This is a genomic window from Actinoplanes sp. HUAS TT8, assembly GCF_051380535.1.
Lineage (GTDB): Bacteria > Actinomycetota > Actinomycetes > Mycobacteriales > Micromonosporaceae > Actinoplanes.
Window position 1 is genome coordinate 3823955 of record NZ_CP195646.1, and the last position, 115343, is coordinate 3939297.

A 115343-nucleotide genomic window follows, 5' to 3' on the forward strand; every position below is an offset into this window, starting at 1 on the left:
GATCGCGTTGCTGCGGCCGACGTGGATGCCGACCGCGGTGGCCGCTTCGTGGTCCATGGCGACGGCCTGCATGGCGGCGCCGCGTTTGGTGCGCGACAGGAACAGCACCAGCAGGACCGTGGCGGCGGCCGCGATGGCCAGCACGACCAGGTCGTACGTGCGGATGCGCAGGCCGAACACATCGAGCGGCGCGGCCGGCACGGGTGACGGCACGGCCCGGCCGGTGGCCCCCCAGACGGCGATGACCAGGGCGTCCAGGACGATGCCGAAACCGATGGTGCCGATCAGCATCAGGTCGAAGTCGCGGTTCTCCAGCGGGCGCAGGACCCGTTCGATGACCAGGCCGATCGCGCCGGTGACGGCGATCGCGGCGAGCATCGCCACCGCGAACGGCAGTTTGCTGGTCAGGTAGAAGGTGGACGCCAGGTAGGCGCCGACGGTGACCACGTTGCCGTGGGCGAAGTTGACCAGGCCCATGGTGCGGTAGACCAGGGAGAACCCGAGCGCCACCAGGGCGTAGACGGCGCCGAGACTGACGCCGCCCACGATCGTCTGTAGGAAGACCTGCATCTCTCAGCCCGTGACCGCGACGAGCTTGCCGTCCTGGATGGTGCCGATCGAGGTGGCGAAGATGCCGACGCCGGTCTGGTCGAAGGCGAAGTCGCCGAGCAGGCCCTGATATCTGGTGGCGCGGATGGCGTCGGCGAGCGCCTTGCCGGTGGCCACGTTGCTGGTCTTCAGGGCGGTCAGCATGATCTGCGTGCCGTCGTAGGCCTTGGCCCCGTGCAGTTCGGCGTCCTCGTTGTACTTGGCCTTGTAGGCGGCGGCGAACTTCTTGGACGCGTCGCTGACCTCGTTGCTCAGGTAGGGCGAGCTGACGATGGTCTTCTCGGCCGCCTTGGCCCCGGCGGTGTCCAGGAAGACCGGGGTGCCTTGCGGCGCGGCACCGGCGAACGGGACGGTGATGCCCAGGTCCCGGGCCTGCTTGACGATCAGGCCGGACTCGACCTCCTCGGCGCCGACGAAGACGACCTGCGGGTTCTTCTGCCGGATGCCGGTGAGCACGGCCGAGAAGTCCTTCTGGTCGGTGGTGACGACCTGGTCGGCCACCGGGGTGACGTTCCGGGAGGTCAGCGCCTTGAGGAAGGCGTCGTGCTCGCCCTTGCCGTACGAGCCGTTGTTGGTGATCATCGCGATGCTCTTCAGGCCCTGCTGGTCGACGACGTACTTGGCCAGGGTCTCGTCGTAGGTGGTGCTGGTCGGCCCGTTGAGGAACAGGAACTCGGAGCCGGCCGCGACCAGGCCGGGCGACTGGCCGGAGGTGATGTTCGGGATCTCGGCCTGCTTGAGGATGGGCGCCATGGCGATGGTCACCGCGCTCTCGGCGGTGCCGATCATCGCGAGGTAGTTCTCGCTGTCGATCTTGCGGGCCAGGGTGGTGCCGGTGGTCGGGTCGCCCTGATCGTCGAAGACGTCGAGCTGGATCTGCCGGCCGTTGATGCCGCCGGCCGCGTTCCACTCGTCGACCGCGAGGCGGGCGCCCTTGAGCTCCCAGGCGCCGAGCGAGCTGAGCTGGCCGCTCTGCGCGTCGACCAGGGCGATCTTGATCGGCCCGTCGGTGGACCTGGTGTCGTTGTCGTTGCTGCCGGGGGCGCTGCAGGCGGCGCTGCCCAGGAGGAGGAGAACGGAGATTATGGCGGTGGCGCGAAGTCGGGGCACTTTCGTCTCACCTCTCTATTCGAATACACCTTGATAGATGTCCTTGATGTTCCAATGGCCGGGTGTGGGAACCGGTTCGTTGACCATCGGGACGTCGATGACCGCCGGGCGGCGGCGCTGGACGGCGGTCTTCAGGGCGACCGCCAGGTCACCCGGCGCCGTGATGTCGTAGCCGTCCAGGCCGCAGGCCCGCCCGAGAGCGGCGAAGTCCGGGCTGTACGGATTGCCGTCCGGGTCGGTGAAGTCGCAGCCGTAACTGCCGCCGAAGAAGGTGGCCTGCAGGTCGGAGATGGTGCCGTGGGCGCGGTTGTTCATCACCAGGAAGATCACCGGCAGCCCCTGCTCGGCGGCCATCGGCAGCGCCGGGAGCTGGGCGCTCATCCCGCCGTCGCCGATCAGGGCGACCACCACGCGGTCCGGTTCGGCGATCTGCACGCCGAGCGCCGCGGCCGGGCCGAACCCCATGGTGGACGCGCCGCCGGGCGTGATGAACCGGCCGGCCGCGGGCAACGGGTAGCACTGGGCGACACCGTTCTTGTTCCAGCCGACGTCGGTGACCAGGACCGCGTCGTCCGGGAGACTCGCGCGGAGGTCGGCCAGGATCCGTTCCGGCCGCAACGGGAACTGGTCGCTGCGGCCACGTTCGGCGCTGTCGGCGAACAGTTGCGTGCGAGCGGCCACGATCCGGTCCCGCAGACCCGGTTGCCGTCGGCCGTCCGGGCGTTGCCGGCGGGCCGCGGCCAGGATCCGTTCGACCGCCCGGCCCGCGTCGGCGACCACGCCGAGCTCGACCGGGTAGTTGCGGCCGATCTCGGCCGGGTCGATGTCGATCTGGATCAGCCGGGTCGGCGGGAAACGCCAGGTGTGCTCCGGGTTCCACGAGCTGGCGTCGGTCTCGGCGAAGCGGGTGGCGACGGCCAGGACCAGGTCGGCGTCGCGGGCGTAGTCGTTGGTCTCCTTCAGGCCCCAGAAACCGGGCATGCCCAGCAGCAGCGGGTGGTCGTCCGGCAGGGTGCCCTTGGCCATCAGCGAGTGGGCGACCGGGACGTCCAGATGCTCGGCCAGGGCTCGCAGGCGGTCGTCACCGCGCAGGCCGCCGCCGACGTAGATCAGCGGACGCTCGGCGCTCAGCAGCGCCTCGGCGATCCGCTCGGCGTCGGCCGGGGCCAGGTCCGGGCGGGCCACCGCCCGCGGCAGCGGGTGACTCGTCGCGGTCAGGGTGCGGTTGAACAGGTCCATCGGCACGTTGAGCAGCACCGCGCCGGGGCGGCCGCTGGTCGCGGTCCAGAACGCGCGCTCGGTGAACCGGGTCAGGTCCTCGACGCGGTGCACGTGCCAGGCCCGTTTGACGAATGGGCGGTAGATGGCCGTCTGGTCGGCGTCGGCGTGCAGGTTCACCTCCTGGTGCGGGTGGCGCCCGTACAGGTAGGAGGGAATGTCCCCGGAGATGGCGACCAGCGGGACCGAGTCCATCGCGGCCGTGGCGACGCCGGTGACCGCGTTCATCATTCCCGGGCCGACGTGCATCAGGACGACGGCCGGCTTGCCGGTGGACCGCGCGTAGCCGTCGGCGGCGTGCGCGGCGGTCTGCTCGTGGCGGGCGATGACGAACTCGATGTCGCTGCGGCCGATCGCGTCGAGCAGGGCGATGTTGGTGTGCCCGCAGGTCCCGAAGATCTTGGTCACGCCGTAGGCGCCGAGCTGGGCGACGAGGGCCTCGGCACCGGTGGTGGGTTCGGTCATCAGTTCTCACCCCAGATCGACTGGCCCCGGATCAGGAGCGTCTTGATCACCGTGTAGTCCTCGACCATGCAGTGCGGCGACTCCCGCCCGAATCCGGAGTCCTTGACCCCGCCGAACGGGACGTGGTCGAGCCGGAAGTTCGACGAGCCGTTGACGACCAGGCCGCCGACCTCGAGCTCGCGCCAGGCGGTGAGGATCCGCCCGAGGTCGCGGGTGAACAGGCCGGCCTGCAGTCCGAATCGGCTCGTGTTGCAGGTTTCCAGGACAGCATCGAAGCTTTCGTACGGGATGACGGCGACCAGCGCGCCGAACACCTCCTTGACGACCACGTCGGCGTCGGCCGCGGGCCCGGCCACCACGGTCGGCGCCAGCGTCGCGCCGTCCCGGGTGCCGCCCACGGTGATCCGCGCGCCCCCGTCGGCCGCCGCGGTCGCCCAGCCGAGCACGCGGGCGGCCGCCTGTTCGTCCACCATCGAGCCCACGTCGGTGCCGGGGTCGAGCGGGTCGCCCACGGTCAGCGCCGCCACCTCGGCGGTGAGCAGGTCGACGAACGTGTCGAAGGACTCCCGGGCCACGTAGACGCGCTGCACGGAGATGCAGCTCTGCCCGGAGTTGGTGTAGCCGGTGCGCGCGCAGACCTTGGCCGCCTCGGCCAGGTCGGCGTCCTCGCAGACGATGGTCGCCGCGTTCCCGCCCAACTCCAGGACGAGCCGTTTGGCGCCGGCCGCCCGGGCCACCGCGGCCCCGGTCTCGGCGCTGCCGGTGAAGCTGACGACCGCGACCTCGGGAGCTGCGCACAGGGCCGCGCCGACGTCGCCCCCGCCGTGCAGCAGCTGGACCGACTCCTCCGGGGCGCCGGCCTCCAGCAGCAGCGCGACCAGGGCGGCGGACACCGCCGGGGCCTGCGGTGGTGCTTTCACCAGGGTGCTGTTGCCGGCCGCGAAGGACGCGCCGAGCTTGTGCGCGAGCAGGTTGGCGGGCGCGTTGAACGGGGTGATAGCGAGCGCGACCCCGGCCGGCGCCCGGTAGGTCAGGGCCGTGTTACCGATGCCGCGGGCCCAGCCGGCCACCGGCAGCAGGCCGCCGCCGATCTGCCGGGCCTCGGCGGCGCAGACGTGGAAGGTGTCGGCGACCCGGTCCAGTTCGCCCCGGCCGTCCTTGACCGGCTTGCCCAGTTCCAGCGCGATGAGCCGGGCGAACTCGTCGCGCCGGGCGGCGGCCAGGGCGGCGGCCCGGTCCAGGATGGTCGCGCGGGTGGCCGGGGCCAGGCGTGCGACCGTGCGCGCGCCGGCCTTGGCGTACTCGGCGGCGAGCCGTACGTCGGCCGGTCCGGCGACGCGGGCCCGGCTGACCACGGCCCGGGTGAACGGGCCGACACGCTCGGCCGCGGGACCGTCGCCGACCCACTTGCCGGCCAGCAGGGAGGGCGCCGCGACGACGGCGCCGGGTGGGGTGTCGAGGATGGCGGACAGCATCGAGACCTCCAGAAGGTCCGCTACACGGACCACATATGGCTTTCTGGACCACTGTGTGGACTCCGGTGTAACGTACGGTTGGCCGCGAGCCGAAGGCAATAGGCGGACGTCGAAAAGTTACGAAGCGATGACACGCCGGCCGGGGCGGCAGAATCGCAGGTGTCCCGAACATCCGCGGTCACGCCACGGCTCGGCCCGCGGCGCGAGGAAGGAACGAAACCACCGTGACCAATGAGTCCGCCGACAGCCAGGGCGTGCGCAGCATCCAGCGCGCTCTGGACATCCTGTCGCTGCTCAGCGAGGACCGCCCGCTGATCGCCGTCCGCGACATCGTCGCCGCCACCGGCCTGGCCAAGACCACCGTCATCCGGATCGTGCAGACCCTGGAGCAGAGCGGTCTGCTGTGGGCGACCAGTTCCGGGTACATGGCCGGGCCGGGGCTGTGGCGGTGGGCGCACCTGGCCCGGCGCGGCTGGGAGCTTCCGCCGGAGACGCAACGGCTGATGCGCGAGCTGGCCGCCCGCGAACGAGAGACGGTCAACTTCTATGTCGTACGGGACATCGTGCGCGTCTGCATCGCCCAGCAGGAGTCCCCGCAACCGCTGCGGCACGTCGTCCACGTCGGTGACGAGCTGCCGCTGTGGGCCGGGGCGTCGGCCAAGATCCTGCTCCGTAACGCGTCGCCGGCGCTGCTGGAGCGGGTCGCGCGCTCGTCGCCGTACGGGGAAGGGCATGTCCGCCGGATGCGGGAGTGGATCGACGAGGCGACCGAGGCCGGGTTCGCGGTCAGCCACGGCGAGCGTGACACCGGGCTGTCCGCGGTCGCGGTCCCGATCCTCGGCCGGTCCGGGGCGGTCGTCGCGGCGCTGACGCTGAGCGGCCCGACGGTCCGTTTCACCGAGGAGCGGGTCACCGAGTTCGCCAAGGCGCTCGGCGCCGCCGCGGACCACCTGAACGAACGGGGTTTCGACCACCCCCTGTTCTGAGACACGACGGGAGAACCAGGCATGCACGACCGGCCGCTGGAAGGCGTACGCGTCCTCGATCTCACCAACGTCCTCGCCGGCCCCTACTGCACATACCATCTGGCGCTGCTCGGCGCCGAGGTCATCAAGATCGAGATCCCCGGTCGCGGCGACCTGGCGCGGCGGCTCGGGCCGGACCCGGAGCTGAACCGGGCCGCGCTCGGTGCGTCCTTCCTGGCCCAGAACGCCGGGAAGAAATCCGTCGAGCTCGACCTCAAGCAGCCGCCCGGCCGGGAGATCTTCGCCGACCTGGTCACCCGTGCCGACGTGCTGGTGGAGAACTACCGGGCCGGGGTGCTCGCGCGGATCGGCTTCCCGTGGGAGCGGTTGTCCGATCTCAACCCGGGGCTGATCTACTGCGCGATCAGCGGGTTCGGCCAGCACGGGCCGATGAGTCAGGCGCCCGCCTACGACCAGATCATCCAGGGCCTGTCCGGGATGATGTCGGTCACCGGCACCCCGGAGACGGCGCCGATGCGGGTCGGGTTCCCGGTCGCCGACACGGTCGGCGGGCTCAGCGCCGCACTGGCCGTCACCGCGGCGCTGGCCGGGCGGCAGCGCGACGGGCGGGGCCGGTTCCTGGACGTGTCCATGTTGGAGGCGTCGCTCTCGGCGATGGGCTGGGCCGTCTCCAACTATCTGGTCAGCGGGGTCGAGCCGCAGCCGATGGGCGACCAGAACGCGACCGCGGCGCCGTCCGGCACGTTCACCGCGCTGGACGGACCGCTCAACATCGCGGCCAACCGGCAGGAGCAGTTCGAGACGCTGTGCCGCCTGGTGGGCCGGGAGGACGTGATCGCCGACCCCCGGTTCGCCGAGCGGGAGGCCCGCAAGGCGCACCGCGCGGAGCTGAACGACCTGCTCAACGCCGCGTTGTCGAAACGGCCGGCGGCCGAGTGGGAACGCGAGCTGTCGGCCGCCGGTGTCCCGGCCGCGCGCATCCTGACCGTGGCCCAGGCGGTCGCCGCCGAGCAGGTCGCGCAGCGGGGATTCTTCGCCGACCTGCCGTTCCCGGCGGCGCTGGACCGGGAGGACGCGCTGCGGGTGTCGGGCAACGGTGTCCTCTTCGACGGGGAGCCGCTGGTGCCGGTGGCCGGGCCGCCGGTGCTCGGCGAACACAACGACGAGCTGCCGGAGCTGCTGAAACGCTGGTCCCTGCGGTAGCGTCGGCATCCCTCTAGACATGACGGCCGCCGGGGCCGGCCAGGCGGGCGAAGTCCGAGATCATCCGCGGCTCGTCCGGCGTGCGGCCGGTGAACAGCCGGAACGACGCCGCGGCCTGGGAGACCACCATGCCGCCGCCGTCGGCCACCCGCAGGCCGCGGTCGCGCGCCGCCCGGATCAGCTCGGTCTCCAACGGCCGGTAGATCACGTCGGCCACCCAGAGTCCCGCGTGCAGATGCTCGGGGGCGACCGGCACCCCGGGATGCCCTTCCATCCCGATCGGCGTCGCGTTGACCAGCCCGTCGGCCGTTTTCAGACGTTCCGGCGCGTCGGCCGGGCCGATGATCTCCACCGTCATCGACGGGTGCACGGACATGGCCCGGGCCAGCCGCCGGGCCCGCCCGGCGTCCAGGTCGGCCAGGGTCAGGCGCCGCACACCGGCCGCGGCCAGGGCCGATGCCACCGCCGCGCCGGCTCCCCCGGCGCCGAGCTGCACCACGTGCTCGAACGGGACGCCCGGCAGCGCGCGGCTCAGCCCGGCCGCGAACCCGTACCGGTCGGTGTTGTGTCCCACCGTCCGCCCGGGCTCGAACACGACGGTGTTCACCGCACCCAGTTCCGCGGCCTCGGGGCTGAGCTCGTCGAGGTATTCGAGGACCTCCTGCTTGGCCGGGTGCGTGATGTTGAGCCCGCGGAAGCCCAGTCCGCGGGCCGCAGCGAGCAGCTCGCCCACCGTCTGTCCCCGGTCGTGCAAGTCGATGAGCTGGTAGTAGTAGCGCAGACCCTGCCGGTCCGCTTCGAGTTCGTGCAGTGGCGGGCTCATCGAGGTGCCGATGCCGGCGCCGATGAGCCCCACCAGGAATCGCTGATCCGACCGGGTCACCACGGGACCACCGCCTTTTGTACGAACCAGTACGTTAGTTATGGAGGTAGACGACCGCCGATGTCAAGACGTTCGCCGTCGGCGACGATGTCCGTACCGGAAGCCGGGTTGGTGTTGTTGAGGTGGCTGAACCGGAACCGTGTCCGCGGATGCCGCGCCGCGTGCTCCCGCGACACCGCCATCGGCAGGTGCCCCATCGACCGCGCGCTCCCCGCCCGCCCGGTCGCCACGGTCAGCTCGTCCTCGCTCGCGAACGTGCCGTCCAGCAGCACGGAATCGGCCCCGTCGATGAACTCGTCGAAGGCCACGGTCCACTCGGGCAGGCAGGTCGCGTGGACGAAACTCGCCCCTCGGTGGGTGAAGCGCAGCGCGGAGACCCAATCCCCCGCCGGCATCCCCGCGGCATATCGCGGCCGTTTGACGCCGACCGTGAGCCGCCGGACCTCCAGGCCGCCGTCCAGCTCGGTCCCGATCTCACGCACGTCCAGTCCGGTGTAGCAGCCGAGCGTCGGCAGGAGCGGAAACGCACTGCTCAGGGCCGCTGTCACGGTCGCCGTCGCGAAGACCTGGAGTCCGACCGCCTCGCGCAGACTCAACAGGCCGAGAGTGTGATCCAATTCGGCCGTGGTGAGCAGGACGCCGCGCAGCGGGGTGTCCCGCAGTCCCGGCCCCGGCGCCAGCTCCGGCGTCGCCAGGATCCCGGCCCGCACGTCCGGCGCCGCGTTGATCAGATACCACGCGACGCCGTCCCCGCTGATCGCCACGGTGTCCTGAAGGCGCGATTCTCCGTCGCGCCGGGACCTTTCGCAGACGGCGCAGGCGCAATTCCACTGCGGGACTCCCCCACCCGCGGCGCTGCCGAGAATACGAATTCTCACCGATACCGCCGCGGGATCATCGCCGGCCGCGTGGTCACCGCGGTCGCCGCCACCAGACGGTCGTGATCGGGCGACAGCGCGCACGCCGGATCGGTCGCGGCCGCGTCCCCGGTCACCTGAAAGGCCTGGCACCGGCACCCGCCGAAGTCCACTTCCCGCAGCTCACAACTCCGGCACGGGGACGGCATCCAGGCCGTGCCGCGGAACCGCTCGAACAGCTCGGACCGAGACCAGATGTCGGCCAGACCCTGCTCCCGCACCGACGGCGCCGCCGGGCCGGGCAGCTGCCGAGCGGCCAGGCACGGCAGCACGACCCCGTCCGGGGCCACCGCGAACTGCCGCGACGCCCAGCCGTTCATGCACGGTTTCGGGCGCCCGGTGTGGTAATCCGGCTGCACATAAACAATTTCCAGAACACTTCCGAATTGCTTTCGTACGGCCTGAGCAGCCCGATCAGCCCGGCCGACCTGCTCCACGGTCGGCATCAGCGCCGCCCGGTTGAGCAGCCCCCAGCCGTAGAACTGGGTGTGCGCGAGTTCGAGCCGTTCCGCCCCGAGCCCGACCGCGAACGCGGCGATCTCCGCCACCCGCTCCACGTTGGCCGCGTGCAGCACCACGTTCACGGTCAGCGGCAGTCCCGCCGCCCGGACCAGCGCCGCCGCGGCGATCTTCCGGTCGTGCGCCCGCAGGCCGGCGATCGCGTCCGCCGACACCGCCGACGCGTCCTGAACCGACAGCTGCACATGATCGATATCGGCCAGCCGTGACGCGGACAGCCCCACGCCACTGGTCACCAGATTGGTGTACATGCCCAGTGCCCGCGCCCGCCCGGCCAACTCGGGCAGGTCCGGTCGCAGCGCCGGCTCGCCGCCGGAGAAGTGCACCTGCAGCACCCCGAGCGCCCGCGCCTGCTCCAGCACCCCGATCCACGCCGCGGTGTCCAGCTCCTCCCCTGAGGCCTGCACCGGGTTCGAGCAGTATCCGCAGCGCAGCGGGCACCGGTAGGTCAGTTCGGCCACCATCCCGATCGGCCGCCGGTCGGGGTCGTCGGCGGGCGAACCGGCGGCCCGGACGACCCGCGCCGGGCGGCCCCCGTCGACGAGCAGGCGCCGCCCGGCGAGATCGCCGAGCAGGTCCGCGACGTCGTCGGCGCTGACCCCCTCGTACGTCTCGGAAAGGATCGTGAGAATGTCGATCGTGTCGCGTCGGCCGTCGCAGGCCCGGAGCACGTCCGGTGCCGGCCCGTCGAGCAGCAGGCTGCCCTCGGGGTAGAGCAGCGCGTCCACCCCGCGGACCGGGTCGTGGACCAGCCGCACGCCGCGGGCCAGCCCCGGCCTCACGGGATCCCGCCCTGGTAGTCGACCGCGTCGAGAACGGCGCCGAGCACGTCGCATTTGAACGCGAGCGCGTCCACCGCGGCCCGCTGCTCGTCGGCGGTCCGGCAGTGGGTCAGCACCAGGTCGAGCGTGGACGCGGCGTCCCCGCGCACGACCAGGATGCGGTTCTCGAAATACGCGTAGCCGTCCGGCTTGATCCAGTCGTAGTGCCGGCGCCAGGCGACGATCCGGGCGGCCATCAGCTCGGGCGAGAACAGTTCGGTCAGCGCGGCGGCGACCGACTGCTTCCACGGCGCCGACCGGCAGAACTGCAGGTAGCCGTCGACCGCGAACCGGGTGCCGCGGGCCACGTGCCGCTCGTCGAGCAGTTCGCCCCGGTCGAGCCCGACGGCGTCCGCGAGGACCAGCCAGTCCTCGCGGGCGTCGCCGTCGAAGTAGGTGACCCGCTCGGCCCACCGCCGCCGGACTTCCGGCAGCGGGCAGGCGGCGACGATCGCGGCGTTCTTGCGGGCCAGAATGCTCTGGTAGTACCACCGGCTGGCCACCCACGAGCGGACCTCGCCCGGCGTGCACCCGCCGGCGTGAAGGCGCAGGTGGAACGGGTGACGGTCCCAGTAGCGCGGGGCCAGCGCCCGCAGTGCCGCCGCGAACCGGTCCCGGCTCAGCGGGTCCGGGGCCACGGCCAGCCGTCCCCGGAGTACGCGGAGACCTCCGGCCGCGACTCCAGGCACTGCGTCCTCGGCCTGGTCCACGTCTTCTTGGTCCGGGTGCTCTTCATGATCTTCCCTTCGAAGCCTGGTCAGGAGACGACGATCTTGCCGGTGCTCTGCGGGAACACGGCGTCGTTGTAGAAGTAGGTGCCGGGTGCGGTGAACGTGTGCGTGTACGAGTCGCCGGGCATCAGCACGCCGGTGTCGAACTCGTCGTCGAAGAACGACACGGCCGCGTGGGCGAAGCCGTTGTCGGCCGGGTTGACGAACGTGACCGTCGTGCCGGCCGCGACGGCCAGGTGCTGCGGGGACATCGCGTTCTGGGCCACGGTGTTCTCGGTCGGACCCGGTGTCCCGGCCGCCGAGTTCCACACCCGGCCGAGCGTCACCGTGGTGCCGGTGACCGCGGCGACCCGGATGTCGTTGCGCTTCGACGGCGGAGTCGGGGTGGGCGCGGGCCCGACGGTCCCGCCGAGCTTGAACGCCCACAGGTGGTCGCCCTTGGGGATGTCCGGGTAGGGCAGGCCGTTGCCGCCGGCCAGGACCGCGATGTACTGCTCGCCGTCGATCTCGTACGCGATCGGGCTGGTGTGCACGCCGGCGCCGGTCTGGAAACTCCAGAGCACGTCACCGCTGACGTCGTCCATGGCGTGCAGCACACCGTCCGGCCCGCCCTGGAACATCACCCGCCCGCCGGTGGTCAGGATGCCGTTGCCGTGGGCCAGGGACCACTCGCCGTCCCGGACCCAGACCGGCGTGTTGGTCGACGGGTCGACCGCGGCCAGCCCGCCGGCAAAGTACTCCCCCAGCGGCCGGGACGTGTTGACCCGCCCGTCGCGGGCGTTGGAGTACCCGGAGTTGATCAGCCCGTAGCCGACGTAGATCCACCCGGTGTGCGGGTTGAACGAGATCTGCGTCCAGTCGGCGCCACCGCCGGCGCCGGGGAACAGGATCACCGGCCGGTCCCAGTGCGGCGTGTACAGCCCGCCGGTCTCGTAGAACGGCACCGGCCGGGTCGCCTTGTCGATGCGCGGTTCCTGCGGGACGAACGGCTTTCCGCCCGGTAAGGGCTGGGTGGGCGCGGTCCTCTGCCGTACGTCCTGGGGTACCGCTTTCTCGGTCATGCCGTGCACCGCCTCCCCGGTGCGCCGGTCGAGGACGTAGTACATGCCGACCTTGCTGCCGTAGACGACGACCTTGCGGGTGCGCCGCTCGACCTGCACGTCGGCCAGCACCGGGGCCATCACGTTGTCCAGGTCCCAGATGTCGTGGTGAACGGACTGGAAATGCCAGCGCCGCTTGCCGGTCTTGGCCTCCAGGGCGACGATCGAGTTGGCGAACAGGTTGTCGCCGGCCCGCGAGGACCCGTCGGTGCGCGGCCACGGCCCGCTGAACGTCCAGTAGACGAGCCCGAGTTCGGGGTCGACGGCCGGGTGGATCCAGGGCACGCCGCCGCCGGTCCGCCAGGACTCGCCGGCCCACGTGTCGTGACCGAATTCGCCCGGCCCGGGGGCCGCCCAGAACGTCCAGGCGACCTCGCCGGTGGCGGCTTTCAACGCGTACGCCCGGCCGCGCGCTCCCCCGGTGCTGCCCTGCATGCCGACGTAGATCAGCCCGTCGAAGTAGACCACCGCGCCGGCCAGGGTTCCGGCCGAGCCGCCGGTGCCGTTGTCCTCGTCCGGGGTGATCAGCTGCCGCTGCCAGACGATCGCGCCGGTCTTCTGGTCGAGGGCGTGGACGATGTTGGCGCCGCTGGTCGAGAAGACTTTTCCCTCGCCGAGCGCGACGCCGCGCATGTTCGTCGTGCGGGTGCCGACGCTGGTCTTCCACTTGATCGCGCCGGTCCGGCCGTCGACGGCGAACACGTTCTGCTGGGTGGTCTGCACGTAGAGGACGCCGTCCTGCACCACCGGCGTGCTCTGCTGATGCTGGGCGGTGCTGCCGCCCTCCAGGTTGACGTGCCAGGCCCCGCCCAGCCGGCTCAGGTTGCGGCGGGTGATCCGGCTCAGGTCCGAGTGGTTGGTGTTCCCGAGGTCTCCACAGACCTTCGGAAAGTTCTTGCCGGGCCGACCAAAGGCCGACGATTGCCGGGGTACGGCGTCAGCGCCGCCCCGAAGTCCGGGAACGCCCAGACCGGCCGCACCGGCGGTCGCACCCGCCAGGAATTTCCTTCGTTCCACGACCCCTCCGCTCAGCTGCAGAACGGGAGGTTGCCCATGGCGGACAGGATCCCGTTGACGATGTGCTTCTTGAAGAAGGCCTGGCCCACGTATCCGGAGCCGTCGGTCCAGGCCGCCGAGTCGTGCCCGAGCGCGGTCACCCAGGAGCGGCCGCCGTCGTAGTACTGGCACCACGAGATCGGGTGGAACTTCCCGTGACCGGGGTGGGTCGCCGACTTCGTCGCCAGGCTGGACTCGTCCACCGCGAGCAGGAACTTCACCCGGGTCGGGAACGGCAGCCAGTTGTACCACTCGTCCTTGAAGTCCCATGTCGGCGGCAGCCCCACGGTCGACGAGTCCTGGGCCAGGGTGACGACCGTGCCGGCCTGCAGCGCGCCGTGGTCGTAGTACTGGGTGCCGCCGCTGAGCCCCTCGTAGTACGGCCAGTTGTACTCGGTGCCGCCGATCGCGTTGTGGATGCCGACGAACCCGCCGCCGGCCCGCACGTACTGCCGCAGCGCGGTCTTCCCGGCGTCCAGGTGGGCACCGGTGGTCGTGTTCACGGCGGCCGCCGGCTGCACCGCGGTGCCGTGCTTCCAGAGCGTGTCCCGGCTGGTGCTGCCGAAGATCACCGCCTTGTACGTGCTGCCGATGCCGGGCAGCTGGGTGACGTCCTCGGTCCAGTCGACGCCGACACCGACCTCACCGAGCCACTTGACGACCGCGTTCTGCAGCACGTGGGCCGGGGTCAGCGGCGGATTCAGCCCGGCCGCGAGGGCGGGCCCGAGATGCGCGTGCCGCGGACCCGCGGTACGCGTGTAGAGCAGCACCCGGTCCTGCCGGTTGCTCACCCACGGGTGGTAGGACGCGGGCACCCGGCCGCGGACCACGTTGTAGTACGGGTCGAAGTACTGCTCCTGGCCGTGCGGAACGGTCGTCGTGATCGGCTGCTTGGTCGTGGGCTCCCGGCCGCCGGCGTGCCGGTCGCCGGCCACGGCCGGGGCGGACGCGGTGGTGGCCGCGGCCGCGGTCGCCGCGGCCGCGCCCCGCAGGACCGCACGTCGGGGAAGTTTCGCCATGGAGTTGCCGCCTTTCCGGCGTTGGTCCACCAGGCGGACCTGGTGAACCGCTCTAAGGTCCGGCTCAATATAGGGACGTTGTTTCAGGATGCGCAAGCATCGATGACGTTCCACTGTTCAGACCATCTGGACCACTAAGCGGACCGCGGTTACAGTGCCGGTATGACGGACACCGAGGTCGCTGACTGGTGGGGCACCGCGGTGTCCCGCATCGAGCCGGATCGCATCGAGCTGCGCGGCATCCCGGTCCAGGACCTGATCGGCACCACCGGCTTCGGAGCGATGATCTGGCTGATGCTGCGCGGGTCACGTCCGAGCGCGGAGCAGGCCCGGCTGCTGGAGGCGGCCCTGGTGGCCGGGGTGGACCACGGGCCGCACGCGCCGTCGATCGCGGTCGCCCGGATCGCCGCCACCTGCGGGGTCGGCATCAACAACGCGATGGCCAGCGCGATCAATACGCTCGGCGACTCGCACGGCGGCGCCGGTCAGCAGTGCGTCGAGCTGCTGCGGGAGATCGTCGACAGCGGGACGCCGGCGGCCGAGGTGGTCGCCGCCTGGCAGGCCCGCGGGATCCGCTACCTGCCCGGTTTCGGGCACCGGTTCCACACCCGGGACCCGCGGCGCGATCCGCTGCTGGCGCTGGTCGACCGGGCGGTCACGGCCGGGACGGTGTCCGGCGAGTTCGTGGCGGCGGCCCGCGCGGTCGAGGCCGTCCTCAACCGGGGACGCCACCGGCCGGTGCCGATGAACATCGACGGCGCCACCGCCGTCATCTACGCCGAGCTGGGATTCCCGCCGGAACTGGCCCGCGGCCTGTTCGTGCTCAGCCGCAGCGTCGGTGTCCTCGCCCACGCCTGGGAGGAGATCGGCCAGGGCCGCCGCAACAAGGGCCCGATCCCGCCCGCCGTCCGCCCGACCTACCTGGGGTGACGCCATGCTGTCCATCGCCACCGTCGGCCTCTCCGGGATCCTCGACGACAAGCTGGCCGCGGCCGCCGCGGCCCGCTTCCAGGGCATCGAGCTGGCCGAGAGTGACCTGGTCGCCTCGCCGTGGTCGCCGGCGCGGATCCGGCAGGAGTGCGCGCGCCGCGGGCTGACCGTCGACCTCTATCAGGCGCCGCGCGACGTCGAGGCCGTGCCGCCGCGGGAGTTCGCGGTGACCGTGCGCTGGGCCGAGCGGACTTTCGCCGTACTGGAGCAATTGGGTTCGACAACGCTCCTGGTGCGCTCCTCCGTGTCACCGGACAGCGTGGACGACGACGACCTGGCCGCCGAGCAGCTCGCCGAGCTGGCGGAACGGGCCGCGGCGCGGGGTCTGCGGATCGCCTACGAGCCGCAGGCGCAGGGGCGGTTCGTGAACACGTACGCGCGGGCCTGGCGGATCGTGCGGCGGGCCGGTCATCCGGCATTGGGGTTGTGCCTGGACAGCTTCCACGTGCTGGCGACCGGGGACGACCCGGCCGGGATCCGGGTGATCCCCGGCGACAGGATCTTCCGGTTGCAGGTGGCCGACTCGGCCAACCGGCAGCAGCGGGTGCTGCCCGGGCTGGGCGAATTCGACCTGACCGGGTTCGTCGCGCACGTGCTGAGCACCGGCTACGACGGGCCGCTGTCGGTCGAGGTGTTCAACGACGTCTACCGGCAGGAGGATCCGCGGCATGCGGCGATCGACGCGATGCGCTCGCTGCTGGTCCTGCAGGAGGCGGTCGGGCCGGGCCGGGGCGGGCTGCCGCCGGCGCCGGAGCTCGGCGGGCACGCGTTCACCGAGATCGCGGTCGACGACGTCTCCGGGCCGCGGGTGGCCGGGGCGCTGACCGGGCTCGGCTTCGCGCACGCCGGGCAGCACCGCACCAAGCCGGTCCAGCTCTGGGATCAGAACGGCGCGCGTGTCCTGCTCAACTTCGGATCCCAGCGTACGGTCGCGCCCGGCACCGCCGCGATCTGCGCTCTCGCCGTGTCCAGTGCCGACCCGGTCGCCTCCACCCGGCGGGCCGAAATGCTGCTCGCCCCGGTGTTGCCGCGCCTGCGCGAGCCGGGCGAGGCCGAGCTGAACTCGATCGCCGCGCCCGACGGGACGGCCGTCTTCCTGGTCCGGACCGGCGCCGACCAGGACACCTGGCTGCGGGACTTCCAGGTGACCGGCAGCGCGGCGACCCCGGCCGGGATCACCGGCATCGACCACGTGTCGCTGACCACCTCGGTCGACGCGTTCGACGAGGACACGCTCTTCTACCGGGCACTGTTCGGCCTGACGGTCACCGGGGCGGCCGAGGTGGCGGCCCCGTTCGGGATGATCCGGAGCCGGTCGGCGACCGATGCCGGTCAGCGGGTGCGGATCGCGCTCAACACCGCCCCGCTGCGGCGCGGCGACTGGGCGCCGACGGTGGCCGATCCGCAGTACGTCGCGTTCCGCACCGACGACGCGGTGGCCAGCGCGCGGACCATGCGCGACCTCGGCTTCCCGCGGCTGGAGATCCCGGAGAACTACTACACCGACCTGGACGCGCGGCTCGACCTGCCGGCCGGGCTGCTCGACGACCTGCGCGAGCACTCGATCCTCTACGACCGGGACGAGCACGGCACCTACCTGCACTTCTACACCGAGATCCTGGGCTCGCGGCTGTTCTTCGCGGTGATCCAGCGGGTCGGGGACCATCGTGGCTACGGCGGGGCGGTGAGCTCGCCCGTACGGATGGCGGCTCATCGATCGCGACGGCTGCACGCCCTGCGGGAACGGGAGACCGACACCCGGCACGACTTCTCGCTCGCGCATCTGACCGCGCTGAGCCTGTCCCCGCCGGAACTGGTCGACGCGGCGGCCGACGGCGGCTACCGGTACGTCGGCCTGCGGCTGACCCGGGTGACGCCCCAGGAGCCGCACTATCCGCTGGCCACCGACCCGGCGCTGATGCGCACCACCAAGGTCCGGCTGGCCGCGACCGGCGTCGAGGTGCTCGACATCGAGCTGGCCCGGATCAGCCCGGACGACGACCCGGACGACTTCCGGCGCTTCCTGGAGGCGGGCGCCGAACTGGGCGCGCGGCACGTCATCGCCCAGCTGCCGGACCCGGACCGCAACCGCAAGATCGACCGGTACGCGCGGCTGTGCGAGCTGGCCCGCCCGTTCGGCCTGACCCTGGACCTGGAGTTCCCGTCCTGGACGGAGACGCCGGACCTGCACACGGCGGTGCGGATCCTGCGCGAGGCGGCCCAGCCCAACGCCGGGATCCTGGTCGACCTGCTGCACTTCGCGCGCTCCGGGTCCAGCATCGCCGAGCTGCGGCAACTACCGCCCGAGTGGTTCCACTTCGTGCACGTGTGCGACGCCCCGCCGACCGTGCCGGCCACCAACGAGGGCCTGATCCACACCGCACGGTTCGAGCGGCTGTTCCCGGGCGAGGGCGGCATCGACATCCACGGCATCCTGGACGCGCTGCCGCCCGGGCTGCCCTACGCGCTGGAGATCCCCCGGGCCACCCTGGTCGCGCAGGTCGGCGGCAAACAGCACGCGCGGATGGCGCTGGCCGCGACCAGGGATTACCTGGCTAACGGCGCCACGCCTCCCGGATGTTGACGAGCAGCACCAGGACCGCGGCCAGGAAGAAGACGAACGTCACGACGTACGCCCCGTCGAGCCACAGCACGGCCAGGATCGCCACCGCCACGCAGGCCAGGACCAGGCGCAACAGCACGGCCAGGAACTTCCCGCGGACCGCGCCCTCGACGGTGAGCAGCACCAGGAGCAGGATCAGGGCGGTCTTCGACCCGGCCACCCCGAACGGATTCACCACCGCGCCCAGGGCGAGCAGGATCAGTGGGGTGCTCAGCACCGCCCACCAGGAGCGGGCGCGGCCGAGCAGCCCGGTCTGCGGTTCCATCGGCAGCCGCCGGTGCTGCAGGTGGGCGTGCGGGTCGTGCGCGACCGGGGTGGCGGTGGTTGCCCGTTTCTGTTCATCGGCCAGGCGGGTCCGTTCCATCCGCAGGCCGAGGAGCCGCTGCTCGTCGGCGAGCAGACCGCGCACCTCGGGCGCGGCCACCGGCAGGCCGGCCGCGGCGACCGCCAGATCGTGGCGCAGGGTGTCGATCTCCCGGTCCAGGGCGGCCAGCCGCTCGCCGTTCTGCCGGGTGCGGATCTCGATGAGCTGCTGCTCGGCCTGCGGGTTGGGGACGACCTTGGCCAGTCCGGCCCAGCCGACCGGGTCGGCCCAGGACTGCCGGACCGTGCCGTTGCGGCTGTAGCGCGGACCGGCCGGGCCCCGCTCGCCGCCCAGCCGGTCCCGGGTGTCGCGGCCCCACAGGCCGCGGAAGTCGCGCACCCACGGGGTCTCGTCGCCGATCAGGGTCGGATTCCAGCCCTCGGCCTGTCCGGGACCGATCATGCGGCCGTCGCCGCGGGCGTAGTCCACGTACGGGATACCGACGTTGTGCCGGTCCTCGGCCGACCACGGGGCCAGCAGTCGCGCCGAACCGCGGAGCGCGCCGACCAGCCCGCGCAGCTTCGGCGGCCGTACCGTGATCAGATAATCGCCCGGAAGATAAGCGCCGGAGTGCGAGCCGGCGCCGACGAAGACCACCGGATGGCGGCCGCCGTGGACCGTCAGGTCCGGGTCGTCCCACCGCCGGCGCAGGTCGTCGCCGGTCTCGTCGTGGGCCGAGAAGACCACCCACCGGGCCGGGGGCAGCCCGTCCGGCCCGGTCGCGCCGGTGCCGTCCAGATAGACGGTGACCTGCTCCCAGTCGGCCTCGTGCTCGTTGACCCCGCCGAACGCCGACCGCCAGTTGTTGAACGAGTAGAAGTACCAGTACTGGCAGACGATCCACGGATCGTCCCGCAGGACGCGGCCGTAGTAGGTGGGCTGATCCGGCCGCAGATGGTCACGCTGCAGCAGGAACGAGCGGGCCGCACTGCCGCCCGGGACACTGCCGCGGAACAGCAGCGAGAACCGGTTCATGGCGTCGACCAGGCGCGCGGTCAGGCCGACCGAGGCCAGGCGGCTGGCCCGGGCCAGGTGCGGCGGGCGCTCCCGCAGCGGGATGTGCGCCAGATGTTTCTCGGTGCCGCCGATCCCGGACAGTGAATGCTTGAGCCCCTGCTCGGCCCCGCCGGCGGCGGCCAGGGAGTCCAGGTTCAGGCCGCCCGGCGGCACGATCCGGGCCGGGCTGCGGCCCGGGTCGACCCGCCACAGACTGGCCTGCTCGACGTAGCGCTGCACCGAGACCGGGTAGAACCATTCACCCTCCGTGAACTTGGCCACCGGTTCGAAGGCGCGCAGCAACGCCAGGTCTTCCTCGATGCCCAAGCCGATCCGTATCCCTTCCCCGTCGCCACCCGAGGCTATCGGCCGCCCGCCCGGCCCCGACAGTGGCCTCTGGGTATGACCCGTTCGGTATGAATACCCGGGGGATTCGATCACTGAGACTTATATAGCTGTCTATACAACCTTGGTGAACGGAGCACCCCCCATGCCCGTACCGAAGCGCGTACTCGCGCTCTCCCTGTCCGCCCTCGTCGGCGTCCTGGCGCTGCTGTTCACGCTGGCCTCGGTCCCCGCCTCGGCCGCCACCTCGCTCACCGTCGCGCAGGCGATCAGCAGCCAGACCGGCGCCTCCGCGTCCGTCACCGGCTACATCGTCGGTGAGCCGACCGCCACCAGCACGGTCCGGTTCAGCGACTTCACCGGCGACACCGCCCTGGCGATCGCCGACAGCAAGACCACGACCAGCACCGGCAGCATGCTGTACGTCCAGATCACCAGCTCCTACCGGGCGTCGTTCGGGCTGCTCAGCAACCCGTCGCTGATCGGCAAGCAGCTGACCGTCACCGGCACGCTCACCGCGTACTTCTCCCACGCCGGCCTCAAGTCCCCGACCGCGATGACGCTCGGCACGTCGTCGACGACCAGCCCGACCGCCACCTCCACGGCCACGGCCACCCCGACCGCGTCCAGCACCACCGACGCCTACTACGCGGCCGCCTCCGGCAAGTCCGGCGCCGCACTCAAGGCCGCCCTGCACACGATCATCTCCACCGGGGTCACCAAGATCTCCTACGACGCCGTGTGGGACGCGCTGAAGGTCACCGACCAGGACCCGTCCAACTCCTCCAACGTGATCCTGCTCTACTCCGGGATCAGCCGGTCCAAGACGCTCAACGGCGGCGACTCCGGCGACTGGAACCGCGAACACGTGTGGGCCAAGAGCCACGGCGACTTCGGCACCGCCACCGGCCCCGGCACCGACCTGCACCACCTGCGGCCCGAGGACGTGGCGGTCAACGCGCTGCGCGACAACAAGGACTTCGACACCGGCGGCAGCGCGGCCACCGGCGCACCCGGCAACTACACCGACTCCGACTCGTGGGAGCCCCGCAACGCGGTCAAGGGCGACGTGGCCCGCATGATCTTCTATATGGCGGTGCGCTACGAGGGCGACGACGGCTGGCCCAACCTCGAGGTCAACGACTCGGTCAGCAACGGGACCAACCCGTACCTCGGAAGGCTCTCGGTCCTGAAGCAGTGGAACACGCAGGACCCGCCGGACGCCTTCGAGAAGAACCGCAACCAGGTCATCTACGCGACCTACCAGCACAACCGCAACCCGTTCATCGACCACCCGGAGTGGGTCTCGTCGATTTTCTGAAACCCGATTCCGCCGTACGGCGGATGCCCGGTTCTGTGTTCGGGTTTCATGATCGGCCGTTCTGTTCGCTGCATGTGAATGTCATGTCGCCCGGGGCCACCGCGTGGTCCCGGGCGTATTGTCGAGAGGCCCGACCCGGGAGGTGCCGGTGATCGAACTCGACGAGACCGACGGCGTGGCCGTGGTCCGGCTCGCGCACGGCAAGGTCAACGCGCTCGACCTGGAGCTCTTGGAGCGCCTCACCGCCACGTTCACCCAGCTCGACGTCGACTCCTCCCGCGCGGTGGTGCTCACCGGCAGCGGCCGGGCCTTCTCGGCCGGGGTCGACCTCTGGCGCATCGTCGACGGCGGCGCGGCCTACGTGCACGCGTTCCTCCCCGCCCTGGAAACCACCTTCCGCACCGTCTTCGGCCTCGGCAAACCCGTGGTCGCCGCCGTCAACGGCCACGCCATCGCCGGCGGCGCCGTCCTGGCCGCCGCGTGCGACCACCGGATCATGGCGGCCGGCACGATCGGCGTGACCGAACTGGCGGTCGGCGTCCCGTTCCCCACCGCGGCCCTGGAAATCCTCGCCTACGCCTACGGAATCCCGCCGGCCCGCCGCGCGGTCCTGGCCGCCGACACGCTCGACCCGCCGGCCGCGCTCACCGCTGGCCGGGTCGACGAGGTGTCCCCGGCCGGCACTCTGATCGAGACCGCCGTGGCCCGCGCCCGCGAGATGGCCGACCGGACCCCGCCCGAAGTCTTCCGGATCACGAAAGAGCAGCTCCAGGCGGCGCCGCTGGCCCGGATGGGCACCGATCCGCGGGTACTGCGCCTCTGGCTGCGGGCGGCCGAGGACGGGCGGCTCCACCGTTTCATGACCGCCGTCCGCAGCAGATAGGACACTCACCCCAGATCATCGATCGATTGCCTTGAGTATTCACTCTGCGCGATAGGAACCCTGCGCCGGCGTCACCGCCCGGCAAGTCGGCCATAGCCCTCGGGAGTCGGGCCCGGCGCCGTGGGCCGGGCAACACCCGGCCCACGGCGGACAACCGGTGATCAGCTCAGGCGGACCTTCAGGCTGGAATGGGACAGGTCGACGCCGATGACGGTGCCGGACGGGTAGCGGAGGGTGTGGTCGCGTTCGGTGGAGATGAGGACCACGCCGATGCGGTGGCCGGGGGCGAACACATGGTCGGTGCTCTGCAGCGTCCACCGGAACGTGTACGGGCGACCACTCACCACCGGCGTCGTGCGGGACGGCGAAAGGCGGTTGCGGATGTCGAGCCAGCCGCGGGTGACGATTTCGTACGGCGTCGTGGCGGTGACGTATTCGCGGCGGTTGAAACAACCCGGATCACCGTCGATGCCGGGGCCGACGCAATCCTGCTGGGCGAGAGTCCGCACGCCGGCGTAGCGCTCGGCCGGGCCGTAATCGACCAACAATGCGGTCAGGTAGGGGGACTGTCCCGTCACATCCGCCTTGACGGTGATTTCCGCCGTACCGGAGATGCGGGTTTCTTTGGAAAGCACCGGGAAAAGGTGCACGAGCCGGTTCGGGTCATCGGCCTCCGGCGAGGCGGCGAGGTCCTCGGCGGTGCGCGCCGGATTGTCGACGAACGTCTCCCGGGGGCCCGATCCGAGCCGCAGCGAAACCGGGCGGGTCGACGGGACCGGCCAGGTGGACGCGGTCTGCCAGTGGTTCGGCGCGGTTTCGACGTCGGCCATCGGCTCACGCATGATGCCGGTGTCGATCCGGTACAGCCAGTAGTCGAACCAGCTGTTCAGTGTCGACAGCCAGACGTCGCGGCGAATGTTGAACGGGTCGGTGTGCGCGGCCTGATGCAACCAGATCTTCCGCGGGACATGCCGCGCGGCCAGGGCATCCCACCATTGACCGGCCTGCAGGGTACGGACGTTGTCGTCGTGCAGCCCGTGCACCAGGAACACACTCGCGCGAACCTTGCTCACGTCCCGGGTGTAATCCCGCTCGGCCCAGAACGCGCTGTAATCGCCGGTTTCGCGGTCCTGCGCGCGCTCGATGGCGTCCATGACCGGGGCGCAGACCTCCGGATTCGCCCTGGTCAGCACCGCTCGGGCCAGCACGTCCAGGTCCTCGCCCTGGAAACCGCCGGGGGCGACCACGCCACCGTTGGCGCGATAATAGTCGTACCAGCTGGAGATGCCGGCGATCGGGACGATCGTCTCCAGACCTTTCACACCGGTCGCCGCGACCGCATTCGGCAGGGTTCCGTTGTAGGAGACTCCGATCATTCCGGTACGGCCGGTCGACCAATTCGCCCGCACGCTGTTGCCGGAGGCGTCGAAGGCTTTGGCGCGGCCGTTAAGCCAATCGACCACCGACTTCATGCCGAGCGTCTCATTCCGGCCGCCCGACGTGGGACAACCGGTGGAACCGCCGGTTCCGAGGCTGTCCGCGAAAACCACGGCATAACCGCGGGGTACGAAATAATTGTCGAGGTAACCGGCGAACGTGATGCTGTCGGCGCGGGCCACGGCCGAACCCTTGGCGACGGCGGCAGCGCCACCCCGGTCGATGTCGTCGTGGTTCGGCACGTCGTTGAGGCCCGCGTAGTAAGGGCTCGCCTGGAAGATCACGGGGACCCGGGTGGTGGCGGCCGGGCGGATGATGCGGACGGCGACGCGGTCGGGCCGGCCGTCGAAGTCGCTGTCGACGGTGCTCTGCACCCAGACCTGTTCACGGATGGCCTGGGTGTAGTCGTAGGTGGGCTGGGTGCCGGGCCGGGCGCCTGCCTGTGCCGGCGGGGACGTGGCCGGCGATGACCTGGCCGACGGCGAGGCGGCGGCGGCCGACGGCGCGAGAAGAACGGCAATCACGGCAATCGATGCGGCAAATCGCATCGCGTCACCATATCGCCGTTCGTCGATTGTTGGGGTTCCGGAGGGGCGACCCGGGCCCTGATCTGTGGGGCCTGGCCGACAGGTCCGCCGCCGTTGAGGTTTTCCACACTGGCGCTCTGTCCACAGGCGCTCGGCATGATCTTGCGGATTGCGCGGATAATGGCTGGTGGCGGCCTGCCCCCTGAGGTGGGCGGGGACCAGGTGTCGGCGGCCGGAAGACCCGCGGCACCCGGCTGGGCCTGCGCGGACACCTGTCGGCCGGCGCCGCTGGAAGCCGGCGCCGCTGGAAGCCCGCGCCGCTGGAAGCCCGCGCCACCGGAAGCCCGCGCCTTGAACCGGCGGCGACCTCAGGGCGCGATCTCCCCCGACCCCCGAGCGATCAACGAAGCCGGAATCACCACGGTCTGTGGCGGCCCGGCATGCCCGCTGATCCGGGCAAACGCCAGCCGAGCGGCCTCCCGCCCCAGCGCCACCATGTCATGCGCCACCACCGTCGTGCCGACCACATCGGCCAGTTCGAAGTCGTCGAAGCCGACCAGGGCCGGCGGCCGGGCCCGGCCCGCGAGGACGCGCAGCGCGCCCGTGGTCAGCCGGTTGTTGGTCGTGAACAGCGCGGTCGGCGGCTCGTCGAGGGCGAGCAGTGCGCCTATGGTCTGTTCGGCGGTGGCCGCGTCGTGGACGTCGGTGCGCAGGTAGCGGTCCCAGTCGGGGTTGCCGGCGGCCTGCATGGCGGCGGCGAAGCCGTTGATGCGGGCGCGCTGGGAGGCGGTGCGGGCCAGGTCGGCGACCAGGGCGATGCGGCGGTGGCCGCGGGCGAGCAGGTGGGCGGCGGCGGCGCGGGCGCCGCCGTCGTTGTCGATGAGGACGCTGTCGGCGGCCAGGCCTTCGGGTGGGCGGTCCAGGAAGACGACGGGGACGCCGCTGATGTCGTCGCGGGCCAGGTATTCCTGGCCGCCGCCGCTCGGGACGACGAGGAGCGCGCGGACGCGGCGTTCCAGGAAGACGTTGACCAGGTGGCGTTCCTGGGCGACGTCCTCGTCGTTGTTGGCGGTGACCAGCAGCAGGCCGTGGCGGCGCAGTTCGCGTTCGACGCCGCTGGCCACGGCCGAGTAGAACGGGTTGGCCAGGTCGCCGCTGATCAGGCCGACCATGGCGGACGTGCCGCCGCGGCGGAGTTCGCGGGCCAGGCCGTTGAGCCGATAGCCGAGCTGTTCGGCGGCGGCACGGACTCGCCGACCGGTCTCTTCGGCCACGTTCGGCTCGTCGTTGAGCGCCCGGGAGGCGGTTTTGAGGCTGACACCGGCCAGCGCCGCGACCTGACTCAGGGTCGGCAGCCGGACGGCCGGATCGTCGGCGGGCATGTCACTCCGGGTGCGCAGTCGGCGAAGGGCCTCAGTATGTCATCCCGGGGCGCCGCCGACCGGCACCGATGCGGTCGCCGCGACGGTGGCGGCGACCGCCCGCGAAAAAATCGAGCGCAGGAAAGGCGACCGGCGGCGGGTGGAACGGTGCCGGGACGGCGACGGCTAGCGCCGCAGGGCCCGCCGGGCCAGGAAGTTTCCGAGGAACTGACCGGCCTGGACGATCACGATGATGACGGCGACGGTGATGTAGATGACCGGCCAGTTGTAGCGCTGCGCTCCGTAGGTCACCGCGTAACTGCCGAGCCCGCCACCACCGATCAGACCGGCTTGAGCGGACATGTCCACCACGGCCACGAAGATGAACGTGTATCCGAGGATGACCGGTCCGAGCGCCTCGGGCACGACGACCGTGAGCAGGATGCTGAGCGGACGCGCCCCGGCCGCCCGGGCCGCCTCGATCACGCCCGGGTCGACGGCGAGCAGGGTCTGTTCCACGATCCGGCTGACCGCGAAGGACGCGCCGATGCTCAGCGCGAACGTGGTCGCCTCCTGCCCGATGGTCGTCCCGATGACGGCGAGCATCAGCGGCTGCAGCGCCAGCAGGAAGATCACGAACGGGATCGGCCGGACGATGTTGACCAGGATGTTGACGCCGATGAACAGCGGCCGGTTGGCGAGCAGGCTGCCCGGCCGGGTGGCGTAGAGCACCAGGCCCAGGACCAGCCCGAGCAGTCCGGCGACGACGACCGAGATGCCGACGATGTAGAACGTCTGCCCGATCGCTTTCCAGAACTCCGGCAGGTTGGTACGGAATTCGTCCACGTCAGTCGTTCTCCTCGGTCACGTCCACGCCGTCGGCGCGCAGGGCGGTCAGCGCCGCGTCGATGTCCGGGTCCGGGCCGGTCAGCTCGAAGGTGAGGCTGCCGACGGCCCGCTCCTGCAGTTCGCTGACGCCACCGAAGATGATTCCGGCGGCCACCCGGTGGTCCAGGAACGTGCGGGCCAGGGCGGTCTGGAATCCGGGCTCGTCGCGGACGGCGACGGAGACGATCCGGCCCTCGTGGGTACGGCGCAGCCGCGCCAGTGTCTCGGCCGACGGCCGGTCGCGCAGGGCGCCCCGGACGAAGTCGGCCGCGACCGTGCTCTTGGGGTGCGCGAAAACGTCGTACACCGAACCGGTTTCGGCGATTTTGCCGGACGCCATGACCGCGACGCGATCGGCGACGGTCCGGATCACGTCGAGTTCGTGCGTGATCAGCACGATGGTCACGCCGAGCTCGCGGTTGACCCGGCCGAGCAGAGCCAGGACCTCGGTCGTGGTCTTCGGGTCGAGGGCGCTGGTCGCCTCGTCGGCCAGCAGCAGGGACGGCTCGGTGGCGAGGGCCCGGGCGATGCCGACGCGCTGTTTCTGCCCGCCGGAGAGCTGCTCGGGGTGGTCGTGGGCGCGGTCGAGCAGGCCGACGAAGTCGAGCAGCCGGGCCACCCGGCGGTCCCGTTCCTCCCGGCCGACGCCGGCGACCTTGAGCGGGTAGGCCACGTTGCCGGCGATCGTGCGCGACCGGAACAGGTTGAACTGCTGGAAGATCATGCCGATGTCGCGGCGGGTGCCGCGCCGATCCTTCTCGGACAGCGCGGCGATGTCCCGGCCGTCGACCCAGACCTTGCCGGTGGTCGGTGTCTCCAGCCCGTTGATCAGCCGGATCAGTGTGCTCTTGCCGGCGCCGGAGTGGCCGATGACCCCGAACACCTCGCCCTTGGCGACTTCCAGGCTGACGTCGTCCAGGGCGACCACCCGGGACCGGTCACGGCCCCGGGTGAACGACTTGGAGACATTCTCCAGACGTACGTGCGACACGGGTTACTTACCCGCCGCGACAGCCTGGTCCTGGACCTTCGTCAGCAGCGCCTGCAGATCAGAAGCGGACACCGTGCGCAGCACCGCGACGCCGCCGTTGTCGTCCTGCACGCCCTTCTCCACCGACGGGTCGTGGTAAAGCTCGGCCAGCTTGAGGTAGGTCGGGTTGTCCTTGTCGGCGGCGCGGGCGGCGAAGATGTTCACGTACGGCGCGGCGCTGTCGCTGGCCGGGTCGTCCTGGAAGATCGCGGCGTCGCGCGGGAGCTTGGCGCTGGTGGCGTAGTTGTTGTTCACGATCGCGCCGACGACCGAGCCGCTCTGCAGCGCACCGGCGGTCTGCGATGCATCGAGGGTGACCACGTCGACCTTCTTCGTCTCGACGTCGCTGACGCCGGAGAACGCGCTGCCGCCGCCCTTGAGCGTGACCAGCCCGGCCGCCTGCAGCACGAGCAGGCCGCGGGCCTGGTTGATGGCGTCGTTGGGGATGGCGACCTTGGCGTCGGCCGGGAACTCGGCCGCCGACTTGAACTTCAGCGAGTAGAGCGGCAGCGGGTAGACCGCGGTGGATCCGATCGGCTGCAGGTCGTCCTTGGCGGTGACGTTGTAGTTGGCCAGGTACTGGATGTGCTGGAACTGGTTGAGGTCCAGCTGCTTCTGCTTCAGTGCCGGGTTCGGCTGGCTGTAGTCGCTGAAGTTGACCAGCTCGACATTGACGTTCAGCTTCTGCTTGGCCAGGTCGGTGTAGGTCTTCCAGTACGGCGACGACGCGTCGGCGACGCCGATGCGCACGGTCTCGGTCTTCGTCGCGCCGGCGGCGGTGTCGTCGGAGTCGTCGCGGGTGGCGACGACGCCGATGACGGCACCGGCGGCCACGACGACGACCGCGGCGGCGGCGATCCAGGGCCAGCGGCTCCGCTTGCGGGTGGGCAGAACCGGCTGGTCGGACTGGTCAGACATGGGTATGGCTCCGAAGTGGTGATCGAGGTGATGCGGTGGAGCCACCATAGCCCACATCTCCGATAGGAGAAATGTGGGGTAGGTCTAATCGGCGCCCGGCGCGCGCAGCACGGTGAAGTGACGGGTACGGCGCAGCTCGAACCCGATCGACCGGTACAGCCGGATGGCGTTGACGTTGCCGCCCGCGGCGTGCAGGAACGGCGTCTCGCCGCGCTCCCGGATGCCGTGCGCGACCGCGCGGACCAGCGTCGACGCCAGCCCCTGACCGCGGAACGCCGGGTCGGTGCAGACCGCGCTGATCTCGGTCCATCCCGGCGGGTGGACGCGCTCGCCGGCCATCGCGACCAGAGCGCCGTCACGACGTACCCCTAAATAATTGCCGAGTCGGTAGGTGCCGGCCTCGAACGGGCCCGGCCGCGTCCGGGCGACCAGGTCCAGCATCTCCGGCACGTCGTCGGCGCCCAGGGTGACCACGTCGTCGGGGACCTCGGTGTGCAGCCGATCGCCGGCCACCATCTGGACGCCCTCGCCGCGGTGCTCCACGATCCACCCGGGCGGCGGCGGTGCGATGTCGCAGGACAGGCGCGCGATCCCGCCCGGCCCGACGAGAGCCGCAAGATCACCCCAAACCCGATTATTCTGTACGGGCGGAACCGCCATGATCGGTGAGACGTCGGCCGGATAACGGCGCGCACATCCGGCGCCCTCGGCGAGATGAGCGTGCGGCCCGGTCAGCGAGGCCCACGACGCCCGGTCGAGCACATCGCTCATCGGATCGACGCGAATCGCCGGTCCGGCCGCGGCCCGTCCAGGGCCAGATCGGTCAGGACTCGGCCGATCGCCGGGACGAACTTGAAGCCGTGCCCGGAGAAACCGGTGGCCACGACCAGCGGGCCGTGCCGGTCCAGGACGAACGTCTCGTCCGGCGTCGTCGTGTAGGTGCAGCTGATCGGCGTCACGTCGTCCGGGTCGACGCCGGGCAGCCAGCGACGCGCGTACTCCTGCAGGCCGGCCAGCTGCGCCGGCTCGGGCCGGAAGTCGCGGTGATCGGGATCGGTCACCGGACCGGCGCCGTGGAAGCCGACCTTGATCCCCTCCCCCGGAGTCGCCAGCCCGTAGATCAGCGGGTGGAACGCGTCGGCCGAGCGGTGCCCGAAGCTCGGCCAGTCCCGCTCGGGCACACGGGCGCCGAAGTGGACCGGCTGCTCCTGGGTCACCCGGAGGGGCGGCAGCGGGATCAGATGGCCGAGCAGTTTCGCGGCCCAGCCGTTGACCGCCGCGACGACGCGCCGGGCGCGCAGGTCACCGGCGTCGGTGCGCACCAGGACGGTGTCGTCGCCGAGGAGTTCGATCGCGCGGACGGGGGTCTCATGCCGTACCGAAGCACCGTTTTTCTCGGCGTCGGCCTGAAGCGCGGATACCGAACGGTCGGCGTGCAACCGGCCGCTGTCCGGGTGGAACAGGGCGCGGGTGTCGAAGCGGAGGCCGGGCCAGCGCTCGGCGGCCTCCCCGGGGGTGAGCCAGTGGTGCTCGACGTTCTCGGCCGTCAGTCCCGCGGCCAAGGAGTCGAGGCCCGGATGGGCGCCGTGGTCGACGCCGCCGGTCACCGTCAGCAGCTGCTCGCCGGTCGTGTCCTCGAGCTCGCGCCACAGGTCGCGGGCCTCCCGGGCCAGGCCGATGTGCAGGGCGTCCGGGTACGACAGCCGGAAGATCCGGGACGCGCCGTGCGAGGCGCCGTTCGTGTGGCCGGCCGTGTACTGCTCCAGCAGCACCACGTCGACCCCGCGCCGCGCCAGCTGCCAGGCGGCGGCGGAGCCGATGGCGCCGCCACCCACGACTATGACGTCGGCATCCAGTGAGCCCATCCGAGCACCTCCCCCACGCACCTTAAACCTACAAGTGCCATAGGTTTAGTAGGGCGTTGCGCGGATCACTCGACGACCACCTCCAGCATCCGGGTGAGGCGACCGGTCAGACGGTCGCTGTCGGCGTCGCGCAGGGCCGGGGTGGCAATGAGCCGGCGCATCAGCCAGGTGCCGGCCAGCAGGGCCAGGCCCGTCTCGGCGCGCTCCTGAGCGTCCGGCCCGGTCAGGGCGGCGGTGAAGCGGGCACCCACGTGCTTCTCGATGCCGGCCCGGATGATCTCGGCGGCCCGCGGGTTGGCGGCCGACTTGATCATCAGCTCGAACGGGCCGAGGTGCTCGGCGTCCGGAGCCGTGCGGTCGACCAGGGCGCGGGCGATCTCGGCGGCCAGATCGCCGGGCTCACCACCCGGAACCATCGTCGGCGGGGCGAAGGACGCGTCCACCACCTCGGTGAACAGCCCCTCCTTGGACCCGAAGTAGCGGTTCACCAGCATCGCCGTCACACCCGCGTCGGCCGCGATGTCACGGACGCCGACACCGTCGTACCCGAAGCGGGTGAAAGCGGTGATCGCCGAGGTCAGGATGGCCTGGCGGGTGGCCGCCGCGTTGCGCGGACGGCGAGTGGCGGGCGTCATACGGAAAAGTCTACAGACGCAGACTTGGCCGCCGTAATCTACAGGTGTAGACAACAGTTCCTACCGAGGAGCACACCATGGACCTGCAGCTGAGCGGCCACCGCGCGCTGATCACCGGCTCGACCTCCGGGCTCGGCGAGACCACCGCCCGCCTGCTCGCCGCCGAGGGCGCCGAGGTCGTCATCCACGGCCGCGACGCCGGACGCGCCCGGGCCGTCGCCGACTCGATCATCGAGCAGGGCGGGAAGGCATCGGTCACCATCGGCGACCTCACCACCGACCAGGGAGCCGACGCGGTCGCCGCGGGCGCGCTGGCCGGCGGTCACGTCGACATCCTGGTCAACAACGCCGGCGCCTACGAGCACCTCGACTGGGCCGCCGCGACCGCTGACATCTGGCTCAACACCTACAACATCAACGTCGTTTCCGGCGTACGGATGATCCAGCGTCTCGTCCCGGCCATGCGCGACCGTGACTACGGCCGCGTCGTCACCATCGGCGGCGGACTCGGCGTGCAGCCGTTCGACAACCACCCGCACTACAACGCGTCGCTGGCCGCCCGGCACAACCTGGCCGTCTCCCTGGCCCGCGACCTGGCCGGCACCCGCGTCACGTCGAACGTGGTGTCCCCCGGCGCGATCCTGGTCCCGGCCGTGCAGGAATTCCTGACCAAGCTGGCCCCGGAGCGCGGGTGGGGTTCGACGTGGGAGGAGATCGAGTACAACTCGGTCCGCGAGATCGTCCCCAACGACCGGGTCCGGTACGGGCGGCCGGCGGAGATCGCGGGTGCGGTCGCCTACCTGTGCAGTCCGTACGCGGAGTACATCAGCGGCGCCACCATTCGCGTCGACGGCGGCACGGTCCGCGGCGCGTTCTGAGGCGGGAGCGCGGCGCCACTTGAGACAGGGGCCCGGCGCTTTTTGCGGCGGGGGGCACAGTCGACCCCTCGGGCCGCGGCCGCACTCGGGCTCACCGGGCCGGAGCGGTCACGGTCGCGGCGCCGCGGCTCACCAGACCGACCCGGCCCGGCCCGGGGCGGCTCGGGTCGGGGCGGGGCGGCTCGGATCGGGGCGGGTCAGGCGTCGAGGCGCAGGTCGGGGTGGCGGCCGGCGATCGTGCGCATGCGCCAGCGGTGCGGGAAGACCGCGAGCAGGGCGCCGTCGCGGACGCGGGTCATCACCTCGACGTTCGACTCGGTGCGCAGGATCTCGCGGCCGGCCTCGTCGGTGCGGGCCGCCACCTCGTACGGCAAATGGTTGAGCTGGACCTTGACCCCGAATTCGGCTTCGAGCCGGTGGGTGGCCACCTCGAACTGCATCGGCCCGACCGCGGCGAACACCGGGACACCGTCGCCGCGCTGCTCGGAACGCAGCACCTGGACCACGCCCTCGCCGTCGAGCTGCTCGATGCCGCGCCGGAAACGCTTGTAGGTCGACGTGTCGGACGCGGTCACGGCCGCGAAGTGCTCCGGCGGGAAGGACGGCAGCGCCGGGTACTGCACCGGGGAGCCCTGGTAGAGCGTGTCGCCGATGCCCAGCGAGGTGGCGTTGACCAGGCCGATCACGTCACCGGGGTACGCCTCGTCGATGGTGTCCCGGCCCTGGCCGAAGATCTGCTGCGCATACTTGGTGGCGAACGGCTTACCGGTGCCGGCGTGCGTGACGATCATGCCGCGCTCGAACTTGCCGGAGTTGATCCGGACGAAGGCCAGCTGGTCGCGGTGCGTCCGGTTCATGTTCGCCTGGATCTTGAAGACGAACCCGGAGAACGCGCCCTCGACCGCCTGCTCGTCGCCGGCCACGGTCGGTCGGGCCGACGGCGGCGGCGCCAGCTCGAGAAGAATGTTCAGCAGCTGACTGACCCCGAGGTTGGCCACGGCCGCGCCGAACAGCACCGGGGTGCTCTTGGCGGCCAGGAACTCCTTCTCGTCGAAGTCGGCGCCGGTCAGCTCCAGCAGTTCTAGCTCCTCGGTGGCGGTCGTCCAGTCCTCCCCGAACCGCTCGGCCGCCGCCTCGGCGGTCATCTCCTCCTCGATGGCCAGGTCGGCGCCACCGGGTGAGCGTTCCATCCGGACGAACTGGCCGGTCCGGCGGTCGATCACGCCCCGGAAGTGCCCGGCGATGCCGACCGGCCAGGTCAGCGGGGTCGGCTTGAGCCCGATCCGCTGCTCGATCTCGTCCATCAGGGCCAGGGCGTCCAGGCCCGGCCGGTCCCACTTGTTGATGAACGTCATCACCGGGATGTTGCGCTGCCGGCACACCTCGAACAGCTTGAGCGTCTGCGGCTCCAGACCCTTGGCCGCGTCGAGCAGCATGACCGCGCTGTCGACGGCGGTCAGCACCCGGTACGTGTCCTCGGAGAAGTCGGCGTGACCGGGCGTGTCCAGCAGGTTGATCACGGTGTCCCGGTACTCGAACTGCAGGGCGGCCGAGGTGACCGAGATGCCACGCTCCTGCTCCATCGCCATCCAGTCGGACACCACACCCTTGCGGTCACCCTTGCCGTGCACCGCGCCGGCCTGCCCGATCACCCGCGCGTGCAGCGCCAGCGCCTCGGTCATGGTCGACTTACCGGCGTCCGGGTGCGAGATCACCGCGAACGTACGCCTCCGGCCCGCCTCAACAGCGACGCTCTCCGCCGACGGCACGTTCTGACTCACGCTCAGCTCCCCCACAACCACGTCTACGACCTGCGAAACCGTATCCCGTCGCGGGCGGCATCCCGTAGTAGGGGGCGGTGATCGCCCGCGAGGTGTGAGCGGGAACTCCGCCCACGAGGCCTCCGGCCCGCCTTACACCTTATCTCCCGCCCGCGCACCCTCATCGCGGCGTTCCGAGGGCGATGGCCTGACGCCACGGGCGGATCGCCTTGGGCGGCATGTTGACGGCGAGCGCGCCGACGAGCCGCCCGTCCCGGTGGTAGGCGGCCAGGAAGCGCCCGTCCTCCAGCGACCCCTCGGCGATCTCGGTCGAGTCGTGTCCGCGCAGGTACCCGTACGCGTGGATCTTCAGTTGGTATCGATCCGACCAGAAGTACGGAACCGGGGCGAACGGTTTGCGCGCGGACGGGAAGAGCAGGTTGCGGGCGGCGGCCATGCCCTGCTCGGCGGCGTTGGTCCGGTGCTCGATGCGCATGTCGGCGCCGAACAGCGGGTTGTGCCACCGCGCGACGTCCCCGGCGGCGTAGACGTTCTCAAAAGCCGAGCAGAACGCATCGCAGACCACGCCGTCCTCGACGGTCATCCCGCTTCCGGCCAGCCATTCCGTGTTCGGCCGCGACCCGATCGCCACCAGCACCGCGTCCGATCCGGCGAGCAGCGGATCGTCCAGGGAGTCCACCCCGATTCCGGTCCGCAGGTCCACGCCGTGCGCCCGGTGCACCGACGACAGGAACTGCCCGACCGGTTCGCCGACGGCGTGCGCGAGCGGGACCGGCGCCGGCTCGATCATCGTCACCTCGCAGCCCAGGCCGCGGGCCACGGCGGCACACTCGGCGCCCAGGAACCCGGCACCGACAACGGTCAACCGCCGGCCGGGACGCAAGGCTTTCCGCAGTTCAAGAGCATCTCTTACGGTACGGAGGACGTGCCCGCCCGCCCCGGGCAGCCGTCGCGGCCGCACCCCGGTGGCGATGATCAGCCCGTCGTAGGGAACCGGCGTCCCGTCGTCCAGGCGCACGGCCCGCCCGGCTGTGTCGAGGCCGACCGCCTTCACGCCCAGGCGCAGGTCCAGCCGCAACGCGGTCAGCTGTTCGAGCGTGCGCAACGCCAGCCGGTCGGCGTCCCACGCCGAGGCCAGGATCTGTTTGGAGAGCGGCGGACGGTCGTACGGGAAGTCGATCTCCTCCCCGATGACCGTGACCGTCCCCTGGAAGCCTTCGCGGCGCAGGGTTTCGGCGGCGGCGAGCCCGGCCGCCGAGGCGCCGACGATGACGACCCGTCTCACCGTTCGACCAGCCGGATGGCCGCGGCCGGGCACACCGCCGCCGCTTCCCGCACGGCCTCATGGAGGTCCGGGCCGGGTTCGTCGTCCAGGACGATCGCCACGCCGTCGTCGTCGCGCTGGTCGAAGACGTCCGGGGCGACCATCGCGCACTGACCGGCGGCCACGCATTTCGGCTCGTCGAATTCCACCTTCACGCCGGTCACCACCGCACCGGCAGTGACCGGAGTCCGTAGGCGACGCCTTCCATCGCGAACTCGACCTCCTCGAACGGTACCGACAGCGCAAGGGTGGGGATCCGCCGGTACAGCGTGCCGTAGACGACCTGCAGCTCCACCCGGGCCAGCGACTGACCCAGGCATTGATGGGCGCCATAGCCGAATGCGTGATGGGAACGCGCCGGCCGGGTCAGGTCGAGGGCGTCGGGCGACGGGAACTCGGCCGGGTCGTAATTGGCGCCGGCCAATTCGAACACTACGCCGTCACCGGCCCGGATGACCGTTCCGTGCAGTTCGATGTCCTCGACGGCGATCCGCCGGATGCCGCTGTGCACGATCGTCAGATACCGCAGCAGTTCCTCCACCGCGCCGGCCACGAACCGGGCGTCGTCCGACCGCTCGCGCAGCAGTTCCAGCTGGTCCGGGTGGTGCAGCAGGGCGAGCGTGCCCAGCGAGATCATGCTGGCGCTGGTCTCGTGCCCGGCGATCAGGATGGCGCTGCCCATGGTCACCGCCTCGGCGTGGCTCATCTCGCCGGCTCTGACCCGCGCGCCCATCTCGGACAGCACGTCGTCCTCGGGCGCGTCGATCTTGCGCATCAGCAGCGCGCTCAGGTATTCGCCGAGGCCCTGACCGGCGGCCGCGGCGTCGGCCGGATCCGAGTCGTGGCTGATCGCGCGGCGGCTGCTGTCCTGGAAGAACCGGTGGTCCTCGTAGGGCACGCCGAGGATCTGGGTGATCACCAGCGTCGGCACCGGCAGCCCGATCGCCTGGACCAGGTCGGCCGGATTCGGCCCGGCCAGCATCTCGTCGATCAACGCATCGATCACCCGCTGCATCCGCGGACGCCATGCCTCGACGCGTTTGACCATGAAAGGCCCATTTACCGTACGTCGTAATCGGGTGTGTTCCGGAGGGTCGGTGTTCGTGATCAGATCCGGGATGTGCGGCGCGACCGCGGCCCGCGACCTGGTCATGTGCGGGTAGCCGGGCTTCTTCTCGTCGATGCTCAGCCGGGGGTCGTTGAGCAGCGCGCGCTGGTCGGCGTGCCGGGTGATGAACCACGGCTCGCTGCCGTCCCAGATCCGCACCTTGCCGACCGGTGGCATCTCACGCAGGGCGGGGGCGGGCGCGAACGGGCATCGCGCGTCCCGCCGCATCGGGTAGTAGGGGGCGTCAACCATGCCCCCATGCCACCAGCCGGCCCTGACATCACCCGGACACGAACCTGACAGAAGCCTGACGTGGTCCAGGTCACACGCCGATGAGGAACCCGCGGATCCCGGCCAGCCAGCGCTCCGGATTGTCGAAGTGGGCCATGTGAGCGGCCTCCGGCACCTCGACGAGCGTGCTGCCGGGCAGCGCGGCGTGCAGGCGGCGGGCCGTGCCGATCGGGAAACCCATCTCCCGCAGGCCGTGCAGGATCAGCACCGGCCGGCCCCAGTCCTTCAGCACCTCGTCGGAGTCGGCCGGGCCGCCCGGCAGCAGGGTTCCGCTGGAGTACGGCCCGTTGAAGTCGTTGCTGAACCGGGTTCCGTCGAGGATCCGATGCCAGTCGTCGAGCCGGTCCAGTCGCCACACCATCAGAGGCGCGTCACCGTAGGCCATGGCCCGGCTCAGAGCACCGTCGGGCGCGTCCGGGTCGGTCATCAGCGGATCGTCGAACCCGATGTTGGTGCACAGCTCGCGGCGCTGCTGATAGTCCTCGGACGCTTCGAGTTCGCTCTCGTAGTCGGTGTACGCCGTGGTCGACGCCAGCACGAGCCGCCGCACGACCTCCGGGTGCTGCTGGACCAGGCGCATCGCGATCCGGCCGCCGTAGGAGAACCCGAGCACATCGGCCGGCCCGTCCCCCAGCGCCCGGATCAGCGCGGCGACGTCATCGGCGAACAGGGTCGGCTGCAGCTGGCTCTCCGGCAGGTCCCCGGCCGGGGGCGTGCGGTGGCTGCGCCCGCAACCCCGCAGGTCGAACAGGACGACCTGGGCCACGTCGGCCAGCTCGGCGATGGTCGGCAGCAGGTATCCGTGATCCCAGGACGGTCCGCCGTGGATCACCACCAGCGGTGGCAGCGCCCGATCCCCGAACCGCCGCACGAACAGATCAACCCCGTTGACCCGAACGACCCCACCGGCATCCGTCACGTCGTCCAGCAGCACTCTCTCCACCGCGCGATCATTCCAGATCGGACTTCGGACGGCCGCCCCTCGCCTCACGGTCCGGCCGGGTCGCGGGCGGTCAATGGAGGCGGTAGCCGAAGCCGCGGTGGGTGTGGATGGGGTCGGGGGCGGCGAGTTTGTGGCGGAGGCGGGAGACCAGGCGTTCGACGGCGTTGCCGGTGTGTGAGTCCGGCCAGACGTGACGGGCGACCTGCTCCTTGGTGAGGACCTGCCCGGCGTGGCGGATCAGGTGGCGGAGCAGGCGGTACTCGGCCGGCGTCAGGTCCAGGGCACGGTCGCCGCGCCAGGCCTGGTACGTGATCTCGTCGAGCAGCAGATCGCCGTACTCAAGCAGGTGTCTTTCCCTGTTCCTCAAGAGGACCTGGACGCGGGCGAGCAGTTCGGCGCGGTGGAACGGCCGCGTGACGTAGTCCTAGATCTCGGTGCCGAGGGCCGGGACGAGGGTGCCGAGGAATGCGCACTCGGTCACGCAGAGCACCGGTGGGCGTTCGGTGAAGACCGGGCGGTTGCGGGCCAGGGCCATCAGGTCGGGGATCTCGATGTCGACGACGATCAGGTCGACGTGGTGCTGATCGAGGAGCCGGAGTGCGCCGGCGCCGGTGGTGGCCGAGCTGACCTGATAGCCGGCGAAGCTCAGGTGCGCGGTCAGTTCGTCACTGGGAGCCACGACAAGCAAACGCATGACGACCCTCCAAAGTGGCCTGGACCACAGTTTAGTTCAATCAGTTGCTTTAAAAGTGGCCCTTGGGTTGGCTCACCGTACCGGACGAACCCCCGTGAAAGGCACCACTATGTCCAGCACGCCCCACCGCTATCGGCCCGACGAACTCGAGGCCCTGCGCGCCCGGTACCGAGCGGAGCGTGACCGTCGCATCCGCCCGGAGGGAACCGCTCAATACCAGCGCGCGGCCGGCGAATTCGGCTACTACGCCCGCGATCCGTACACCGAGTGGACCGAACGCGACACCGTCCACGACCGGGTCGAGGCGGTGGTGATCGGCGGCGGTTTCGGAGGGCTGCTGACCGGCGCCCGCCTGCGGCAGGCCGGCGTGGAGAGCATCCGGATGATCGACGAGGCCGGTGACTTCGGCGGCACCTGGTACTGGAACCGGTACCCGGGCGTGCACTGCGACATCGAGTCGACCGTCTACATGCCGCTGCTCGAAGAGGTCGGGTACGTCCCGAAGTGGCGGTACGCCCCCGGCGAGGAGATCCGCCAGCACTGCGTGGCCATCGCCAAGCAGTTCGACCTGTACGCCGACACCATGTTCCACACGCGCGTCACCGAACTGCGCTGGGACGAGGACGCGGCCGAGTGGCACGTGCGGACCGACCGCGGCGACGAGTTCCGCAGCCGCTACGTCGTCGTCTCCTCGGGCACGCTCACCCAGCCGAAACTGCCCGGCATCCCGGGGATCGCCGACTTCCGCGGTCACACGTTCCACACCAGCCGCTGGGACCACGGCTACGACCTGACCGGCAAGCGCGTCGCGGTGATCGGCACCGGCGCGACCGGCGTCCAGGTCATCCCGTCGATCGCGCCCGAGGTCGAGCACCTCTACGTCTTCCAGCGCACGCCGTCCTCGGTCGACGTGCGCGGCAACCGGCCGACCGACCCGGACTGGTCCGCGTCGCTGCAACCGGGCTGGCAGCGCGACCGCATGGAGAACTTCCTGGCCCTGGTCACCGGCGGCTACGTCGAGCAGGACCTGATCGACGACGGCTGGACCAGCACGGCCCGCCTGCAGCGGCAGATGCTGACCGGCACGGTCGACACGACGATCACGGCCGAGGAACGCGAGTACCTGGACGAGCTGGCCGACTTCCGCAAGATGGACGAGATCCGCGAACGGGTCGACGAGATCGTCACCGACCCGGCCACCGCCGAGGCGCTCAAGCCCTGGTACCGGTACATGTGCAAGCGGCCCACGTTCAGCGACTTCTACCTGCAGACGTTCAACCGGCCCAACGTGACCCTGGTCGACACCGCCGACCACGGTGGGATCACCGCGATGACCGAGACGTCGCTGGTCGTGGGCGACAACAGTTACGAGGTCGACTGCGTCATCTTCGCGACCGGCTTCGAGGTCGGCATCTCCGGCGTCATCTCCGGAACCCTTCCGGTGTACGGCCGAGGCGGGCTCCCCCTGCTCGGGCACTGGCGCAACGGCCCGCGCACGCTGCACGGCTTCTACAGTCACGGATTCCCGAACCTGTTCCACCTGGGTTCGCTGCAGAACGCGGCCGCCGTCAACTTCGTCCACGTCCTGCAGGAGCAGGCGTCGCACATCGCGGCCGTGGTCGGCGAGGCCGCCCGGCGTGACGCCCGCTGGATCGAGCCGACCGTCGAGGCCGAGGAGCGCTGGATCGCCACGATCCGCGAGACCGCGCCGAACAACTTCAACTTCCAGGCCGAGTGCACACCGGGCTACTACAACGGCGAGGGCAAGCCGCGCCCGGTCAACAACTCGTTCGGCCCGGGCCCGGTCGTCTTCCACGACCTGCTCCGGCACTGGCGCGAGTCCGGCGGCCTGGACGAGGTGCTTCACGAGGGCTGACCACATTTTCAAGAGGGTCGATGTGGCGTCCGGGCACATGGGATTGACGTTCACAGGTCCGTAACGTCCGCGACATGAATCCCCGGAAGCTCTGGCCAGCACTGCTCGCGGCAGTGCTGGCCGTCGCCGCCCTCGCGGTCTCCCCGCTCTCCCCCGCGAACGCCGCCGCCACGCTCACCCAGGTCGGCTCGTTCGGCAGCAACCCCGGCGCGCTGCGCATGTACGCCTACGTCCCGGACGGCCTGCCCACCGGCCGTCCGCTGGTCGTGGCCCTGCACGGCTGCACGCAGAGCGCCTCCGACTACTACTCGCACTCCGGCTGGCCCAAGTACGCCGATCTCTACCGGGCCGCGGTCGTCTTCCCCGAGCAGACCAGCGGCAACAATTCGCTGTCCTGCTTCAACTGGTTCACGGCCGGGGACATCGCCCGCGGCCAGGGCGAGGCGCTGTCGATCAAACAGATGGTCGACAAAGCCATTTCCGCGTACGGGTCGGATCCGTCCCGTGTCTACGTCACCGGCCTGTCCGCGGGCGGGGCGATGACCGCGGTGATGCTGGCCGCCTACCCGGACGTATTCGCGGGCGGGGCGGTGGTGGCCGGACTGCCCTACAACTGCGGGACCGTGTGCCAGTACCAGGCGCAGAGCAAGACGCCCAAGCAGTGGGGTGACCTGGTGCGGGCCGCGAACCCGGGTTATTCCGGGCCGTGGCCGAAGGTCGGCATCTGGTACGGGACCTCGGACACGACCGTGGTCCCGGCCAACGCGACCGAGCTGCGTGACCAGTGGACCAACGTGGCCGGCGTCTCGCAGACACCGACGTCCACCTCCACGCTGCCCGGGTCGACGACCGTGGAGCAGTACGGGAACGCGGTCGCGCTCTACCGGGTGCAGGGCATCGCGCACGGGACACCCGTAGCACCCGGCAGCGCCGAGAACCAGTGCGGGACGACCGGGACGTACTACATCAGTTCGATCTGCTCGTCGTACTACATCGCCCAGTCCTGGGGCCTGACCGGCGGCGGAACCACTCCCCCGACCTCCACCAGCCCGACTCCGTCGACCCCGCCCACCGCACAGCCGTGCTTCACGGCCAGCAACTACGCGCACACCACGGCCGGGCGGGCCTACCAGTCCGGCGGCAGCACCTACGCCAACGGCTCGAACCAGGCGATGGGGCTGTGGAACACGTTCACCACGCACACGCTGCGCCAGACCGGGCCGAACTATTACGTGGTCGCCGACGGGCAGTGTTAGCCGACTCTTCTCGATCCGGCGGGCGGCCGCACGATTCACGGCCGCCCGCCGTTGCCGTACGCCGAAGATATTTGTCCATCGTGGAACGAAGGAATCTCCTCCGCGCGGCCATCGCCGCCCCCGCCGTCACCGCTTTCGGCACCGAACCGGCCGAGGCCACGCCCGCGCGGTTCGATACGCACAACCCGCGGTTCGCGCTGGCCGTGCTGCCCGACACGCAGTACCTGTTCGACGCCGACAGCGCCGACCCGGCCCCGCTGCGAGCCACCTTCAAGTACCTGCTGGAGCAGCGCACCGACCTCAACGTCGCCTTCCTCACCCACCTGGGCGACGTCACCGAGCACGGCACCGAGCAGGAGATCACCCTGGCCGGGAGCACGTTCACGGCGATCGACGGGCGGCTGCCGTACAGCGTGCTCGCCGGCAACCACGACGTCAGTTCGGGGACCGACGATCAGCGCGGTGACACGCCGTACCGGAAAGTCTTCGGTCCTGATCGTTTCCGGCACGCCGCGACCTTCCTCGGATCGTCGGCGGACGGCTACAACAGCGCCCACCGGGTCGCCGCGGCCGGGAAGCAGTGGCTGATCCTGGCCCTCGACTGGCGCATCTCGGACTCGGGCCTGACCTGGGCGCGGGGCATCCTGGCGGCGCATCCGACGCTGCCGGCGATCGTGACCACCCACGACCTGGCCTACGCCGACGACAGCGGCCGGGCCTACCTGTCCGGAAACGGTCAGCGGCTCTGGGACAACCTGATCAAGGACAACGACCAGATCTTCCTGACCCTGAACGGTCACTACTGGCCGCCCGGGCGGACCGTGCTCCAGAACGCCGCCGGTCACGACGTGCACGTGCACATCACCAACTACCAGGACCGGTACTACGGCGGCGCCGGCATGATCCGCCTCTACCACTTCGACCTGGTGCGCGGGCGCATCGACGTGGAGACGTTCGCGCCCTGGTTCCTGCACCGCGACACGGCCAAGCGAACCCCCCTCGAAGCCGAGACGATCGAGCTGACCAGCGACGTCGACCGGTTCAGCCTGGCGATCGACTTCGAGTCGCGCTTCGCCGACTTCGCCCCGCCGGTCCTGCCCGCGCCGCGCCCGGCCGCCCAGGTCGTCGACCGGCACACCGCCGCCTACTGGCGTTTCGAAGGCTCTTTGACCACGGTCAAAGACCTTTCCGGCAAAGGCAACGACCTTTCCGTACGCCGTTTGACCGGCACCGGCGGCCTGACCGTCTCCCCGGAACACCACGTCGGCGCGCCCGCCCACTCCAGCGTCTACTTCGACGGCGTCTCCAGCCTGCTCCAGACGTCCGCGAACGCCCCGCTGAACAGCCAGAAGTTCCTCGACGGGTACACGTTCGAGACGTTCATCAAACTGCCCGACCCGTACGTCGGCGACCACGCGTGGATGGGCATCTTCAGCTGGGAAGGCCGCAGCGGCGACGCCGGCAAGCACAGCGGCTGGTCCCCGCTCGAACCGACGTGCAGCCTGAACCTGTCACCCGAACGCTTCCTGCAGTACGTGCTCTACACCGAGGACGGCGACCACAACCCCACGTCGTGGAGCCACGCCCTGCCCGTCGGCGTCTGGCACCACGTCGCCGTCGTCAACGACGGCAAACGCAGCATCGTCTGGGTCAACGGCTCGAAGATCGCCCGCAACCCCACCCAGCCGTCCCACGGCGTCGCCACCCTCGGCTGCCCGTTCACCCTCGGCGGGACGTCGTTCGACCTGCAGTACGACCAGACTTTCTACGGCTGGATCGGCGACACCCGGATCACCACGCGCGCCCTGCGCCCCGAACAGTTCCTCCCGGCCGGCCGCTTCCGCTAGGCCGGCCCCGGGGCGGGCCGCCAACGCGCGGCGGTCCGCCCCGGCCCTCTACTGTGGATGCTAATCTCCCGCGCATCGAGCTCCGTCGAAGTAGGGAGTGGTGAGAAACTTGCTGAAGACCATCCTGAGGCGTGCCGCCGTCCTCGTCGCCGTCCTCACCGTCGGCCTGGCCGGGACCGCAATCCCGGCCGCCGCCGCGACAATCGTCAACAAAGCCTGTTTCTACTCGGTCGACAACGTCGGCCCGGACGGCAACTACCTCGTCCGATACTGCACCCGGGCCACCTGGACCGCGACCAGCAACGGCCGGCACCTCACCCTCCGGGTGAGCATCGCCCTCAACGGCCAGTGGCCGGTCAACGCCGAACCGTACGACTGCGCCTACACGATGTACGGAAAATACTCGAACCCGGCCGGCTCCGAATGGGCGATCACCCCGGCCGGCAAGAACTGCTCACCCGCCGTCGGACAGATCCCCCCGGGCCTCACCAGCTACTACACGTGGCTCTCGACCGACACCTCGGCCGACAGCGTCGTCATGGGCGCCTGCCTCTACCTGTACGACGCCAACCACAACATCGGCACCACCTGGTGCGGCGGCGCCCCGGCCTGGACCACCGCCTACGCCGACCGCGACCTGGGCTGGCTCCCCGTCTACCTGCACTGATCTCCCCCGGCCAGGCCGGCCTGCGTCCTGGATCCGCGAGCATCTGCGGCGCGACCTCGGCAACGAGAAACCACTCCCGGCGGTCCGGCGCGACGAAACCGTGAGCACCATCGTCGTCCGCCCCGACCGACTCCGGTAGGGCGCCCCTCGACCTGGGCCGCGCGGAACATCAGCTACGAGCGGAGGAAGTGAGCGAGATCCCCGGCGAGCCCGGTCATCTGCTCGCCGGCCTCCAACACGAACACGACCCGGGCCGACCAGGCGGTGTCATCCCAGGCACGGTCCGGCGCCCGCAGCGTCACCCCGAGCGACACGTGGCCGCGCCCGTCGTGCCGGGCATCGAGGGTCAGTTCGCGCTCCATCGACTGCCAGGTGCGCGGACCGTCCCAGCCCTGCCAGTCCGCCGCGAGCCTTCCCACGAAGCCGGACAACGTCGTCGACGTTTCGGCGTACACCCCATCAATGTTGGCGATGGTCTTCGCCGTCAGCCCGACGTGGTGCAGTTCCGTCTCGGCCGTGTAGATGAAGCCGTCCCCGTAGGGATCCTGCAGCGGGTGGATCAGCCAGCGAGCACCGCCAGCCACACCCAGGACGAAAAGTTCCTTCACGGTAAGCCAGTATGACAAAAGGGGAGGAACTGCCTAAACCGTCGGTCGGCCGACGTCTCCCAGCGTGTCCAGGAGACGTTCGCGAGCAACCTCCAAGCGCCTGCGGTAGTCGCGCCTGAAGACCTCGACGAGCGATTTGTCCAGCGAGCCGGCGATCGCGTAGAGCGGCGACCACACTGCACGGTCCCGGTTCACGAGCTCGTTGAACTCGGAACTGCCCATCATCATGCTGTGGAGCCAGTCCGACAGGACGAGCGCCTGGTCCCCGGTGAGCTTGATCGCGAAGTTGTCCTCAGACACGGAGGCGGGTTACGCACCGCACCCGCCACGTGGTCGCGTAAGGGTTGGTCATGTGGTCCTGGCGCCTCGGCACGGTGCGTCAGACCACAATCGGGCAGAACGCTTGGACCAGAGGCTCAAGATCCGAGCCGAACTCGCGGTGTCCATCAACGGTACGCCGATCCTGACTCGAATTCGCGACCGAGGGATTATGAGTCCCCTGCTCCAACCTGGCTGCTGCTGAGAGCGTGCAAGGCGCCCTCCGCCAGGACATGCCCCGCCCGGACGGGGGCGGGCACGTCGGTCCCGTCCAGCCATTCTGGTTCGAGGCCGTCCTCCCAGGCGACGATGCCGGTCGCGGCCGTGAGGGCCTCCTGGTCGCGCCCGTGCACGAGGGCCTCGGCCAGCCGCAGGTAGGCGCCGGGCTGCGTGCCGTCGAACTCCTCGGCCATGATGCTGATCCGATCCCCGATCCGACGCCCGTGGTGCGGATACAGGGCGGCCAGGCCGGCCAGCACGAACCTGACGGCCGGGGGTTCGAGTTCCCAGCGGGTGACCAGGGCGGGAAGCTGCTCACCGACCGCGCGGTGAACGTCGAGTGACCACGCCGCGGGCTCGGGTGAGCGGCCTGCGACCGTGGCCCGGTCGGCGTCGGCGAGCACTCCGTCCGCCCGTCGACCGGCGGCGACGAGCAGCCACACGTACAGGTCGAGCCGCTGCCGGGCGGGCACCGCCCCGGAGACGATCAGGCGGGTGAGGAACGGCAGCGCGGGCGCGGTCGCCGAGTAGCAGGTGCCCTGGTGCAGCAGGTCGTCCCCGAACAACTCGTCCAGGGTCTCGCCCCACTCGCCGAACGGGTCGGCCAACGCCCGGATCAGTCCCGGAATCTCCTCCGCGTCGCCATGGGCGTGCGAGAGTTCGTTCCACGGAATCTCGTCCAGTCCGGACAGGTCGATCGGCGCATCCTCGGCATGATCGGGAGTCAGGGCCAGGGTCGCGGCGGGCGGCGGTTCGACGAGCACGACGTTCGGCATGGGCGGACGCGCCCCCGGGTTGACGCAGACGATCGGGTCGCTGCTGCCGCGCTCGCTCGGCAACCCGCTCACGTCGAAGCGACTGCCGCCGTCCGGATACCCGCCGTACTGCTGGGCGATGAGTGCGGCGGCACGCCCGACGGCCTCGATCGTGCGATGGCCGATGGGGTCGACCGCGTACGGCCCGTCGTCGACGGCGATCACCACCCATCCGCCGCTGGGCGACGAACGGGCCGTGACATGGGCGAATCCGTACGATGCCAGCGCCTCAGCCAACTGTTGAGCGTAGTAGTCGTCGGGCACCGTGAACCGGTGGGTGCCTGCCATCGCCGACCAGCCGGTCATGTCGTCGTCTCCGATTCGTCGGGAGTCCTTGATCATCAAACCAGGGGCAACTCGTTTGCGGGGCCGGAACCGGTTCCATAGAGTGCTGGCGATCGCTGTCGACATCCAAACGGGGGATTCAGCACATGCCGATCGTGGAAGCGCGTGGCCTCACCAAGGTCTTCCGGAGGCCGGACAAGGGGCCTGGCCTGGCCGGCTCGGTCAAGCACCTGTTCACTCGCCGCTATCGGGACAAGGTGGCGGTTGATCACGTCGACCTGTCGATCGAGGCGGGTGAGGCGGTGGCCTACGTCGGGCCCAACGGGGCCGGGAAGTCGACGACGGTGAAGCTGCTCAGCGGGATCCTGGTGCCGACCGAGGGCGAGGTGCGCATCGACGGCCTGCACCCGCAGCGTGATCGGATGACCGTCGCGCACAAGATCGGCGTGCTGTTCGGGCAGCGCACGCAGCTGTGGTGGGACCTGCCCGTCGCGGAGTCCTTGGCGGTGCTGCGGGACATCTACGGTGTCGGCGAGAAAACGTACCGTAAGCGTCTTGATCGGTTTGATGAAGTGCTCGGGCTCGGCGAGATCCTTCCGATCCTGGGTCGCAAGCTGTCGCTGGGTCAGCGGATGCGCGCCGATCTGGCGGCCGCGCTGATCCACGGGCCGCAGGTGGTCTATCTGGACGAGCCGACCATCGGGCTCGACCTGGCGGTGAAGGACCGGGTGCGCGAGTTCTTCCGCGGGCTGCGCGACGAGGGCACCACGGTGATGCTGACCAGCCATGATCTGGCCGACATCGAGGGGTTCTGCCGCCGTCTGGTGATCATCGACGAGGGGCGGATCATCTTCGACGGCGACCTCGAAGGGGTCAAGGACCGGTTCGCGCGGGAGCGGATCCTGCATGTGGAGACCGAGCATCCGGTGGCGCTGGAGGATCTGCGTGCGTCGCTGCCCGATGCGGCGATAACCGCCGAGGATCAACTTCATTTCGCCGTACGTTTTGACCGGTTCGCCATGACCGCGGGCCAGGCGGTGTCGGCCGTGGCCGGTCTGGCCAGCCTGGTCGACTTCCGGATGGACGAGCCGAGCATCGAGGACGTCATCCGCCGCGTCTACTCCGGCGAGCTCGTGCTCGGTGAGAACCGGTGAGCAGCCCGTACCGCGCTCTGGCCCGGGCGACGGCGCGGTCCGCTCTCACGTACAAAAGTAATCTTTTTCTGGGTCTTTGTGCGGTCCTCTTCCAGCTCGTCGCTCTGCTGGCGGTGTGGCGGGTGGTGCTGGGCGACTCGCCGTCGGTGCAGGGTTTCACCTGGCCCCAGATGCGGTCGTATCTGCTGGTGGCGTTCGCCGCGGGCACGCTGGTGTCGGTGTTCGGCGATTTCCGGACCGCGCACCGGATCCAGAGCGGCCTGGTCGCGCTCGACATCATCAAACCGCTCGACTTCCAGCGCGCCCGGTTCGCCGAGACGCTCGGCGGGGCCTGGATCGAGGTCGTCGTGGTCGCGGTCGTCGCGGGTCTCACGCTGAGCTTCACCGGCGGCGTCGACCTTCCTTCGGGTACGGCATCGGCCCTGTTCACGGCCAGTCTGCTGCTGCTCGTACCGCTGAAGTTCGTGATCGTCCACCTCAGCACCCTGGCTTGTTTCTGGACGCAGAACTTCATCGGCGTCCAGTGGACCCGGCTGGCGCTGGTGAATCTGCTGTCCGGCGCGCTCATCCCGCTCACCTTCCTGCCCGGCTGGCTGGCCGCGGTCGCGCAGTGGTCGCCGTTCGCCGGCCTGGTCTCCACCCCGGCGCTGATCTTCATCGGACGTGTCGACCCCGGGCGGGGCCTGCTGCTGGTCGCCGTGCAGCTCGGATGGGTGGTGGCGCTCTGGTTCGGCGCCCGGCTGATCTGGCGGGCCGCGCTGCGCCGGCTGACCGTGCACGGGGGCTGAGTCGATGCGCACCTTTCGCCTGTATCTGAGACTGCTCGGCGCGCACGTGCGCTCGATGCTGGAGTACGAGTCCGACTTCCTGCTGATGGCCGGCGCGACCGTCCTGACCCAGGTGGTCAACGTCGTCTTCGTGTCCGCTCTGTTCGCCCGGGTTCCGCAGCTCAACGGCTGGACGTTCTGGGCCGTGGTGATCATGTTCGGTCTGGTCGCGCTGGCCGAGGGCGTCGGTTCGCTGTTCTTCCAGGGCATGTGGGACCTGCCCTGGCAGATCAACCAGGGCGACCTGGACTACTTCCTGGTCCGCCCGTACCCGGTGGCGTTGCAGGTCAGCAGTGCCGCGGTCGGCGTCAACGGGCTCAGTAACATCGTCACCGGCGGACTCATGATCGGAGCCGGGATCGCCCACGTCAGCGTCGACTGGACCTGGTGGCGGGTCCTGCTGGCGATCCTGCTGCTGATCAGCGCGGCCGTCATCAAGGTGTCGATCAACCTGGCGACCAGCGCGGTGTCGTTCTGGATGACCAGCCCGACCCCGATGTTCGCGTTCGCCGTCCACCAGGCCGGTGACCTCACCCGATTCCCGTTGTCGATCTACCCGCTGGCGTTGAAGGCGGTGCTCGGGTTCGCGCTGCCGTTCGCCTTCATCAGCTTCTTCCCGGTCGCGTACCTGCTCGACAGCGGGCCGTCGCACTGGCTGGGCCTGCTGACACCGCTGGTGGCCGCCTACTGCGCGGCCACCGCGGCGATCATCTTCAAACGCGGCCTGCGTCGCTACGAGAGCGCCGGGAACTAGACCCGGCGCAGCTGCGTGAACACGGTCGGGCCGGCCGGCTCGGCCAGGACGATCCGGAAGTCGGCCGGGGTGACGAACAGGCGGTCGCCCTGGCCGGCCACGACCGGGAACGTGATCAGGCGGTACTCGTCGACCAGGCCGGCCGCGGCCAGCTGGTGGACCAGGCTCGTGCTGCCGATCACCACGATGTCGGTCGACTCCCGGTTCTTCTCGACCCAGGCGACGGCTTCGCCGTCGATCACCTCCGAGTTCGGCCATGCTTGCGCATCGATGCCGGTCCGGGTGGCGACCATTTTCGGTACGGCGTTCATCACGCGCGCGTAGTCGCCGTCCCGCTGCGGCCACACCTTCGCGAACGCCTCCCAGGTGCGACGGCCGTACAGCTGAACGCCTTTGGTCATGCGCTCACCGAGCCGGAACTTGTCGTCGGCGACGGGACCGGCACCGAACCGGAACGCCCAGCCGCCGTAACTCGTGCCGCCGCGCCCGTCCGGGTCCGACACCACGCCGTCGAGCGTGGAAAACTGGATGACGATGACATCGCCCACGATGGGATCCCTTCGGTCGGAACTCTCTCACCGACCACATACCGGCGCGAGCCGCCGAACTCATCGGGGACGTCACCGTGTTTGAAGAATTCCGTGGAGACCTGCTGGCCCACTGCTACCGGATGCTCGGCTCGATCCACGAGGCCGAAGACCTGGTGCAGGAGACGATGCTGCGCGCCTGGAAAGCCTCCGACCGGTACGACCTGGCCCGCGCGTCGCTGCGCACCTGGCTGCACCGGATCGCCACCAACGCCTGCCTGACCGCCCTCGACGGGCGGACCCGGCGCCCGCTGCCGAGCGGCCTCGGCCCGGCCGGCGACGATCCGTTCGCCCCGCTCACCCCGGCGCTCGACATCCCGTGGCTGCAGCCGTTCCCGGACCCGGCCGACACCGCCCAGCAGCGGGCCGGGCTCCGGCTCGCCCTCGTCGCCGCGCTGCAACTGCTACCGGCCCGGCAGCGGGCGGTGCTCCTGCTGCGCGAAGTCCTGCAGATGCCGGCCGCCGAAGTCGCGGACATCCTGGACACCAGCGTGGCCTCGGTCAACAGCAGCCTGCAGCGCGCCCGGGCCACCCTGCGCACCGCCACGCCGTCACTCGACACACTCCGCGAACCGGACGTCGCCGCGGACCGGGCAGTGATCACCCGGTACGCGGCGGCGTTCGAGGCCGGCGACGTGGCCGCCCTGAGCCGGCTGCTGGCCGACGACGTCACCCTGGAGATGCCGCCGGTCAACCTCTGGCTGTCCGGGCGTGACCACTTCCGGACATTCATGGAACGGGTCTTCGCCATGCGCGGCGGTGGCTGGCGAGCCGTTTCGATCGCGGCCAACGGCGGGCCGGCGCTCGCCGCCTACGCGCCGGGCGGTGGCGCCCACTCGATGCAGCTGTTCACCGTGGCCGACGGCCTGATCCGGAGCTGCGTGACCTTCGTCGATCCGGCCCTGTTCCCGGCGTTCGACCTACCCCCAGCAGCGGTGACTGCCGTCGATCCGCAGTAGTGGAGCATCAGCCCAGTATTTGCTGTTCCCGCTGCTGCCGGTACCGGAGCAGCGGCTCGACGACGCCGGCCGGGCCGTGCTCGAAGGTCGTCTCCCTCGCCGCAGGGTGGTCGTCCTGGCGTGAGGCTCGCGGGCGCGGACGCAAGGATCAGCGGATGGATGATCTCGCCAGGTTCCTTCAGGACCGCGTCGACGATTCATCCAGTTACCGGCACAGCCAATGGCCGTCGCCGTCGTGGCGGGTTACCTCGCCGCTCGGCCGCCGGACGTAAATCGCTGCGTCGGACACCCAGATGTGGTCGCCGGGGTGAAGGAGCAGGGGCTGCGGCAGCTCGACGGCCCAGTCCTCCGATTCCACCATGGTCACCATGGTCAGGCGTGTCACCGGCTGCGGTTCGGTTCGGACGATTCCGTCGGCATCGTCGCCGCGGCCGAGCTGCATCTGCACGCGTCGAGGCTACCGCCGGCGGTGCGGACTTGGCGGGTCATGGCCGGAGCCTCCCCGGCAGGGTCGCCGGGGAGGCTCCGATCGTCGGTGGGTCAGCTCAGAGGCGCGGGTCCTCCTGGATCTTCAGGGCGTTGAGGATCGGGTCGGCCTCGTCCTTCTCGCGGGTGAACAAGAGGGTCAGGTCGCCGCCGGTGTGTTCGACGGTGATCGTGTTGGTGTCGGCGGTCAGCGCGCCGACCTTCGCCTGGACGTCGTGGTCGTAGAGGGCGATCTTGCCGTCGGCCAGGACGTCGAAGGCGCGTTTGCCGGGCTTGACCTTGTCGAGCTCGGCGAAGTCGAGTTCGATCCGGTAGGTTCCGGCCGGGGCGTTCTTGAACACGTACTTGAACGTCTCGCCGGTCCGCTGGGTGCGGTAGAGCGCGTCGTCCTTGGTGCCGGCGATGTCGGCCCGGGTGGTGCTCACCTTGCCGCCGACGTAGTTCTGGTCGGGTGACCAGACGAAGCCGTCGGTGCCGATGTGGCCCTTGCCGCCGGCGTCGATGCCCTTCCAGTAGGCCGACGTGGCCAGGCGGACCGGCTTGAGTTGGGTGTCGCCCTTGCCGGCGTTGGTGGCCACGAGCAGGTTCCCGGCGAGCACGCCGGGTTTGAGGCCGGTGTTGTCGGCGGTCACCGTGACCGTGGTGGCCTTGCCGGCGGCGAGCGTGACCGTGCCGGTCGCGGCCGCGCCGGTGAGGGTCAGCCACGGAAGGTCGCTGCCCTGTTCGCTGATCCGCACGTCGAGCGGGGCGGAGCCGCTGTTGGTAACGGTCACCGTGCCCGTCGCCTTCTGGCCCTTGTCGAGGAGCCAGTCCAGGTCCGTGCCGGTGACGGTGGCGATGCCCGTGGTCAGCGCCGTGTTCCGTACCTCGGCCTGGTCTTTTTTGGTGATGGTCACCGTCTGGCTGGTGGCGATGTAGTTCGGCGCCTCGATCCGCACGGTGTTCGCGCCGATCAGGGCCTGGGCCTTCCACCGGCCCTTCACGTCGGTCGTGATGACCCTCTCGCCGAGCGTGACGATCGCGCCTTCGATCGGCTTGCCGTCGTTCTTGTCGGTGACCGTGCCCTCGATCGTGCCGGCGGCCGGGAGGCTGTACTCCAGTCCGAGGCCGGTTTTCAGGACGGGCTGGTCGGCCGAGTACTGGCCCGCGGGGTTGCGGTTCAGGCTCTGCACACCGACCGTCGCCGACGATCCCTGGGTGAGGGGGTTGTCGCCGCCGACGCCGTCGCCGTAGCCGATCTGGATCCGGCCGTCGGCGATCAGGGTGACCGAGAAGCTGACGCGAGCCGTCCGGTCGCTGTAGAAGGTGGCGTTGCGCCATTCGACGATCTGCGCCGGCACCCCGTCCACCTCGGTCGTGCCGAAGTAGATGCCCGCTTCGTCGTCGATGATCAGGTCGTCCCAGAACGGGTAGATCGCGTCGGCCGGGGACGGTGACGGGAGTGCCGTGTTGCTTCCCGACGTGTCGGCGCGGTCGAAGATCAGCGATCCGTTGGTGGTCACGCACACGCCGTCCCAGGCGCTGTCGTAGAACGGCTGGAGGTAGTCGTCGCTGAACCACAGCACGCCACAGCTGTCGTCGCCGTGCCAGCCGGACTCCTCGGTGCCCTGGCGGTAGAGCCCGTCGGTCACCCTCATCGTGTACGAGCGGCCGGCCGGAGCCACCGGTACCGGGCCCGGGTCGGGCTGCTCGGGCTGTTCCTCGGGCGGCGCCGCGTCGGCACGCGGGTCGAGTGTCACCCGCAGCGCGGCGATGCTCGGCGGCTTGAGGCCCTTCGAGCCGCGCAGTTCCACGGTCAGCGGACCGCCCGGGTGCTGCACGACCGCCTTGCGCCAGTCGGCGGTGTCCGGCCCGACGGCCGCGGTCGGGTCGTAGGCATAATCGGTCAGTCCGCCGTCCACGAGGACGTCGAACACCCGCTTCCCCTTACCGGCCTTGTCGATCTCGGCAAAACCGAAGTCGATCGCGTACGTGCCCTTTGGCGCGTCCGGGAAGCGGTAGAACAGCGATTTGTCCGACGTGGTGCGCTGCGACTGGAACAGGGCGTCGTCGGTCGTACGGGAAATCGGGGTCCTGGTGGTGTTGATCTTTGTCTTGCCCTCGTAGCCCCAGGACTTCTTGCTCGCGGCCTGGTCGGCCGACCAGGTGAAGCCGGAGCCGTCGGTCAGCTTGGTGCCGCCGGCGTTGACGCCGACCTGGTACTTGGTGGTCGTGAGGGTCACCGGGACGTAGGTCTTGGACTGACGTCCGGAGTCGGACCGGACCACGATGTTCGCGCCCTGGACCCCGGGCTGGGCGCCCTTGGCCGAGATCGAGACCTTGACGGTCGTCGTCTGGCCGGGGGCGAGGGTGCCGCCGGTCGAGGAGAGCGACAGCCACGGCAGATCGGTGAGCAGGTCGTCCTCGACGTCGACGAGCACGACGTCGTCGGCCAGCTGGTCGGCCGCCCACAGCGCCCCGGTGGCGTCGGTCTCGAGGCCGCCGCCCTGGCCGGCCTTCTGGCCCGGGAACCACCAGGCGTTGACCAGCGAGCAGTCGTCCGGGTCGACCTGCAGCAGGCGGGTCGGCCGGTTCGAGGTGAGGTCGGTGTACCAGATCGTGTCCGACGCCTGGTTGTAGGCCAGGCCCATCACCTCGGGCAGCGGCGGGGCGCAGAAGGACAGCAGCGCACCCGCGTTGTCGTGCGACGTGCCGGCGACGGTGCCGATCATGCCGTTGGCGCGGCCGCCGACGTAGAAGACGTCCTGTGCCGGGTTGTAGGCGAGACCGGTCAGCTGCAGCGTGGACCAGTCGCCCTTGATCTGCCGGGTCTCCTTGCCGGTGTCCCGGTTGAAGCAGTGGATGTAGCTGGCCGGGCTGTCCTCCATCTGACACATGTCACCGGTCTTGGTGTCCAGGGCCATGTCGAACGCCCGGTAGTCGGGGTTCCACGACGCGTCGAACACCTTCCCGGTCTTCTTGCCGGTCACCGTGTACGCGGTGTTGGTGCGCGCGTTGTAGTCGTGGACCCAGACGTCACCGTCGTAGCCGATGCCGGAGGGTTCCTTCTCGGCGATCGTGCCGGGAATCTCGATCCGGGTGATGACGTCACCGCCGGAGGTCGGGCCGACCTTGGCCGCGGCCTGCGCTTCGGCGGCGCTCGACGTAGCCGGTTTGCCGTCGACGTTCGACGGCTTCATGCCGCTCGCACCGGACTTCCAGCCGGCCAGGTCGATCGTGCCGGTCGCGCCCGTGCCGGTGCGCGCGGTGGCGCCGGCGGCGTCGAGTTCGGGGTGCCGCGCGGCCTCACCCAGGCTGTACGTGAGCGGCGCGGATCCGTTGTTGGTCAGCGTGAGCGTGCCCGCGCCGTTCTGGTCGGTGCCCAGCAGGGTGTCGAGGCCGTCGGCTTTCAGACCGGCGGCGCCCGTGGTCAGACGCGCGTCGATCGTGGCCTTGGCGTAGAGACTCTTCAGCGCGAACGGGTACGACCCGGTCGTGTAGTTCGTCGCCTCGACCGTCATCGTGTAGTCGCCGACCGGGAGCTGGCGGTGCACGATGCCGGTCCCGTTGGTGGTGACGGTCTCGACCAGCCCGTTCTTGTCGCTGAAGGAGACCTTCGCGCCGGCGACCGGCAGCCCGTCGTTCTTGTCGACGACGGTCGCGTCGAGGTACCCGAAGTCCGGCATGTCGTAGGTGACGATCATGCCGTCGTGCAGCACCGGGGTGTGGTCGGAGAACCGGATGCCGTCGACGCCGGCCCAGCCCTGGATGCCGGTGACGGCCTGCTCGCCGGCGGTCACCGGATCGTCGGTGCCGATGCCGTCGCCGTACCCGAAGATCATGGTGCCGGAGCGGGTGAGGGTGGCCGAGAAGTTGACCGGCTCGCTGTACTCGGCCCGGGTCGGCCAGGACCAGAGCTTGGCGTTGCGGTACTCGACGACGAACGCGTCCTCGCCGTTGACCTTGGTGGCCGCCGTGAAGATGCCGCCGCCGGGGGCGAACTCGACCGGGGTCTGGACGTAGAGCGGGAAGATGCCGGCACCGCCGAAGCCCGGGCTGGTGCTGGTGTCCGGGGAGATGACACCCCGCAGGCCGATGCCGAGGGTGTCGTGGGTGCCGTTGTAGAGCGCGATCGGGAACGGCAGCTTCACCGTGGCCCAGACCCCGCTGTCGAAGGTGACCGGGTCGGTGCCGCGCAGGTACTCGCCCTCCGTGACGGCGCAGCTGTAGCCGCCCTGGTCGACGACGAGCCCGACCGGGATCTCGGACGGCTGGTTCTGCGCGCCGACGGTCAGCGGGACCGTGCTGGGCGAGAAGCAGGCGTTGGGCTGGACGGTCAGACCGTAGGTGCCCTCGGGGACCGCGGTGATCGTGAAGGCGCCGGTGGCGTCCGTACGTACCGTCTTCAGGGGGGTGTCTTTGATCTTCACGTCGGCGTTCGGGACCGGCCGCTTCTTGTCGTCGACGACCCGGCCGCTGATGTCGTGCCTCGCGGCGGCGGTCAGCGGCAACGTGACAGTGGTGTCCTGGCCGAGAGTGATCGTGACGTCGGCGGTCGCGGTCAGGTAGCCGAAGACCTTGGTGCTGAGCTTGTAGTCACCGGCCGGGAGGTTCGTGGTGAACCGGCCGTCGGCGTCGGTGCCGATCGACCGGCTGAACGGGCCGCTGATCGTCACGTCGGCGGCCGGGACCGGGGCGCCGTTCGCGGTGACGACACCGGTGAGGGTGCCGCCCTTGCGGGGCGCGAGCTCCAGCAGGCGGACCAGGTCGAGCCGGCCCTCGCCGTACTTGTTGTTGATCTCGGCGGTGCCGCCGCACTCGGTGTCGTCGACGTCGACGGCCGACTCGCCGAGCAGGCGGCGGGTCTCGTCGACCTGCCCGATCAGGGTCGGATCGTAGCTCCAGAGGTCAGCGACGGCGCCGGCGATGTGCGGGGCGGCCATCGACGTGCCGGACATCTCGATGTAGGTGTTGTTCGGGTAGGACGAGCGGACGGCGTCACCGGGGGCGGAGATCTCGGGCTTGATCTTGCCGTTCTCGCCCTCGCCCTTGCGGGAGAACGACGCGAGGGTGCCGTCCGAGGAGTAGGCGCCGACCGAGTACGCGTCCTCGGCCGAGCCGGGCGAGGAGACGGAATCGCAGTCCGCGTACGGCGTGGTGTTGCCGGACGACCAGACGCTGAAGATGCCAGCGGCGGTCCAGGCCTCGTCGATCGCCTGGAAGAAGTTGTCGAAGTTGTGTTCGACGGTCTGGCCCCACGAGTTGTTGACCACGTGCGGGCGCTTGGACGGGTCGGGGTTGTTCCCCTGCAGGTCGGTCGGCGCGAGCAGCCACCAGCCGGACGACAGCAGCGACTCGACGCCGGAGCTGTCGCAGCAGCCGTTCGTCGCGATCCACTGCGCGTCCGGTGCGACACCGACGTGGTCGGTGCCGTCGGAGCCGACCATGGTGCCCATGGTGTGCGTGCCGTGGCCGTTGTCGTCACAGGGCGCGGTCGTGCACGAGCCGCGGGTGGCCATCCAGTTGTAGTTGTGGTCGACCGTGCCGTCGGGCTTGGTGCCGCGGTACTGGTGCAGCAGGGCCGGGTGGTCGAACTGCACGCCCGAGTCGAGGTTGGACACGGTGATGCCGGCGCCGGTGGCCCCCATGGCCCACGCCTGCGGGGCGTGGATGGACTCCAGGCCCCAGGTGACGGTCTCGTCCACGGTGGCCCTCGATGCGGCCGGGGCCTTTTCGTCCACCGGCGTGACGAGCGCGGCCTGCGGCGTCGTGTGGATCTCGGCGACCTGCACCCGTGACGCCACGGTCAGGGCCAGTTTCTCGGTGCCACCCTTGACCAGTACGGCGTTGGCGATCGGGTACGAGGTGTACTTGACGCCGGCCCGGTCGAGGTCGGAGGAGACGGACGCGACGGAGGTCTTGGCCGCCGCGGTCAGCGCGTCGTAGACGAACCGGCCACGGGCCGTCCAGTCGGCGATCTTCTTCGCCGGCGCCAGGTCGGCCTTGTTCTCGAAGGTGATCCAGAAGTCGGAGGACGGCTGCGTCCGGAAACGGTCGGTCAGGTCGGACGCGATCTTGCCGGCCGGTGTGCCGGGATCGGGTGCCGCAGAAGCGGGTAGCTGCTGCAGCATGCTCAGGCCGACCGCGGCGGCCATTGTCATGGCGAGGGCTTTGAGTCTCATGGGGGTCCGTTCCGCCTACAGGGGTTGGTACGGGTCGTGGCTCTCGTCGTCGGCGTCGTCCTGCGGCTCGAGAGGTGGCGGTTCCTCGGTGGGCGCGGCGTCGTCACGCGCGACCGGTGGCTCAGACATGCATCGGCATATGGCTATGGATCATGCAGCCATGCTCGGGTGGGACGAAGGCCCTTAGCTATCCGGCGGATACGTCAAACTTCACGACTCGGCGAAGACGCCGGCCTCCACCGCCTTGACCGCGAGGGCGGTCCGGGAGCTCACCTTGAGCTTGCGCATCGCCGCCCGGAGCTGCTGATCCACGGTGGCCGGGGACTTGGACAGGATCCGGCTGATCTCCCGGTTCGTCTTGCCGGCGACGACCAGCTGGACCACGTCGAGTTCGCGCGGGGAGAGTTCGTCGCCGTACCCGCGCCGGCCGCCGCGCCACAGTCGCGGGACCTCGGCGCCGTGCTCGCGGAGCCGCTGGGCGACCCGGTCGGCGTCGCCGCGGGCACCCAGCCGGAACAGCTGTTCGTACTGGGCCGCCAGCAGCTCGCGGCCCGGCTCGTTCCGGCCCAGCGCCATCAGCGCCTCGGCCTGGCGTTCGCGGGCGCGCAGGGCGTCGTACGGGCGCGGCAACGCGCTCCAGGCGCGGGCCGCCCGGTCGTGGGCCGCCGCCGCCCGGGCGTGGTCGCCGGCCGCGTCGAGCAGCAGGGCCCGGCACACGGCGAGCGCGGCGCGCGGCGCGGGGGCCGACCGGCCGCGCAGTCCCCGGGCGAACTGGTCGACCAGGCGGGTCGCGGCCGTCCGGTCGCCGACGGCGAGCAGCGCCTCGACCCGGGCCGGCACGAGGTCGGTCGCCCAGACCCAGACCCCTTTTCGCCGTACGGTGTCCATCGGCTCGTCGGTGATCCGCAGCGCCCGGCGGCTGTTGCCGTCGGTCAGCCACAGCCGGGCCAGCGCGGCGGCCGCCTCGACCGTGTCGTCGGCCGCGCCGAGACGGGCCGACTCGTCCAGGACCAGCCGGAACTGCTCCTCCGCGGCGCGACGGCGGCCGGCCGCGGCGGCCAGCCGGGCCGCGAGGCGGATGCTGCCGAGGTAGTGGGCCGGCCGGTCCCGGTCGGCGTCGGCGAGTTCGGCGCTGGTCTCGGCGAGACCGTCCCACCGGCCGGTGTTCCACGCCAGGTTGGCCTGTTCGAGCCGGATGTTGTGCTGCAGCCGGGACGCCTGCTCGGCCTCGGCCAGGCGCATGGCCACGGCGAGGTGTTCCCCGGCGTCGGCGTACCGGCCCCAGATCAGCGCCCCGGTGCCGACGTTGACGTGGATGCGGGCCACGTCGAGGCGTTCGGCCGCCGTGGAGCCGTCGACCGGCAGACCGGCGACGACGTCCCAGGCCTCCTCCTCGCCGAGCATGAGCAGCGCCGCGGCCCGGTTCCCGGCCAGGTTCAGCCGCTGCGCCGGGGAGTCGATCCGGCCGGCCAGTTCGGCGGCGCGATCCAGCCAGCGCCGGTGGGTCGAGGCCGGCCACGGTCCCGCGTACGCCCAGCCGAGGTAGGTCATCGCCCGGGCCGCCTCGACCGGGTCGTGGTCGAGGTTGGTCACCGCCTGCTCCAGCTCGTTGAGGGCGGCCTGCGCCTCACCGCCGGTGATCAGGAGCCGGCCCAGGGGGTTGCGGATCTCGGCCTGCTCGCGGGCCGAGAGGCCGGGGGTCTCCAGCACCGAGCGCAGGGTCCGGATCACCCGGTGGTAGACCTTGTCGACCGGTTCGCGGCGGCGCAGCGCGGCGACCCCGGCGATGCGCGCGACCCGCGCTCGGTCGGCCGGCGGCAGCACCGCCCAGGACAGCAGGTCGATCAGCAGATCGACCGCCTTGGTGTGGTCGCCCGAGGCCATGGCCAGTTCGGCGCCCTGCTCGGCGTAGCGCGCCCAGGAGCGTTTCTCGCCGGCCTCGCGGAAGTGGTGGGCGAGGCGGGCCACCGGTGCGGGCCGCAGGTGTTCCAGGGCCCGGCCGGCCAGCAGGTGGAACTGCCGGCGGTCGGTCAGCGGGATCGCCTCGTAGACGGCGGTGGCGGCCAGCACGTGCCGGAACCGCCAGCGGCCGTGGTCGTCGGCGGCCAGGACACCGGCGGCGGCGGCCTCGGCGATCGCGCCCCGACACACGGCCGGTGGCAGGTCGGCGGTCATCGCGATCGTCGCCACCGAGGACGGCTCGGCCAGGGTGGCCGCCGCGCGCAGCGCCTGCTGCGCCGTCGGTGACAGCCGGTTCACCCGCTCCCGGGTGGAGTCGCGCACGGTCGGCGGGACCTGCAGCTCGCGCAGTTCCAGCCGGACCCACTGGCCGTCACGGAAGACCAGGTCGGCCCGGTCGCACATGAGCCGGACCGACTCCTCCAGGGCCAGCGGGACGCCGCCGGTCCGGTCGTGCATGAACGTCGTGAACTCCTGCGAGATCGGGTTGCCGTCGAGCATCGAGGAGACCAGGGCCGCGGTGTCAACGGGCGGCATGGGCGCCAGGGCGATGCGCAGCTGGGTCACGCCGGCCGGCATCCGGGACGTCAGCCGCAGCAGCAGCGATCCGTCGTCCACCTCCTCGGTCCGGTAGGAGATCACCAGGCTGGGCCCGTCCGACTGCTGCCGGGAGATGACGAACAGCAGGAATTCCAGGGTGACCTCGTCGGCCCACTGGGCGTCCTCGAGCACGAGAACATCGACCCGCAGAGCCCGCAGCAACTCGTTCAGGGCCCGGAACAGGCGGTGCCGGGCCGCCTTGGCGTCGTCCAGGGGCGGCAACGCGGGCGGCAGGTTCGACGACCACTCCGGGAACAGGGGCCGCAACGCGCCGGCGAGCTCGGTGAGCCCCGCGCTCGGCACCGGGTCTTCGATGCCCTGGAACGCGTCGACGATCGGGCCCAGCGTCAGCGACTCACGAAGCGGCGGGCACACCGACACCAGGGCGGTGGGCCGGCCCGGCGCGGCCAGCCACTCGCGCAGCAGCCGGCTCTTGCCGATGCCCGCCTCGCCCTCCACCAGCACGATCGCCGGTGGCCGGGTCAGGGCGGCCTGCAGCGCCGCCGTCTCGCGGTCGCGGCCGACGAAACTCGGCGTGGAAACGGCCGGTGAGGCATCGAGCATGCGTGATGCTCTCGCTTTTCGACGATCGGGCACAAGACCACAAGGGATTGTCGATCGTCACACCGGGCGCGAGCGGTCGGCCGGTCAGTCGTCCAGGTCGTCGTCGTAGTCGTCGAAGTGGTCCGGGGCGATGTCGAACCCGGCCAGGAAGGCTTCGGCCTCCGGGCGGCGGCCCTGGGCGAACAGGCTGCGGCCGACCAGCCGGACCGCTTCCGGGCGCCACTGCGGCTCGGTGAGCAGGGGCCGGGCCACCTCCTCGGCCTCGGCCGGGCGGCCCAGGTGCAGCAGGAACATGGCCTCACGCAGGCGCATCTTCGGGAACTCGGACCAGCGCCGGGCCCGGGCCAGGGCCGCTTCCAACCGGCCGTCGCGCGCCTCCAGGCCGCACAGGTGGGACTGGGCGCGGACCGGGTCGGGCAGGGCGTCGGCCAGCTCGTCGAGGCGGGACGCCAGGTCGGCCCAGTGCGCGGGCTTCTCCTGGTAGCGGCGCAGCTCGTCGGTCAGGGCGCGCGCCTCCGCCACTCGGTCGCCGGCCGCGCGATGCCGTTCGGCGGCCTCGCGCAGGTGGTCGAGGGCGGCGGAGCTGTAGGTCAGCCCGGCCGCCTTCTCCAGCAGTTCGGCCCGCGGCGGCAGCGTCGACGGCAGGTCCTTCTCGGCCAGGATCTCGATCATCATCGCGTACGCGGTATCGCGTCCCGCCCACGATCGGCCGTAGAGCTCGACCAGCAGATACCGCGCGACCATGGCCTCCGCGTCGAGCCCGGCCACGGCGAGGCTGCGCTGCGCCTCCTCGGCGGTCTCCATCGCGTCGTCCCAGCGGCCGGCGTTGCGCAGCTCGTAGGCCGCTTCGAGGCGGGCCCGGGCCGCACCGACGGTGTCACCGGCGGCGGTCAGGTCGGCCACCCGGCGGGCCGGCAGGAAGACCGGCGAGCCCTCGATGGGCCGCCCGCTGAGCACGGTCAACGGCAGCTCGTCGATCAGGGCGACGGCGGCCATGCGCTGCTCGATGCGCCCGCTCTGGTAGGTGTTGCCGTTGCGGCGGTCGAATTCGGCCGCGAGTTCCCGGGCCCGGGCCGCCATCTCCGCATACGTCTCGGACACCGTCGAGACCCAGCGCCGGTCGCCGCTGTCGGTGCGCCGCCGCACCGCCGCCTCGCCCTGACCGTTCTCGATCAGGCCGCGCAGCACCAGCGCCGACGACGACGCGAACTCCATGGCGGCGAACGTGGAGGCCGGCCGGTCCATCCACGGCAGGTGCCGTTCCAGAATGGCCAGGCCGTGCTCCTGGTTGCCGGTCAGCCCGCAGAACTGCAGGTGCAGCCCGATCAGTTCGAGGTAGTGCCGGTTCCGGCGGATGATCGCGTACGCCCTCCGGTGCGCCGCGACCGCCTCCGGCGCGCGCCCGGTGTGCAGGTAGGGCAGCAGCAACTGGCTGAGCATCTGCTGCGGCTGCTCGGTGCAACCCCCGCCGGTGTACGGGCCGCCGACCCGCACCGCGTCCTCGTAGGCGCCCCGCGCCGACAGGTACTCCACCTCGCTGGTCGGCACGCAGGCCGGGCAGTCGGAGAGGTTGTCGCGGCGGGCCGTGGCCAGCTCACCGAACCAGCGCGCGGCCGCCTCCAGGTCACCGAGGTGGGCGGCGACCGCACCGCGGTACTGGTAGACGGCGTGCAGGCTGTGGTTGCCGGCCCGGTAGCGGCGTTCCATGTCGTCGAGCAGGCCGAGCGCCCGGTCGAGCGGGACCGCGGAGAACTGCGGCATCTGCCAGACGATCCACTTGAAGCGCCAGAGCAGGTTCCGCTCGTCGTGCGAGTTCGTCACCTCGGGGTGCTTGTCGAACGTGGTCAGGCACCAGTGGAAGGCCAGGAACGAGCGGGCGTACTCGCCGTGGTGGTGGAAGTCGCTGATCGCGTTCATCCGGGCGCGGAACCCGAACGCGGTCTCGCCGGCCGCGTCGGCGTGCCGGAACACCGCGTCCAGGGCCGCGTAGTAGGCCGGGCCCTCGCCCAGCCGGTGCGCGGCGCGCAGCATCTCCTCGAGTTCGGCCTCGGCGCCGGCCATCAGTGCTGTCCCATCGCGCGGGTGAGCAGCCCCAGGAAAGACTGGTTGAAGGTGGCCGTCGCGGCCGGGGTGAGCGGCTGCCGGGCCAGCAGCAGCGCCTGCGTGAACAGACCCTCGACGGCCAGGGTGGCCAGGTCCTCGTCGCCGGTGGCCATGGTCTGCCGGGCCAGCGGGTTACGGTGGTTGAACACCAGTTGCGGGCGCTGCTCGGGGCCGCCGGTGAACGCGTCGAACATCGACGCCCAGAGCTCGTCGGCGCCGTCGCGGGCGTGCCGCAGGTCGGCCTGCAGCGCGGTGTCGCCGTCGAGCAGGTACAACGCGGGCAGACTGGCCGGGTCGAAGGAGCGCACGACGACCTCGACGCCGTGGCGTTCCAGGACGCGCTGGGCGAGCGCGGCGAACGGACGTACCCCGGCAAGGTCTTCGGGGTTGAGATGGTCGAGCCTCATGGACAGGTCGGCCGGGTTGAGCACCTCGACCGACACGTCGTCGAGGGCGTCGGGCAGCCGGGGGAGCAGCTGGTCGTCGTAGACGTAACCGGCGTTGACCAGCGGAATCCGCTGGGCGGCGGCGACCGCGGACATCTGGCGGAACTCGTCCGACGACGCGGTGTAGCGGACCACGCCGTACCGATCATGGAATTCGGCCAGGGTGAGGTGGCCGACGTTGGTCTCGAACGGCCACCACTGGTGGACCAGGCGCAGCATCTCGTCGTCGTGCACGGCGAGCGCCTTGACGCCCAGGTGGTGGATGCTCAGGAAGTCGCGCAGGCGGCGCGGATCGCCGGCGCCGAGCCGCGCGAGCCAGCCGTGCAGGTTGGCGCCGAGGCTCTGGCGGACCTGTTCGAGCAGGCTGTCCTCGTAGAGCGCCTCGCGGCTGGCGGTCGGCCGCAGCTCGGTCGTGTCGACGACGCAGCGCACGAAGAACGCCCACGGCGGCAGCAGCCCCTCGACACCCTCGGAAAGCAGCATCTGCTTGAGGTAGACGCGGTGCGCGACGCGGACCGCCGGGTTGGCCGGGGCCGGCAGGACGAACGCGACCCCGCGCACGCCACCCTCCGGCGCGGAGAGTTCGATGACGTCGAAGGGCGAGAAACCAAAAGCTTCTTCGGCGTACGTCGTGAGCCGCGCCCACCGGGCCGCCGACGACTCCCCCGGCGCCCTCTCCCACGGCGGCACCCCGGTGGTGACCGTCTCGTCGCCGACGCGGACCGTGACCGGCAGCATCGAACCGTAGAGTTCGGCCAGCTCACGCACGGTCTTGCCGGTCAGCCAGTGCTCCTCGCCGGGCCGCGGCACGAGCGTGACCGTGGTGCCGACCGTCGCGCGCTGCTCCTCGGGCAGCTCGACCGAGTACCGCCCGTCGCTGTGCCCGGTCCAGAGCACCGTCGGGTGGTCGCCGCAGCGGGTCACCACCCGGATCTCGTCGGCCACCATGAAGCAGGAGAGCAGGCCGATGCCGAACTGGCCGAGGAACTCGTGCCGGGCGAAGCCCAGGTCGTCACGCTTGGAGCTGCGCCCGATGGTGGCCAGCAACTCGTGCACCTGGGCCTCGGTCAGGCCGATGCCGGTGTCGTGGATGCGCAGCGTCCGGTCGCCGGTGCGTTCGGCCGGCTCGAACCGGATGTCGCCCTCGGCCCGCGGGTCGCCCAGGCGCCGGGCGGTGATCGCGTCCACCGCGTTCTGCAGCAGCTCACGCACGTAGACCCGGGGTGTCGCGTAGAGGTGATGGCTGAGCAGGTCGACGACGCCGCGCAGGTCGACCCGGAAGGTGTAGCTCACCGCGGAAGAATATCGGCATTGGCAACTGACTATATGGTCGGTCGCGTGGCCAAAGCCGTGTCGGTGTTGCTGTTCGTCCCGTTCCTGGTGGTGACCGTCCTGGTGTTCGCCGCGGTCATCCGGCGGCTGCTCGGCGTGCGGGTCGGTCCCGGGCGCACGCTGCTCGCGGCCGTTCTCGCGACCATGGTGACCGCGCCGGTGCTGGCCGCGTTCGCGCCGCCCGACCCACGAAGTGTGACCGCGGCCGAGGGGACTCTGCTGGTGCTCGCCGCGGCCAGCGTCTCCGCGCTGATCGCCATGGTCGCGCTGGTCGTCCTGGAGGTGCTGCTGCCCACCGGTTCGCTGCCGGGGCCGGTGGAGACGTGGCGGAGTCTGCGCCGGCGGGCGTCGCGCGCACGCCGGTACTCCACGATCGTGCGGATCGCGCTGCGGCACGGGCTCGGCCGGTTCCTGCGCGGTCAGGGCCGGGGGCCGTCGTCGGCGGCGGAGCGGCGGCGGCTGGCCCGGTCGCTGCGGGACGCGCTGGACGAGGGCGGGGTGACGTTCGTCAAGGTCGGGCAGCTGCTGTCGACGCGGCGGGACCTGTTGCCGGCCGAGTTCGTGGAGGAGTTGACCGCGCTGCAGGATCGGGCCGCGCCGGTGCCGTGGACCGCGCTCGACCTGGACGTCGCGCCCTTCGCCGAGGTGGACCGGGAACCCCTGGCCGCCGCGTCGGTGGCCCAGGTGCACGCCGCGCGCCTGGCCGACGGGACGCCGGTCGTGGTCAAGGTGCGGCGGCCCGGCATCGCCGCCGTCGTGGAACGCGACCTGGACATCCTGATCCGGCTGGCCGACGTCCTCGAGGCGCGCACGTCGTGGGGGCGGTCGTTCGGGGTGCGCGGGCTGGCGCTCGGCTTCGCCGACGCGCTGCGCGAGGAACTCGACTTCACCGTCGAACGCGACAACCTGCAGACCATGGCCGCGGCCCTGGCCACCTCACCCGGGCGCGGGGTCGAGGTGCCTTTCGCGTACGGCGATCTCAGCTCCGACCGCGTGCTGGTCATGCGCCGCCTGCCCGGGACGCCGCTCGGCTCGGCCGCCCCCGTCCTGGACGGACTCGACGACACCCGGCGTCAGGAGATCGCCGCCGGGCTGCTCGACAGCCTGCTCGACCAGGTCCTGGTGCACGGCATCTTCCACGCCGACCTGCACCCGGGGAACCTGCTCGTGACCGCGGACGGGTCGCTCGGCATGCTCGACCTGGGCTCGGTCGGGCGGCTCGACGCGGTCACCCGGTCCGCGGTCGGCCGGCTGCTGGCCGCCGTGGGCCGCGGGGACGCGGTCGGCGCCAGCGACGCGCTGCTCGACCTCTCCGATCGCAGCGGCGAGGTCGACGAACGGGAGTTGCAGCGGGCGCTCGGCATGCTGCTGGTCCGCTACGCCGCACCCGGGAGCAGCGCCGGAGTGGCGGCGGTGACCGCACTTCTTCGGACGTTCACGTCGTACGGGCTGGGGATTCCGGCTCCGGTGGCGGCGGTCTTCCGGGCGTTCGCGACATTGGAAGGGACGTTGGGGCTGCTGCGGCCCGGGTTCGATCTGATCGCGGCCGCGCGGGAATCCGGGAACCGGCGGATCACCGAGACGTTCACGCCCCGGGTCCTGGAGGAAGAGCTGGTCGCGCTGCTGCCGATGCTGCGCGGAATCCCGCGCCGGATGGACCGGATCGGGGACGCGATCGAGAACGGGCGACTGCGGCTCAACATCCGGCTGTTCTCCGACGACCAGGACCGTCGCCTGGTCACCGGGCTGATCCACCAGACACTGCTGACGGTCATCGGCGCGGCGGCCGGGGTGATGGCGGCCATGTTGCTCGGCAGCGGGCCCGGGCCCCGGGTCACGGCGAGCACCGGCCTGTTCCCGATCCTGGGCTACACCCTCCTGGTCATCTCGGTCGTCCTCATCCTCCGAGTGCTCGCCATCGTCCTACGCCGCGACTGAGGTCCCCCGCGCGCCGGGAACGCCGGGCGCTGTCGAACCGGTTGAACCCGGTAATCGGCCGCCAGATATGGGTATCGGATGCCGATGCCCGGGCCTCGCGCTCTCCCTACCGTCGGATCTGACGGGGAAAACCCCGCTGACGAGGGGAAGAACGTTGATACGAAACCTGATGAGGATCGTCGCGGTGCTGGCCCTGGTGGCCGGGATCGCCACCATCGCGACTCCGGCGCAGGCGGCCACCGCCGGGCCGTTCCAGATCTACAACAAGGCGTACGGGCAGTGCGTCGACGTGCCGGGCGGGTCCACCGCCGACTCCGTCCAGCTGCGGATCTGGCCCTGCAACGGCACCGACGCCCAGAAGTGGTGGCTGGAGGACATCGGACTGGGCGCCACCCGGTTCCGGAACGTGCACAGCAACAAGTGCATCGACGTTCGCGGAAACTCCCAGTCCCCGTTCGCCGTCGTCCAGCAGTACACCTGCAACGACACCTTCGCCCAGCAGTGGAGTGTCGGGGTCGTGCTGGGCAACGACGGCCGGCTCTGGCGGGACCCCCAGCACTACGCGGTCAACCAGTGCCTGGACACGGTCGCCGGACCGAAGAGCTCGCTGATGCAGTACACCTGCCAGGGCAACGACGCCCAGCTGTGGATGTTCCAGGTGCCGTGAGTCCGGTCTGACAAGCATCTGCCCGGGACGACGCCGGCTGAGCTGCCGGCGTCGCCCCCGGGTGTCCCACCGGGCATGGTCCGAGCGCCGAGCTGACGATCAGGGGGCGGCGGCCGGGCGGTGGAACGGGAAGGCCAGGGTCGCGCGGATCGGGGTGCCGGTCAGGAGCATGACGACGCGGTCGACGCCCAGGCCGAGGCCGCCGGTCGGTGGCATCGCGAAGTCCAGGGCGGTCAGGAACGCCTCGTCCAGTTGCATCGCCTCGGGGTCGCCGGCCGCCGCTTTCAGGGACTGGGCGGTGAGGCGGTTGCGCTGTTCGACGGGGTCGATCAGCTCCGAGTACGCGGTGCCCAACTCCATCCCGAACGCGACCAGGTCCCAGCGTTCGGCCAGGCGCGGGTCGGTGCGGTGGGTGCGGGTCAGCGGGGACGTCTCCAACGGGAAGTCGGTGTAGAACGTCGGGTACGTGGTCTGCTTCTCGACCAGGGCGTCGTACAGCTCCACGACCAGTTCGCCCGGGGTGGCGTCGGCGGGCGCGTGGACGTGGTGGCTCGCGCAGACCTCCCGTACCGAATCAATCGGGGTTTGTGAATTCAGTGAGACACCGGTGGCGCGGCTGACCGCCTCGTGGACGGTCAGAATCGGCCATGGTTCGCTGAGGTCGACCGGGCCCTCGGGGCGCATGGCCACCGGACGGCCGTGCACGGCGGTGGCCACTTCGAGGATCAGTTCGCGGGTCAGCTCGCGCATCGTGGTGTAGTCGGCGTAGGCCTGGTACGCCTCCAGCGACGTGAACTCCGGGTTGTGGGTGGCGTCGACGCCCTCGTTGCGGAAGTTCCGGTTGAGTTCGAAGACGCGTTCCATGCCGGCGACGCAGAGGCGCTTGAGGTACAGCTCGGGGGCGATGCGCAGGTAGAGCTCCATGTCGTAGGCGTTGATGTGGGTCCGGAACGGGCGTGCGGTGGCGCCGCCGTGCACGGCCTGCAGCATCGGGGTCTCGACCTCGGCGAACCCTCGTACGAAAAACGCCTCGCGCAATGCTCGCACCGCGGCGCTGCGGTGGCGCAGCACCCGCATCGCGTCGGGGTTGACCAGCAGATCCAGGTGACGCTGGCTGACCCGGGCCTCCGGGTCGGTGAAGCCGGCGTGCGCGTCGGGCAGCGGGCGCAGGCATTTCGCGGCCATCGTCCAGGCGCTGACCAGGATCGACAGCTCGCCGCGGCGGGAGGTGACGATCTCGCCGGTGACGCTGACGTGGTCGCCCAGGTCGACGGTGCGCCGCCAGCGGTCGCGGTCCGCCTCCGGGGTGTCCTTTTCGGTCAGCATGGCCTGCAGGGTGGTCTCGCCCTCCTGCAGGACGGCGAACTGGACACCGCCGAGGTCGCGCAGGGCGCGGACGCGGCCGGTGACCGACACGTGCGCGCCGGTGCGGGCGTCGGCTCCGAGCTCCGGGTGGGCGGCGCGGACCTCGGCCAGGGTCGACGTCCGGGGTACGGTCGCCGGGTAGGGTTCGGCCAGGCGTTCCATCTTGGCCAGCCGGGCGCGTTGCTGCTGGCTGAGGCGCCGGGCCGGCGGCACCGGGCGCAGCAGTTCCTGTTCCTGGTCGCGGATCGCGTCGAGGAACGGGACGTCGCCGACGAGTTCGCCGGTCGGGTCGGGCACGGCCGGGGCCAGCGACGGCAGGAACCCCTCGGCCATGCCGGCGGCCAGGACCGCGCGGCTCAGCGTCAGCGACGAGTCGTAGCAGAGGAACCGCGGTGTCCAGGCCGGCAGGTATTTGGCGTTGGCCCGGTACAGCGACTCCAGCTGCCAGAACCGGGACGCGACGGACAGCACCGCGTCGGTGAGCCGGGTGACCGGTCCGGCCCCGACCATGTCGGCCGAGCTGAACACCGAGCGGAACATCGCGAAGTTCAACGAGACGCGGCGCACGCCGAGGTCGGGTGCGGCCTCCATCAGCGCGGCCACCATGAACTCGGTGAGTCCGTTCTCGGCCTGCCGGTCGGCCCGCATCAGGTCGAGCGACAGCCCGCGCACACCCCATGGCACGAACGTGAGCACGCCGCGGACCACACCGTCGGGGTCGTGCGCGGTCACCACCACGCACCGTTCGTCGGCCGGGTCGCCGAACCGGCCGAGCGCCATCGAGAAGCCGCGCTCGGAGCCGTCGCCCCGCCAGGCCGCGGCCAGCTGATCCAATGCGGCCAGCTCGTCGGCACCGATCGCGCCCTGGCGCCGCACCGAGCTGGTGTAGCCGGCGTTGCGGACCCGGGTCACCGCCCGCCGCACCGGGCGCATCGCCCGCCCGTCCAGGTGGAATCCGGCGACCTCCAGGATCGCCTCGTCGCCGATGCTCAACGCTTTCAGACCGGCTTCGACGTACGCGTTGGCGCCCGCCTCACTCGCCGACAGCACCGCCGGGAACCAGCCGTGCCGGCGCGCCTCGGCCCGCCACTCGGCGATCGCGGCCGGCCACGAGCCGACGTGACCGATCGGATCGGCGCTGGCCAGGCTGACTGCGGCGACGACCCGGTAGGTGATGGCGGCCCGCCCGTCGGGCGAGAAGATCACCGACTTGTCGCGCCGGGTCGCGAAGTAGCCCAGCGAGTCGCGCTCGCCGTCGGCCAGCACCAGCCGGCGCAGCCGCACCTCGGCCTCGGCGCCCAGGTACAGCTTGGCCCGGGCCGAGCGCAGGAACACCGCGACCGCGCCGAGCAGCACCAGCGCCGACACGGTCGAGGCGAGCAGCGACACCCAGTGATGCCCGTGGTGCCCGTGCAGGCCGGCGTTGTCGCCGGCCGCGCTCAGCCCGAACGCCGACCGATTGGCCCAGCGCACCTTCTCCCCCGAGCCGTGCAGGGTGTCCGGGAACAGCCAGCTCCAGCTGAACGCCAGGGCCCAGGCGGTGGCCAGGCCACCGACCAGGACCGCGAGGGCCGTACGCCGGGACGCGTGGGCCAGGCGGGCCGGGAACGCGGACCGCGCCCGCCACAGCAGCACGGTGACGACCAGCCCGATCGGAACGGCCGCGATGGTGACGATCAGCTCGGGCCGGGACAGGTCGAGGTCGGCCTTCTCCGGCTGGTACCAGAACGCGATCCCGACCGCGGCGATCACGGCGTCGAGCAGGGTGGCGATCACCTGGTAGATCAGGATCAGCACGAACGCGGCCCGCAGGCGCCGGCGCAGGGCGCTGCCCATCAGCAGCAGCACGGCGGCGATGAACAGGTTCGGCTCGGCCGGGACGTTGACCAGCCCGAACAGGTAGTCGACGGTCCAGGTCCAGTGGAAGGCGCGCAGCGGGAAGCTGAGCACCACCCAGACCCCGGCGATCGTGACGATCCGCCCCGGCCACGCCGCTATCCGGTCCTGACGTTCACGCCCGTCGGCGTCCACAGCTGCCACGGGCGCTCACGTTATCCGAGGTACGCACGCCGTGTTGGTCCGAACAGGTGACCGCGCCGTGACCAGGTGAACTTTCTCCACTTTGGATCGACCGAACGGACCATTCCCCGTAGCCTGACGACTCGGAAAACTTCGGGTGACGAAAGGTTGACTCGATGACCGCGACGACGGTCGACATCGGCACCGGACCCGACGGCACGCTGGTGATCCGGCCGCACGGCAGCCTCGGCGACACCGACGCGGTCGACCTGCAGCGCGCGCTCGTGCACGCGATCCGGCACACCCGGCCGTTGCGCCTGGTGGTGGATCTGATCGAGGTCGGTCAGGTCGACCCGATCAACCTGGGCACGCTGGCCGCCGCCTGCCTGCTCGGCGACGAGCACAAGGTCGCGGTCTTCCTCGACCACCCGCAGCCGGAGGTCGCCGACCGGCTGGCCTCGGCCGGCGTGCCGGCCCACCGGGTCCGTCACGTCACCGGCGGAAGCCGGCCACCAGGGTCGTGAGCTGCTGCGACATCTGCGCCAGCTCGGCCGTGGCCTGCTGAGTCTCGACCACTCCCTGGTTGGTCGCCTCGGCCGCCGACGCCACCCCGCTGATGCCCTGCGCGATCTCGTTGGTGCCGGACGCCGCCTCGGACACGCTGCGGCTCATCTCGGCCGTGGTGGCCGTCTGCTCCTCGACCGCCGACGCGATGGTGGTCTGGAAGTCGCTGATCCGGGCGATGACCGCGGAGATCTCCTCGATGGCGCTGAGCGCTCCGCTGGTGTCGGCCTGGATCGCCTCGACACGCTGGGAGATGTCCTCGGTGGCCCGGGCCGTCTCCTGGGCCAGGTCCTTGACCTCGGACGCGACGACGGCGAAGCCCTTGCCCATCTCCCCGGCCCGGGCCGCCTCGATCGTCGCGTTGAGAGCGAGCAGGTTGGTCTGCTCGGCGATGGTGGTGATCGTCTTGATGACGTTGCCGATCTCGGCCGAGGACGCGCCCAGCTTGCCCATCGTCGCCGAGGTGGCGGCGGTGACGTCGACCGCCTCGGCGGCGACCCGGGCCGCCTCGGACGCGTTCTCGGAGATCTCCCGGATCGACGCGCCCATCTGCTCGCTGCCGGCCGACACCGTGTCCACGCTGCGCGAGATCTCCTCGGCCGCGGCCGACACGGCCAGGGCCTGGCTCGACGCCTCCTGCGCGGAGTTGGCGATGTTGGCCGCGGTGCCGTTCATCCGGTCCGAGGCGCCGGAGAGCGCCGACGCCGAGTCCTCGATGGTGGTCACGGTCTGGCGCAGGCTGACGATCGCCGCGTCCAGGGCCTGCCCCATCCGGCCCGGCTCGTCCCGGGTGGACAGCCCGCAGGTCCGGGTGAGGTCGTTGACCGCCATCGCGTCGCAGACCTGACGGACCTTGTCCAGCGACTGCACGATGCGGCGGGCCACGAAGACGCCCATCCCGATCGCCACCAGCACACCCCCGGTCAGGATGCTCAGCGACAACCGGCGGCTGAACGTGTAGGTCTGCTGGGCGCTGTCGGAGTTCTTGACCGCGTCGGCCCTCTCGGCGGCGTCCAGCTCGTCCAGGTAGCCGCCGACCTTCTCGATCAGTGGCTTGACCTGCTCGTCGCGGACCTTCGACCAGGCCGACAGCTTGTTCGACGAACCGAGCGCCAGGAGCTGGTCCTTGGCGATCGTGGTGTACTGGCCCCAGGTGCTGTCGAGCGCGTCGATCGTGTCCGGCTTCCCGGCCGGGTTGCTGGCGCGGTAGGCGGTCATCGCGTCGTCGAACGCCTGCAGATCGGCGGTGAACGCATCGGTGAACGTCTTGGCCACCGCCGGGTCCGGCGACAGCGCCTGGTTGGCCGAGTCCCCCTGGGTCGTCTCGACCGCGGCCTTCAGCTGCCCGACCGCCGTGATGCTGGCGACGTTGCTCGTCGAGATCAGTCGCGCGGCCGCGCTGGTCTTGGACAACCCGGCCAGCCCGGTGACGCCGACGACGATCGCGACCGCCGCAGCCACACCGACCGTGCCCAGGATCTTGATGTTGACACTCAGGTCACCGAACCAGCTCTTCACTGCCACGTCTCCCGGCATCAAGCAGCGGTCCCTCATCGACAACTGATCATCGGTCAGATTACCGAGATCCCCACCCCCTGGCGCCGGTTCCGCGTTTCCGCCGCCGACCTGCCAAAAGTCAGCCTTTCCGGATCGTCCGCCCGGTCCGCGGTGACGGAATGCGACAGCTCGAACGGGTGCGGACCGGTGACCTGATCATGCCGGCCGACGCATTCTGGGAATGGATGGGTGGTGCGGGATGCGGATCTATTACCAGGACGCGGACATCACGGTGGCCGCGTCGGGCGTCGAGGTGCACGGCCGGGCGTACCCGTTGGGCCAGATCGAGGAGGCCTGGCGCGGGGGCCGCCGCACGGCGGGGCGCAAGGCGCTGCTGGCCTGGGCGATCCTGCTGGTCGCGATCGTCGTCGAGGGTGCGGTGTGGTGGACCACCCGATGGATCTGGGCCGGTCGCGGCCTGCTCCTGGTCGCCGCCATCCTCCTCGTGCGGGTCATCGCCCACCTGGCCGCCGGCTCGTCCGGCCTGCAGGCGATGGAGGACATCCGCCGTTACGGCCGCCGCCAGGAGCTGTGGATAAGCGTCGCTCGCGCCCCGGTCCGGGTCCTGAGCACCGACGACGCCATCCGTTACGGGCAGGTGTGCCGCGCATTGACCCGAGCGCTGGACGACTACGACGACGCCCAGCAACCCCAGAACCACTATTGAGACGTACGGCGGGTGAGCACGCCCGCCGCCCCGAGCGCGGTCGCGGCCAGCCCGCCGAGGACCACCACCAGGATGTAGGGGTCGACGATCTCCACCCGGCTCTCGGCGATGTGCTGCCCGTCCAGGGCGAACGGCGTGATGTCGGGAATGACGGAATCCGGGCCGAGGTGGGCCAGCAACACCACCGCCACGAAGATCGACACGAGGGTGACGGCCACCGCGAGCAGCACTGACAGCAGGGCGCCGGCGGTCGTTCCGGTCCGGCCGCGACCGGCGGCCAGGGCGGTGACCCCGGCGATCCCGGCCACGGCCAGCGCCCACCCGGTGGAGGCCGGGATCGGGGGCGCCACCAGCACGGCGAGCACCCAGATCACCGCGCCGGCCAGGCCGCTGCCGGTGCCGGCGATCAGCACCCGGGCGGTCGCCGCCGAGCGGCGGGAGGCGAGCATGGCGGCGGCCAGCAGCAGACCGGCCCCGATGATCGAAAACACCAGGATGCCCGCCCCGGAGTCGGCCGCCTCCGGGGTCGCCGGGTGCCGGTGGGCCAGACCGGTCACGGTGATCGCGCCGGCCAGCAGATAGCCGCTCGCTCGCAGCAGCCACGCCCCGGCGCTGTCGCCGGCCGGACCGAGCATTCCGGTCCGTCGCGCCGTCCAGGTCACCACGGCCAGGACCGTCACCGCGGGGCCGAGGACCGCGATCAGCGGCGGATAGCCGAGCGCGACGACCCAGGCCAGGACCGCGCCCAGCGCGCCGAGCACCACGGCCAGGTGAATCACGCCGCGCAGCAGGTGGAACTGCGCCGCGGCGGCCCGCGCGCAGCCCCACGCGAACCCCAGGCGGTCGGCCGGCCGGTCGATCGCGGCCAGTTCGGCCCGCATGGCGCGACCCCAGGCGCGCCGGCCGGCCGGCATCACGCGCTCGACCGCGGCCAGCAGCCGCTCCGGAACGTCCGGTCCCATCACGCCTCCCGCAGCCGGGGGCGGACGGGCGTCGCGGCCGGGGCGGACTCGGCCACCGCGTCGGCCGCCAGGCGCACGCCGTCGCCGGTCAGCCGGTACAGATGCCGGGGCGGGCGGCCCGGGGTGGGGTCGCTCTCCCAACTCGCCTCCAGCAGGCCGCGGTCGCAGAGCCGGATCAGGATCGGGTAGAGGGAGCCGGCCTTCAACCCGACCTGCCGGCCGAGCTCATAGCCGTACCGCCACTCGGCCGGCTCGCGGACCAGCGCGTTCAGCACCAGGAGGGTCTGCGCCGACGGGCGCCTCGATCGGACCACATCGGAACTCTATATAGGTAGAGAACCGTGCCGGCATCGTCCGTTCAGCCGGTGACCAGCCAGCGGTAGCGGTGCTCGGGGCGGCCGGTGGTGCCGTAGCGCAGGCGCATCTCGGCGGTGCCGTCGCGGGCCAGGGCGGCCAGGTAGCGCTGGGCGGTGGCCCGGGAGATGCCCAGCTCGTCGGCGATCTCGGCCGCCGTGCGCGGGGCTGCGGCGTGCCGCAGGGCCTCGCTGACCAGGTGCACGGTGACCGCGGACTGGCCCTTCGGGACGGCCGGACGGTCGCCCTCGTGCAGCAGCCGCCAGGCGCGGTCGATCTCGTCCTGGGCCAGGGTGCGCCGGCCGGACAGGGCGGTCCGATAGCGGCGGTACGCGGTCAGCCGGTCACCCAGCTGCTCGGCGGTGAACGGCTTGACCAGGTAGTTCAGCGCTCCCCGGGCCAGGGCGAGGCGGACCGAGTCGGCGTCCGACGCGGCGGTCAGCATGATCGTGTCGGCGGTCAGTTCGGCCAGCAGGTCGAGGCCGGGCTCGTCGGGCAGGTAACTGTCGAGCAGGACCAGGTCGACCGGGCGGGCGGCCAGGAACGCGCGGGCCTCGGCGGCCGTCCGGGCCGTCCCGGCGACGACGAAGCCGTCGACCCGGGCGGTGAAACCGACGTGGACCTGCGCGACCCGGAAGTCGTCCTCGACGACCAGCACGCGGATCACGCGGCGACCGCCACCAGGGCATGCGGCAGCCGGGCCTCGAAAACCGCGCCGTGGCCGTCGCCGGTGGCCGCGCTCAGGTTCACGTCGCCGCCGAGCTGCCGGGCGGCCTGCCGGGCCAGGGCCAGCCCGAGGCCGCGGCCCTCCTCGCCGCAGGTGGTGACCCCAGCCGTGAAGATCTGCTCGGTCAGGGCCGGGTCGACGCCGTCGCCGGAGTCGACGACCGAGATGTGCAGCGCGTCGTCGTCGGAGAGCAGGGCCAGGTCGATCCAGGCCGGACGGCGGGCGCCGCGCCGGGCCGCGTCCAGGGCGTTGTCGACCAGGATGCCCAGGACCGTGGTGACCTCGACCGGTGCGGTGACCCGGGTGCCGACCCAGCTGGTGTCCGAGAGGGTCAGACGCACGTCCCGCTCGGCCGCCTCGGCGGTCTTGGCCGCGACGAAGGCCTGGAGGTACGGGTCGTCGACCGCCCCGACCGGCCCGGCCGCCGCGAGCGCGCTGCCGGAGACGGCGTGCAGGTATTCCAGGGCCTCGGTGCGGTGCCCGTTCTGCAGCAGGCCGGAGAGCACGTGCAGCCGGTTGGCGAACTCGTGCCGGGACGCGCGCAGCGCCCGGCTGAGCGTGCGCACCGAGTCCAGTTCGCGGGTCACGTTCTCCAGGTCGGTCCGGTCCCGCAGGGTCAGCACCCCGCCCAGGTCGCGGCCGTCCCGGCGGACCGCGCGGTAGTTGACGACCAGGACCCGGTCGCCGGCCACGGTGATCTCGTTGTCGGCCTCGCGTCGTTCGAAGACGGCGACCAGCCCGGGCGGCAGGCCGGCCTCGGTGACCGGGGTGCCCGGCCCGAGTCCGGCACCGAGCAGCCGGGCCGCCTCCCGGTTGCAGACGGTGACCCGGCCGGTCGCGTCGACCGCGAGGACACCCTCGCTGATGCCGCGCAGCACGGCCTCGCGCTCGCGCATCAGCTCGGCCAGCTCGGCCGGTTCCAGTCCCAGGGTCAGGCGTTTGAGGCGGCGGCTGAGCAGGGCCGACCCGGCGACGCCGAGCAGCAGCGCGCAGCCGGCGACGAGCCCGGCCAGGCCGAGCTGGCGCCACACGTACTTCTGGATCCAGGCCACCTTGAAGCCGACGCTGACCTCGCCGACGACGGTGCCGTCGGCGGTCCGCAGCGGGGTCTTGCCCCGGGCCGACAGGCCGAGCGTGCCCTGCTCCACATTGATCGTGTCCTGGCCGGCCAGCACGGCCGACGGGTCGGTGCTGACCGGCTCGTGCAGGCGCTCCGGGTTGGGGTGGGCCAGCCGCAGGCCGTTACGGTCGGTGATCACCACGAAGAGCGCGCCGCTGGCCCGGCGGGCGGCCTCGGCGCGGGCCTGCAGCAGCCCGGCCGGGTCACCGGTGGCGGCCGCGGCCGGGACGGCCGGGTCGGCGGCGAGGGTGTGGGCGACGGCGAGCGCGCGGGTGCCGTACTGCTCGGTCAGTTCGGTGTTGAACAGCCAGCCGATCAGCGTGCAGCCCATCGCGAACACGACCACCAGCAGGCCGACCTGCAGGCCGAGGACCTGCCAGGCGACGGGGACGGGACGGCGTGACATGTCGGCACTGTAACGCCGGTCCCGGCGCTGGAGTCGATGAGCAAAACGCGCAATACGCGGTCAACGCGGGTTAGCGCCGCAACCTCCACAAGGATTCCGGCCCGCCGCGCGTCTTCCTACCGTCTCGGCAAGGAAATACCGGCGTAACAACGAGGAGGCGCTGACCTTGACGGTAATCGCGTTGCGGAACGCGACCAAGCGTTTCCCCGGTACGGGTGGCCAACCGCACACCGCCGTCCGGGACCTCACGTTCGAGGTCGCGGCGGGCGAGTTCGTGGCGGTGGTCGGCCCGACCGGCTGCGGTAAGTCGACGACGTTGTCGCTGGTCTCCGGCTTGGAGCCGGCGTCCAGCGGCGAGGTCGAGGTCGACGGGGTGCCGGTGCGCGGCATCCCGGACGGCGTGGGGTACATGTTCCAGACCGACTCGATCATGCCGTGGCGGTCGGTGGTGGACAACGTGGCCGCCGGGCCGCGCTACCGCGGGCTGAGCCGGGCCGACGCCCGTACCAAAGCAATGGTCTGGGTCGAACGGGTGGGGCTGGCCGCTTTCGCGGGCTACTACCCGCATCAACTCTCGGGCGGCATGCGCAAACGCGTGGCGCTGGCCCAGACCCTGGTCAACGAGCCGCGGATCCTGCTGATGGACGAGCCGTTCAGCGCGCTCGACGTGCAGACGCGCCAGCTCATGCAGGACGAGCTGCTGCGGCTGTGGCAGGGCACCGGGGCGGCGGTCATCTTCGTGACGCACGACCTGGAGGAGGCGATCGCGCTGGCCGACCGGGTGGTGGTGATGACGTCCAGCCCGGCCACGATCAAGGCGGTCTTCGACGTGCCGCTGCGCCGGCCGCGGGACGTGGAGGAGATCCGGATGACCCCGGAGTTCGTCGCCACCTACCGGGAGATCTGGCAGAGCCTGCGGGACGAGGTCGCGCGGGCGCGGGAGGTGGCGAGTCGTGTCGGCTGACCTGCTGGTGAGAACGAAAAGACCGCTCAATCGCCGTACGCAGATGTGGCTTGTTCGTTTGATCTTCGTGGTGGTCTGGCTGGGGAGCTGGGAACTGGCCGCGACGCACTGGATCGACCCGTTCTTCTACTCGAAACCGTCGGCGATCTGGGAACGGCTGGTCGACTGGTTCACCACCGGGACGGCGTTCGGCTCGGTCTGGACGCAGCTGATCATCACCCTGGAGGAGTCGGTGCTCGGCTTCGTGATCGGTGCGGTCGCCGGTGTCGTGCTGGGCATCCTGCTCGGGCGGGCGCGGTTCGTGGCCGAGGTCGCGGCGCCGTTCATCAAGGCGGCCAACGCGGTGCCCCGGATCGTCCTGGCCTCGCTGTTCATCATCTGGTTCGGGCTCGGGCTGACCTCCAAGGTGGCCACCGCGGTGGTGCTGGTCTTCTTCGCGGTGTTCTTCAACGCTTTCCAGGGCGCCCGCGAGGTCGACCGGAATCTGGTCAACAACGCCCGCATCCTGGGCGCCTCGCGCACCCAGGTGCTCACCTCGATCGTGGTGCCGAGCGCCACCAGCTGGATCTTCGCGTCGCTGCACGCGGCGTTCGGGTTCGCGCTGATCGGCGCCGTGGTCGGCGAGTACGCCGGCGCCGACAAGGGCCTCGGCCTGCTCATCGCCAACGCTCAGGGCACGTTCGACGCGGCCGGCATCTACGCCGGAATGATCATCATCACCGTCGTCGCGCTGCTCGCCGAATGGCTCCTCACGCTGCTGGAGAACCGTCTCCTTCGCTGGCGTCCCCCGGTTCAGACCTCAGGAGAACAACGTGCGTAAATTCCTTGCGCTCACCGCCGTCGCCGCGCTGGCCCTGACCGGATGCCGCGGCACCAGCCCGGACGACACCGCGTCGAACGGTGGCGGCACCATCAAGATCATGGTCGGTGGCATCGACAAGGTCATCTACCTGCCGGCCAAACTGACCGAGCAGCTCGGCGGGTTCAAGGACGAAGGCCTGGACGTGCAGCTGCTCACCGAGCCGTCCGGCGCGACCGCGGAGAACGTGCTGATCTCCGGCGACGTGCAGGGCGTGGTCGGCTTCTACGACCACACCATCGACCTGCAGACCAAAGGCAAGTGCATCACCGGGGTGGTGCAGTTCGCCGACGTGCCCGGCGAGGTGGAGATCACCGCCGCGAACTCGGACATCAAGTCGCCGGCCGACTTCAAGGGCCGCAAGCTCGGCGTCACCAGCTCCGGCTCGTCGACCGACTTCCTCACCCAGTACCTGGCCACCAAGGCCGGGCTGACCAGCGCCGACTACACCACGGTCAAGGCCGGCGCCGGGCAGACGTTCATCGCCGCCATCGACAACGGCGGCATCGACGCCGGCATGACCACCGACCCCACCGCAGCCAAACTGATCAGCACCGGCAAAGGCCGGATCCTGCTCGACATGCGGACCGAGGAGGGCACCCGGGCGGCGCTCGGCGGGTTGTACCCGGCCAGCTCCCTCTACATGGACTGCGCCTGGGTCGACAGCCACCCGGAGCAGGTCCAGAAGCTGGCCAACGCCCTGGTCAAGACCCTGCGCTGGATCAAGGGACACAGCGCCGAGGAGATCGCCGCGAAAATGCCGGCCGAATTCGCGGCGGGCGACCCGCAGCTGTACGCCCAAGCCGTCCACGACAGCATCGGCATGTTCAACGGCGACGGCCTGATGAAGGAGGACGGCGCCAAGAACGTCCTGGAGGTCCTCAGCCAGTTCTCCCCGAACGTCAAGGGCAAGAAGGACCAGGTGGACCTGTCCAAGACCTACACCACCGCCTTCACCTCGAAGGTGGCCGGGTAGTCGACCGACAGGCGGGCGAGTTCCTGCGTGCAGCGGGTGAGGGCGACGTAGAGGCCGTTCCACCCGCGCGGCTCGGCGGCGATCCCGTCGGCGTCGACGAGCAGGGTGGCATCCCACTCCAGGCCTTTGGCCTCGCTCGCGGTCAGCACGGGAACATTCGGCAGTACGGCGGTGAGCTGCGCGATCCGGGCCGTCGGGGCGACCACCCCGACGGTTCCGCCGGTCCAGCGCTGCCGCAGCTCGGCCACGGCCTGCGCGGCGGCCGAAGGTAGATCGTCCGCCGTGACCACGCGTTCCCACGGGTCGATGCCGGAGGACCGCACCGCCCGCGGCGGGGAGTTGCGGCTGCCCGCCTTGGCCAGCACCGGCCCGGTCAACGCCATGACCTCGCGCGGCGTCCGGTAGCAGATGGTCAGCTCGGCGGCCGTCCACCGCTCCCCCAGGGTCGCCCGCACCGCCTCCGCCCACGTGGTGTGCCGGTGTGACGCCTCGGCCTGGTCGATGTCGCCGACCGCGGTGATCGATCGGCCGGGGCAGCGCCGCAGGACCATCCGCCACTGCATCTCGGACAGTTCCTGTGCCTCGTCGACGACGACGTGGCCGTAGACCCAGTCGCGCTGCCGTCGGGCCCGGTCGGCGACATCGCCGTACCCCGGCGAATTGTCCTTCTCGATCTCGCCGAGAAGGTCGGTGATCGCGTCGAGCAGCGGAAGGTCGCCGGAGGACCAGGGTGTCGGTTCGGCGGCGACGAGCGCGACCTCCGGCGCGGAGAGGCCGGGCGCGAATCGGCTCAGCAGGCCGGGGTCGGCGAGGAATTCCCGCAGCGTGCGCTCGGGGGAACGGGTCGGCCACCACGTCTCCAGGAACCGGGCGATGGCCGGGTCGGCGGCGATCCGTTCGCGCAGTTCCTCGATCTCGTCCTCGGACAGCAGCCCGTTGACGTCCGAGCCGGTCCCGGAAACCGGCGGCGGGGCCGACCGGTCGAAACGGGCGAGCAGCTCCTCGTACCCCTCCTCCATCTGGTCCAGAAGGGCCTCGCGCTGCTCCGCGACCGTGTCGGCGAGCAGGTGGTGAACCTGCTCGGCGAAGGCACCGCGGGCACGATGATAGGACTTCCCGGGTACGGCGGAAGCCAGCGCCTGCCGCACGACGGCCGCGTCGAGCACGTAGAAATCACCCTCCCACCGCAGCCGCAGGTCACGCGCTTGTGGGAGCAGTGATTGCACGTACGCCGCCAAGGCCTCCTGCCACAACGCGCGCCCCTTGATCTCGGACACCTCCCGGCTCTCGGCCCGCTCGACCTCGGCGCCGGGCAGCAGGGTGTCGCAGGTCGCCGACACGACCGCGGTCTCACCGAGCGCAGGCAGCACCCGCGCGATGTAGTCCAGGAAGCGCGGCGACGGCCCGAGCACCAGCACCGCCTGCTCGGCCATCTGCTGGTGGGTGAAGAGCAGATAGGCCACCCGGTGCAGCGCGACGACCGTCTTGCCGGTGCCCGGCCCGCCCTGCACGATCAGCGGCCCGCTCGCCCCGGCCCGGATGATGTCGTCCTGCTCGCGTTGCAACGTGGCGATCGCCGTCGACATCGTCCCGGTGCGCCGCTGGTCCAGGGCCGCCAGCAGCGCACCTTCACCCACCAGGTCACCACCGGCCGAACCGTCCAGGGGCTCGTCGTCGACACCGGCCACCACACGCCCGTCGACCCGGACGTGACGGCGACGCGCCTGCCCCTGCGGCTCCCGGGCGGTCGCCGTGTAGAACGGCCGCGCGACCGGGGCCCGCCAGTCCACGACCAGCGGATCCGCATCCTCCTCGGCGGCCCGCACACCGGCCCGTCCGATGTGGCGCACGGTGCCGTCGAGCGCGTCGAGGCGCCCGAAAACCAGGCCGTCACCGGCCCGCTGCAACTCCTCGAACTGCCGCCGCAGGCCGCGCTGCCGGGCCCGCCCCAACTCGTCGGCGGCCGGCTCGGCGAGCTCGGCCCGCAGATGCTCCAGCAGTTGATCGCGCCGATCCATCGCCGCGTCCAGGAATTGCTGCTCTTCGACCAGCGCCCGCATTCTTTACCGACCCCCGAATCACCGTGCCACCCTCTGTCGAGCGGCAACAATAATCGCGGATCGGCCTCATGGCCCGGGTGAGAAAGCAGACATTGCCTTCTCCCGACGGATCCTGTCTCCCAAAAAACAATTAATTCTTGACTGTACGCCGTGAATGTGGCCCACCGGATTCCCGCCCGCTCGTCCCCGGCCGCAAGACCTGTCGAAATGCGCTGACCGCAGCGGCAGTCCGCTCTCCCCGCGGGCCCGGCCGGCAAAGTGGCCGGAGTCCGAGCATCGTGCCCGTTACGGGGCGGCGTCGACGCCGGCCGCCACGGTCAGCGCGCCGGCGGCGGTGTCGATGGTGGCGCGGGTGCCGAGCGGGACGGTGAGCTGCCCGTTGCCGTGCCCGACGCGCAGGCCGCCGAGCACCGGAACGCCCAGCCCGCCGAGCCGGTCCTGCACGGCTTCGGCCGCGGTCCACTGCCCGGCCGACCCGGCGGCATTCGTGAACTGGCCGATCGCCACGCCCGCGATTCCGCGCAGCGCGCCCGACCGGATCAGATGGGTCAGCATGCGGTCGTAGCTGTACGGTCCCTCGTCGGTGTCCTCGACCAGCAGGATCGCGCCGCGCAGATCAGGCAGGTCGGGGGTGCCGAGACTGGCCTGGATCATGGTCAGGTTGCCGCCGAGCAGCGTGCCGGTCGCGACGCCGGGGACCGAGACGGCGGCGCTGGGCTCGGCCGGGTCGCTGGTCAGCACGATCGGGTCGTCGGTCATGACCGCCCGCCGCAGCGACTCGATCTCCACCGGCCCGGTCCGCGAATCCGTCCAGTTGATCATCGGACCGTAGAAGCTGACCAGGTGCGCGGCCGTCCACAGGCGGCCGCTGAGCACGGTCAGGTCGCTGAAGCCGACGAAGACCCGCGGATCCCGCCGCACCGCGGCCAGATCCAGCCGGTCGATGATGCGCTGTGTCCCGTAGCCGCCGCGAGCAGCGAAAACACCGCGGATGCCGGGATCGCGGAAGGCGGCGTTGAGGTCGGCCAGCCGGTCCTCGTCGGTGCCGGCCAGGTAGCCGAACCGGTCGTAAAGGTGCGCACCCGGCTCCACGACCAGGCCGAAGCTCTCCAGGATCTGGATGCCGCGGGCCAGCCGGGTGTCCGGCACGCCGGCCGGCGCGACCACGCGCACCCGGTCCCCGGGCTGGAGGGCGGGCGCCTTCACGACCCGGTGCGCGGTGGCCGCCTCGGCCGGTTTTCCGGCCATCGCGGCGCCGGCTCCCGCGGTTGCCATGGCGATGAGCGTACGGCGAGAGATCGTCATCCGCCGAACGTTGCCCGGACCGATCGCTGCAGTCAAGGCAGTCGATGGTTCAGGACGGTTGCGGACTCGGCTTCTTCGCGTAGAACTCGCGGCATTCCTGCACGGTAGTGCAGGTGAAGACGGTCTTGTTCACACCCGGCAGGTTTTTCACCGTATCCTCGGCCCGGACCTTCCGGATAGCGGCATTGTCGGCCATCCGCACGCGGAAGCTCTCCGGAAGCGCGTCCTTGCTGACCTGCGACACTAAATCCGGCTCAGCCGAATACAGCTGGGCGAAGCGCTGAAACGCGGCCGCCTTGTCCTCGTAGGCAACCTCTGCGACATCGGGCAGAGCCCGCAACGCCGCCTCGACATCCTTGCGCTGCGCGTCGGTGACGTCATCTCGCAGGAACACGGTGAACTGTGCGTTCTCGTCAAGGTACTGCTGGATCTGCTCATCCTGCGACGACCCGCCGCCCCCGAACAGGCTGCACCCGGCGAGCCCGGCAACCACGACCAACAGAGCAACGACGATCTTCAAAGTACGCACGAACGGCGAGACTACCGATCAGCTACAAACCGGTGATCCCGGGAGGTGACGGCGGACGGGCGCGCGCTGAACTCCGGCGCGGGAGCCGTCCGCCGTCACCTCACCGGCCCGCCGGAGCGCGGGCGCCGGATTCTCGTCGACGAGTTGCGGGAGGCCCGGGAGCAGCCGCTTCACCTGCCGGAACCGCGCGACGACCGGTTGCGGGCGGTCGCGCGCCGGCTCTACGAGGACCCGGCCGACACGACGTCGCTGGACGGTCTCGGACGGGCGGCCGGGGCCAGTGCCCGTACCTTGAGCAGGCTTTTCCATGATGAACTGGGCATGACCTTCTACGAATGGCGAACCCAGCTGCGGATCTACCGGGCGCTGGTTCTGCTCGCCGAGGGGCACGACACCGTGCGGGTCGCGCACGCCTGCGGTTGGTCGAATCCGAGCGGCTTCATCGCCGCTTTCCGCGCGATCGTCGGCACCACTCCGGGCCGTTATCGCGCCGGGCCGTAATTCGCTGTCGCCGGGAGCACCCGGACGGTACGAAGGGGCGTGCCCTTCCTCGTGCTGCTCGCCGCCGTCTTCCTGCTCGGGGTCGCGGACGCGATGGTCAACTCGTACATCGTCCTGTTCGGCGCCGATGTGGTCGGGCTGACGCCACTGCAGATCGGCGTATGGTCGTCGGTGTTCGCGATCGGCGGGATCACGATCGGCTGGTGGCTGGGGCGGCGGTTCGACCGGCGGCCGACGCGGGCGTACGCGATCGCCGTGATCCTGCTCGGTGCGGCCGGTTACACGGTGCTCCCCCGGGTCACCGCCTTCTTCGTGCTGCTGCTGATGGCGGCGACCGTGCTGGGCGCCACCGGGGCCGCTTTCCCGCAGGTGTTCGCGCTGGCGCGGGCGGTGCTGGGTGAGGGCGCGACCGGTCAGCGATCCGCGCCGTTGCTGCGGGCGGGCTGGTCCCTGGCCTGGGCGGTCGGGCCGCTGCTGGGTGCGCTGGTGCTGTCCCGGGGCGGCTATTCGGGGCTGATGTGGACGGCGGCCGGGGTGTTCCTGGTGACCGCGCTGACGCTGGTCGCGGTGCCGCGGCCGGGTGCGGTCCGGGCGGCCGAGTCGTCCGGGCCGGGTGGCACGCCGGTGCTGCTCACGGCCGGGGTGACGCTGTTCTTCGCAGCGATGTTCGCGGGTGGTCTGGCGATTCCGCTGTACGTCACGCGCGCCCTGCACCAGTCGACCGGGACGGTCGGGGTGATCATCAGCGCCGGGGCCGCGGTCGAGGTGGTGGCCACGCTCGGGCTGGCCGCGTTGCCGGACCGGGTCAGCCAGCGGGCACTGATCCTCGGTGGTTTCGGCGCGATGGCCGCGTACTACGCGCTGATGCTGGTGCCGACCGGGACGGTGGCGCTGGTGGCCGTGCAGGCGCTGCGCGGGGTGGCGATCGCGATCGTCGGGGCGGCCGGCCTCCGGTATTTCCAGGATCTGCTCGCGCCGGCGACCGGGCGGGCGACGACGCTGTTCGCCAACGCGGCCACGACCGGGCTGCTGGTCTCCGGGTTTCTGTCCGGGGTGACGATCGAGCACTTCGGGTACCGGGCGACGCTCGCGGTCTGCGCGGTGGTGGCCGGGCTGGGCGGGGTCGCGTTCACGCTCGGGTCGCATTCCTCGGCATCGGGGGAACGCGGCGGCGTACTACTGCGGTAGTAGTCGGAATGGCTTCTCGTGGTGGATGTCGAGGGGTGTCGAAATGGGGACGCTGGAGGAGCCTCACACCGCACCGCCGGAATCACGTAAATGATATTCACAGGTAATTCTTAGAATGTCAGGAACGCGGGTCCGGTTCATCGCGGCATCGACGAAGAAACGCGAGAAAGAGACCCCATCATGGAACTGCGCAGGCGAACCCTCCTCCAGGTCGCGGCGGTGACCTCGTCGGCCGGCGTGCTGGGCCTGGCCGCGTGCAGCGACGACGACTCGCCCTCGAGCACGGACGCCCCGGCGGCGGCCACCGGGTCGCTGACCTTCGACGCGGCGACGTGGAGCTACGACGAGACGAACGACGTCTACTACCAGATCGGGAAGTACTACGTGGCCAAGCCGGCCGCCACCGACTACGAGTCGCTCAGCGTGTTCGTACCGGGAAAGTTCTTCAGCGGGACGAAGAACAGCGACGGCACGTACACGGTGAAGATCGACGCCGCCGGGAAGGTCGGGGATTTCACCGCGGCGACGGCGCCGATCGTGCTGCCGGTGAACACGCCGGGGTACGCGGCGCAGGCGCCCCTGACCGCCTACAGCTACGACACCGTGTCCGAGTACATGAAGGCCGGCTACGTCTACGTGCACCCGGGGCTGCGCGGCAAGGACAGCAACTCGGACAGCTACACCGGCAACGCGCCGTGGGGCGTGACCGATCTGAAGGCGGCGGTGCGGTACGTCCGCTACAACGCGGAGGCCATTCCCGGCAGCAAGGACCGGATCGTCGTGTTCGGGATGAGTGGCGGCGGGGCGCAGTCGGCGGTCATGGGCAGCTCGGGCGACAGCGAGTTGTACACGCCGTACCTGGAAAGTCTTGGTGCGGCGATGAAGGACAGCAGCGGGAAGACGATTAGTGACGCGGTCGCCGGGGCGATGTGCTGGTGCCCGATCACGAGCCTGGACTACGCCAACGCGTCCTACGAATGGAACCTCGGACAGTTCTCGACCAGCGACACCCGGGCCGACGGGACCTGGACGAAGAGCTACTCGACGGAGTTGGCCAAGGCGTTCGCGGCGCATCAGAACAAGCTCGGGTTGAAGGACTCGTCGGGGACGACGTTGTCGCTGGAGAAGTCGGGTTCCGGCGTCTATCTGGCCGGCACCTACTACGACTACCTGGTGAAGGTGGTCAACGAGTCGCTGAACAACTTCCTGACGGACACGAAGTTTCCGTACACGCCCTCGAACTCCTTCATGGCGGGAATGGGCGGGGCCGGCGGTCCGGGCGGCGGCGCTCCCGGCGGCGCCGGGATGCCCAGCGGTGCCCCGGGTGGGGCGGGGATGCCCAGCGGCGCCCCCGGCGGCGGCATGCCCGGTGGCGGCATCCCGGGCAGCGGTCAGCAGACCGACACCACCACCTACAAGACCGTCGCCGAGTACTTCACGCACCTCAACAGCACCGGCCAGTGGGTCACCTACGACGCGGCCACGAACACCGCGAAGGTCGCCGACCTGGAAGGGTTCATCAAGAGCCAGAAGACCCCGTCCAAGGTCGTCGGTGCCTTCGACGGCCCGGACCGCAGCATCGGCGAGAACGTCGTCTTCGGCAGCGGCACCGCCGGCCTGCACTTCTCCCCGGTCGCCGAGCAGGTCGTCGCCGCCAACGAGGCCGCGTTCGCGAAGATCTCGGGCTGGAAGGACGACTACGCCTCCTCGGCCTACACCACCGACTTCGCCAAGACCGACGCCGTCGGGCAGGCCATGGCCGCGCGGGTCAACGCGTACACCCCGCTGTACTACCTGAACGCGTCCTACGCCGGTTACAAGAGCAGCACGGTCGCGCCGCACTGGCGGATCCGCACCGGGATCATGCAGGGTGACACGGCCAACGCGACCGAGGTCAACCTGGTCCTGGCCCTGCAGAACTACGGGGTGAGCGACGTCGACTTCGCCACGGTCTGGGGTCTGGGCCACACGATGGCCGAGCGCACCGGCGAGGCCACGGCCAACTTCATCGCCTGGGTCAAGGACACCGTCGCCAAGTGAGGCTTGACCTGAAGCTCACTTGAGGTCGCAGCATGGGTCGCATGACGGAGGACGCGCGGCGGGCGCTGGAGCGGCAGCAGACGGTGGAGATCACCACGATCGGGCGCAGGAGCGGGCAGCCGCGGCGTATCGAGACGTGGCGTTACCTGGCCGACGGCCGCTACTGGCTGACCGGGAGCCCGGGGTCGCGCGACTGGTACGCCAACGTGCTGGCCAACCCCGGGTTCACGCTGCACCTCACCGATCGGGACCTGCGGGTGCGCGGGCGTGCGGTGACCGATCCGGGCGAGCGGGCCCGCGTCTTCGGCGCGATCGTGCCCGGTCTGGGCTGGGGCGGGAGCCTGGAGAGCTGGATCGACGGGAGCCCGCTGGTGGAGATCCAGTTCGACTGAGGGCTGTGTTCCACAACACAACCCATGCTTATGTACGGGTGTACACAGCGCTTGTGTACGCTCGTACGCATGAGTTCCCAGATCCTCGCCGAGCCGGATCTCGCCGCACGCCGCGCGCGTGTCGCGGTCGGCGCGATGTTCTTCACCAACGGGGCGCTGTTCGCGAACCTGATCCCCCGCTATCCGCAGATCAAGTCCGATCTGGGTCTCAGCAACGCGGCGTACGGCCTGTCGGTCGCCGCCTTCCCCACCGGGGCGATCGTCGCCGGCATGGCCGCCGGCATCCTGATCCGCCGGTTCGGCTCGGCCCGGGTCGCCGTCGCCGGCACGGTCCTGACCGGCGCCGGTGTCCTGGCCGCAGGCCTGTCCCCGGCCGCCGTCCTGTTCGCCGCCGCGCTGTTCCTGGCCGGCGCCATGGACGCGATCACCGACGTCGCGCAGAACGCGCACGGCCTGCGCGTGCAGCGCCGCTACGGCCGTTCGATCATCAACTCGTTCCACGCGATCTGGTCGATCGGCGCGGTCACCGGTGGCGCCATGGCCGCCGTCGCGATCGCGCTCGGCCTGCCGCTCGGCGCGCACCTGAGCATCTCGGGCGCCCTGTTCGTGATCATCGCCCTGGTCGCGTTGCGGTTCGCGCTGCCCGGTCCGGACGCCGAGCCGGTCGAGGAGAGGACCACCGCCGGCCGGCCCGCGGCCCGGCCGGCGGTCAGCGCCCGGATCTGGCTGATGGTCGGGGCCCTGGTCGTCATCGCCATCGGCGGCGCCCTCGTCGAGGACGCCGGCAACTCCTGGGCCGCGCTCTACCTCTCCGGTTCCCTGCACGCCGCGGCCGCGGTCGCCGCCTGGGGTTACATCGCCCTGGTGGGTGCGCAGTTCCTCGGCCGGACCATCGGTGACCGGCTCGTCGACCGCTTCGGGCAGCGCGCCGTCGCCCGCGCCGGCGGCGTCATCGTGGCCGTCGGCATGGGGATCGCCCTGGCGTTCCCGAGCGTGCCGGGCACGATCCTCGGCTTCGCCGCCGCCGGTTTCGGGGTGGCGACGCTGGTCCCGGCCGCGATGCACGAGGCCGACGAACTGCCCGGCCTCAAACCCGGCACCGGCCTGACCGTGGTCTCCTGGCTGATGCGGCTGGGTTTCCTGCTCTCGCCGCCGATCGTGGGCGCGGTCGCCGACCACAGCGGACTGCGGGCCGGTCTGCTGGTCGTGCCCGCCGCCGGCCTGCTGGTCATCGTCCTGGCCGGCGTCCTCCAGCCCCGCCGCGCCACCGAGGCCTGACCTGCATCCATAAAATTCCGATTTCCGACGTACGGCGGTGGCCCGGCACCCACGGGTCACCCGTCCGCTCGTCCTATCCCGGATAGAGCCGCGCCAGTGCCCGGACGTGCTCGGTGAGGTGCCGGACCAGCTCGGGCGGCTCGACCGCCTGCGCGTCCGCGCCCAGCCGCAGCAGCAGAGCGGCCGCGTGCGCCACGCTCTCCATCGGGATCGTGGCCCGCTGCCACCCCTGTTCATCGACCGCTTCCAGGGTGGCCAGCGCGAGCCGAGCCGCTTTCGGCCCGAGCACCCCGGGCAGCGCCCTGATCCCGTCCGCGGTCAGGCGCACGACCGCCACCTCGTCGGTTTCCGTGCGTTCGTAGCGTTCGACGTGCTCCCGCCAGAACGTGGCCAGGTCGAAGCCGTCCGGCCGGACGACGTGTTCGTCCCGCACCCGCAGGGACACGATCGACGAGACCCGGTAGGTGCGCGGCCCGCTCCGACCGGCGGCGACCAAGTACCAGACGCCGGCCTTGAGGACGAGACCCAGCGGGTCGAGCCGCCGGGTCACCTCGCCGGGTGTGGGCGACCAGCGTCGATACCGCACCTCGACGGTCCGGTCCCGCCAGAGCGCGTCGGCCAGCGTGACCAGGTGCGGCACCGCGTCCGGCTCCCGGTACCACCCCGGAGTGTCCAGGTGGAACCGTTGCCGGATCCGCGTCGACGCCTCCCGGTACGGCGTCGGCAGCGCCGCCGTCAGCTTCAGCTCGGCCGCGGCCAGCTGCGCGCCCAGCCCGAGCTCGGCCGCCGGCTGCGTCAGCCCGCTCAGGAACAGCGACTCGGCCTCGTCCGCGGTCAGCCCGGTCAGCCGGGTCCGATAGCCGTCGAGCAGCTGGTAGCCCCCGTCCGGCCCCTGCTCGGCGTAGACCGGCACACCGGCCGCGGCCAGCGCCTCCACGTCCCGGTAGATCGTCCGCACACTCACGCCCAGTTCGGCCGCGAGCTGGGTCGCGCTCAGGCGCCCCCGGTTCTGCAGCAGCATCAGCAGGGACAGCAGTCGGCTGGCACGCACAGACCTGAGTCTGCCCGAGCCCCCTGACAGAAGATGTCAGGGGTAGCCGCCCAGAATGCGCGCATGACCATCACCGACGAGCGTCTGGCGGCCGTGGGCAACGTCGTCGACGCCGGCTACCGGCACGTGACCAAGCAGGTCACGCCCGGCGACCCGCTGCTGCTGCCGAGCACGATTCTCAAGTGGTACGACCTGTGCCGCCCCGACCAGGCCATCGCCCCGGAACGGTCGGCCGAGGCGCGCGCCTTCCTGGCCGGTGAGGTCGGCACCGGGCGGCTGCCGATCGCCGGGGACCTCGGTTTCGCCATCCACCACCTGTCCGGCGAACACGTGCACCTGCTGCTGGTGTGCACGTGGCGCGGCGACAACGAGATGTGGGAGTCGGTCTACGTCAAGGACGCCCGGAAGCCGGAACCGTTCGAGCCGATGGCGCCGGCACCCCACCGCGGCGTGATGTGCGTGTGGGAGTTCGCCGCGGTCGCGCACGAACACCACGCCTGGACCCGCTACCTGCTCTCCACCCGCGACGTCACGGCCAGACGAACGTACGTCGAATCGGTCTTCCAGGGTTTGATCTGAAACCCGCGAGGTCGCGGTGTCCCATCCGGCACAGCCGTGAACTGCGGTCACAGGTGGCCGCGACATGGGGGAAGGCGGGCCCGGGGCGACCTAGCCTGTAGGACATGTCGTACGTCGCCACCCGTGACGGCCGCCGGGATCGTAGCGCGGCACACCGGGCTCCAGCTGTCCCTGACCGGATCGACGATCTGCACGGCAACAGCCTCGGCGTGCTGGAGGTCCCGCATCACATGGCCTGTGGGCACGCCAGCCGCCGTCGCTACGACCTGGAGGATCCCGCGCAGTTGCGGCACGCCTACGAGCAGGTCCTGTGCGAGGCGGCCGGGTGCGGCGAGGTGGAGGACCTGATCAACCCGGCCATGCTGCGCCGGGTGTGGCGGGACCTGCATCTGCCGGTCCGGGTGCGGGAGGCGTGGGAGACCCGCCACCCGAGCCTGCGCCGGACCGTGAACCGCGCCGCGGACACCACCCGGACGCCGGGGGCCCGCCCGGCCGGCCGGGGGTTCGCGCGGCGGGGGCGGACCCCCGTGGCCCGCACGTCCACCGTCCGATCGAGTGCCTAGGCCGGGTCGGCGAGGTCGACCGCGACCGCGCTGAGCGGCTGCCCGACACACGTCAGCACGTAGCCGGCGGCCCGCTGCTCGACGGTCAGGCAGTGGGGTTCGCTCATCGCGACCTCGCCGGTGCGCAGACGCACCACGCACTCGCCGCAATTACCCACCGTGCACGAGTACGGCATGGGAGCGCCCGCCGCCAGCCCGGCCGACAGCAGCGTCTGGCCGGGTTCGACGGTCACGGTCGCCACCAGGTGGCCGTCGTCCTCGACGGTCATCGGGTGCGGCCCGGTCCCGGCAGGGGTCGTCACCGCGCTGGTGTAGCTCTCGCGGTGGACGCGGCCGGCCGGAATCCCGCGCTCGGTGAGCACGTCCGCGGCCGTTGCCATGACCGGGTCCGGGCCGCAGAGCAGGTACGTCGCCGCCGGTGACGGGCCGGCCCGGTCCAGCCACTTCCGCACGCTGCCGGCGTCGAGCCGGCCGCGGTCGCCGGACCACTGCGGTCCGGGCCGGGTCAGCTGGTGGGTCACGGTCAGGCGCTCCGGGTGGTCGCGCCGCAGACGGTCGAGATCGGCCGCGAACAAGATGCTCGTCTCGTCCCGGTTGCCGTAGAGCAGGGCCAGCCGGCTCGTGCCCGGCCCGGCCAGCACCGCCCGGATGATGCTGATCATCGGGGTGACGCCGCTGCCCGCGGCGACCATGAACAGGTCACCGGTGGGGGCCGGGAGGTGGCCGGACGGGCCGCGGACCGTGATCCGGTCGCCCCGGCGCAGCACCCGGTCGGCGTGGGTGGAGAAGACACCGCCGTCGACCCGCTTGACGGTGACCTCCAGCCGGCCGGTGCCGGGCGCCGAGCAGGCCGAGTAGGCCCGGCGGACGGGACGGCCGTCGATCTCGGTGATCAGGGTGAAGAACTGGCCGGGACGGAAGTCGATCGGGCGTTCCGGGTCTTCCAGGACCAGGGTCACGGCGTGCGGGGTCTCACGCCGTACGTCGGCAATCGTCATCTCCCGGGATGAGCGCGCGTCGCCCGGCCGGCCCGGCGCATAGCCTTCCTTGCGGACCTGGGATCGCAGCATCGCGCCCATCAGACGGCTGAACGGGCGCGCCACGCGGGCCAGACCCCGGAGCAGGACACCGGTCGGGCCGGCCGCGTTGGCGGCGGCATGCCGGGCGGCCAGGACGTTCAGATCGGGCACGGCGCCGGGGTCGACCCGCGCGCTCCACAGGTCGGCGACGGCGGGATCGGTGGCTACCTCGGCGTCGGCGATCCGGATGATCAGGGCGGCGTGCGGGGCCATGCCGCGCAGCGCCATGGTCCGAAGAAGATCAGGGTCGTCGGTGATCGTCGCGGTGCCGTGCAGGCGGAGGATCTCGCTGCGGCCGGGCAGCAGGGCGGCCAGCGCGATCCGGTCGTCCTGGAGCAGGTTGTGCAGGGTGTCGGCGCGCTGGTTGCCCTTGCGGTCCGGGATGGCGATCGTCTTGTCGTCGAGCATGCGGACAAAACCGGGCTGATCGCCGCGGGGGCTGGTGTCGCTGCCACCGTTCGCGTCGCCCGAGGTGACGACGAAGAACGGCATGGCCTCCAGGGCGTTCCGGACATCTACCCGGTTCAGCCTTGTCGTTCGGCGCTCCCAGAGCTGGGAGCGGATGATGCAGCGGGCGCAGTGGACGTACGCCTCCCGAACGTCCACCTGCAACCGTGACCGTTCCTGATCGGTCACGACGCCGTTGAGGCGCAGCGTCTCCCCGATGCCCGGCAGCAGGAAGACGAACGAGACTCCACCGGTGATCGGTTCCGCCTCGGTCAGCTCGAAGGAGATCCGCCGCGGCGAGTGGACCCGGACGAACCCGGGCGTCCCGCCGACGAACGTGGCCCGCCGATCCCCCGCCGCGTCCAGGTAGCCGAAACCGGCGATCGGCGAATGCGCCAGCACCGCGACACAACCGTCGTCGAGCCGATCGACCTGCTTCAGGTTGACCAGCGGGTTGGGCCGCCCCACCACCGCCTCGACCTGACCCACCGTCGCCAGTGTATTTCTGCTGCTCATCACTATATTCTGAGCAAAGTTTCAGCTTTTCGGTACTCGCTTTCGCCGGCCCCCGGGAGACGACCGTGCCCCAACGCTCCGAGCCACGTCGCAGGCCTCGACAGGTTCGCGCCGAGCTGACCCGGCATCGGATCCTGACCGCCGCTGCTCACGTTTTCACCGAGTACGGTTACGCCGCCGGCACCACCAACCGCATCGCCGAGCAGGCCCGCGTGTCGGTCGGCTCGCTCTACCAGTACTTCCCGAACAAGGACGCGATCCTGGCCGAACTGCTGCTGCAGCACATCGACGACACCGAGCCGCCGCCCGACACCACCGGGCTGAGCCTGCCCGAGGCCATCCGGCGGATCGTCCACCGGACCGTCGAGCACCACCGCGTCGACCCCCGACTGCTGCGCATGATGGTCGAGGAGGCGCCCCTCTCCCAAGATCTTTTGGACAAGATTTCCCGGTACGACCGTAAGCGCGCGACCGAATTACGCGATCTCCTGACCGGCCGTCCCGAGGTGCGCCTGGACGACCTGGACACCGCCCTGCGCGTGATCGTCACAACCGTCGAGCTGGTCACGCACACGCTGATGGCGGCCCCGTCGCCGGTGGAGTCGCAGCGCCTGGAGGACCAACTGGTGACGATGGTGACCCGCTACCTAGGATGCGGCGATGATCAGTAGCGACGATTCCTGGCGCCTGAACCCCGACGGCAGCGAGGCGGTGTTCCGTCTGACGGCGTCCGGTCCCGGACACCGGGAATCGGAGCTGATCACGGCACTGCTCGTCGACCCCGCGTCGGCCGGGCTCCAGCGGCTCGAACTGCACCTGACCGACTTTCATCAGTCAGCGCTCGCGGCGGCCGAAGCCATCGCGGCCCACCGGCGCCCGCGGTTGACGTCGCTGCACTTCGGACACGACTTCGAATACCTGTTCGAGGACGTGAAAACCTCGACCGGCGACACGTTCGACCCGTTGAGCCGTCTGCAACAGGGCTTCGCCGACGACTCGGCCAACGGCATGTGGGCGGCCCTGCCCGCACTGACCTCGTTGACCGCGTCCGGCGGCCTGCTGTTCGACGACATCATCAGCCCGACCCTGACCTCCCTGCGGTTGCGGGGAGCCCTGTTCTCCGACGGCTCCATCTTCCCGACGGCCACGCCAGCCCTGATCTCGCTGCAGCTGGAGATCCGCTCGGACGTGTTCGGCACGGAATGCCCGGTCCTGCAGTTGGAGGAGTTGACGCCGGCCCTGTTCCCGGCTCTCCGACACCTCGACCTGAGCCATTCCGAGTTCGACGAGAGCGACGGCGAGGTCCGCGAAGTCCTGGCCGCCACCGGAATCCTCGCCCAGCTGGAGACCTTCTCTGGCCCTGGTGACGCCGCTCAGTAACGGGCATGCACCGGCGTGAGAGAAAGCCTCAATACGGCGGTAGTTCGACCGGGAATTCGACCCACTCGCGATCGCGCAGCCTCCGCAGCAGCACGGCATTGCCGCCGTCTCCCTGGGCCAGCCGACGACTCAGCTGGGCGCGCAGTGGTTGGGCGGCGCCGTGCCGCTTGGCCCGCCCGGCCGCTTTCACCAGGTTGGCCGCGCAGGTCAGGGTGTAGGGATGGTCGGCGCCGTGAAGCGCGACCGCGGCCTGATAGACCTGATTCATCAGGTGGTAGGACGTGCCGTGGTCCCCCGCGATCGAACGATTGATCGCCCGCCCCTGTCGGGCGCAGAGTGTGATCCAGTGCTCCGCGCCGAACACGTCGTCGGCCAGCCGCAGAGCCTGGTCGTCGTGCCGGGACGCCTCCGCGTGCTCGCCGTTGATCCGCTCGGCCGCCGCGGTATTGATCAGCGCAACGATGGTCGCGGGATGTTCACCGCCGTATGTTTTCTCGTGTTGTGCCAGCGTGGCGTTGGCCAGGCTGAGCGCCATCCGCGGCCGGTGATGTCGCACGATGTTCGCGGCGGTCATCGCCATCGCCAGGGTCTGCGGGTGACGATAACCGTGTATGGTCCGGTACTTGTCGAGGATCTGCTGACTCAGTTCTTCGGCCGGGCCGCTCTGCCCGGCCGCGGCCAGCACGATCGCCTGGATCCGCGATTCCAGCAACGGGTGCCGGGACAGCGAACCGACCAGCCCGGTCATTTCGGCCGCGACGGATTGCGCCTGCGTGAGCGCCTCCTGGTATCGACCGAGATAGTAAAGATCAAGGACACAGGCCATCCCGGAGTAGATGGTTCTCAGGTCGTCGACACCGCACGTCCGCCGGAGCAGGGACCGGTTCTTCTCGTCCAGCGCCAGGGCCTCGGCGAAACGCCCCAGGCTGCGGAGATCCACTGCCACGTTGTGGGTCATCTGAAAGGTCCGGGCATCGGCCGGGCCGTACACCGCCTGGTGTTGGTCAAGGTTGACCAGGTCCAGCTGATGGGCCCGCCGGTAGTCGCCGATCAGGCGCAGGTCGGCGCCGTAGCTGTTGGCTGCCCGGAGTGTGACCGGGTGGGATTCGCCCAGCGTGCGCCGGGCCCGGCCGAGGACCTCCTCCAGCAGCCTCTTCGAGAAGTCGGTACGCCCCAGCTCGCGGGCAGCAGTGGCCAGCAACACCGACGCGTGCAGGGTATTGGCGTGTCCGGGACCCAGTCGTTTCGTCCAGGCGGCCGAGGCCTTCTCGGCCAGCTGCTGGCAGCTCTCCGTGTCGCGCCGGGCGTACAGGTAGTTCAGGTGCCGCAGGACGAGTTCCTGGATCCGGCCGTCGGCGCTGGCCAGGCAGCCGGTGTACCGCAGGTGCGGCGTGATCATCGCGTGGATCCACCAGCTCTCCGCACCGGTGGTGTCCGGCACCGACGCATCCGCCGCAGCGAGCAACATCTGCGCTGCCGTCCCGAGCCGCTCCCGTTGCTCAGGGCTGAGCCGAGCGCGGATGACCGCCCGGACGAGCCGATGGAGCTGGATGGTGCCGCGTGCCGAGTCGAACTTGACGAGCGACAGTTTCCCGATGTGGGCCATCGCCCGGTCGAGCCGCATCGGGTCGACCAGAACCGCCTTCAGCATGGTCAGCGCCTCGACCTCGCCGCCGAACCCGAGCAACCGACGGTCGATCGGCTCGGGCCCCAGAAACGCACTCAACTCCAGCAACTCGACGGCGACCGGGTCGGTCGTGGACAGCCGGTCCAGGGCCACGCCCCAGGTCGCGGCCACCGAGGTGGGATAGTCGGCCGGGCGGTTGGCGCCCAGCAGCTCCTGGGTGTGCTCGGAAAGCAGGCGCAGGTAATCGCTGATCCGCATGCCCGATGCGTCGATCCACGCCGACGCCTGCTCCAGAGCCAACGGCAGGTCGCCGAGTCGTTCGGCGAGGGTCGTCGCGTCCGTGTCGCTGACGTTCGGGTTTCGCTTCCGGAGCAGGGCCACACTCTCGTGGCGGTGCAGCACCTCGACCTCGATGGTGTCGGCCAGACTGGACCAGGTGCGGTCTCGCGAGGTGATCAGCACCCGGCCCGCCGAGTGCGGTGGCGCCGGCTCGGGAAGGTACGGCCGCAGAGTGACCGGCTCCTCGGCGTTGTCGAAGACGATCAGCCAGCTGCGGAACGGAGTACCTCGTTGCAGCCCGCCGCGAACCAGCTCGACGGTCTGCTCCAGATCGTCGGACTCCGGCAGGCCCATGGCGGCGGCGATACGGAGAAAGGCGGATCGCATCAACGCGGGCTGCTCGGCCGGGATCCACGCCACCAGGTCGTACCTGTCGCGGTTCCGGTGGGCGTACTCGATGGCGAGATGAGTCTTGCCCACACCGCCGAGACCGTAGAGCGCATGCGGGACGATCGCGGTCAGGCCACGGGTCTCCTCCGCGCCGACCCGACCGAGGGTGGCGAGCAACTCGTCCCGGCCGGTGAAGTGGCGGCTCCGCGGCGGGACGTCGAGCCAGGCCGACGGGCGCGAGAGCGCCTGAGGCGCCGGGCTCGCGGTCGTGACCGTTTCCGGCGGCCGGTAATGCCGCTCAGCCGCCACGGTGAGGAACGAGGACATCCCGACGACCGCGGCCAGAGCTGCGAACAGCCAGGGATTCCAACCGGAGGTGAGGACGTTCGTCAGCCAACTGCCGGCCGCTACGACGATCGGTGCAGCGCCCAGAACAACATAGGCGTGGAGACGACGAGGACCAGTGGCGTCCAGCACTCGGACCTCCTCGTTCCGGATGCACAGTACGTGGTCAAGCTACAACCCTCTGTCATCGGTCGGTATCCCTTGAACGGCCACGGCTACCACGTGTCGCCAACGCCCCGAGGAGGTCTGTCCGCTGTGGCCGGAAGGGCCGGCCGTACGGCAGGTCAGAAGGTTGTTCACAGCACGAACCCCCGGCCAACTGCTTCATGGGCAGTTGGCCGGGGGTTCGTGGGTGATGGGGTCAGGCGGCAGCGGGGGCGCCGACGGCGACCTGCTCCAGCGCGGTGTTCAGGATGTCGCGGACGTCGGAGACGACGTGGACGGTGAGGGCGGACAGGACGTCGGCCGGGACGTCGTCCAGGTCGGGCTCGTTGCGGTGGGGGATGTAGACCTCCGTGAGACCTGCCCGCTGGGCGGCGAGCAGCTTCTGCTTCACGCCGCCGATCGGGAGGACGCGACCGGTCAGGGAGACCTCGCCGGTCATGCCGACCTCGGCCCGGACGTTGCGGCCGAGCAGCAGCGACACCAGGGCCGTGGTCATGGTGACGCCGGCCGACGGGCCGTCCTTGGGGACGGCGCCGGCGGGGACGTGCAGGTGGATGGGGTGGTCGAGCTGTTCCGGGGAGATTCCCAGCTCACCGGCGTGGGCGCGGACGTAGGAGAGGGCGATCTGCGCGGACTCCTTCATCACGTCGCCGAGCTGGCCGGTCACCGACAGGCCGCCCTTGTCGCCGGGGAGCAGGGACGCCTCGATGTAGAGGACGTCACCGCCCATGCCGGTCACCGCCAGGCCGGTGGCGACGCCGGGGACGGCCGTGCGTTCGGCCGATTCCGGGGTGAAGCGGGGGCGTCCGATCAGGTCTTTCAGGTCGGCGGCGTCGACGGTGGCCGGGAGGGTGCCCAGGGCGGCCTTGCGGAACGCCTTGGCCAGCAGGCGCTCGAACGACCGTACGCCCGCCTCTCGGGTGTAATTGGCGGCGATCTCCCGCAGAGCCTCCTCGGTGACCGTCACCTCGCCCTCGGAGAGGGCGGCGCGCTCCAGCTGGCGGGGCACCAGGAAGTCGCGGGCGATGGCGACCTTGTCGTTCTCGGTGTAGCCGTCGATGGCGATGAGTTCCATGCGGTCGAACAGCGCCTGCGGGATCGTCTCCAGGGTGTTCGCGGTGGCGATGAACAGGACGTCGGACAGGTCGAGGTCCAGGTCCAGGTAGTGGTCGCGGAACGTGTGGTTCTGCGCCGGGTCCAGGACCTCCAGCAGGGCCGCGGCCGGGTCGCCGCGGTAGTCGCTGCCGACCTTGTCGACCTCGTCGAGCAGGACGACCGGGTTCATCGAACCGGATTCGCGGATGGCGCGGACGATGCGTCCGGGCAGGGCACCGACATAGGTACGGCGGTGGCCGCGGATCTCGGCCTCGTCGCGCACGCCGCCGAGGGCGACGCGGACGAACTTGCGGCCCAGGGTGCGGGCGACGGATTCGCCGAGCGAGGTCTTGCCGACTCCGGGCGGGCCGGCCAGCAGGATCACCGCGCCGGAGCCGCGTCCGCCGACGGTTTCCAGGCCGCGCGACTCGCGCCGGGCGCGGACGCCCAGGTATTCGACGATGCGTTCCTTGACCTCGTCCAAGCCGTGGTGGTCGGTGTCGAGGACGGCCCGGGCCGCTTCCAGGTCGGTGTTGTCGGTGGTGCGGACCGACCAGGGCAGGTCGAGGACGGTGTCGAGCCAGGTGCGGATCCAGCCCGCCTCCGGGTTCTGGTCGCCGGCCCGTTCCAGCTTGTCGACCTCGCGCAGCGCGGCCTCGCGGACGGCGTCGGGCAGCTGAGCACCCTCGACCTTGGCGCGGTAGTCGTCGGTGCCGTCGGCCTCGCCCTCGCCGAGCTCCTTACGGATGGCCTTGAGCTGCTCGCGGAGCAGGTATTCGCGGTTGCGCTTCTCGACCGACTCCCGTACATCGGTCTCGATCTTGTCGTTGACCTCGGACTCCGCGAGGAAGTCCTTGGTCCAGTCGATGAGCAGCCGCAGCCGGGCCTCGACGTCGGGCGTCTCCAGCAGCTCGCGCTTGCGGTCGTTGGACAGGTAAGGCGCCCAGCCGGCGGTGTCGGCCAGGTCACCGGGGTCGTCGATGGCGCTGACCGAGTCGAGCACCTGCCAGGCCTCGCGGCGCTGCAGGACCGAGACGACCAGCTTCTTGTATTCGGCGGCCAGCTCGACGGCCTGGTCGCCGGGGGTTTCGGGCGTCACCGGGTCGGCTTCGACCCACAGGGCCGCGCCGGGGCCGGTCACGCCGCTGCCGATGCGGGCGCGCACGCCGGTCCGGAGGACGGCGGCGGGCGAGCCGCCCCGGAACTTGCCGACCTGCACGACGGTGGCGACCACGCCGTACGAGGCGTAGCGGTCCTCCAGCCGCGGTGCGATCAGGAGCTCGGAGCCGGCCGCGGTCCGGGCGGCGTCGACGGCCGCCTGGGCCTTCTCGTCGAGCTCGACCGGCACGACCATGCCGGGGAGCAGGACGATGTCGTCGAGGAACAACACGGGAAGTCGTTTGCTGGTCACCGGGAACCTCCGAGGAGTTGAGTACGGTCGGCTCAACCGTGAACCGGCCCGGCTTCTTCCGGCGTTCACTGCCAGCGAACAACGCCGGTGGCGCGGACCACGAAACGCGGCAGTGATCCACTGCGGGTCGCGGGTTCGGCGGTATGGTCACGCGCGTTGATGCCGCGCGCGTGAAAGGGGACCGCCGTGGCCGAGAGCCAGAGCGAGTCCGAACCCAAAAATCCAGGCCATTCCGGCGTACGGGACTCCGTGCGCCTCGCCGTGATCGTCGGCGCGCTGGGCGTGGTCTTCGGTGACATCGGGACCAGTCCCATCTACACCCTGCAGACCGTGTTCAACCCGGAGGATCCGCACCCGGTGCCGGTGAGCACGGACAACGTGTTCGGCGTGGTGTCGCTGATCTTCTGGTCCGTGATGATCATCGTGACGGTCACGTACGTGCTGCTGGCCATGCGCGTCGACAACGACGGTGAGGGCGGCATCATGGCGCTCATCGCGTTGCTGCGGCGCTGGAGCGCCAAGCGTGGACGCCGTCGGGCCATGGCCCTGGCCGGTGTGGGCATCTTCGGGGCGTCGCTGTTCTTCGGCGACAGCATGATCACCCCGGCCATCTCGGTGCTGTCCGCGGTCGAGGGCATCAAGGTGGTCGAGCCGTCCCTGGGCGAGTTCGTGGTGCCGATCACGGCGGTCATCATCGTGGCGCTGTTCCTGGTGCAGCGCCGGGGCACGGCGGCGGTCGGCCGGGTCTTCGGGCCGGTGATGATCCTCTGGTTCGTGTCCATCGGCGCGGCCGGCGTGACCGGCATCGTGGGCAACCCGGCGATTCTCAAGGCGCTCTCCCCGACGTACGCGATAAGTTTTTTGACCGGGCATTTCGGCATCGCGTTCTTCGCGCTGGCCGCGATCGTGCTGGCGGTCACCGGGGCCGAGGCCATCTACGCCGACATGGGGCACTTCGGGCGGCGCTCGATCGTCCGTGGCTGGCTCGGGCTGGTGCTGCCGGCGAGCACGCTCAGCTACCTCGGGCAGGGTGCGCTGATCCTGGACGACCCGGCCCACATCAGCAGCCCGTTCTTCCTGCTCGTGCCCGGTTGGGCCCGGATTCCGATGGTGCTGCTGGCGACCGCGGCGACGGTCATCGCGTCGCAGGCGGTGATCACCGGGGCGTACTCGGTGGCGTCGCAGGCCGCGCAGCTGGGCTACCTGCCGCGGCTGCGGATCGTGCACACCTCCGAGTCGTCGGCCGGGCAGATCTACGTACCGTGGATCAACTGGCTCCTGATGTTCTCGGTGTTGACCCTGGTCTTCGCCTTCCGCAGCTCGGCCGCGCTGGCCTACGCGTTCGGCATGGCCGTGACCGGCACGATCACGATCACGACGCTGGTGTTCTTCTACGTCGCGCACGGCCGGTGGAAGACGCCGCTGTGGGTGCTGTCCGGGGGCGCGGCGATCCTGCTCGCGGTCGACCTGCTGTTCGTGGCGGCCAACCTGACCAAGCTGGCCCACGGCGCGTGGCTGCCGCTGCTAATCGCGCTGACCGCGTTCACGCTGATGACGACGTGGCAGCGCGGCCGCAAGATCGTCACCGAGGAGCGCGACCGGCGGGAGGGGTCGCTGCGCGAGTTCGTCGACGAACTGCACCACGACACCTCGACGATCCAGCGGGTGCCCGGTACGGCGATCTTCCTGAACCGGGGCACGCAGACCGCTCCCCTGGCCTTGCGGGCCAACGTGGAACACAACCACGTCCGCCACGAGAACGTCGTGATCATGTCGCTGACCACCGAGCCGGTGCCCCGGGTCGCGGCCGAGGAGCGGATCACGGTGGACGATCTCGGCTACGAGGACGACGGGATCATCTACGTGATCGCCCGCTTCGGCTACATGGAGACGCCCGACGTGCCGGCCGCGCTGCGGCAGCTGCTGCCCGCGACCACCGAGGGACAACTGGAGCTGGACCGGGCCTCGTACTTCCTGTCGAAGATCGAGCTGCGGGTCGGAGCCACCCATTCGATGGCGCCGTGGCGCAAGCGGCTGTTCATCGCCACCTCGTACATCACCGCGGACGCGGCCGAGTATTTCGGGCTGCCCCGCGACCGTACGGTCATCATGGGCTCGCACATCGAGGTCTGACCGTCCCGACCGGCAGGCGGCCCGTCCCGGTACGAGCCGCCTGCCGGTGTGGTTACGTCATCCGACGTAATCTGAGGCAGGTGCCCGGACCCTAGGTTCGGGGGCATGGATGTTCCGGTTCACCTGCGGATCCTCGGGCCCCTCCGGGTCTGGCGGGACAACGCCGAGGTCGACGCCGGCCCACATCAGCAACAGTGCCTGCTGGCGCTGCTGCTGGCCCACGAGGGCAACCCGGTCAGCGTCGCCGAGCTGACCGACCTGCTCTGGGGCGCCCACGCACCCCCGAGCGCCGTCAACATCATCCACAAGTATGTCGGTGCCCTGCGCCGCCTGCTCGAACCCGGACTGCCGCCCCGGGCGACCGGCGCGTTCATCGCGCGACAGGGCAACGGCTACCGTTTCACGGCCGCCCCCGGCGGCCTCGACCTGCTGCGTTTCCGGCAACTGGTCGCGCAGGCCAAGGCCCGCGCGGGTCGCGGCGAACTGGACGCCGCCCTCGACCACTACACCGAGGCGCTACGGCTCGGCCGCGGTCACGCCGGCGACGGTCTGGCCGGTACGCCCGCGGCCCGGACCACGTTCGCCGGCCTGGACGGCGAGTTCCTCGACGCGGTGCTGGCCGCCGCCGACGTCGCGGGCCGCCTCGGCCGGCCGGGCCGCCTGCTGGCACCGCTGCGGCGGGCGGCCGAGATGGACCCGCTCAACGAGCTGATCCACGCGAGCGTGATGACCGCCCTGGCCGCGGCCGGTCACCAGGCCGAGGCGCTCGGCGTCTACCGCGCGATCCGCGGCCGGCTCGCCGACGACCTGGGCATCGACCCGGGCCCCGACCTGCAGGAGGCGTTCCGGCAGGTCCTCGGCCAGAATGTCCGGCGACCGGCCGCCGGCGGGCCACGACCGGCGCAGCTGCCGGCCGGCCTGCGGTTCTTCACCGGGCGCCAGGACGAACTGGCCACCCTGGGCCGACTGTCCGACGAGCCCGGGCCGCGGGTGATCGCGCTTCACGGGCCGGCCGGTGTCGGCAAGTCGGCCCTGGCCGTCCACTTCGCCCGCACCGTGGCCGGCGGTTTCGGCGACGGCCAGCTCCACCTGGACCTGCGCGGCGCCGAACCGCTGCGTTCCCTGCTGCACGGGCTGGGCGTCCCCGGTCACGAGATCCCCGACACCGACGGCGCGCAGGTCGGATTGTTCCGCAGCCTGACCGCGACCGGGCGCGTGCTGATCCTGCTCGACGACGCCCGCGACGCCGACCAGGTGCGGCCGCTGCTGCCCGCCTCCCCGGCGAGCCTGGTCCTGATCACCAGCCGCCACCCCCTGGTCGAGCTGGCCGCCCGCGACGGCGCCCACCTGCTGCACGTCGGCCGGCCCGGGTTGCACGACGCCCGTGAGCTGCTCAGACGCCACCTGAGCGGGCTGCCGCAGCAGCCGCTGGACGAGATCGTCGAGCGCCACGGGCGCTTGCCGTCGGCCCTCGCCCTGCACGCCGCCCACCTCCGCGCCGGGCCCGGTCGATAGTCTGCGGTCGAATCCCCGATAGTGAGTCGATGAGCTGGTTTCGACGGTCGCGCCCGGCCTACGCGGTGGACGGTGTCACGCCGCGGCGGAGCGGTCAGGGCTGGCATTTCTACGAGGCTGAGGCGCTGGCCGGGCGGCCTGTCGTGGCCGGCGCCCTCGCGCGCCTGCCGCGGGCCCCGGAGCTGGAGTACCTGTCGCATTCGGTGAGTGTCGGCACGAAGGACGGCATCGAGTGGGGACTGTCCTTCGGTGACGAGGCCCTGATCTGGTTCGACCTGTCCGCCCCGGACGGCAGCGACCTCCTCGAGGAGACCTTGGCCGCCGCCGCGTTCACCGTCACGGTCGAGCGGGTCGACCGGGAGGCCTTCGTGTTCACCACGGCCGAACTGCTCGCCGCCGATGTGGTCCTGGCCCACTGCCTCGACGCCTGCGGCCTGGTCTTCCGCACACTCCGCAACCGCCGCCGGCCGTGAGAAATGCGCCGCTCAGACCGCTGAGGTCGCCGGGGCGAGGGCGGCGAACAGGAGCGAGTCGCGCCAGGCACCCCGGACCAGCAGGTGGTCCCGCATGCGGCCTTCTTCGCGCAGGCCGGCCCGGGTGAGCACGCGCGCCGACCCGAGGTTGTCGGGGTGGCAGGTCGCGGCGATCCGGTGCAGGCCTAGTTCGCCGAACCCGAAGCGGACCAGTTCCCGCGCCGCCTCGGTGGCGTAGCCGCGGCCCCACACCGCCGGGTGGAACACGAACCCGAGGCCGCCGCGGCGGTGCCCGGCGTCCTCGACCCAGAGGGCCACCGATCCGACCAGTTCGCCGTCGGCCACCGCGGCCAGGTTGTACGCCGCCCGCCGGGGTGCGGTGGCCTGCGCCGCGTAGTCGCGCACGAACCGGCGTGTGTCGTCGCGGCTGTTCGGCCCCCATTCGGTGAACCGGGTGACGACGGGATCGCCGGCGAAGGCGTGGACCGCCTCCTCGTCCGGCGTGACGAAATTCCGCAGCACCAGACGGTCGGTGCGCAGCGGCAGGGCAGGATTCACCGGGACACCGTAAACGGTGGATACCGCACCTGCGGTACCCGAGATCACCGCAGCGGGTTGACGACCGGAAACGCCCGCCGGGCGATGCTTGTCAGGTCACCCGGCCCGCCGACGACGGAGAATGATCACGTGACGATTCGTGTGCTCCTCGCCGACGACCAGGCTCTGCTGCGGGCCACGTTCCGCCTGCTGCTCGACGCCGAGCCCGATCTCGAGGTGGTCGGCGAGGCCGCCACCGGCGCGCAGGCGGTCGCCCTGGTCCGTGACACCCGCGCCGACCTGGTTCTCATGGACATCCGGATGCCGGACATGGACGGCATCGAGGCCACTCGTCGCATTTCTCAGGACGAAGACCTTTCCGGTGTACGGATTTTGATCCTCACCACGTTCGACACCGACGACCTGGTCGTCGCCGCGTTGCGGGCGGGCGCGAGCGGGTTCCTGGGCAAGGGTGTCGACCCGGCCGACCTGCTGCAGGCGGTCCGGACGGTGGCCGCCGGCGAGTCGCTGTTGTCGCCGCGCGCGACGACGACGCTGATCGAGCGATTCCTGTCCCAGCCGGATCCGGCGGCCACCACCGTCGCCGCGGTGCCGGGTGAGTTGACCGCCCGGGAGCGGGAGATCACCGCCCTGGTCGGTGCCGGCCTGTCCAACACCGAGATCGCCGACCGGCTCACCATCAGCACGGCCACGGCGAAGACGCACGTGAACCGCGCGATGATGAAGACCGGTGCTCGTGATCGGGCGCAGCTGGTGGTGTTCGCCTACGAGACCGGGCTGGTCCGGGCCGGGCGCCTTGACTGACCGCGGCCGGTGGGCGTGGCGGATCTGGGCACCGCCGCTGCTCGTCATCATGATCATGATGGCGACGGTCGCCTACCGGAACGGGGTGCTCGCCCGTACGCCGAGCGGTCTGCAGTTGATCGTGATCTTGATCGGTGCCCTGGCGCTGTTGTTCCGGCTGCGGCAGCCACTGGCGGTGACGATCGTGGCGGTGCTGGCCGGTGTCGCGCTGCCGTTCACCAACGGGCATCTCGTGCTGGTCGACGTCGCCGCCGTGGTCGCGCTCTACACCCTGGCGACGCTGCGTGACCGGCGCACCGTGTGGACGACCGGTGCGCTGGCGGCGGTCGCGCTGTCCGCCACCTGGATTCCGTGGCAGGCCGGCGGGCTGCTCGACCTGGCCAACCTGGTGCCGGCCAACTACGCGCTGATCGCGGTCGCGGCCGGGGTCGCCACCCGCGACCGCCGGGCGCTGCTGAGCCAGCTGCGCCGGCAGGGTGAGCAGGAGGCCCGGCGGCAGGTCCGCGAGGAACGCATCCGCATCGCTCGTGACCTGCACGACGTCGTGGCCCACCACATCACCCTGGTCAACGCGCAGGCCGGGGTCGCCCACCACCTGATGGGGTCGTACCCGGACCGGGCCCGGGAGGCCCTGGCCGGGATCCGCGACACCAGCCGCACCGCCCTGGACGAGCTGCGGGCCACGGTCGGTCTGCTGCGGCAGGACGACGATCCGCCGGACAGTCTGGCCCCGGCGCCGACCTTCGCCGGCGTCGAGCAGCTGATCGACGGTTTCCGCACCGCCGGGCACGACGTCCGGCTCACCCGGACCGGGATGTCGCGGCCGCTGCCCGGTTCGGCCGATCTCGCCGCCTACCGGATCGTGCAGGAGGCGCTGACCAACGCCGGCAAGCACGGTGTCACCCGCGAGGCCGATGTGGTCCTCGACTACACCGGCGCGGTGCTGCGGATCAGCGTCGTCAACCCGGCCCGCCCCGGCCATCGCGGCGCCGGGACCGGGCACGGCCTGATCGGCATGCGCGAACGCGCGGAGGCGGCCGGCGGCACGCTGACCTGCGGTCTGAGCGGGGACGGCACGTACGCGGTGGTCGCCGTCCTACCGGTCGAGGCCGGTTAGATCCCACGCCAGGCCGCTGCCCGGCCGGTCCGGGACGACGACCCGGCCACCCTCGATCCGGACCGGTTCGGCCAGAACCGGCCGCGCGTGATCCAGATATTCCAGATACGCGGCACCGGGTGTCACCGCGAGCAGATGCGCGCTGAACTCGGGAAACGTGTGGCTGGAGACGGGCCGGCTGGCCGCCTCGGCCAGGGCCGCCGCCCGCAGCCAGCCGGTCACGCCGCCGATCTTCATGACGTCGAGCATGACGTGGTCGGACGCGCCGGCCGCGAGGCTGGACGCCAGGTCACGCGGCCCCCACCAGTTCTCCCCGAGCTGGATCGGGGTGACCGCCGCCTCGGCGATGCGCGCGTGCCCGGCGAAGTCCTCGGCCACGGTCGGCTCCTCGATCCAGTACAGGCCCTCGCGGTCGAGCGCCCGCGCCCGCTCGATCGCCTCGGCGACCGTGAGGCTCTGGTTGTAGTCGACCATCAGCCGCGCGTCCGGGCCGATCACCGCGCGCAGCGCCCGGATCACCCGCAGGTCGCGCTCCAGCGACCCGCCTCCGACCTTGACCTTGAACGCCGTGAACCCGAGCGCGAGCAGCTCCTCCGCCTCCGCGGCGGCGGCCCGGTCGTCCATCACGCGCAGCGACGCGTACGCGTCGACCAGCCCCGGCTCGCCGCCCAGCAACGTCACCAGGGGCAGCCCGGCCGCGACGGCCCGCGCGTCCCACAACGCCATGTCGATCCCGGCCGCCGCCATTCCGGCCAGCCCCTGCGGCCCGGCCAGGCGGAACATCCGCCGCACCTTGTCGTGGACCACGAGCGGCGCCGCGGTGCTCCCCTGCAGGGCCTCGCCGACGTTGCCGATCAGACTCGCCAGGGGTCCGAGCGCGAGCGGCGTGTAGCAGCGCACATACGAGCGCCCGACGACCCCTTCCCGCGTACGGACGTCGATGAGCACCAGCGGCGTGGTGGCCATGATCCCGCTCGCGGTCTCGACCGGCCGGTCCAGCGCGAGGTTCACCGCCCGAGTACTGACCGATTGGATCGTGAGCCCCGTCATTCCCACCACGGTAACGACCCCCGATCCTCAATGGCCGGTTCGGTCACTCGTCGTCCCAAGGCATTTGCTGCCAGAGATCGGGGCTGCGGGTGAGCTGGAGCAGCCGCTGTTCGAGCCGGCGGAACTCCGGGCCGCGCGGGGCACTCCCCCACAGCGGGGCGCAGCTCACCCCGTCGGCCGCGGCCGTGACCAGGGTCATCACGTCGACCGGCAGCCCGTCGGCGTCGAGGTCGGCGTTGAGCTGCTCGGTGTCGGCCTCGACCAGGTCGGCCACGGCCGGGATGGTGGACAGCTGGGCGATCAGCGCGATCTCCTTGCGGACCGCGACCTCGTCCACGGCCGGGGCGAACAGGGCCCGGATGTAGGCGCGGGTGAACCGGCCCGGCTCCTGGTCGGCCGGGTCGAGGCGGCTCTCGACGGCGGACCGGAACGCGGCCAGCAGGTCCCGGGCCAACTCCAGGATCAGCTCGTCCTTGCTGGCGAAGTGGTAGATCAGGCCGCCCTTGGAGACGCCCGCGTGCCGGGCGATCTCGTCCAGGGTGGCGCCGACCCCACGCGTACGGATGGCCTCCCCGGCGGCGTCGAGCAGCGCACGCCGGGTGTCCTCGGGTGACCGCCCGGCGGTTCGTCCCATGTGCCGATCTCCCCCTGTGCCCTACGAAGAAGGACAGGTTATCGGGACGGGATGAGCCACGCGGCGACCGCGGCCGCGACCAGCGTGAAACCGGCCGCCACCAGCGACGTCGTCTGCATGGCGGCGAGGAACGCGTCCCGGGCGGCCTGGGCCGGCGGCCCGTCGAGCACCCGCAGCGCCGCGCCGAGCGAGTCGGTCGCCGCGGCCCGCACCTCCGGCGGCAGCGACGCCGGCAGGGTGAGTCCGGACCGGTAGACGGACGTGAGCAGCGAGCCGAGCACGGCGATCCCGAGGACCACCCCGAGCTCGTTGGCCGTCTCGGTCACCGCGGAGACCGAACCGGCCTTGTGCGGCGGGGCCGCCGAGATGATCGCGTCGCCGGCCAGGGTCATGGCCAGGCCCACGCCGAGTCCCACCGGCACCAGGCAGAGCCCCAGCCAGACGTACGCCCCCTGGCTCGCCGCAGGCGCGAGGAGAGCGAGACCCGCGGCCGCGACCGCGAGGGAGACGGCGATGGCGCGGCCCCGGCCCAGCCGGGTGATCGCGACGCCGACCAGGCCGATCACGACGATCTCGGCGAGCGTTGCCGGGAGCTCGGCCAGGCCGGCCTGCAGCGGGCTGAAACCGCGGACGAACTGTACGTACTGCGAGAAGAAGAACAGCAGCCCGACCAGCGCGAAGATGGCGATCACGTTGGCCGCGACAGCCCCGGAGAAGGCGGCGCCGCGGAACAGGTCGACGTCGAGCATCGGATTGGGCAGGCGGCGCTGGCGGCGCACGAAGACCGTGCCGGCGGCCAGGCCGAGCACGACACAGGCGACGATCAGCGGGCTGACGCCGGAGGTGGCCAGGTGGGTGATGGCATAGACGATCGGGACAACGGCGACCATCGACAGTACGGCGGAGAACCAGTCGAACCGGCCCGGGCTCGGGTCGCGCGACTCGGGCAGCAGCACCAGGCCGGACCCGACGACGAGGACCATGACGGGCACGTTGATCAGGAAGACCGAGCCCCACCAGAAGTGCTCCAGCAGGAGCCCGCCGACCATCGGCCCGATCGCCGAACCGGCCCCGAACGAGGTCGACCAGATCGCCACCGCGCGGGTGCGCTCGGCCGCGTCCGGGAACAGGTTGCGGATCAGCGAGAGCGTCGACGGCATCAGCGTGGCCCCGGCGACACCGAGCAGCAGCCGGGCCACGATCAGCGTCTCGGCGCTGGTGGCGAACGCGGCCAGCAGCGACACCAGGCCGAACAGCACCGAGCCGGTCAGCAGGACCCGCTTGCGGCCGAGCCGGTCGGCCAGGCTGCCCATCAGCGCGAGCAGCCCGGCCAGGGCCAGCGAGTAGACGTCGCCGATCCAGAGGACCTGCTCGGCGGTGGGCGACAGGCTCTCGGTCAGCTTCGGCACGGCCAGGGCCAGGACCGTCCCGTCGATCGCGAGCAGCAGGACCGCGGCGGCGAGCACGCCGAGGGCGGACCAGCGGCGGATCGGGGACCGGGCGGCGGCCGGGGGTGCGGTCAGCGTCATGCGAATACTTTACCGACCAGTCGGTGTAGTATCGCTATCGGCCGTTCAGGCCGTGACCAAGCGCAGGACCGTGCCCAGGCCGTGCACCGGACCGTCCGTACGCGGAAGAATCAGAGTGCGAATGCCCAGGGACACACCGCCGACGTCGTCACGCGCACTGTCCCCGACCATCAAAACCTGATTTCCCGGTACGCCGAGCAGCTTCACCGCGTACGCGAAGATCGCCGGATCGGGCTTGACCAGGCCGGCCTCGAAGGACAACACCACACCGTCGACCAGGTCGGTGATCCCGGCCCGGTCCAGGCAGGGGCGGATGTCGATCCCGATGTTGGACAGCACCACGATCCTGATGCCGCGCGCCTTCAACTCCCGCAGGACCGGCCGGGTGTCGTCGAACGCGTTCCACTGGTACGGCATCACCGCGTACAGCGCGTCGATCAGCGGTGGATCGATCCCCGGGAGGAGCGCGACCGTGGCGGCGAAGACGTCCCGGTGGCGGGCCTGACTCAGGTCGCGGTCACTGTTCGGGTCGATCGCGTGGGCGTGATGCCAGATGTCACGCAGATACTCACGCAGGCCCACGACCTGGTCCTCACCGAGCCGCGGCGCGGCCGGCCCCATGCGCTGAAGGGCATCGTCGACCCACCGGACGGGATCACCCCCGTCCACAAGCGTCGTATGGAAATCGAAGATCACACCGGTGATCGGCGCCGCGCTAGGGATCATGCCCCAGCGTAACCAGGACGGCAGCGGCACTCGGGACCGCCGAGTGGGCGACTCGGGACCTTGGTCCTGACCTGCCCCGGAAGGTTAAGGCCACCCGGAGCCACGGCGATGTACGGGACCAGGCGAAACATTTCCGTCCGGAAACGAGGACCTACCGTGGCGAACAGCGCACCCGACCGCACCGACCCGCTCGACTTCGGCGACCGCACCGCCCTCGCCGTCGACCTCGGCATCATCGCCCGGATGGTGGGCGAGTCCTTCAACGCCCGGGCCACCGCGATCCACCTGCGCCGGCCCCGGCTGACCGCAGGGCACGGCGGGCCGGACTGCGACCGGGCCCACTGCCGCGTCCTGGCCTCCGGCGGGATCCGGATAGTCTGCGGCCGGCCGCCCGGCCTCTACCAGATCGCCGTGGTCCCGCTGACGGTCGAGGACCGGCCGATCGGCCTGGTGTGCCTTCACGACGGGCCGTTCATCCACAACGCCGCCGGCGTGCTGGACCTGCTGGACGGAGTGGCCCGCCAGATCAGCCACCTGCTCGTCGTCCACGATCTGCCGGACATGCCGTTCTACGACACGATGGCCGCGGTGTCCCGCATCGTGTCCAGGGCACGCCGATGAGAGCCGGCGGCCCGCTCAGTCGGACTCCCGCGGGGCGTCGACCAGGATCAGCAGCAGATCGTGCAACGCCCGCCGCTGCGCCTCGTCGTACAGGACGTAGAGGTCCGCCACGGCCTTCTCCAGGTCACCCCGGACGCTCTCGACGAAGGCGGCGCCGACGTCGGTGATGACGACATACGCCACCCGGCGATTGTCGTGCGGGCGCCACCGGCGGGCGAGATCGGCGCGGGCCAGCTGCTCGGTCACCGCCGTGGCCGACGACGGCGGCAGGCCGGAACGCCGGGCGTGTTCACCGACCGTCGCGGGTTCCTCGGCCCGGGTCCGATACAGCTCGGTGAGCAGCCACCATGCGTTCCGGGTGATGCCGCGCCGGTCCAGCACCTGGCCGAAGGGCACGTCGAGGCGCCGGCCGGCCTGCACGATGACACGCCCGAGGCGAGCCGCGGTGATCTGCTCGTCAGGCATTTGCCCATTATGCGACAAAGGTCGTTCCGGCGAGTGGGGCCGACCATGACAGAAAGCTTCAGTACGGAAACGTTCCGTCGAAGGTGAAGCCATACCGATCCGTTCAGCACAAGGGTGGGGTGATCTGCGGTGCGAGACAACTGCAGGAAGGACGGCCCGGGCCACGACAAGGTCCTGGTCGCGGAGAGCGACGCGGGTCTGCGGTCCCTGATCGCCTTCATGCTGCGGACCGCCGGCTACACGGTGCTGACCGCCGCGGACGGCGAGAGCACCCTGCGAGCCCTCATCGAGAGCCGGCCGGATCTGGCCGTCGTCGACCGCACACTGGACCGGCTCAGCGGCATGCACGTCTGCTCACGGATCCTGGACGCGCTCGCCGGGTCGGCGCCTCCGGTCATCATGATCAGCGACCGGACGAATCAGGCCGATGTCTCGCAGGCGCTGGCCATGGGCGTCCTCGACTTCATCAGCATGCCGTCACAGCTGTGCGACCTGGTGGCCTCGGTACGCGAGGCATTGCCCCGCGCCCCGTAGCGGATCCGGGCCGGGGTCGCGGGGGCTGGTTACGCTCGGGGCATGTTGACGGCTACGAAGACCAGCATGTGGCGCGGGCGCTACGAGATCGCGGCGGACGGGCGTCCGGTCACCGTCTGGGACCCGTCGTGGTGGCGCAGCGGCGGTGACTTCGAGATCGACGGGCACCGGTTCCAGGTGCGGGCCAACGGCTGGGGCACCAAGTACCGGATGTATGACGAGTCCGGCCACGAGATAGCCCTGGTCGAGCGGGCCGGCCGTAAGCATTGGACGATGCAGGCCGACGGCCGGACGTACGAGTTCCGCCGCGCCTCGTTCTTCGGCAACCGGCAGGAACTGCTGATCGGTGGGGTGCCGTCGGGATCGATGCAGCGCACGAGCGCCTGGACCGGGGCCATCGAGGCCGACCTGCCCGGGTTGCCGCTGCCGCTGCAGGTGTTCGTGGTCGGGGTCCAGCTCGCCATCTGGCAGGCCCAGCAGTCGGCCGCCGCGGCCAGCGCCTGACGGTTCGCGTAGGGGCCCCCTAACCTCGTTCCGGAACCGGGAGCTATTGACCGGCCTCTATCGTGACGGTGAAGATCACTTCGAGCCGCCAGCCCCATGGCGTGACACGAAGGGTCGCCGACTTATGCGTCGCAACCGCCCCCTGGCCCGGGTCGCCACCGCGTCCGGGCTCTCCGTCCTCCTCCTCGCGGTCTGGGCCTCCCCGGCCTTCGCCGATCCACCGCACAACCTGCCGCAGAACGCGGGTGGGTACGAGCAGTCCTTCTCCCCCGCCTACGACTATGACGGCGACGGCTGCTACGCCACGCCGGCGATCAGCCCGGACGGCACGATCGCGCCCGGACTGAACACGACCGGCGCGGTCAACGGCAGCTGCCGCGACCAGTCCGACCTGGACAACTCGCAGACGTACGCCCGAACGAAGTGCAACAACGGCTGGTGCGCGATCGTCTACGCCAGCTACTTCGAGAAGGATCAGGCCGTCGCCGGCAGTGGTCTCGGCGGGCACCGGCACGACTGGGAGCACGTGATCTCCTGGGTGAACCAGGCGTCCAACCAGGTCGAGTACGTCACCACCACCCAGCACAGTTCGCAGGTGACCTACACCCGGTCGCAGGTGCGTTTCGACGGCAGCCACCCGAAGGTCGTCTACCACAAGGACGGCCTGTCGACGCACTTCTTCCGGCTGGCCAACGGTAACGACGAGCCGCCGGAGAACCACTACCACAACTGGCGTTACCCGCCGCTGGTCGACTGGAACGGCTACCCGACCGTCGCGCTGCGCGACAAGCTGATGGCGGCCGACTTCGGCTCGGCCACCATCAAGATCAAGGACGGGTCGTTCGAGTACCTGCTCAACGTGTCCAAGCCGTCGGGCATCACCTTCGACGCCTACGCGTGACCGCCGGCCGGGGCGGGACCGTCCGCCCCGGCCGCGGCAAACGTGACAATTGTCAGCGATTCCCCTGACTGCGCTCACTGGGTCGAGCCCGCGCCGGCAACGAGGCTTGTCGATGACAGCGGAACCCCGTAATCGGCAGGAGGAACGATGACACCTCGGCAACGGCTAACGATGATCGCCGTGACATTGGTCGCGGCGTTGGGACTCAGCTTCACGGGTACGGGCGTGGCCAGTGCCGCCCCGGCCGCCGCGGCCGCCCCGGCGCCGGTGACCGCCCTCGCCACACCGATCACCGGCACGACCGAGAACGGCGGCACGTTCGCCGGTACCTTCACCCCGGCGAAGTTCGCCTCGCAGAACGGCAACCTGGTGGCCACCGGCGTACTGACCGGCACCCTGAGTGACGCTTCGGGCGCCACCGTCGGCACGGTCACCCAGAACGTCACCGCGCCCGTCACCATCGCCGCAGCGACCTGTCAGGTGCTGAACCTTGTGCTCGGCCCGCTGCACCTCGACCTGCTCGGTCTGGTCGTCGACCTGAACCAGGTCCACCTCGTGATCACCGCGGTCCAGGCGGCCGGCAACCTGCTCGGCAACCTGCTGTGCGCGATCACCCACCTGCTCGACGGCACGCCCACCGCGGGCGGACTGGCCGCGCTGCTCAACGCCATCCTGGCGCTGCTCGGCCAGCTCTGATCCCCGGTCCGACCGGCGCAGCCGCACCCCGCCAGGTGCGGCTGCGCCGCCGTGTCCCCACCGCCGTGTCCCCACCGCCGTGTCCCCACCGCCGTGCCCGAGCCGCCGTGTCCCCACCGCTCGGCGCTGCCACCTGCCACCTGCCGCGTGCCGCCTGCCGCCTGCCGCCTGCCGTGTCACCGCCGCGCACTGCTGCCGTCAAGGCATAACGCCTGTCATGGGGTCAGCCAGCCGGCGTTCTCGGCGAGACGGACCGCTTCCAGGCGATTGCGGGCGCCGGTCTTGCGCAGGATCGCCGAGATGTAGTTACGCACGGTTCCGGCGCTCAGGTGCAGCTCGGCCGCCACCTCGTCCGACGGCACCCCGGACGCGGCCACGCTCAGCACGTTGAGTTCCCGCGACGACAGCGGACTGCGCGACGCCGACACCATCGCCACCGCCAGGTTCGCATCGATGACACGTTCACCGCGCACGAGACGCCGGATGCCACCGATCAACTCGCACGGGGCCGACTGGGTGCTGACGACACCGTCGATGCGTTTTTCCAGAACCCGATTGAGCAGTACGGACTCATCGGGGCCGGCCAGCGCCAGCGTCGCGCAACCGGGGTGCTCGGCGGCGAACCGGGCGATCGACGCCGGTCCGTCGCCGGACAGCAGCGCGACGTTGACCACGAGCACATCGGGCCGGACGGCGCGAGCCATCCCGGGCACCTGGTCGAGCGTCCCCAGATCGGCGACCACGTCGAGGTCGTCCTCCAGGGACAGCGTCGCGACCAGGGCGCCGCGGAGCAGGGTCAAGGGTTCGACGAGCAGAATGCGGATCACGATGGCCTCCCAGCCGAGAACGGTCGGACGGCCGGCCTGATGCCGGCCGGTTTCCGGATCCCTGCGGGAGGTCGTTCAGCTGGGAGGACCCGCGTAGCGGACGGTGCGCCCGCACGCGCGGAATTCGGTCACCGGGCGAGAGCCGGCCACCGCGAACTCGGGGTGCCACGACGACGGGACGGTACCCGCCGCGGGAGTGTTGCCGCCGCCGGAATCACGCACCTGCCCGGCCGGGGTCGAGCGGTCGCCCGGCTGCCGCGGCGGAACGGGAGCTGCCGGTGTGCCGGGTTGAGCGCGCACCGCCGGCGGTTCAGTCCCACCGGACAGGCCGAACGCCGGGGAATCGGCAACGCCGGGAAGCCCGAACGCCGGCGGCGCGGGCGCAGCGGACAGCCCGAGCGCCGGCGGCTCGATCACGGTGAACAGCCTGGGCGCCGACACCTGCGGGAGCGGATACACCGACGCAGGAAGCAGGGGCAGTTCACCTGCCGCGGTGCCCGGTATCGCCACAGGTTGCGTCAGCTGCGACAGGCTGGGCAGCGACGGCCACGACACCGTGGGAAACACGGGTTGCTGCAGGCCCGGCACCTGCGTCTCAGCAGGAAGAATCGCCCGCGACAGCCCGAGAGAGACGACCACCTTGCGGGCGTCGGCGGGCGTCGGCAAGGCCTGGACCAGCGAATTCACCTCGGCCCGACCAACATGAGCCGCGGTCTTCCGAAGCTTCGGCACAACGGGCACAGCCTGCCGCAACTTCGGTGTGGCAGACGCGACCTGTCGCGGCTTCGGCGCGGCGGACACGATCTGTCGCGGCTTCGGCGCAGCGGACGTGGCCTGCCGCGGTTGCGGCGTCGTGGTCGGCGCGTGCGGGACTGTTTTGCTCACACGTACGCGCAAGGTCTTGGTCTCTGGGGTGTTGATCTTCTGCGGGGTCGAGGCCTTCGGCGTGTGGACCTTGGGGGCTACCGGCTTCGTGATCTTTGTGGTGGCGGCCTTGATCGAGTCGCTCAGGTGGCTCACCGGCTGACCGATCGAGCCCGTGTCGGCTCGCGCGCCGTGGTCAAAAAGCGTCAGCAGGAGATACGCCGCTACGGCGATCCCGAGCAGCACGAGCAGACGTATCACGTGCCGGGTCGCCCCGGCCGCATCATCCGCTCGTCGCGCAGCTCCGCTTCGCATCACCATCCCGCATACCCCCTCGCGGCATGATGACACTCATCGATCGATGATCGACTCAGGCCGGTCGGGCCGCCTCGGCGAACGGTGCGGCCAGCATTGCGGGTGCGACCACGGAAACCCCCGAACCGTCGGCGAACCGCAGCGACAGATGCCCCTCCGGATCGCTGAGACCGACGTCACTCAGAGCCGCCCGCGGACAGTGCCAACTCAGCACCAGAAGCGGCAACGGTTCGGGCTCGCCTCGGCCGATCAGGCGCCGGACGCGATCGGCCAGCCCTGTCGGCGGCGCCGGAACCGGCGTCGGGGTGTGGTCAGAAACGGACAACAGCAGCAGCCGGGTATCGGTCAGCGCGAGTGCCGCCGCAGTACCGTCGTGCGGAAAGTGCCGATCCAGAGCGGCCGCCGTGCTGCCCTCCGGCCCGTCCAGTGCGGTATGCGGGTTCGCCTGCATCGCCTGCATCGCCGGGCCGCCGAGGCCGAGCACCCCCTGCGGAGCCCCCTGCCACGAAGTGATC

The 115343-nt window shown here is 70.8% G+C and carries 98 protein-coding genes (2 of these 98 running past the window's edge); 41 read left to right on the forward strand and 57 right to left on the reverse strand.

What is annotated here, in order from left to right; translation table 11 throughout:
* The 4 genes in view from ACSHV8_RS17420 to ACSHV8_RS17435 are tightly spaced (at most 15 nt apart) and all read right to left on the reverse strand, a layout consistent with a single transcriptional unit that may run on beyond the window.
* Positions 1-570 carry the 5' portion of a branched-chain amino acid ABC transporter permease gene (locus ACSHV8_RS17420; protein WP_436534296.1) on the reverse strand. 300 nt of this gene lie to the left of the window's left edge, so 570 of the gene's 870 nt are visible here — the first part of the coding sequence; the start codon lies at positions 568-570; its stop codon lies off the left edge, out of view.
* Between the two features lie 3 nt (positions 571-573).
* A complete protein-coding gene (locus ACSHV8_RS17425; protein WP_436534298.1) occupies positions 574-1719 on the reverse strand; it encodes an ABC transporter substrate-binding protein in 1146 nt (381 codons plus the stop codon).
* Positions 1720-1734: 15 nt separating this feature from the next.
* Positions 1735-3462 carry a thiamine pyrophosphate-binding protein gene (locus ACSHV8_RS17430; RefSeq protein WP_436534300.1) on the reverse strand — a complete coding sequence of 576 codons (1728 nt, stop codon included), beginning with the start codon at positions 3460-3462 and terminating at the stop codon, positions 1735-1737.
* Positions 3462-4937 carry an aldehyde dehydrogenase family protein gene (locus tag ACSHV8_RS17435; RefSeq protein WP_436534301.1) on the reverse strand — a complete coding sequence of 492 codons (1476 nt, stop codon included), beginning with the start codon at positions 4935-4937 and terminating at the stop codon, positions 3462-3464. Before ACSHV8_RS17435 ends, ACSHV8_RS17430 begins: the two co-directional genes overlap by 1 nt.
* Before the next feature lie 224 nt (positions 4938-5161).
* On the opposite strand from ACSHV8_RS17435, the gene ACSHV8_RS17440 reads away from it, so the two are divergent.
* Both ACSHV8_RS17440 and ACSHV8_RS17445 read left to right on the forward strand, forming a co-directional pair.
* Complete coding sequence (locus ACSHV8_RS17440) at positions 5162-5923, forward strand: IclR family transcriptional regulator (protein WP_436534303.1); 762 nt, start codon at positions 5162-5164, stop codon at positions 5921-5923.
* A gap of 21 nt (positions 5924-5944) precedes the next feature.
* Entirely contained in the window at positions 5945-7126 is a 1182-nt protein-coding gene (locus ACSHV8_RS17445) for a CaiB/BaiF CoA transferase family protein (protein ID WP_436534305.1), read from the forward strand.
* A gap of 13 nt (positions 7127-7139) precedes the next feature.
* Here ACSHV8_RS17445 and ACSHV8_RS17450 read toward each other — a convergent pair whose 3' ends face one another.
* The 6 genes from ACSHV8_RS17450 to ACSHV8_RS17475 form a co-directional block, all read right to left on the reverse strand.
* A complete protein-coding gene (locus ACSHV8_RS17450; RefSeq protein ID WP_436534307.1) occupies positions 7140-8012 on the reverse strand; it encodes a shikimate dehydrogenase in 873 nt (290 codons plus the stop codon).
* Positions 8013-8047: 35 nt separating this feature from the next.
* Positions 8048-8971 (reverse strand): pyrroloquinoline quinone biosynthesis protein PqqB, encoded by a 924-nt coding sequence (gene pqqB / locus ACSHV8_RS17455; protein WP_436534312.1) that lies wholly within the window; start codon positions 8969-8971, stop codon positions 8048-8050.
* The gene (gene pqqE / locus ACSHV8_RS17460) at positions 8884-10227 is read right to left on the reverse strand and encodes a pyrroloquinoline quinone biosynthesis protein PqqE (protein ID WP_436534314.1); all 1344 of its coding nucleotides are present in this window, start codon (positions 10225-10227) and stop codon (positions 8884-8886) included. The genes pqqB and pqqE overlap by 88 nt, the downstream gene beginning before the upstream one ends.
* Positions 10224-10904, reverse strand: coding sequence for a pyrroloquinoline-quinone synthase PqqC (locus ACSHV8_RS17465; RefSeq protein ID WP_436534315.1), 681 nt, complete (start codon positions 10902-10904; stop codon positions 10224-10226). Before ACSHV8_RS17465 ends, pqqE begins: the two co-directional genes overlap by 4 nt.
* Positions 10905-11023: 119 nt before the next feature.
* A complete protein-coding gene (locus tag ACSHV8_RS17470) occupies positions 11024-13114 on the reverse strand; it encodes an outer membrane protein assembly factor BamB family protein (RefSeq protein WP_436534317.1) in 2091 nt (696 codons plus the stop codon).
* An 11-nt stretch (positions 13115-13125) separates the two neighbouring features.
* On the reverse strand, positions 13126-14172 hold the full coding sequence (locus tag ACSHV8_RS17475; RefSeq protein ID WP_436534318.1) for a ThuA domain-containing protein: 1047 nt from the start codon (positions 14170-14172) through the stop codon (positions 13126-13128).
* Positions 14173-14334: 162 nt separating this feature from the next.
* Between ACSHV8_RS17475 and ACSHV8_RS17480 the strand changes: the two genes are divergently transcribed.
* Both ACSHV8_RS17480 and ACSHV8_RS17485 read left to right on the forward strand, forming a co-directional pair.
* Positions 14335-15102 (forward strand): citryl-CoA lyase, encoded by a 768-nt coding sequence (locus ACSHV8_RS17480; protein ID WP_436534320.1) that lies wholly within the window; start codon positions 14335-14337, stop codon positions 15100-15102.
* Positions 15103-15106: 4 nt separating this feature from the next.
* Positions 15107-17746 carry a TIM barrel protein gene (locus ACSHV8_RS17485; protein ID WP_436534322.1) on the forward strand — a complete coding sequence of 880 codons (2640 nt, stop codon included), beginning with the start codon at positions 15107-15109 and terminating at the stop codon, positions 17744-17746.
* Here ACSHV8_RS17485 and ACSHV8_RS17490 read toward each other — a convergent pair.
* Complete coding sequence (locus tag ACSHV8_RS17490) at positions 17718-19472, reverse strand: hypothetical protein (protein WP_436534324.1); 1755 nt, start codon at positions 19470-19472, stop codon at positions 17718-17720. The two genes, ACSHV8_RS17485 and ACSHV8_RS17490, sit on opposite strands and share 29 nt — an antisense overlap.
* 163 nt (positions 19473-19635) lie before the next feature.
* Between ACSHV8_RS17490 and ACSHV8_RS17495 the strand changes: the two genes are divergently transcribed.
* Together ACSHV8_RS17495 and ACSHV8_RS17500 are read left to right on the forward strand one after the other, a co-directional pair.
* Positions 19636-20811, forward strand: coding sequence for an endonuclease (locus ACSHV8_RS17495; RefSeq protein WP_436534326.1), 1176 nt, complete (start codon positions 19636-19638; stop codon positions 20809-20811).
* Positions 20812-20959: 148 nt separating this feature from the next.
* Entirely contained in the window at positions 20960-21694 is a 735-nt protein-coding gene (locus tag ACSHV8_RS17500) for an enoyl-CoA hydratase/isomerase family protein (RefSeq protein WP_436534328.1), read from the forward strand.
* A gap of 161 nt (positions 21695-21855) precedes the next feature.
* On the opposite strand, the gene ACSHV8_RS17505 is transcribed toward ACSHV8_RS17500, so the two are convergent.
* From ACSHV8_RS17505 to ACSHV8_RS17540, 8 genes are all read right to left on the reverse strand, one after another.
* The gene (locus tag ACSHV8_RS17505) at positions 21856-23679 is read right to left on the reverse strand and encodes a Xaa-Pro dipeptidyl-peptidase (RefSeq protein ID WP_436534330.1); all 1824 of its coding nucleotides are present in this window, start codon (positions 23677-23679) and stop codon (positions 21856-21858) included.
* 347 nt (positions 23680-24026) lie between these two features.
* Entirely contained in the window at positions 24027-25040 is a 1014-nt protein-coding gene (locus ACSHV8_RS17510) for a LacI family DNA-binding transcriptional regulator (protein WP_436534332.1), read from the reverse strand.
* Between the two features lie 165 nt (positions 25041-25205).
* Complete coding sequence (locus ACSHV8_RS17515) at positions 25206-25865, reverse strand: methionine ABC transporter permease (RefSeq protein ID WP_436534334.1); 660 nt, start codon at positions 25863-25865, stop codon at positions 25206-25208.
* A 1-nt stretch (position 25866) separates the two neighbouring features.
* Positions 25867-26898, reverse strand: a complete 1032-nt coding sequence (locus ACSHV8_RS17520; RefSeq protein ID WP_436534336.1) for a methionine ABC transporter ATP-binding protein — start codon at positions 26896-26898, stop codon at positions 25867-25869.
* 3 nt (positions 26899-26901) lie between these two features.
* The gene (locus ACSHV8_RS17525) at positions 26902-27855 is read right to left on the reverse strand and encodes a MetQ/NlpA family ABC transporter substrate-binding protein (protein ID WP_436534338.1); all 954 of its coding nucleotides are present in this window, start codon (positions 27853-27855) and stop codon (positions 26902-26904) included.
* Between the two features lie 84 nt (positions 27856-27939).
* The gene (locus tag ACSHV8_RS17530; RefSeq protein ID WP_436534340.1) at positions 27940-28626 is read right to left on the reverse strand and encodes a GNAT family N-acetyltransferase; all 687 of its coding nucleotides are present in this window, start codon (positions 28624-28626) and stop codon (positions 27940-27942) included.
* A complete protein-coding gene (locus tag ACSHV8_RS17535) occupies positions 28623-29720 on the reverse strand; it encodes an FAD-dependent oxidoreductase (RefSeq protein WP_436534342.1) in 1098 nt (365 codons plus the stop codon). Before ACSHV8_RS17535 ends, ACSHV8_RS17530 begins: the two co-directional genes overlap by 4 nt.
* Positions 29721-29785: 65 nt before the next feature.
* Complete coding sequence (locus ACSHV8_RS17540) at positions 29786-30355, reverse strand: TetR family transcriptional regulator (RefSeq protein WP_436534344.1); 570 nt, start codon at positions 30353-30355, stop codon at positions 29786-29788.
* A 77-nt stretch (positions 30356-30432) separates the two neighbouring features.
* Between ACSHV8_RS17540 and ACSHV8_RS17545 the strand changes: the two genes are divergently transcribed.
* Positions 30433-31233, forward strand: coding sequence for an SDR family NAD(P)-dependent oxidoreductase (locus tag ACSHV8_RS17545; RefSeq protein WP_436534346.1), 801 nt, complete (start codon positions 30433-30435; stop codon positions 31231-31233).
* Between the two features lie 197 nt (positions 31234-31430).
* Here ACSHV8_RS17545 and ACSHV8_RS17550 read toward each other — a convergent pair whose 3' ends face one another.
* The 7 genes from ACSHV8_RS17550 to ACSHV8_RS17580 form a co-directional block, all read right to left on the reverse strand.
* Positions 31431-33014: a peptide chain release factor 3 gene (locus ACSHV8_RS17550; protein ID WP_436534348.1), complete on the reverse strand. Its 1584-nt coding sequence runs from the start codon at positions 33012-33014 to the stop codon at positions 31431-31433.
* Between the two features lie 160 nt (positions 33015-33174).
* Positions 33175-34299: an NAD(P)/FAD-dependent oxidoreductase gene (locus tag ACSHV8_RS17555; RefSeq protein ID WP_436534350.1), complete on the reverse strand. Its 1125-nt coding sequence runs from the start codon at positions 34297-34299 to the stop codon at positions 33175-33177.
* Positions 34296-34493 carry a ferredoxin gene (locus tag ACSHV8_RS17560; RefSeq protein ID WP_436534352.1) on the reverse strand — a complete coding sequence of 66 codons (198 nt, stop codon included), beginning with the start codon at positions 34491-34493 and terminating at the stop codon, positions 34296-34298. The genes ACSHV8_RS17555 and ACSHV8_RS17560 overlap by 4 nt, the downstream gene beginning before the upstream one ends.
* Before the next feature lie 5 nt (positions 34494-34498).
* Positions 34499-35698, reverse strand: coding sequence for a cytochrome P450 (locus ACSHV8_RS17565; RefSeq protein WP_436534353.1), 1200 nt, complete (start codon positions 35696-35698; stop codon positions 34499-34501).
* Between the two features lie 70 nt (positions 35699-35768).
* Positions 35769-36680: an alpha/beta fold hydrolase gene (locus tag ACSHV8_RS17570; protein WP_436534355.1), complete on the reverse strand. Its 912-nt coding sequence runs from the start codon at positions 36678-36680 to the stop codon at positions 35769-35771.
* 70 nt (positions 36681-36750) lie between these two features.
* On the reverse strand, positions 36751-37047 hold the full coding sequence (locus ACSHV8_RS17575; protein WP_436534357.1) for a winged helix-turn-helix domain-containing protein: 297 nt from the start codon (positions 37045-37047) through the stop codon (positions 36751-36753).
* Positions 37048-37104: 57 nt separating this feature from the next.
* The gene (locus tag ACSHV8_RS17580) at positions 37105-37374 is read right to left on the reverse strand and encodes a hypothetical protein (RefSeq protein ID WP_436534359.1); all 270 of its coding nucleotides are present in this window, start codon (positions 37372-37374) and stop codon (positions 37105-37107) included.
* 109 nt (positions 37375-37483) lie between these two features.
* Here ACSHV8_RS17580 and ACSHV8_RS17585 point away from each other — a divergent pair, with 109 nt between their 5' ends.
* The 4 genes from ACSHV8_RS17585 to ACSHV8_RS17600 all read left to right on the forward strand — a co-directional run bounded on the left by ACSHV8_RS17585 (position 37484) and on the right by ACSHV8_RS17600 (position 43020).
* Positions 37484-39250, forward strand: coding sequence for a flavin-containing monooxygenase (locus ACSHV8_RS17585; RefSeq protein WP_436534361.1), 1767 nt, complete (start codon positions 37484-37486; stop codon positions 39248-39250).
* A 74-nt stretch (positions 39251-39324) separates the two neighbouring features.
* Complete coding sequence (locus ACSHV8_RS17590) at positions 39325-40506, forward strand: extracellular catalytic domain type 1 short-chain-length polyhydroxyalkanoate depolymerase (protein WP_436534363.1); 1182 nt, start codon at positions 39325-39327, stop codon at positions 40504-40506.
* 80 nt (positions 40507-40586) lie between these two features.
* Positions 40587-42353 (forward strand): LamG-like jellyroll fold domain-containing protein, encoded by a 1767-nt coding sequence (locus tag ACSHV8_RS17595; RefSeq protein ID WP_436534365.1) that lies wholly within the window; start codon positions 40587-40589, stop codon positions 42351-42353.
* Positions 42354-42453: 100 nt separating this feature from the next.
* Complete coding sequence (locus tag ACSHV8_RS17600; protein WP_436534367.1) at positions 42454-43020, forward strand: hypothetical protein; 567 nt, start codon at positions 42454-42456, stop codon at positions 43018-43020.
* A 173-nt stretch (positions 43021-43193) separates the two neighbouring features.
* Here ACSHV8_RS17600 and ACSHV8_RS17605 read toward each other — a convergent pair whose 3' ends face one another.
* The 3 genes from ACSHV8_RS17605 to ACSHV8_RS17615 form a co-directional block, all read right to left on the reverse strand.
* Entirely contained in the window at positions 43194-43628 is a 435-nt protein-coding gene (locus ACSHV8_RS17605) for a DUF6228 family protein (protein WP_436534368.1), read from the reverse strand.
* Positions 43629-43661: 33 nt separating this feature from the next.
* Positions 43662-43928: a hypothetical protein gene (locus tag ACSHV8_RS17610; RefSeq protein WP_436534370.1), complete on the reverse strand. Its 267-nt coding sequence runs from the start codon at positions 43926-43928 to the stop codon at positions 43662-43664.
* Between the two features lie 188 nt (positions 43929-44116).
* A complete protein-coding gene (locus ACSHV8_RS17615; protein WP_436534372.1) occupies positions 44117-45322 on the reverse strand; it encodes a hypothetical protein in 1206 nt (401 codons plus the stop codon).
* Positions 45323-45411: 89 nt separating this feature from the next.
* On the opposite strand from ACSHV8_RS17615, the gene ACSHV8_RS17620 reads away from it, so the two are divergent.
* Genes ACSHV8_RS17620 through ACSHV8_RS17630 form a run of 3 tightly spaced genes read left to right on the forward strand, consistent with a single transcriptional unit; the run spans position 45412 to position 48000 of the window.
* A complete protein-coding gene (locus ACSHV8_RS17620; protein WP_436534374.1) occupies positions 45412-46419 on the forward strand; it encodes an ABC transporter ATP-binding protein in 1008 nt (335 codons plus the stop codon).
* Positions 46416-47207: an ABC transporter permease gene (locus tag ACSHV8_RS17625; protein WP_436534376.1), complete on the forward strand. Its 792-nt coding sequence runs from the start codon at positions 46416-46418 to the stop codon at positions 47205-47207. Before ACSHV8_RS17620 ends, ACSHV8_RS17625 begins: the two co-directional genes overlap by 4 nt.
* Before the next feature lie 4 nt (positions 47208-47211).
* Complete coding sequence (locus ACSHV8_RS17630) at positions 47212-48000, forward strand: ABC transporter permease (RefSeq protein ID WP_436534378.1); 789 nt, start codon at positions 47212-47214, stop codon at positions 47998-48000.
* Here ACSHV8_RS17630 and ACSHV8_RS17635 read toward each other — a convergent pair.
* Entirely contained in the window at positions 47997-48548 is a 552-nt protein-coding gene (locus ACSHV8_RS17635) for a dihydrofolate reductase family protein (protein WP_436534380.1), read from the reverse strand. The genes ACSHV8_RS17630 and ACSHV8_RS17635 overlap by 4 nt on opposite strands.
* 77 nt (positions 48549-48625) lie before the next feature.
* Between ACSHV8_RS17635 and ACSHV8_RS17640 the strand changes: the two genes are divergently transcribed.
* The gene (locus tag ACSHV8_RS17640; RefSeq protein ID WP_436534382.1) at positions 48626-49546 is read left to right on the forward strand and encodes an RNA polymerase subunit sigma-70; all 921 of its coding nucleotides are present in this window, start codon (positions 48626-48628) and stop codon (positions 49544-49546) included.
* Between the two features lie 205 nt (positions 49547-49751).
* On the opposite strand, the gene ACSHV8_RS17645 is transcribed toward ACSHV8_RS17640, so the two are convergent.
* The 5 genes from ACSHV8_RS17645 to ACSHV8_RS17665 form a co-directional block, all read right to left on the reverse strand.
* Entirely contained in the window at positions 49752-49994 is a 243-nt protein-coding gene (locus ACSHV8_RS17645; RefSeq protein WP_436534384.1) for a hypothetical protein, read from the reverse strand.
* Between the two features lie 97 nt (positions 49995-50091).
* A complete protein-coding gene (locus tag ACSHV8_RS17650; RefSeq protein WP_436534386.1) occupies positions 50092-56193 on the reverse strand; it encodes a S8 family serine peptidase in 6102 nt (2033 codons plus the stop codon).
* A gap of 210 nt (positions 56194-56403) precedes the next feature.
* Entirely contained in the window at positions 56404-59316 is a 2913-nt protein-coding gene (locus ACSHV8_RS17655; protein WP_436534389.1) for a helix-turn-helix transcriptional regulator, read from the reverse strand.
* Positions 59317-59400: 84 nt separating this feature from the next.
* Positions 59401-61377 (reverse strand): hypothetical protein, encoded by a 1977-nt coding sequence (locus ACSHV8_RS17660; RefSeq protein WP_436534391.1) that lies wholly within the window; start codon positions 61375-61377, stop codon positions 59401-59403.
* Positions 61377-63158: an HSP90 family protein gene (locus ACSHV8_RS17665; RefSeq protein WP_436534393.1), complete on the reverse strand. Its 1782-nt coding sequence runs from the start codon at positions 63156-63158 to the stop codon at positions 61377-61379. Before ACSHV8_RS17665 ends, ACSHV8_RS17660 begins: the two co-directional genes overlap by 1 nt.
* A gap of 45 nt (positions 63159-63203) precedes the next feature.
* Here ACSHV8_RS17665 and ACSHV8_RS17670 point away from each other — a divergent pair, with 45 nt between their 5' ends.
* Together ACSHV8_RS17670 and ACSHV8_RS17675 are read left to right on the forward strand one after the other, a co-directional pair.
* Positions 63204-65135 (forward strand): ABC1 kinase family protein, encoded by a 1932-nt coding sequence (locus ACSHV8_RS17670; protein WP_436534395.1) that lies wholly within the window; start codon positions 63204-63206, stop codon positions 65133-65135.
* Between the two features lie 169 nt (positions 65136-65304).
* Positions 65305-65802 (forward strand): RICIN domain-containing protein, encoded by a 498-nt coding sequence (locus tag ACSHV8_RS17675; RefSeq protein WP_436534397.1) that lies wholly within the window; start codon positions 65305-65307, stop codon positions 65800-65802.
* Positions 65803-65901: 99 nt separating this feature from the next.
* On the opposite strand, the gene lysX is transcribed toward ACSHV8_RS17675, so the two are convergent.
* Positions 65902-69207, reverse strand: a complete 3306-nt coding sequence (gene lysX, locus ACSHV8_RS17680) for a bifunctional lysylphosphatidylglycerol synthetase/lysine--tRNA ligase LysX (protein ID WP_436534399.1) — start codon at positions 69205-69207, stop codon at positions 65902-65904.
* A 155-nt stretch (positions 69208-69362) separates the two neighbouring features.
* Here lysX and ACSHV8_RS17685 point away from each other — a divergent pair, with 155 nt between their 5' ends.
* Complete coding sequence (locus ACSHV8_RS17685) at positions 69363-69710, forward strand: STAS domain-containing protein (protein ID WP_436534401.1); 348 nt, start codon at positions 69363-69365, stop codon at positions 69708-69710.
* On the opposite strand, the gene ACSHV8_RS17690 is transcribed toward ACSHV8_RS17685, so the two are convergent.
* Entirely contained in the window at positions 69679-71268 is a 1590-nt protein-coding gene (locus ACSHV8_RS17690; protein ID WP_436534403.1) for a methyl-accepting chemotaxis protein, read from the reverse strand. The genes ACSHV8_RS17685 and ACSHV8_RS17690 overlap by 32 nt on opposite strands.
* A 238-nt stretch (positions 71269-71506) precedes the next feature.
* On the opposite strand from ACSHV8_RS17690, the gene ACSHV8_RS17695 reads away from it, so the two are divergent.
* Positions 71507-71974 (forward strand): DUF6232 family protein, encoded by a 468-nt coding sequence (locus ACSHV8_RS17695; protein ID WP_436534405.1) that lies wholly within the window; start codon positions 71507-71509, stop codon positions 71972-71974.
* Here the strand turns inward: ACSHV8_RS17695 and ACSHV8_RS17700 are convergent.
* From ACSHV8_RS17700 to ACSHV8_RS17715, 4 genes are read right to left on the reverse strand one after another with little or no spacing between them, the layout of a single operon-like run.
* Complete coding sequence (locus tag ACSHV8_RS17700; protein ID WP_436534407.1) at positions 71968-72936, reverse strand: hypothetical protein; 969 nt, start codon at positions 72934-72936, stop codon at positions 71968-71970. The genes ACSHV8_RS17695 and ACSHV8_RS17700 overlap by 7 nt on opposite strands.
* Positions 72936-73250 (reverse strand): PadR family transcriptional regulator, encoded by a 315-nt coding sequence (locus tag ACSHV8_RS17705; protein WP_436534409.1) that lies wholly within the window; start codon positions 73248-73250, stop codon positions 72936-72938. Before ACSHV8_RS17705 ends, ACSHV8_RS17700 begins: the two co-directional genes overlap by 1 nt.
* 44 nt (positions 73251-73294) lie before the next feature.
* The gene (locus tag ACSHV8_RS17710) at positions 73295-73957 is read right to left on the reverse strand and encodes a response regulator (RefSeq protein ID WP_436534411.1); all 663 of its coding nucleotides are present in this window, start codon (positions 73955-73957) and stop codon (positions 73295-73297) included.
* Entirely contained in the window at positions 73954-75543 is a 1590-nt protein-coding gene (locus ACSHV8_RS17715; RefSeq protein WP_436534413.1) for an ATP-binding protein, read from the reverse strand. The genes ACSHV8_RS17710 and ACSHV8_RS17715 overlap by 4 nt, the downstream gene beginning before the upstream one ends.
* Positions 75544-75709: 166 nt before the next feature.
* On the opposite strand from ACSHV8_RS17715, the gene ACSHV8_RS17720 reads away from it, so the two are divergent.
* The 3 genes from ACSHV8_RS17720 to ACSHV8_RS17730 are packed head-to-tail and all read left to right on the forward strand — an operon-like array spanning position 75710 to position 78342.
* Complete coding sequence (locus ACSHV8_RS17720; protein WP_436534415.1) at positions 75710-76507, forward strand: ABC transporter ATP-binding protein; 798 nt, start codon at positions 75710-75712, stop codon at positions 76505-76507.
* A gap of 43 nt (positions 76508-76550) precedes the next feature.
* Positions 76551-77327: an ABC transporter permease gene (locus tag ACSHV8_RS17725; protein ID WP_436534417.1), complete on the forward strand. Its 777-nt coding sequence runs from the start codon at positions 76551-76553 to the stop codon at positions 77325-77327.
* Positions 77320-78342: an ABC transporter substrate-binding protein gene (locus ACSHV8_RS17730; RefSeq protein WP_436534419.1), complete on the forward strand. Its 1023-nt coding sequence runs from the start codon at positions 77320-77322 to the stop codon at positions 78340-78342. Before ACSHV8_RS17725 ends, ACSHV8_RS17730 begins: the two co-directional genes overlap by 8 nt.
* On the opposite strand, the gene ACSHV8_RS17735 is transcribed toward ACSHV8_RS17730, so the two are convergent.
* The 3 genes from ACSHV8_RS17735 to ACSHV8_RS17745 form a co-directional block, all read right to left on the reverse strand.
* On the reverse strand, positions 78306-80402 hold the full coding sequence (locus ACSHV8_RS17735) for a HelD family protein (protein WP_436534422.1): 2097 nt from the start codon (positions 80400-80402) through the stop codon (positions 78306-78308). The genes ACSHV8_RS17730 and ACSHV8_RS17735 overlap by 37 nt on opposite strands.
* A gap of 285 nt (positions 80403-80687) precedes the next feature.
* Positions 80688-81650 carry a S66 peptidase family protein gene (locus ACSHV8_RS17740; RefSeq protein WP_436536804.1) on the reverse strand — a complete coding sequence of 321 codons (963 nt, stop codon included), beginning with the start codon at positions 81648-81650 and terminating at the stop codon, positions 80688-80690.
* 106 nt (positions 81651-81756) lie between these two features.
* A complete protein-coding gene (locus tag ACSHV8_RS17745) occupies positions 81757-82236 on the reverse strand; it encodes a cell division protein FtsX (protein WP_436534424.1) in 480 nt (159 codons plus the stop codon).
* 45 nt (positions 82237-82281) lie between these two features.
* Here ACSHV8_RS17745 and ACSHV8_RS17750 point away from each other — a divergent pair, with 45 nt between their 5' ends.
* From ACSHV8_RS17750 to ACSHV8_RS17770, 5 genes are all read left to right on the forward strand, one after another.
* On the forward strand, positions 82282-82737 hold the full coding sequence (locus ACSHV8_RS17750; protein WP_436534427.1) for a helix-turn-helix transcriptional regulator: 456 nt from the start codon (positions 82282-82284) through the stop codon (positions 82735-82737).
* A gap of 39 nt (positions 82738-82776) precedes the next feature.
* The gene (locus ACSHV8_RS17755; RefSeq protein ID WP_436534429.1) at positions 82777-83925 is read left to right on the forward strand and encodes an MFS transporter; all 1149 of its coding nucleotides are present in this window, start codon (positions 82777-82779) and stop codon (positions 83923-83925) included.
* A gap of 180 nt (positions 83926-84105) precedes the next feature.
* Complete coding sequence (locus ACSHV8_RS17760; RefSeq protein ID WP_436534431.1) at positions 84106-85965, forward strand: subtype A tannase; 1860 nt, start codon at positions 84106-84108, stop codon at positions 85963-85965.
* A gap of 41 nt (positions 85966-86006) precedes the next feature.
* Entirely contained in the window at positions 86007-86357 is a 351-nt protein-coding gene (locus ACSHV8_RS17765) for a nitroreductase/quinone reductase family protein (RefSeq protein WP_436534433.1), read from the forward strand.
* A 69-nt stretch (positions 86358-86426) separates the two neighbouring features.
* A complete protein-coding gene (locus ACSHV8_RS17770; RefSeq protein WP_436534435.1) occupies positions 86427-87635 on the forward strand; it encodes an MFS transporter in 1209 nt (402 codons plus the stop codon).
* Positions 87636-87708: 73 nt separating this feature from the next.
* Here ACSHV8_RS17770 and ACSHV8_RS17775 read toward each other — a convergent pair whose 3' ends face one another.
* Complete coding sequence (locus ACSHV8_RS17775) at positions 87709-88686, reverse strand: helix-turn-helix transcriptional regulator (RefSeq protein ID WP_436534437.1); 978 nt, start codon at positions 88684-88686, stop codon at positions 87709-87711.
* Positions 88687-88749: 63 nt separating this feature from the next.
* Between ACSHV8_RS17775 and ACSHV8_RS17780 the strand changes: the two genes are divergently transcribed.
* Complete coding sequence (locus ACSHV8_RS17780; protein ID WP_436534439.1) at positions 88750-89265, forward strand: hypothetical protein; 516 nt, start codon at positions 88750-88752, stop codon at positions 89263-89265.
* A gap of 104 nt (positions 89266-89369) precedes the next feature.
* Positions 89370-89828, forward strand: coding sequence for a hypothetical protein (locus tag ACSHV8_RS17785; protein WP_436534441.1), 459 nt, complete (start codon positions 89370-89372; stop codon positions 89826-89828).
* Here the strand turns inward: ACSHV8_RS17785 and ACSHV8_RS17790 are convergent.
* Positions 89825-91870, reverse strand: a complete 2046-nt coding sequence (locus ACSHV8_RS17790; RefSeq protein WP_436534443.1) for a 2Fe-2S iron-sulfur cluster-binding protein — start codon at positions 91868-91870, stop codon at positions 89825-89827. The genes ACSHV8_RS17785 and ACSHV8_RS17790 overlap by 4 nt on opposite strands.
* Positions 91871-91935: 65 nt before the next feature.
* On the opposite strand from ACSHV8_RS17790, the gene ACSHV8_RS17795 reads away from it, so the two are divergent.
* Positions 91936-92541, forward strand: coding sequence for a TetR/AcrR family transcriptional regulator (locus ACSHV8_RS17795; RefSeq protein ID WP_436534445.1), 606 nt, complete (start codon positions 91936-91938; stop codon positions 92539-92541).
* Positions 92531-93250: a hypothetical protein gene (locus tag ACSHV8_RS17800; protein ID WP_436534447.1), complete on the forward strand. Its 720-nt coding sequence runs from the start codon at positions 92531-92533 to the stop codon at positions 93248-93250. The genes ACSHV8_RS17795 and ACSHV8_RS17800 overlap by 11 nt, the downstream gene beginning before the upstream one ends.
* Before the next feature lie 28 nt (positions 93251-93278).
* On the opposite strand, the gene fxsT is transcribed toward ACSHV8_RS17800, so the two are convergent.
* Together fxsT and lon are read right to left on the reverse strand one after the other, a co-directional pair.
* The gene (gene fxsT, locus ACSHV8_RS17805; protein WP_436534449.1) at positions 93279-96023 is read right to left on the reverse strand and encodes an FxSxx-COOH system tetratricopeptide repeat protein; all 2745 of its coding nucleotides are present in this window, start codon (positions 96021-96023) and stop codon (positions 93279-93281) included.
* Positions 96024-96252: 229 nt separating this feature from the next.
* Entirely contained in the window at positions 96253-98505 is a 2253-nt protein-coding gene (lon, locus tag ACSHV8_RS17810; protein ID WP_436536806.1) for an endopeptidase La, read from the reverse strand.
* A 243-nt stretch (positions 98506-98748) separates the two neighbouring features.
* Here lon and ACSHV8_RS17815 point away from each other — a divergent pair, with 243 nt between their 5' ends.
* The 3 genes from ACSHV8_RS17815 (at position 98749) to ACSHV8_RS17825 (ending at position 102683) form a co-directional block, all read left to right on the forward strand.
* Positions 98749-100695, forward strand: coding sequence for a potassium transporter Kup (locus tag ACSHV8_RS17815; RefSeq protein ID WP_436534451.1), 1947 nt, complete (start codon positions 98749-98751; stop codon positions 100693-100695).
* A 105-nt stretch (positions 100696-100800) separates the two neighbouring features.
* Positions 100801-102210: a BTAD domain-containing putative transcriptional regulator gene (locus tag ACSHV8_RS17820; protein WP_436534453.1), complete on the forward strand. Its 1410-nt coding sequence runs from the start codon at positions 100801-100803 to the stop codon at positions 102208-102210.
* Positions 102211-102239: 29 nt separating this feature from the next.
* Positions 102240-102683, forward strand: coding sequence for a hypothetical protein (locus ACSHV8_RS17825; RefSeq protein ID WP_436534455.1), 444 nt, complete (start codon positions 102240-102242; stop codon positions 102681-102683).
* Positions 102684-102695: 12 nt separating this feature from the next.
* On the opposite strand, the gene ACSHV8_RS17830 is transcribed toward ACSHV8_RS17825, so the two are convergent.
* On the reverse strand, positions 102696-103241 hold the full coding sequence (locus ACSHV8_RS17830; protein WP_436534457.1) for a GNAT family N-acetyltransferase: 546 nt from the start codon (positions 103239-103241) through the stop codon (positions 102696-102698).
* 129 nt (positions 103242-103370) lie between these two features.
* Here ACSHV8_RS17830 and ACSHV8_RS17835 point away from each other — a divergent pair, with 129 nt between their 5' ends.
* A complete protein-coding gene (locus ACSHV8_RS17835; RefSeq protein WP_436534459.1) occupies positions 103371-104045 on the forward strand; it encodes a response regulator in 675 nt (224 codons plus the stop codon).
* The gene (locus tag ACSHV8_RS17840) at positions 104038-105162 is read left to right on the forward strand and encodes a sensor histidine kinase (protein WP_436534461.1); all 1125 of its coding nucleotides are present in this window, start codon (positions 104038-104040) and stop codon (positions 105160-105162) included. Before ACSHV8_RS17835 ends, ACSHV8_RS17840 begins: the two co-directional genes overlap by 8 nt.
* Here ACSHV8_RS17840 and ACSHV8_RS17845 read toward each other — a convergent pair.
* From ACSHV8_RS17845 to ACSHV8_RS17860, 4 genes are read right to left on the reverse strand one after another with little or no spacing between them, the layout of a single operon-like run.
* Complete coding sequence (locus ACSHV8_RS17845; RefSeq protein ID WP_436534463.1) at positions 105142-106212, reverse strand: enolase C-terminal domain-like protein; 1071 nt, start codon at positions 106210-106212, stop codon at positions 105142-105144. The genes ACSHV8_RS17840 and ACSHV8_RS17845 overlap by 21 nt on opposite strands.
* A 43-nt stretch (positions 106213-106255) precedes the next feature.
* Positions 106256-106846: a TetR/AcrR family transcriptional regulator gene (locus tag ACSHV8_RS17850; protein ID WP_436534465.1), complete on the reverse strand. Its 591-nt coding sequence runs from the start codon at positions 106844-106846 to the stop codon at positions 106256-106258.
* 38 nt (positions 106847-106884) lie between these two features.
* On the reverse strand, positions 106885-108375 hold the full coding sequence (locus tag ACSHV8_RS17855) for an MFS transporter (protein ID WP_436534467.1): 1491 nt from the start codon (positions 108373-108375) through the stop codon (positions 106885-106887).
* Positions 108376-108420: 45 nt separating this feature from the next.
* Complete coding sequence (locus ACSHV8_RS17860; protein WP_436534469.1) at positions 108421-109101, reverse strand: HAD family hydrolase; 681 nt, start codon at positions 109099-109101, stop codon at positions 108421-108423.
* Between the two features lie 156 nt (positions 109102-109257).
* Here ACSHV8_RS17860 and ACSHV8_RS17865 point away from each other — a divergent pair, with 156 nt between their 5' ends.
* Entirely contained in the window at positions 109258-109722 is a 465-nt protein-coding gene (locus tag ACSHV8_RS17865) for a GAF domain-containing protein (RefSeq protein WP_436534471.1), read from the forward strand.
* 15 nt (positions 109723-109737) lie between these two features.
* On the opposite strand, the gene ACSHV8_RS17870 is transcribed toward ACSHV8_RS17865, so the two are convergent.
* The gene (locus ACSHV8_RS17870; RefSeq protein WP_436534473.1) at positions 109738-110187 is read right to left on the reverse strand and encodes a MarR family winged helix-turn-helix transcriptional regulator; all 450 of its coding nucleotides are present in this window, start codon (positions 110185-110187) and stop codon (positions 109738-109740) included.
* Positions 110188-110316: 129 nt separating this feature from the next.
* On the opposite strand from ACSHV8_RS17870, the gene ACSHV8_RS17875 reads away from it, so the two are divergent.
* From ACSHV8_RS17875 to ACSHV8_RS17890, 4 genes are all read left to right on the forward strand, one after another.
* Positions 110317-110721: a response regulator transcription factor gene (locus ACSHV8_RS17875; RefSeq protein ID WP_436534475.1), complete on the forward strand. Its 405-nt coding sequence runs from the start codon at positions 110317-110319 to the stop codon at positions 110719-110721.
* Positions 110722-110763: 42 nt separating this feature from the next.
* Positions 110764-111225 carry a hypothetical protein gene (locus ACSHV8_RS17880; protein ID WP_436534477.1) on the forward strand — a complete coding sequence of 154 codons (462 nt, stop codon included), beginning with the start codon at positions 110764-110766 and terminating at the stop codon, positions 111223-111225.
* 124 nt (positions 111226-111349) lie between these two features.
* The gene (locus ACSHV8_RS17885; RefSeq protein WP_436534479.1) at positions 111350-112126 is read left to right on the forward strand and encodes an NPP1 family protein; all 777 of its coding nucleotides are present in this window, start codon (positions 111350-111352) and stop codon (positions 112124-112126) included.
* A gap of 171 nt (positions 112127-112297) precedes the next feature.
* Positions 112298-112822, forward strand: coding sequence for a hypothetical protein (locus ACSHV8_RS17890; protein ID WP_436536808.1), 525 nt, complete (start codon positions 112298-112300; stop codon positions 112820-112822).
* Between the two features lie 215 nt (positions 112823-113037).
* Here ACSHV8_RS17890 and ACSHV8_RS17895 read toward each other — a convergent pair whose 3' ends face one another.
* The 3 genes from ACSHV8_RS17895 to ACSHV8_RS17905 all read right to left on the reverse strand — a co-directional run.
* Complete coding sequence (locus ACSHV8_RS17895; RefSeq protein ID WP_436534481.1) at positions 113038-113649, reverse strand: response regulator transcription factor; 612 nt, start codon at positions 113647-113649, stop codon at positions 113038-113040.
* A 75-nt stretch (positions 113650-113724) separates the two neighbouring features.
* Positions 113725-114759, reverse strand: coding sequence for a hypothetical protein (locus tag ACSHV8_RS17900; protein WP_436534483.1), 1035 nt, complete (start codon positions 114757-114759; stop codon positions 113725-113727).
* Positions 114760-114883: 124 nt separating this feature from the next.
* Positions 114884-115343: the 3' portion of a hypothetical protein gene (locus ACSHV8_RS17905; RefSeq protein ID WP_436534485.1), read on the reverse strand. Its footprint extends 116 nt past the window's final position; only the last 460 of its 576 coding nucleotides appear in the window; its start codon lies beyond the right edge, outside the window — the gene reads right to left on this strand; its stop codon occupies positions 114884-114886.

Excerpts from the sequence above, each read along its gene's own strand:
- ACSHV8_RS17565 (WP_436534353.1), bottom strand. The coding sequence starts at position 35,698 with ATGGTTGACGCCCCCTACTACCCGATGCGGCGGGACGCGCGATGCCCG.
- ACSHV8_RS17535 (WP_436534342.1), bottom strand. The coding sequence starts at position 29,720 with ATGGGCTCACTGGATGCCGACGTCATAGTCGTGGGTGGCGGCGCCATC.
- ACSHV8_RS17480 (WP_436534320.1), top strand. The coding sequence starts at position 14,335 with ATGACGGACACCGAGGTCGCTGACTGGTGGGGCACCGCGGTGTCCCGC.
- ACSHV8_RS17630 (WP_436534378.1), top strand. The coding sequence starts at position 47,212 with ATGCGCACCTTTCGCCTGTATCTGAGACTGCTCGGCGCGCACGTGCGC.
- lon (WP_436536806.1), bottom strand. The coding sequence starts at position 98,505 with ATGGTCGTGCCGGTCGAGCTCGACGAGAAGGCCCAGGCGGCCGTCGAC.
- ACSHV8_RS17590 (WP_436534363.1), top strand. The coding sequence starts at position 39,325 with ATGAATCCCCGGAAGCTCTGGCCAGCACTGCTCGCGGCAGTGCTGGCC.
- ACSHV8_RS17580 (WP_436534359.1), bottom strand. The coding sequence starts at position 37,374 with ATGCGTTTGCTTGTCGTGGCTCCCAGTGACGAACTGACCGCGCACCTG.
- ACSHV8_RS17760 (WP_436534431.1), top strand. The coding sequence starts at position 84,106 with ATGGAACTGCGCAGGCGAACCCTCCTCCAGGTCGCGGCGGTGACCTCG.
- ACSHV8_RS17430 (WP_436534300.1), bottom strand. The coding sequence starts at position 3,462 with ATGACCGAACCCACCACCGGTGCCGAGGCCCTCGTCGCCCAGCTCGGC.
- ACSHV8_RS17700 (WP_436534407.1), bottom strand. The coding sequence starts at position 72,936 with ATGGGACCGGACGTTCCGGAGCGGCTGCTGGCCGCGGTCGAGCGCGTG.
- ACSHV8_RS17890 (WP_436536808.1), top strand. The coding sequence starts at position 112,298 with ATGATCGCCGTGACATTGGTCGCGGCGTTGGGACTCAGCTTCACGGGT.
- ACSHV8_RS17675 (WP_436534397.1), top strand. The coding sequence starts at position 65,305 with ATGAGGATCGTCGCGGTGCTGGCCCTGGTGGCCGGGATCGCCACCATC.
- ACSHV8_RS17880 (WP_436534477.1), top strand. The coding sequence starts at position 110,764 with ATGTTGACGGCTACGAAGACCAGCATGTGGCGCGGGCGCTACGAGATC.
- ACSHV8_RS17510 (WP_436534332.1), bottom strand. The coding sequence starts at position 25,040 with ATGCCCGCCGACGATCCGGCCGTCCGGCTGCCGACCCTGAGTCAGGTC.
- ACSHV8_RS17545 (WP_436534346.1), top strand. The coding sequence starts at position 30,433 with ATGGACCTGCAGCTGAGCGGCCACCGCGCGCTGATCACCGGCTCGACC.
- ACSHV8_RS17485 (WP_436534322.1), top strand. The coding sequence starts at position 15,107 with ATGCTGTCCATCGCCACCGTCGGCCTCTCCGGGATCCTCGACGACAAG.
- ACSHV8_RS17530 (WP_436534340.1), bottom strand. The coding sequence starts at position 28,626 with ATGAGCGATGTGCTCGACCGGGCGTCGTGGGCCTCGCTGACCGGGCCG.
- ACSHV8_RS17820 (WP_436534453.1), top strand. The coding sequence starts at position 100,801 with ATGGATGTTCCGGTTCACCTGCGGATCCTCGGGCCCCTCCGGGTCTGG.
- ACSHV8_RS17655 (WP_436534389.1), bottom strand. The coding sequence starts at position 59,316 with ATGCTCGATGCCTCACCGGCCGTTTCCACGCCGAGTTTCGTCGGCCGC.
- ACSHV8_RS17855 (WP_436534467.1), bottom strand. The coding sequence starts at position 108,375 with ATGACGCTGACCGCACCCCCGGCCGCCGCCCGGTCCCCGATCCGCCGC.
- ACSHV8_RS17505 (WP_436534330.1), bottom strand. The coding sequence starts at position 23,679 with ATGCGATTTGCCGCATCGATTGCCGTGATTGCCGTTCTTCTCGCGCCG.
- ACSHV8_RS17885 (WP_436534479.1), top strand. The coding sequence starts at position 111,350 with ATGCGTCGCAACCGCCCCCTGGCCCGGGTCGCCACCGCGTCCGGGCTC.
- ACSHV8_RS17695 (WP_436534405.1), top strand. The coding sequence starts at position 71,507 with ATGCGGATCTATTACCAGGACGCGGACATCACGGTGGCCGCGTCGGGC.
- ACSHV8_RS17475 (WP_436534318.1), bottom strand. The coding sequence starts at position 14,172 with ATGGCGAAACTTCCCCGACGTGCGGTCCTGCGGGGCGCGGCCGCGGCG.
- ACSHV8_RS17790 (WP_436534443.1), bottom strand. The coding sequence starts at position 91,870 with ATGAGCAGCAGAAATACACTGGCGACGGTGGGTCAGGTCGAGGCGGTG.
- ACSHV8_RS17620 (WP_436534374.1), top strand. The coding sequence starts at position 45,412 with ATGCCGATCGTGGAAGCGCGTGGCCTCACCAAGGTCTTCCGGAGGCCG.
- ACSHV8_RS17650 (WP_436534386.1), bottom strand. The coding sequence starts at position 56,193 with ATGAGACTCAAAGCCCTCGCCATGACAATGGCCGCCGCGGTCGGCCTG.
- ACSHV8_RS17860 (WP_436534469.1), bottom strand. The coding sequence starts at position 109,101 with ATGATCCCTAGCGCGGCGCCGATCACCGGTGTGATCTTCGATTTCCAT.
- ACSHV8_RS17850 (WP_436534465.1), bottom strand. The coding sequence starts at position 106,846 with ATGGGACGAACCGCCGGGCGGTCACCCGAGGACACCCGGCGTGCGCTG.
- ACSHV8_RS17685 (WP_436534401.1), top strand. The coding sequence starts at position 69,363 with ATGACCGCGACGACGGTCGACATCGGCACCGGACCCGACGGCACGCTG.
- ACSHV8_RS17615 (WP_436534372.1), bottom strand. The coding sequence starts at position 45,322 with ATGATCAAGGACTCCCGACGAATCGGAGACGACGACATGACCGGCTGG.
- ACSHV8_RS17800 (WP_436534447.1), top strand. The coding sequence starts at position 92,531 with ATGATCAGTAGCGACGATTCCTGGCGCCTGAACCCCGACGGCAGCGAG.
- ACSHV8_RS17780 (WP_436534439.1), top strand. The coding sequence starts at position 88,750 with ATGACCATCACCGACGAGCGTCTGGCGGCCGTGGGCAACGTCGTCGAC.
- ACSHV8_RS17725 (WP_436534417.1), top strand. The coding sequence starts at position 76,551 with ATGTGGCTTGTTCGTTTGATCTTCGTGGTGGTCTGGCTGGGGAGCTGG.
- ACSHV8_RS17495 (WP_436534326.1), top strand. The coding sequence starts at position 19,636 with ATGCCCGTACCGAAGCGCGTACTCGCGCTCTCCCTGTCCGCCCTCGTC.
- ACSHV8_RS17825 (WP_436534455.1), top strand. The coding sequence starts at position 102,240 with ATGAGCTGGTTTCGACGGTCGCGCCCGGCCTACGCGGTGGACGGTGTC.
- ACSHV8_RS17785 (WP_436534441.1), top strand. The coding sequence starts at position 89,370 with ATGTCGTACGTCGCCACCCGTGACGGCCGCCGGGATCGTAGCGCGGCA.
- ACSHV8_RS17765 (WP_436534433.1), top strand. The coding sequence starts at position 86,007 with ATGACGGAGGACGCGCGGCGGGCGCTGGAGCGGCAGCAGACGGTGGAG.
- ACSHV8_RS17660 (WP_436534391.1), bottom strand. The coding sequence starts at position 61,377 with ATGGCCGGCGCCGAGGCCGAACTCGAGGAGATGCTGCGCGCCGCGCAC.
- ACSHV8_RS17585 (WP_436534361.1), top strand. The coding sequence starts at position 37,484 with ATGTCCAGCACGCCCCACCGCTATCGGCCCGACGAACTCGAGGCCCTG.
- ACSHV8_RS17445 (WP_436534305.1), top strand. The coding sequence starts at position 5,945 with ATGCACGACCGGCCGCTGGAAGGCGTACGCGTCCTCGATCTCACCAAC.
- ACSHV8_RS17845 (WP_436534463.1), bottom strand. The coding sequence starts at position 106,212 with ATGACGGGGCTCACGATCCAATCGGTCAGTACTCGGGCGGTGAACCTC.
- ACSHV8_RS17715 (WP_436534413.1), bottom strand. The coding sequence starts at position 75,543 with ATGTCACGCCGTCCCGTCCCCGTCGCCTGGCAGGTCCTCGGCCTGCAG.
- ACSHV8_RS17525 (WP_436534338.1), bottom strand. The coding sequence starts at position 27,855 with ATGTCTGACCAGTCCGACCAGCCGGTTCTGCCCACCCGCAAGCGGAGC.
- ACSHV8_RS17770 (WP_436534435.1), top strand. The coding sequence starts at position 86,427 with ATGAGTTCCCAGATCCTCGCCGAGCCGGATCTCGCCGCACGCCGCGCG.
- ACSHV8_RS17540 (WP_436534344.1), bottom strand. The coding sequence starts at position 30,355 with ATGACGCCCGCCACTCGCCGTCCGCGCAACGCGGCGGCCACCCGCCAG.
- ACSHV8_RS17870 (WP_436534473.1), bottom strand. The coding sequence starts at position 110,187 with ATGCCTGACGAGCAGATCACCGCGGCTCGCCTCGGGCGTGTCATCGTG.
- ACSHV8_RS17435 (WP_436534301.1), bottom strand. The coding sequence starts at position 4,937 with ATGCTGTCCGCCATCCTCGACACCCCACCCGGCGCCGTCGTCGCGGCG.
- ACSHV8_RS17740 (WP_436536804.1), bottom strand. The coding sequence starts at position 81,650 with ATGGCCGGAAAACCGGCCGAGGCGGCCACCGCGCACCGGGTCGTGAAG.
- ACSHV8_RS17735 (WP_436534422.1), bottom strand. The coding sequence starts at position 80,402 with ATGCGGGCGCTGGTCGAAGAGCAGCAATTCCTGGACGCGGCGATGGAT.